This is a genomic window from Pseudoroseomonas cervicalis (assembly GCF_030818485.1).
In the GTDB taxonomy this organism is placed as follows: Bacteria; Pseudomonadota; Alphaproteobacteria; order Acetobacterales; family Acetobacteraceae; genus Pseudoroseomonas; species Pseudoroseomonas cervicalis_A.
The window spans coordinates 3,020,620-3,133,367 of sequence record NZ_JAUTAJ010000004.1; the positions used below are offsets into that span (position 1 = coordinate 3,020,620).

Consider the following 112,748-nt stretch of genomic DNA (forward strand, 5'->3'; position numbering starts at 1 on the left):
GGCCGCGTCGTCGCGGTGCTGACCGAGGGTGGCACCCGCATCGCCTGCGGCGCCGCCATCATCACCACCGGCACCTTCCTGCGCGGCGAGATCCATATCGGCGAGACCCGCCGCCCCGCCGGAAGGGTGGGGGATGCGCCCTCCATCGGCCTGGCGCTGGCGCTCGAGGCGCTGGGCCTGCCGATGCGCCGGCTGAAGACCGGCACGCCACCGCGCCTCGATGGCCGCACCATCGACTGGGCGGGGCTGGAGATGCAGCCGGGCGACGAGGCGCCCGAGCCGCTGTCCTGGATGACGGAACGCATCACCAACCGCCAGGTGCAATGCGGCATCACCGCCACCACCCCGGAAGGCCATGCGCTGATCCGCGCCAATTTGCACCGGGCGCCGATCCATTCCGGGCAGATCCAGGGCGCGGGGCCGCGCTACTGCCCCTCCATCGAGGACAAGATCACCCGCTTCGCCGGGCGGGAGCGGCACCAGATCTTCCTGGAGCCCGAGGGGCTGGACGACCCCACCATCTACCCCAACGGCATCTCCACCAGCCTGCCGGAGGATGTGCAGCGCGGCTTCATCGCCACCATCCCGGGGCTGGAGCGGGCGGAGATCCTGCGCCTCGGCTACGCCATCGAATACGACCATGTCGACCCGCGCGCCCTGCGCCCGACGCTGGAGCTGCGCGCCGTGCCGGGCCTGTTCCTGGCCGGGCAGATCAACGGCACCACGGGCTATGAGGAGGCCGCCGCCCAGGGGCTGCTGGCCGGCATCAATGCCGCGGCGCTCGCCGGCGGCGATGCCGAGGGGCGCGTGCTGGCGCGGACCGAGGCCTATCTCGGCGTCATGGTGGACGATCTCGTGCTGCAGGGGGTGACGGAGCCCTACCGCATGCTGACCGCCCGCTCCGAGCACCGGCTGGCGCTCCGGGCCGACAATGCCGGCCTGCGGCTGACGGAGAAGGGCATCGCCTGGGGCGTGGTGGGGCCGGAGCGTGCCGCCCGTTTCCGGGCGTTTGCCGCTGGTGTGGCGGACGCGCTGGCCCGCGCACGGGCCGAGGGTGGCACCCCGGCCGCGCTGCAATCCGCTGGCATCCCGATCAACCAGGATGGCCGCTGGCGCAGCCTGCTCGAGGTGCTGGCGCTGCCCGAGGTGCCGGGCGAGGCGGTGGCCCAGGCCTTCCCCTGGCTGAACGAGCTGCCCGAAGGCGTGCGGGCCCAGCTGGAGGCCGAGGCGCTCTACGCCCCCTATCTGGAGCGGCAGGCGGCCGAGCTGCGCCTGCTGGAGCGGGAGGAGCGGCTGGCCATTCCGCGCGGGCTGGACTTCTCTGCCATTCCGGGCTTGAGCAATGAGATGAAGCAGCGGCTGGAAACGGCGCAGCCCGAGACCCTGGGCGGGGCAGGGCGGGTGCCCGGCATCACCCCGGCGGCACTCGCCGCGCTGGCCGTCCATCTTCGCCGCCGGCAGGAGCGTTTCACGTGAAACAGGATCTGATCGACACCGTGCCGAGCCTGGCCGTTTCACGTGAAACAGAGGCGCGGCTGGACGCCTTCCTGACGCTGCTGCTGCGCTGGAATGCCCGCATCAATCTGGTGGCCAGCAGCGACCCCGCTGTGCTGCGCCAGCGCCACATCGCCGACTCCATGCAGCTCCTGCCCCTGCTGCCGGAGGGAGACGGCCCGATGGCCGATCTCGGCTCCGGCGGCGGCTTTCCCGGCCTGGTCCTGGCCATCGCCGTGACGCGCCCCGTCCATCTCGTCGAATCCGACCGGCGCAAATCCGCCTTCCTCCAGGCCGCCGCCGCCGAGCTGGGCCTGTCCCATGTGAAGGTGCATGCCGAGCGCATCGAGGCCGTCGCCCTGCCGCCCATCGCCGTGCTGACCGCCCGCGCCCTGGCGCCGCTGGAAAAGATGCTGCCCTGGGCCGAGCGCCTGCTGGCGCCCGAGGGCGTCGCGATCTTTCCCAAGGGCCGCAATGCCGAGGCCGAGCTGGCGGCGGCGCAACCGGGCTGGACAATGGCGGTGCAGCGGTTCAAGAGCATGACCGACCCCGATGCCACCATCCTCAAACTCTCCGGACTCCGCCGTGTCGGCGCCTAAGACCTCCCTGCGCCGCATCGCGCTCGCCAACCAGAAGGGCGGGGTGGGCAAGACCACCACCGCCATCAACCTGGCGACCGCGCTGGCCACCAAGAAGCGGGTTCTGGTCATCGACCTCGATCCGCAGGGCAATGCCTCCACCGGCCTTGGCCTGCCGCGCGCCGAGCGCGGCGCCGGCTCCTACGCCCTGCTGGTCGGCCAGAAGCCGCTGGCCGAGCTGATGCGGCCGACCAAGGTGCCCGACCTGATGCTGCTGCCGGCCGACAACGACCTGGCCGGGGCGGAGATCGAGCTGGTCGGCATGGAGCAACGCGAGCACCGGCTGCGCCTGGCGCTGGAGGCGGCGGCCGACACGCTGAAGGGCTTCGACTTCATCCTGATCGACTGCCCGCCCTCGCTCGGCCTGCTGACGCTGAACGCGCTGGTGGCGGTGGAATCGGTGCTGATCCCGCTGCAGACCGAGTTCTTCGCGCTCGAGGGCGTCTCGCAGATCACCCGCACCATCGACCGGGTGCGGCGGGTGCTGAACCCGGCGCTGGCCCTCGACGGCATCGTGCTGACCATGTTCGACCGCCGCAACAACCTCTCGGAGCTGGTGGCGGCCGATGTCCGCGCCTTCTTCCGCGACAAGGTCTTCGACACGGTGGTGCCGCGCAACATCCGCGTCAGCGAGGCGCCGTCGCACGGCCTGCCGGTACTGCTCTACGATCCGCGCTCCACCGGGGCGCAGGCCTATATCAAACTGGCCGCGGAGTTGCTGCGGCGCGAGCGCGCGCGGGGGAGCAAGGCCGCATGAGTGGACGCAAGCCGCCCCGCCTGGGCATGGGGCTTTCCGCCCTGCTGGGCGACCAGAATGCGGTGACGCCGGCCAGCCCCGGCGCCTCCATCCCGCGCAGCCTGCCGGTCGAGGCGATCGAGCCCGGCCCCTTCCAGCCGCGCGGGCCGATCGACCAGTCCGGCCTGGCCGAGCTCGCCGCCTCGATCCGCGAGCATGGCGTGCTGCAGCCGATCCTGGTGCGCCCGAAGCCCGGCGCCCCGGGCAGCTACCAGATCATCGGCGGGGAGCGCCGCTGGCGCGCCGCCCAGCTGGCGCAGAAGCATGAGGTGCCGGTCTATGTCCATGAGCTGGACGACCGCGCCGCCCTGGCCGCCGCCCTGGTCGAGAATCTGCAGCGCGAGGATCTGAACGCGCTGGAGGAAGCCCAAGGGTACAAGCGCCTGACCGAGGAATTCGGCCTGACCCAGGACGCGCTCGGCCAGGCGGTGGGCAAGAGCCGCAGCCATGTGGCCAACACGCTGCGCCTGCTTTCCCTGCCGCCCAAGGTGCGCGACATGCTGGCGCGCGGCAGCCTCTCCGCCGGCCATGCCCGCGCTTTGCTGACGGCGCCGGACCCGGTGAAGCTGGCCGAGATGGTCATCACCCGCGGCCTGAATGTCCGCCAGACCGAGGCGCTGGTCGCCACCGCCGAGAAGCTGAAGCCCGCCGCCGCCGGCCCGGTCAGCCCGGATGCCGACACCCGCGCGCTGGAGCGCGACCTGATGACCCGGCTGGGGCTGAAGGTGGCCATCAAGCATGGCCGCAAGGGCGGCAAGGTGACCATCGCCTACAAGGATCTGGACCAGCTGGACGGGCTGGTGCGGCTGCTCTCCCCCTCCTGAACGGCAGGCCGGGCGAGGCGCGGCGCCCAGGGCTGCTCCCAGCCCGCACCGGGGTCCGGAAGGCCCTCGGGAGGAGGCGTTCTGCCGGGCGGGCGGGACCGCTGCCCTGCCTCGGCCGGAGCGGCCCCGGCTGGCCCGGCCCAGCCTCGCCAACCTCCGGTCTGGCAGGGCCAGCCTGGGGCAGGGGCCGCGCTCCAGAAATTCGCCGCCCGGGCAATTCCGCCCGGCGCGTTCCGGCCCTAGCCTGCCCAGGGCGCGCCTGAAGCGCCTCTGGGGAGAGAGACAAGCATGATCCATGTCATCGCCGTGCTGACCGCGCAGCCCGGCCAGCGCGCCGCGCTGCTGGCCGCCTTCCACGAGAACCTGCCGGCGGTGCGGGCCGAGGAAGGCTGCATCGAATACAACCTGGCCGTGCCCGCCGCCGAGAGCCCGGCCAGCTTCGGCCCGGACAGTGTGGTGGTGGTCGAGAAATGGGCCAGCCCCGCGGCGCTGGCCGCGCATGCCGCCGCGCCGCATATGAAGGCCTTCGGCACCCGCACCCGGGACATCGTCGCCCACCGCGCCATCCATGTGCTGAACGAGGCCTGAGGGCGGCGGCCCGGCCGGGGCAGGGGGGGAGCACGCCCCCCCGCCCGCCGGGCTAATCCATGCGGATATTGGCGCGCTGCACCAGGGCGCCGTAGCGCTCGGCCTCCTGCCGCACCAGGGCGGCCGCCTCCTCGGCGCCGCCATGGCCGGGCAGGAAGCCGGCTTCCTCGATGCGGCGGCGCAGCTCGGGCTGGGCCAGGGCGTCGCGCATCGCCGTCTCCCAGCGCCGCACCACCGGGGCGGGCAGCCCGGCCGGGCCCAGCAGCATGTACCAGACGGTGATGGCGAAGCCCGGATGGCCGCTCTCCGCCACGGTCGGCACATCCGGCAGGGCGGCGACACGCTCCGGCGTGGTCACCGCCAGCGCCCTTGTGCTGCCGGCGCGCAAATGCGGCAGATGGGTCGGCATGGTGTCGATGGCCAGGTCCAGCGTGCCGGCCAGCAGGTCGTTCACCACCGCGCCCGTGCCGCGATAGGGCACATGCGTCATGCTGACGCCGCTGGCCTGGCACAGCATCTCGGCCGCCAGATGCTGCTGCGTGGCGACGCCGGAGGAGGCGTAGTTCAGCTTGCCCGGATTCGCCTTGGCATAGGCCAGCAGCCCGGCCAGGTCGCGATAGGGCGCGTTGGCCGGCACGATGGCCACCAGCGGCACGGTGCCGGCCAGCGCGATGGGCGTGAAATCGCGCATCTGGTCATAGGGCGGCGGGCGCATCAGCGGCGCCACCACGGCCTGGGTGCTGACCGTGCCCATCACCAGCGTGTAGCCATCCGGCCGCGCGCGGGATGCGGTGGCGGCGGCGACGGTGCCGCTGGCGCCGGGGCGGTTCTCCACCACCACCGGCTGGCCCAGCGAGGCCTGCAGCGCCGGGTTCAGCAGCCGCGCGATGATGTCGGTGCCGCCGCCGGGGGCGAAGCCCACCAGCATGGTGACGCTGCGGTTGGGGTAGTCGCTGGCCTCGGCACCGCCGGCGGCCGGGCCGCGCCCTTGCGCGAGGGCGGCGGCGGGGCCGAGCAGCGGCGCGGCGGCAAGCCCGCCAAGCAGGGGGCGGCGTGGCAGCATGGATCTCCTCCCGCCCGGGCTCTGGAGGCCCGGTGCATTGTCAACAGTGGACAGCACAAGCCTGCGCCGCCCGACCGGCCAGGCCAAGCGGAAATGCGCGATCCGCGAGAGAGGAGAAGGAGAGGGCCGCATGCCCCCCCGGCCGGTCCGGGCGCGCCCGGGCCCGTCGCGATGCAGCCCGGGGGGGCTGGCTGGCCCGGGCAGGGCCCGCCAGGCGAAGTGCCGGGGGAAGGGCGGCCCGGCCCTCAGCCGGCGCGGAAGCCGGCGGCCGGGTGCGGCGCCGCCAAGCGCGGCCCGGCGCCGAACAGCTTCTCGCGATAGGTGCCAGGGGCATATTCCGTCTTGTAGGCGCCGCGCTCCTGCAGAAGTGGCACCACCAGCTCGACGAAGCTCTCCAGCCCCTCCGGCATCACGGTGCGGGAGAGGTTGAAGCCATCCACATCGGCGGCCTCGGCCCAGCCCAGCAGCCGCTCGGCCACCTGCTCGGCGCTGCCGGTGATGGGCGGCTGGCGGCTGCCGAGGACGAACTGGTCGATCAGCCGGCGCTTGGTGAAGACCGGCCCCGCCGCCTGCTTCATGGCGGTGACATTGGACTGGATCGCCTGGCCTGGCCCGGTCTCGATCGGTTCGTCCATCCCATACCTGGAGAAATCGATGCCGAGCGAGGCGGCGGCATGCGCCAGCGCGCCCTCGACACTGGCATGGCGGCGATATTCCTCCAGCAGGTCGCGCGCCTCGGCCTCGGTGCGGCCGACCACCACGGTGGCGCCGGCGAAGACCTTTAGCGTCCGGGCGCCGGCGCGGGCGCGCAGATCGGCCACCAGCGCCGCCACCGGCTCCGGCTTGCCGCCATTGACGAAGACGCATTCGGCATGGGTGGCCGCGAAGCGCCGCCCGCGGTCGGAAGCGCCGGCCTGGTAGAGCACCGGCGTGCGCTGCGGCGAGGGCTCGCAGAGATGGATGGCGTCCAGCTGGTATTGCCGCCCCTGGTGGCGCACCGGGCGCACCCTGGCGGGATCGGCATAGAGGCCGGCGGCGCGGTCGGCGCGGACCGCATCCTGGTCCCAGCTGCCTTCCCACAGCTTGTAGACCACCTCCATATACTCATCGGCCAGGTCGTAGCGGTCGTCATGCGCCATCTGCCGGTCGAAGCCCATGGCGCGGGCGGCGCTGTCCAGATAGCCGGTGACGATGTTCCAGCCGATCCGCCCGCCGGTCAGGTGGTCCAGCGTCGACATGCGGCGCGCGAAGAGGAAGGGCTGCTCATAGGCCAGGTTGCAGGTGATGCCGAAGCCCAAATGGCTGGTCGCCGCCGCCATGGCCGGCACCAGCAGGGCGGGGTCCAGCAGCGGCACCTGCACCGCGCCGCGCAGCGCCGCATCCGGGCTGCCGCCATGGACATCGTAGATGCCCAGCACATCGGCCAGGAACAGCCCGTCGAACAGCCCGCGCTCCAGCGTGCGGGCCAGGCCCGTCCAATAGTCCAGCCGGTGATAGTTCAGGCTGGCATCGCGCGGATGCGTCCACATCCCCTGCTGGATATGGCCGATGCAGGCCATGTCGAAGGCGTTGAAATGCAGCAGGCGCGGCATGGGGCGGGCTCCGTTCGGCGGAAAGTTCGTCCACTATGGTGGATAATTTTCCAGCAAACGAGGCTTTTCTGCGCCGCCCCGACTCGGCGGGGCCGCGCCCTATTTAAGGTGTGTGACGCTCGCCGAAGATGGCGGTGCCCACCCGCACATGGGTGGCGCCATGGGCGATGGCGGCCTCGAAATCGCCGCTCATGCCCATCGACAGGCTGGGCAGCCCGAGTCGCGCCGCCGCGTCCCGCAGCGCGGCGAAATGCGGGTTGGGGTCACCCTCGGCGGGGGGGATGCACATCAGCCCCTCGATCGGCAGCCCATGCGCCTCGCGGCATTCGGCGATGAAATCGTCCAGGGTCGCGGGGTCGATGCCGGCCTTCTGCGGCTCCCGCCCGATATTCACCTGCACCAGCAGGGCAGGGCGGCGGCCCTCGCGCCGCATCGCCTCGGCGAGCGTCGCGGCCAGCTTCGGCCGGTCCAGGCTCTCGATGACATCGGCGATGCGCACCGCGTCGCGCGCCTTGTTGGTCTGCAGCGCGCCGATGATGTGCAGCCGCAGCGCCGGATGGTCCGCGCGCAGGCCCGGGAACTTGCCCGCCGCCTCCTGCACGCGATTCTCGCCGAACAGGGCCTGGCCGGCGGCGAGCGCCTCGGCCACCGCCTCGGCGGGGTGGAATTTGGAGACGGCGACCAGCCGCACGCTGCCCTCCGCGCGCCCGGCTCGGGCGGCGGCACTGGCGATGCGGTCCTGGATGCGCTTGAGATTGTCGGCGATGGAGGACATGGCGTGCGGACGGTAGGGGGGGCGGTGCTGCGGCTCAAGCGGCAGCGGGCGGGAAAGCGCGGCGCGGCCGGGCAGGGCGCGACTCGGGGCTGGCTGCCGCGGCTGTGGCTGTTCAGCGATCCGCTGCGCCTGCCCGACCCGCGCGCCGCGGCGGCGGCGCTGCCGCGCGGCGCCGGGGTGGTGGCGCGCGGCGTGGCGCCGGCGCTGCTGCCCGCCCTGGCGCGGCAGCGCCGCGGTCGCGGCCCCTTGCTGCTGGGCGGCGATGCGCGCGGCGCGCTGCGGCTGCGCGCCGGGCTGCACTGGCCGGACCGCCCGGCGGGTTCCGGCCTGCTGGCCTTCCTGGCGGCGCGCCGCGCCGGCGCCCCCTGGGCGCTGCTGAGCTGCGCCGCGCATGGCCCGGCCGGGCTGCGCCGGGCCCGGCGACTCGGCGCCGATCTGGTCTTCCTCTCCCCGGCCTTCCCGACGCCGAGCCATCCCGGCGCGCCCTCGCTCGGCCCCTGGCGCTGGGCGGCGCTGGCGCGGCGGGCCGGGCGGCCGGTGGCGGCGCTGGGCGGCATCGTGCCGGGAACCGCGGGGCGGCTGCCGCCCCCCTGCTGTGGCCTGGCCGCCATCACCGCTCTGTTGCGCCCAGGACACAGTGTTTCAATGAAGTCGCGGAGCAGCCAAGCGGAGCATTGCCCGGTCCAATCCGCCTGAACCATAGTCCGCCGCATGGCCTGACCGGTCCGCTTTTTCTTGGGCGGACACCTGTCGAGGGGGACAGGGGGCCGCGGGACCTGCCGGCCACCAGAGGTCGGCGCGTGAGGAGGATTTGGGATGCGCAAGCTTCTGCTGGGCACGACCGCTGTGGTCGGCGCCGTCGTGATGGCCTCGACCGGTGCTATGGCGCAGGGCGCCGATCCGTTCCGGGCCCCCGGCCCGGCCATGATGTCGCACCGCGACCTGGAAGTCCGCCTGGGCGGCTTCTTCCGCTTCTACTACTCGAACACCGACCAGGATTACCTGAACGTCCCGTCGGCGAACCAGGGCAAGTCGGATTTCCAGCAGGAGACCGAGATCCACATCGTCGCCAACGGCAAGGCCGCCAACGGCCTGCGTTACGGCGTTGCGGTCGAGATCCAGAACGACGGCGTCCGCCAGGCGACCTCGGGCACCAACAGCAAGAACTCGCTGGACCTGGACGAGGCCTGGGGCTACGTGGCCGGCGACTTCGGTCAGCTGCGCTTCGGTGACGAAGACAACGTCTGGGGCCTGATGAGCCAGGGCCAGATCGCCAACTTCGCGACCGGCGGCCTCGACGGCGACTTCTATGACAGCCTGGCCGGCAACTCGCCGAACCTGAACCAGCCGTCCGACGCTGGCGACAACACCAAGATCATCTACATGTCGCCGCAGTTCGCCGGCTTCGACTTCGGCGCCAGCTTCGCCTTCAACACCGGCGAAGGCCCGCTGTCGGGCTGCACCAGCTCCAACACCTCGTGCGACCGTCTGGGCTCGACCAACACGACGATCGCCCGCCGCCGCAACGAAGTCGTGGCCGCCGTCCGCTACCGCGGCAGCTTCTCCGGCGTGGGCATCGGCGCCTCGGCCGCCTATATCGGCGCCGACGTCGTGCAGAACAACAACGGCCCGTCGGCTGACCGCATCAATGTCGGCGCCTTCGGCCTGCAGCTGTCGGCCTATGGCTTCCTGGTCGGCGGTCAGTACCTGTTCGGCGACGCGGGCAACAACTTCTACACCCCGCGCCAGAAGGTCGCTGGCGATCAGCGCCAGTACAGCTCCTTCAACGTCGGCGCGTCCTACACCCTGGGCCAGTTCACGGTTGGCACCCAGTATGGTGAGACCCGCTCGGCTGGTAACCAGTCGGTGACCGCTGCCGGCCCGCTGACTTCCGGCCGCACCGACAAGGGCTGGAGCGTTGGCGGCACCTACCGCATCGCCCCGGGCATCGAGTACATCGCCGAGTACACCTGGTACCAGATGAAGGAGTCTGGCTACAACTTCGCGACCAGCACCGCCACCGGCGCCAACGCGAACAACTCGGTCGACGGCGGCGTCTTCCTGACCGGCTTCCGCTTCGCCTTCTGATCCCTCAGGGGACCGGAAACGGGAGGGCGGCAGGGCAACCTGCCGCCCTCTTTTTTTCCCGCTTGCCTATCCACGCGATAGGGACGTAAGTGGCCGCCATGCTGAAGCACCGTGCCCGAGCCGCGCTGATCCTCCGGCCCCTGGTCGCTGCGCCCCTGATGCTCCTGGCATTGGCGGCCTGCGGCAGCGGTCGAATCGTCGAGAATGACGAGTACAACAACGATTCCCGCCGCGCCCGCGTCGCCGGGCGGCTGAGCGGGGAGCAGGACGGCCTGCTGATCATGGGCACGGACCGCTCCGGCCGCGGTGGCGGCGGCGGTGCCGGGGCCGAGAGCGGCCTCGGCGTGAACGCCTATCTGTGGCGCGCCACGCTCGACACCCTGTCCTTCCTGCCGCTCTCCTCGGCCGATCCCTTCGGCGGCGTCATCATCACCGACTGGTACTCGCCGCCGGCGACCCCGGGCGAGCGCTTCCGCGCCACCGCCTACATCATGGGCCGCCAGCTCCGCTCCGACGGGGTGCGCATCTCGGTCTTCCGGCAGGAGAACCGCAACGGCGCCTGGGTTGACGCGCCGGTGGCGCAGGCGACGGCGACCGATCTCGAGAACCAGGTCCTGACCCGCGCCCGCGAACTGCGCAGCCAGACCGCCGCGCGCTGAGCCGCGCGCCGGCCCTGAGGATGCGGCCCGGGGGAAGGCGCTTCCCCCGGGCTTTTTCATGCGCGGCCGGCGGCCGGCCCGCCGAAGCCGGCCCGGCCCGGGCCGGGTGCCGCGCCGCCGCGCCCTTCCCATCGGCGCCGCAACACCCTATGCCTTCCCTCCGCAAGTGATCGCCCTGGCCCGATGAACGACAGCACCACCCCCGCCCGTTACGATTTCGCCTCCGCCGAGCCCCGCTGGCAGCAGGAATGGGAGGCGGGCGCCTGCTTCGCCGCCCCCGACGTGCCGGATGGCAGCAAGCCCAAATACTATGTGCTGGAGATGTTCCCCTACCCGTCGGGGAAGATCCATATGGGCCATGTGCGCAACTACACGCTGGGCGATGTGGTGGCGCGCTACAAGCGGGCGCGCGGCTTCCAGGTGCTGCACCCGATGGGCTGGGACGCCTTCGGCCTGCCGGCCGAGAATGCGGCGCGCGAGCGCGGCACCCACCCCGCCGCCTGGACCTACCAGAACATCGCGAACATGCGCGCCGAGCTGAAGCGCATGGGCCTGTCGATCGAGTGGGACCGCGAATTCGCCACCTGCGACCCCTCCTATTACGGCCAGCAGCAGAAGCTTTTTCTTCAGTTCCTGAAGGGCGGCCTGGTCGAACGAAAAGAAAGCTGGGTCAACTGGGACCCGGTCGACCACACCGTGCTCGCCAATGAGCAGGTGATCGACGGCCGCGGCTGGCGCTCCGGCGCCCCGGTCGAGAAGAAGAAGCTGTCCCAGTGGTTCTTCTCGATCACGAAGTTCGCGCCCGAGCTGCTGGCGGCCCTCGACGGGCTCGACCGCTGGCCGGAGCGCGTCAAGCTGATGCAGGCCAACTGGATCGGCCGCTCCGAGGGCGCGCGGGTGCGCTTCGACCTGGCGACGCCGATCGCCGGCCAGGATTCGGTCGAGGTCTTCACCACCCGCCCCGACACGCTGTTCGGCATGTCCTTCCTGGCGGTCGCGGCCGAGCACCCGCTGGCCGCCGCCGCCGCCGCGCAGAACCCCGAGATCGCCGCCTTCATCGCCGAGGTGCGCGCCCTGGGCACCTCGGAAGCCGCCATCGAGCAGGCCGAGAAGCGCGGCATCGACACCGGGCTCAGGGTGAAGCACCCCTTCATCGAGGGCGCCACCTACCCGGTCTGGATCGCCAATTTCGTGCTGATGGAATACGGCACGGGCGCCATCTTCGGCTGCCCCTCCGGCGACCAGCGTGACCTCGACTTCGCGCGCAAATACGGCCTGCCGGTGCCGCCGGTCATCCTGCCGCCCGGCGAGGATTCTTCCACGTTTGCCATCGGCAAGACGGCCTACACGGATGACGGGACGCTCTACAATTCCGGCTTCCTCGACGGGCTGGGCACGGAGGCCGGCAAGCGCGCCGCCATCGACGCGCTGGAAGCCAGCGGCCACGGCAAGGGCATCGTCAACTGGCGCCTGCGCGACTGGGGCGTCTCGCGCCAGCGCTACTGGGGCTGCCCGATCCCGGTGATCCATTGCGAGGCCTGCGGCGCCGTCCCGGTGCCCGAGGACCAGCTGCCGGTGGTGCTGCCGGAGGATGTCGACTTCTCGAAGCCCGGCAACCCGCTGGACAGCCACCCGAGCTGGAAGCACGTCGCCTGCCCCTCCTGCGGCAAGCCCGCGACCCGCGAGACCGACACCTGCGACACCTTCGTCGACAGCTCCTGGTACTTCGCCCGCTTCACCGCGCCCAAGGCCGCGACGCCGCTGGTGGCCGAGGCGGCCAATGGCTGGCTGCCGGTCGACCAGTATATCGGCGGCATCGAGCACGCGATCCTGCACCTGCTCTATTCCCGCTTCTTCACCCGCGGCCTGAACCGGCTGGGGCAGCTGGACACCGCCGAGCCCTTCGCCGGGCTGTTCACCCAGGGCATGGTGCAGCACGCCTCCTACAAGGCGCAGGATGGCCGCTGGCTGGCGCCCGACGAGGTCGAGGTCGCCGCCGATGGCAGCGCCACCGACAAGGCGACGGGCCTCTCCGTCACCGTCTCGCGCAACGACAAGATGTCGAAGTCGAAGCGCAACACCATCGACCCCGGCGCCATCATCGACCGCTTCGGCGCCGACACGGCGCGCTGGTTCATCCTCTCCGACAACCCGCCCGACCGCGACATGGAGTGGACCGAGGCCGGTGTCGCCGGCGCCTTCCGCTTCAGCCAGCGCCTGTGGCGGCTGGTGCAGGCGGCGCTGCCGGTGCTGCCCGCCCCGGACGCGCCGCACGCGGCCGAGCCGGATGCGGCGACGCGCGAGCTGCGCCGCGCCACCCACCGCACCATCGCCGCCGTCAGCGAGGCGCTGGAGACCTTCTCCTTCAACGTCGCCGTCGCCCGCACCCATGAATTCGCCAACGCCATCGAGGCGGCGGGCGAGGCCGATGGCGCGGCCCGGCGCGAGGCGCTGGAGGCGGCGGCCCGGCTGATCAGCCCGATGATGCCGCACCTGGCCGAGGAGCTGTGGTCGCTGCTGCGCCCCGGCGCGGGTCTGGTGGCCGACCTGCCCTGGCTGGAATCGGATGCCGATCTGGCCCGCGCCGACAGCGTCACCCTCGCCGTGCAGGTGCTGGGCAAGCTGCGCGGCACCATCTCGGTGCCGGTCGGCGCCGACGAGGCGACCATCTTCGCCGCCGCCGAGGCGGAGGAGAATGTGCAGCGCGCCATCGCCGGGCGCCCCATCAGGAAGCGCATCCATGTCCCAGGCCGCATCGTCAACTTCGTCGTCTGAGACGGAGCGGCAGGCCCCCGGCCGGCGGCGCCTGCTGGCGCTGCTGGCGGGCGCGCCGGCGGCGCTGGCGCTGTCCGGCTGCGGCTTCCGCCCGGTCTATGGCCCGCAGGACAGCGTGTCCGGCGCCAGCGCCCCGGCCCCGGTGCGCGCCGTGCTGGCCTCGACCTTCGTCGCCATCATCCCCGAGCGCAGCGGCCAGCTGCTGCGCCGCTCGCTGCAGCAGCGCCTCGGCGCCGCCGGCAGCGCCGCGCCGAATTACGAGCTGCGCGTCGGCCTGCAGCTGGCGGCCGAGCCCGAGGGCTTCCGCCGCGACGGCACCGCCTCGCGCATCCGCTACAACGCCATCGCCACCTGGCAGCTGGTGACGCTGGGCCCTGAGCCCGCGACCCGGGCGGAGGGGACGGAGCGCGCCTTCGACTCCTTCAACATCCCCGACAACCAGTTCTTCGCCGCCGATTTCTCGCGCGATGCCACGGTGCAGCGCCTGGTCGAGCAGCTGGCCAACGACATCGTGCTGAACCTGTCGGTGCGCCTGCGCGACAGCACCGTCTGACGCGGCCCGCCGCGCCATGGCGAAGCTCGACCCGCGCCGCGTCGCCGCCTTCCTGGCCGATCCCGGCCCGACCCGCGCCGTGCTGCTGCATGGCGACGATGCCGGGCTGATCCAGGAACGCGCCGAGGCGCTGGTGGCCAGCGTGGTCGGCGGCAACGACCCCTTCCGCCTGGCCGAGCTGCCGCGCGAGGCCGCCGCCCGCCCCGGTGCCCTGGCCGGCGAGATGGCCGCCCTGGCGATGACCGGCGGCCGCCGCCTGGTGCGGGTGCGCGACGCCACCGACACCCTGGCCAATGCCGTGAAGGAGGCGCTCTCCGGCCCCGGCGAGGCGCTGCTGGTGCTGGAAGCGGGCGAGCTGACGGCGCGGGCCAAGCTGCGCACCCAGCTGGAGGCGGCGCGCGATGCCGCCGTCATCGCCTGCTACCGCGAGCGCGGGGCGGAGCTGGCCGCCAGCATCGGAAGGCTGCTGCAGGAGCAGGGTGTCGCCATCGACCCGCCGGCGCTGGACTGGCTGTCCTCCCGCCTGGGCGAGGACCGCATGCTGTTGCGGCGCGAGGTGGAGAAGCTCGCCCTCTATGCCGGCGTCGGCGGGCGGCTGTCGGAGGAGGATGTGCTGGCCTGCGCCGGGGAGGGCTCCACCCTCGACCTGGACGAGGCGCTGATCGCCGCCACCGCCGGCGACATCCCGCTGGCCGACCGCGCGCTGGAGGCCGCCTTCGCCGAGGGCGCCAGCCCGATCGCCGTGCTGCGCGCGGCGCTGCGGCATGTGCAGCGGCTGCACCTGGCCTCGCTGGCCGTGGCGCGCGGCCAGCCGGCCTCCAACGCCATGGAATCGCTGCGCCCGCCGGTCTTCTTCCGCCTGAAGCCGGGCTTCGAGCGCGCGCTGCGCCTGTGGTCGCCTCCCTTGCTGGAAGCCGCCGGCACTGCGCTGCTGGAGGCGGAGAAGCGCGGCAAGTCGGGCTCCGCCGCGCGGCCGATCCCGGACGCGACCGTGGCGCGCGCCGCGGTGCTGACCCTGGCGCGGCAGGCCGTCGCGCTGCGTCGGCGGCAATAGAGCGCAATGGCCTGAGGTGGAATCACCGAAGGCCTGAATCGCGCGACCAGACCAGCCCCTCAGCGGCGCAGCAGCGCGATCAGGTAGCGACAGGGCAGGGTGGCGCGATTCTCGTAGCGCACCGCATCCGGCGGGCCGAAGCGCAGGCAATCCCCCGCCTGCAGCACCTGCGGGCTCTGCCCCTGCGTGAAATGCAGCTCGCCCTCCAGCACCAGCAGCTGCTGGTCCTGGATGAAGGCGAAGGCGGCCGCCGGATACTCCACCGCCTGGCCCGGCGGCAGCTCGCCCCAGACCAGCTCCAGCGGCGTCGGCGGGCCGGCGGTCGGCGTCACCGCGCGGCGCAGGAAACCCGTCTCCGGGTCGCGCCAGACCGGCTGCGCGGCGGCGCGGGCCAGCAGCCCCGCGCCCTGCTCGGCCCGCGCCAGCAGCTGCGACAGGCTGAGGCCGAAGGCACCCGACAAACGCCCCAGCAGCGCCGCCGTCGGGCTGACCTCGTCGCGCTCGATCTTGCTGATCATCGCCTTCGACACGCCAGACCGCTCGGCCAGCTCCGACAGCGACCAGCCGCGCGCCTCGCGCTCGGTCTTCAGGCGTTGCGCGAGCTGGGCGGAACTGTCGTGCAAGGGCATCACCCGAGGATAAGGAAAAAGGCCGGGGGAATGAATTCCCCCGGACCCCCTTCTTTTTTCTGTCAGTTGGCGCGCAGCGCCGCGGTGGCGGCGGCGTCCAGCACGCCGTCAGAAATCACCACGCCATAGTCGCGGCGGGCCGTGGCCGGGGTGATCAGGCCGTCCAGCACATCCTCCAGCACCCGAGCCGGGTCGCGGCGCTTCGGGTCGCCATAGCCGCCACCGGCGGGGCCGTGGCAGATGAAGCTGTCGCCCGCCCGCACGGCGCGGTGCGGCACCTTGGAGGGCAGGCTCTCCGCCGTGCCATCGGCGCGCTTCAGCACCAGCGTCGCGGTGGCGCCGGGCAGCCCGCCCAGGAAACCCCAGGGGCGATGCGCATGGCCCTCGCCCTCCACCGAGGTGCCGGCATCGGTCAGGAAACGGAACTCCCGCACCGAGCCCAGCCCGCCGCGCCATTCGCCGGCGCCCGCCTCATCCTCGCGCAGCTCGTAGCGCAGCACCCGCAGCGGCAGATGCGTCTCGATATCCTCGACCGGGTTGTTGCGCGTGTTGGCATAGAGCGTGTCCACCGCATCCATCCCGTCCTGCCCCGGACGGCCGCCATAGGCGCCCTCGAAGATCTCCATATGCACCCAGTGGCTCTCGCCCTGCAGGCCGGAGAAGGCGATGACCTTGAGATTGCCGATGCCGGCCGAGACCTGGCCCGGCACCGCCTGCGCCAACGCCTTCATCACCGTGTCCGCCAGCTGGTTGCCGGGGCAGAAGCGGGCGATGGTCGGCGCCGGGAAGACCGGGTTCGCCAGGCAGCCCTTCGGCGCCAGGATGCGGATCGGCCGCGTCAGCCCCTCATTCACCGGCACATGCCCATGCACCGCCGTGTCCAGCAGCACCGAGCGCACCGTCAGCCAAACCGCCACATCCACCGTGCCGCGCAGCGGCATGTTGATCGGCCGGTCCGGCAGCTGCGGCGCCGTGCCGGTGAGGTCCACCAGCAGCTCCTCGCCCTGCTTCGTCACCGTCACCACCAGCGGCAGATTGGCGCGGGCGGGATCGTCCAGATAGCCATCGATGCGGGTCTCGGCGCGGAAGCTGCCCTCGGGCAGGGCGGCGATGGCGCGGCGCATCAGCCGCTCCGCCTGGTCCAGCATGGCGGCGCAGGCGGCGCGGAAACGCGCCAGCCCGTGGCGCGCGACCAGCGCCGCCATGCGCTCGGCACCGATGCGGCTGGCGGCAACCTGCGCCTCCATATCGCCCACCACGAGGTCGGAGGCGCGCAGATTGTCGCGCAGCATCTGCCACACCGCGTCATTGCGGCAGCCCTGGTCATAGACCTTGATCGCCTTGAACTGCAGCCCCTCGGCATAGGCATCCACCGCCTCGACAATGCCGCAGGAGCCGGGCGTCTGCGCGCCGATATCGAGATGGTGCGCCGTGGTGCCGGAGAAGCCGATCAGATGCTCGGCGCCGTCGTGATCCACGTGAAACACCGGCACCAGGAAGGCGACATCCGGCCCGTGGCTGGCGCCGCCATAAGGGTCGTTGTGCATGATGACATCGCCGGGGCGGATCGCCTCGCCGCGCTTCGCCAGCACCGCCAGCACGGATTTGACATAGCCGGGGATGGGGCCGGATTGCAGCGGCGTCGATTGCGCCGATTCCGCCAGGCCCTGGCCGGTCTCATCCGTCAGCGCCGCGCCGAAATCCTCCGATTCGCGGATGATGGAGGAATAGGCCATGCGCATCAGCTTGTAGCCGACCTCCACGGCGATGGTTTCCAGCGCGCCCTGCACGACGCTGACGGTGACGGGATCGATCTCGGTCATCCGGTTCATGGCGTGGCTCCGCGCGTCAGAGGGTGATCAGCAGGTTGCCGCCGGCCTCGGCGGTCAGGGTGCAGCCGGGCGGCACCACCGTGGTGCTGTCGGTCTGCAGGATGATGGCCGGGCCCGGGATGGGCTGGCCGACCGGCAGCGCCTCCCGCCGCAGGAAGGGCGTGTCATGCGCCATGGGCGCCGCGCTGCTGCCGAAGACGACACGCCCGACCCGCACCGTCGCTGCCGCCAGCGAGCCGCCCTGGCGCGGCGGCGGCGCCCCCAGGCGCGGCCGCGGAATCGCGCCGGTGACACGAAGATTGACGATCTCCACCACACGCTCGGGGAAGGCATGGCCGTATTCGGCGCGGTGCTGCGCGTGGAACCGGGCCAGCAGCGCGCTGGCATCCGCTTCCTCCTCGGCGGGGAAGGCGATGCGCAGCTCATAGCCCTGGCCGGCATAGCGGAGATCGGCGGCGCGGCTGAAGCGGGCGCTCTCCACCGGCAATTGGTCGGCGGCGAAGCGGGCGGTGATCTGCGCTTCCATCGCCGCGAAATCCTGCGCGATGCGGGAGAGGTCCAGCGCGTCCGAGAGCTGGAAGCAGGTGCGCACCGCATCGGCGCTGAGATCCGTGGTCAGCAGTCCCATGGCCGAGGTGATGCCGGGATGCGGCGGCACCAGCACCTCCCGCCCTTCCAGCATCTGCGCCACCTCCACCGCCTGCAGCGGCCCGGCGCCGCCGAAGGCGACCAGCGCATAGCCGCGCGGGTCGATGCCCTTCTGCACGGTGCGGCTGCGGATGGCATTCGCCATGTTGGCGTTGACGATGGTGAGGATGCCAAGCGCCGCGGCCTCCGGCGACAGCCCCAGCTCCTGCGCGAAGTCACCGACGACGCGCTGGGCTGCGGCGGTGTCGAGCGCCATGGCGCCGCCCAGGAAATTCTCCGGGTCCAGCCGGCCGAGCACGATATTGGCGTCCGTCACCGTGGGAAGCTGGCCGCCACGGCCATAGCCGGCGGGCCCCGGCTGCGCGCCGGCCGATTGCGGCCCGACGCGGAAGGCGCCGCCGGCATCGCGCCGCGCGATGGAGCCGCCGCCGGCGCCGATGGTGTGGATGTCGATCATCGGCACCAGCAGCGGGAAGCCGGCGATCCAGGTGTCGCGCGCCGAGGCCTCGCCGAACTTGCCCTCGGTGATGATGGCGATGTCGGCGGAGGTGCCGCCAATGTCGAAGGTGATGAGGTTGTCGCGCCCGGACAGCGCGCCGGCCCAGGCGCCGCCCAGCACGCCGGCGGCGGGGCCGGAGAGCATGGTGAGCACCGGCTGCTCCGCCACCATGGCGACCGAGGCGACGCCGCCGGTGGAGCCCATCACCTGCAGCTCGCCGCCCACGCCGGCCTGCTTCAGCCGCTGCGCCAGGCGCGAGACATAGTCGCGCACCTTCGGCCCGACGAAGGCGTTCATGGCGGCGGTGGTGAAGCGTTCGAATTCGCGGAATTGCGGCGCCACCTCGGCCGAGGTGGTGACGAAGGCCTCCGGATATTCCTCCAGCACGATCGCCTTGGCGCGCAGCTCATGCGCCGGGTTGAGGTAGGAGAACAGGAAGCCGATGGCGATGGCTTCTACCCCGGCGGCCTTCAGGGCGCGGGCGGCCTCGCGCACTTCCTCCTCGGCCAGCGGCACCAGCACCTCGCCGCGCGGCGGGGCCAGGCGTTCGGTGACGACATGGCGGTGGCGGCGCTTGACCAGGGGCCGGGCCTGCCAGGGGATCTGCTGCTGGATGGAATAGTGTTCGGGCCGCTGGTGGCGGCCGATATGCAGCACGTCGCGATAGCCGCGCGTGGTGATCAGCCCGGTCAGCGCGCCGCGATGCTCCAGCGCGGCGTTGGTGGCGATGGTGGTGCCGTGCAGCACCTGGTCGATGGCGGCCGGGGCCAGGCCGGCCCGGGCGCAGAGTTCGAGGATGCCCTGGGTGACGCCGATGGAGGGGTCGGCATTGTTGCTGGACACTTTGTGGATGCTGGACTGGCCGGTGTCGGTGTCCGCCAGGACCAGATCGGTGAAGGTGCCGCCGACATCGACGCCGATGAGCTTCATGACGCATCCCCCGCTTGTTGCGGGGAACGCCGTGGCAATCGCTGTGCCACTCTGCTGGCGGGGTCCGGGGTGACCCTGTCACCCCGGCGGGGGATCCAAGGGGGCGGCGCCCCCTTGGCCCCGGCCGGTCAGGTCAGCGCCTCCGCCCGATGCGCCGCCGCCATGGCACCCAGCGAGGCGAAGCGGAAATCGTATCCGGCGCCGGAGGGCGGCGGCAGGCTGGCCCCCCAGCCTTCCTGCCCCTGGCGCCGGTCGATCCAGGCGGTGGCGAGGCCGAGGCGCTTGGCCGGGGCGTGGTCGTGGAACAGGCTTTGCGCCGTGTGCAGGATCTCGCCCCGGGCATGGCCGCGGCGGTCCAGCGCTTCCAGCATGTGTTCGAAGTTGCGCAGGCTGGGCTTGTAGCTGCCGATATCCTGCGCGGTGAACACCGCGTCGAATTCGGTGCCGAGCCGCGCCTGGCTGCCCGCGAAGCCGGCATGATCCACATTGGAGAGCACCACCAGCCGGTAATGGTGCTTCAGATAGGCCAGGGCCTCGGCCGAATCGGGGAAGGCGGGCCAGAGCGGGACCGAGGCGCCGAAGGTATCGTGCAGCGAATCGCTGGCCTCGACGCCCCATTCCTCGGCCAGGCTGCGGGAGACCTCGCTCAGCAGCTCGGTGTAGAGCAGACCGGGGGTCTCGGCCTGGTGGGCGGCCTCGTGCCGGGCGAAGGCTTCCAGCACCTCCTCCCGTGGCGGGGTGAGGCCGGCCTTGCGCAGCAGCGGCCGCAGCGCGTCATGGATGCCGCTTTCCCAGTCGATCAGCGTGCCGTAGCAATCGAAGGTCAGCACGCGGAAATCCTGCAGTCGCATCGCGTCCTCTCCGAAGCCGGGAGAGGATCAGCGTCGCATGATGCGGCGCGGCGCGGGAAGCGGAATGTGAGGGGGAAGATTCCTTCTTTTTCTGAAGCATTTTTGTCAGGCTGCCGCCCGCCTCCCGGCATGGCGGGACGCCAAACTGATAAAAGTTTTTTGGTTCTTTTTTCCAAAAAAGAACAAAACCTTGTCTCCAACTGCATGAGGCCGCGCATGACCACGCCTCCGCCCACCATCCGCCGCGAGGATTACCGGCCGCCCGCCTTCCTGGTGGACAGCGTGGAGCTGCATCTGTCGCTGCATCCTTCCGCCACGCGGGTGCGGGCGCGGCTGGCGCTGCGCCGCAACCCGCAGGCCGCTTCGGGCGACACGCTGGAACTGGACGGGGAGGAGCTGCGCCTGCTCTCGGCGGCGCTGGACGGGGTGGCGCTGCCGCCGGAGCGGCTGGCGCACCGCGCCGATGGCGGGCTGCGCATCCATGGCGTGCCGGAGGCCTTCACCCTGGAGACGGAGGTGGAGATCGACCCGGACGCCAATAGCGAGCTGTCCGGCCTCTACCGCTCCGGCGGCAACTACTTCACGCAATGCGAGGCCGAGGGCTTCCGCCGCATCACCTATTTCCCCGACCGCCCGGATGTGATGGCGCGCTACACCACCACCATCGAGGCCGACCGCGCCGAATGCCCGGTGCTGCTCTCCAACGGCAATCCGGACGGGGCGGGGGAGCTGCCGGATGGCCGCCACTGGGCGCGCTGGGTCGATCCGCACCCCAAGCCCGCCTATCTGTTCGCCGTGGTGGCGGGTGATCTGGTGGCGCTGCGCGACCGCTTCACCACGGCTTCGGGCCGCGAGGTCGCTTTGGCCATCTGGGTCCGCGCCGGCGATGAGGATGCCTGCGGCCATGCGATGGATTCGCTGAAGCGCTCGATGCGTTGGGACGAGGAGGTCTACGGCCTCGAATACGATCTCGACGTGTTCAACATCGCCGCCGTCTCCGATTTCAACATGGGGGCGATGGAGAACAAGGGCCTCAACATCTTCAACACGAAATACATCCTGGCGCGGCCGGAGACGGCGACCGACACGGATTACGAGGGCATCGAGACCGTCGTCGCCCATGAGTATTTCCACAACTGGACGGGCAACCGCGTCACCTGCCGCGACTGGTTCCAGCTCTCGCTGAAGGAGGGGCTGACCGTCTTCCGCGACCAGCATTTCTCCGAGGATATGGGCAGCGCGGCGGTGAAGCGCCTGGCCAATGTGCGCCGGCTGCGCGCCGCGCAGTTCCCCGAGGATGCGGGGCCGATGGCGCATCCGGTGCGCCCCGATTCCTATGTGGAGATCAACAACTTCTACACCGCCACCGTCTACCAGAAGGGGGCGGAGCTGGTGCGCATGATGCGCCGGCTGATCGGGCCGGAGGCTTTCCGCCGCGGCATGGATCTCTACATCGCCCGGCACGACAACCAGGCCGTCACCATCGAGGATTTCGTCGCCGCGATGCAGGATTCGTCGGGCACCGACCTGACGCGCTTCGCCCGCTGGTACGCCCAGGCCGGCACGCCGGAGCTGCGGGTCGCGGACAGCTATGATTCGGCGGCACGGCGCTACACCCTGACCCTGTCGCAATCGACCCCCGCCACCCCCGGCCAGCCGGAGAAGCAGCCGGTGCCGATCCCCATCGCCTTCGGCCTGCTGGGGCCGGACGGGGCGGAGCTGCCCGGCGCCGGGCTGCTGCTGCTGGAGGAGGCGCGGCAGGATTTCACCTTCGAGAATGTCGCCGCCAGGCCCACCCCCTCGCTGTTGCGCGGCTACTCCGCGCCGGTGAAGCTCAGCGGCCTATCGCTGCAGCAGCTCGGCTTCCTCGCCGCCCACGACACGGATCCCTTCGTGCGCTGGGATTCGGCGCAGCAATACCGCGTGGCCGAGATGCTGCGCCTGGTCGAGGATGTCCGCGCCCAGCGCCCGCTCGCCCTGCCCGAAGGCGTCGCGGCCATCACCGCCGCGCAGCTCGACCAGGCGCTGGAGGATCCGGCCTTCGCCGCCGAATCCCTGGCCCTGCCATCGGAGGATTTCGTCGCCGACCAGATGGCGACCGCCGACCCGGAGGCGATCCACGCCGTGCGCCGCTTCCTGCGCCAGGCGCTCGGCGCCCGCTTCGCCGCGCGCCTCGCCGAACTGCATGACGCGCTGGCCGATGCCGGGCCCTACCGCATCGATGGCGCGGCCATCGGCCGCCGCGCGCTGCGCAACGCGGCGCTCGCCTATCTCGCCGCCGGCGACGCGGCGGAAGGCCAGCGCCGCGCCCGCGCCCAGTTCGAGGGCGCCGGCAACATGACCGACCAGCTCGCCGCCTTGCGCGTGCTGGCCGATGGCGAGGGCCCGGCGCGCGAGGAGGCGCTCGCCCGCTTCCATGCGCGCTGGAAGGCGGAGCCGCTGGTGCTGGACAAATGGTTCGCCATCCAGGCCATGGCCGAGCGCGACAGCGTGCTGGCCGAGGTGCAGGCCCTGGCGGACCACCCGGATTTCGACCTGCGCAACCCGAACCGGGTGCGCGCGCTCGTCGGCGCCTTCGCCATGGGCAACCCGGCCGCCTTCCACCACGCCTCGGGCGAGGGCTACCGCTTCCTCGGCAGCGTCGTGCTGGCCCTCGACGCGGTGAACACCCAGATGGCGGCGCGTATCATCTCCCCGCTGACCGACTGGAAACGCCAGGACGCGGCGCGCGGCGCGCTGATGCGGGCCGAGCTGGAACGCATCCTGGCCCGGCCGGGACTCAGCAAGGGGACCTATGAGAAGGCGTCGAAAGCGCTGGAGAACTGAGGGGGGGGGAGCGCGCCTTCCTGGGGAGGCTCCGCCTCTCCAGACCCCTCCGCCGGGGGGACAGGGTCCCCCCGGACCCCGCCATCCGTTACCAGGGGCGGGGGGCGGCCGTGCCAGGCATGTCGGGGTCGGTGGGGAACATCAGCGTCTCCACCGGCTCGTTCAGCGCGCGGCGATGCAGCCGCTCCACCGCGCCGCGCACCGCCACATCCAGCCCGGGGCGGTTGTAGTAGACGCCGCGGATATGCAGGCTGTGCGCGATGCAGCGCAGGAAGCCCTCGCGCAGCGCCTTGTCGGGCGGTGTCGCCTCGGTCCAGAAGCGGTCCAGCGTGCCGGGAAACACCAGCCCCGGAATCCGGTAGATCGCCTCGCCCAGCGCGAAGGTCGGCGTGTGGTCGATGATCGAGCGCAGCCCGACCGTGCTGTTCACCGTCACCGTGCCCTGCACCTGCTCGACGATGGCGCCCAGATTGCCGCCGCCGAGATAATGCACCCGGTCCGGCACCCCCGCCGCCGCGGCGATGGCGCGGGTGCGGCTGCGCCAGTCCTTCAGCCCGGGATCCAGCGGATGCACCTTCACCAGCAGCTGCGCATTGGGGGCCGCATGCGCGGCGAAGCTCTCCGCCACCTCGCGCAGCGCGGTGTCGAGATCGGGATATTTGGAATAGGCGCGGATGGAGAAATCGCTCTCCATCTGCATCGCCATCAGGAACAGCGGCCCGGTGCCGGAGAGCCGCTGCAGGATGGCATCCGCCCGCCGGTTGTCGCGCTTGCGCTGCAGCAGCCGCCGCCCCACGCCGAGATAATAGGCCACCGGATTCTGCAGCAGGTGGCTGCGGTAATGCGGGAAGGGCCAGGGCATCAGGCTGGCCAGGTGATACAGCATGTCCCACCGGGCCTGGCGGTTGAAATTGTCGCGGTTGCGCACGATCAGGTCCGGCGGCGGCAGCTGCGCGCCGGTGCGGATGATCGTCTCCGGGTCGCGGGTGAAGCGGCTGGCGGCGTTCATCCCGTCCCGCTCCAGCACGATCCAGTCGGGCCGGATATAGCCGAAATCGGTCGCCGCCACGCTGATGCCGCGCGCATGCGCCGCCGCGATGGCGATCTTGTGGTAGTCGCGCTGCTCGCCCAGCAGCACCAGGTCGGTGATGCCGTGGCGGTCAAGGAAGGCCGCGATGAAGGCCGGCCACTCCGCCTCCGTGCCGCGGAAATCCACCGCGCCGGGGCCGCGCCAGAACAGCTTGTCGCCGAGGTTCAGGTTGATGCGGTGCACCGTGTGGCCGAGCGCCCGCAGCCCGGCGCCCACCTCGTCGAAGAACGGCGTGATCGGCCCCTGCAGGAACAGGAAACATCGCGGGGCCGGGGCGGCGGGATCGGGCATCAGCGCGGGGCGTTCTCGTCTGGCGAAAGGGCGGGCAGCATCTATCCGACCGGCGCGACCAGGGCCGCGCCGAGATCGGACCAGCCGACCAGGCGCGCCCCCCGCCGCGCCGCCTTCCGCAATGCCCCGGCGGAGGGAAAGGGGCAATAGGGGCCGGGCTCGTCCTGCGGCCGGCCGGGCGCGGGACCGGTGCCGTTTTCCAGCGCCCGCAGCACATCCTCGGCCAGCACCGCGCCCTCCGCATGCAGGGCGCGGGCGGCGGTGGCGGCGCTGGTGCCGGGCGGCAGCGCCAGGGCGCGCTGCGCCAGCACCGCGCCGGCATCGATGCGCGGGACCATGCGGTGCACGGTCACGCCGAAGGCGGGCGGGCTTTCCTGCATCGCCCAGAAGCTCGGCACCGGGCCGCGATGAAGCGGCAGCAGGGAAGGGTGGATGTTGATGCCGCCGCCCGGCACCCGCGCCAGCGTCTCCGCCGAGAGGATCTGGTCGAAATGGAAGGAGACGATCAGCTCCACCCCCGCCGCCGCCAGCGCCGCCGCGAATTCCGCGCCATTGACGTCCTCCACCGCCAGCATCGGCACGCCATGGCGGCGGGCCAGGCCGCTCAGCGCCCCGCGGCCGAGCGCGCGTCGCGCATCGCCCAGCAGCTGCGGCAGGCCGTATTGCGTCATCAGGAAGGGCAGGAAGCGCGGGCCGGAGCGCCGCCAATGCGCCGCCAGCTGCCCCGCCATGCCGCCCGTGGCCGGGCGGTAGGGCAGGGAGCGGCCAATCAGCGCCAGCCGCCCGGCCTCGGCCTGGGCACGGGCGAAGCCCAGCACCGGCGCCGCGCTCAGCGCGCTTTCCAGCGTCAGCAGGGCGATGCGCAGCTTCCGGGCCGGTCCGGCGCCCATGGCCTCGGCGGGCATGCTCCTGCCGGGGTCAGCCAAGCCCGGGCAGGCTTTCGACCCGGCCGACACTGGCCACCGCCTCGGTGACCGCCTCGGCGGTGCGGTCGAGATCCGCCTCGCTATGTTGGGAGGAGACGAAGAAGCGCAGCCGCGCCGACTGCTCCGGCACCGCCGGGAACATCACCGTCTGCGCCGCGACGCCACGCTCCAGCAGCGCCGCCGCCACCTTGGCGGTGCGGAGAGAGGAGCCCAGGATCACCGGCACGATGGCCGAGCCGATGCTGGCGCCGGTGTCGAAGCCGCGCGCCCGCAGCCGGTCGCGCAAGCCCGTGCCATTGGCCTGCAGCCGCGCCACCCGCTCCGGCTCGGCCAGCAGGATGCGCAGCGATTCCAGCGCCGCCGCCGCCAGCGGCGGCGCCAGCCCGACGGAATAGACCGAGCCGGGCACGGTGTGGCGCAGCCAGTCGATGACATCGGCCCGCGCCGCGATATAGCCGCCACAGGCCGAGAGCGTCTTGGACAGCGTGCCCATCCACAGATCGACCCCGGCCGGGTCCACCCCTTGCGCCTCGGCGACGCCGCGCCCGGTCGGGCCGATGACGCCGACGCCATGCGCCTCGTCCACCATCAGCCAGGCATCGTGGCGGCGGGCGATGTCGATGCAGGCGGCGAGGTCGGGGACATCGCCATCCATGCTGTAATGCCCCTCGACCAGCAGCAGCGCCCGCGCCTGGGAGGGCGGGGCGGCGCGGCGCGCCGCGGCCATCTCCTTCGCCGCCGCCGCCATGTCATTGTGCGCGAAGGGCAGGCGGCGGGCGCCGGAGAGGCGGATGCCCTCGGTGCAGGAATTGTGGATCGCCGAATCATGCACCACCAGGTCGCGCGGGCCCATCAGATGGCCGATGGTGCTGACATTGGTGGCGTGGCCGGAGACGAAGGTCAGCGCCGCCTCGGCCCCGTGCAGCGCCGCCAGCTCGCGCTCCAGCGCCAGATGCAGGTCGCGCTCGCCCGAGGTGATGCGCGAGCCGGAGGGCGAGATGCCGTAGCGGTCGATGGCCGCCTTCGCCGCCGCCTGCACCCGCGGATCGCCGTTCAGGCCGAGATAGTTGTAGCTGGCGAAGTTGATGACCGGCCGCCCGCCGATGGCGCTGTGCGCCGCCGCCAGCCCGTCATGCGCGCGGAACAGCGGGCTTTCCAGGTCGAGCGATTCCATCGCCGTCTTCAGCAGGGCGTAGTCGCGCATGCCGGGCAGCGTGGTGAAGTCGCGGGCGCTGCCGGCATCGGGGCGCGGCGCCTCGGCCGTGCGCCGCTTGGACAGGCGGGCCAGCAGGGCCAGCCGCGCCGTGGTCGATAGGCCACCACTCATCCGCAGGAACCGCCTTCCAGAAGACGAGGGGCCGGGAAGTCGCCCTTCCCGGCCCCCCTTCGGTTTTCTAACCGCTCCATGACGCAGCTTCCAGGCTCCGCCAAGCCCCCGCGGCCGCGGCTCACGGGATTGCGCGCCCGGGGCGCGGCACCCGTTCCGGGCCGCCGCATCCGCCCCGGGCGAGCCGCCCGCCTATTCGGCGGCGGGGGCAGGCTGCGGCGCCTCGCTCGGCTCGAACTGCTCGACCAGCTGGGCGATCGCCTCCTCCGGCCGCTGGCCGGCCAGGCCATCGGCCAGGCGCCGGGCCAGCAGCTCGATGGTCAGCTCCTCGGTCACGCTGGCCAGCGGCACGGTCATGCCCAGACGCTGCTCCAGCGCGCCGCGCAGCTCCAGCCCGCCCAGGCTGTCGAGGCCGAGCCCGGCCACCGGCGCGTCCGGCGGCACCGCCTCGGGCGGCAGGCGCAGGATGCGGGCGATCTCCTCCTGCACCACCTGGCGGAGCAGGGCGCGCTGCGCCTCGGCCGGCAGGGCGAGCAGATGCGCGCGCAGATCGCCGCCCTCGGCCACCGCGGCACCGCCGCGCACCGTGGCGTAGAGCGGCTCCTCCAGGATCGGCAGCACCCGGCTGGCCTCGCGCCAGCCGACCCGCGCGATGCCCAGCACCGGCGCGCCGCTGTCCAGCATGGCGGGCAGGGCGGAGAGCGCCTCGGCCGCCGCCATCGCCTCGGTGCCCAGGCGCCGGGCCAGGGTCTCGGCGGTCGCCGCATTGCCGGCCAGCACGCCGGCATCGGCGATCGGGCCCCAGCCCACCGCCAGCGCCGGCAGGCCCTGGCCGCGCCGGCGGCGGGCGATCGCCTCCAGCGCCATGTTGGCGGCGACGTAATTGGCCTGGCCCGGATTGCCCATCGCCGTGGTGGCCGAGGAGAACAGCAGGAACAGCGCGACCGGGTCGCGCCGCGTCAGCCGGTCCAGATTCTCCGCCGCCAGCAGCTTCGGCGCCAGCACCGCGGCATAGCGGCCGGCATCCAGCGAGGCCGCCGCGCCATCGTCGAAGGCGGCCGCCGCATGCACCACGCCGACCAGCGGCTGGCCCTCGGCGCGGATCGCGGACAGCGCCGCCTCCAGCGCCGCGGCGTCGGTGGCGTCCGCCGCATGCACGGTGGCGCGGGCGCCGAGCGCGGCCAGCGTCGTCACCGCGGCCTCCGCCCCCGGCGCCGTGCCGCCGCGGCGCGACAGCAGGGCCAGATGGGTGGCGCCGCGCGCCGCCAGCCATTTGGCGCATTCGAAGCCGAAGCCCTGGGTGCCGCCGACCACCAGGATGGTGCCGGCGGGCGGCGCCCAGGCGCCGGCGGCGCCGGGCTCGGCGGCGGGCGGCGCCAGCACCAGCTTGCCGATATGGTGGCTGGCCTGCAGCGTGCGGAAGGCGCCCTCCACCTCCGCCGCCTGGTAGCGGGCGAAGGGCAGGGCATGCAGCTCGCCCCGCTCCAGCCGCGCCGCGATGTCGGAGAGCAGCTCCTGCGCCAGCTCCGGCCGCGCCTTGGGCAGCTGGTCCACATCCACCCCGTAATAGGTGAGGTTGTGACGATAGGGGCGAAGGCCGACGCGCCGGTTCTCGAAGAAGTCGCGCTTGCCGAGCTCGACGAAGCGGCCGAAGGGCTTCACCAGCCCCAGGCTGCGCTCCATCGCGTCGCCGGCCAGCGAGTTCAGCACCACATCGACCCCCTCGGGCCAGGCGGCGCGCAGCTGGTCGGCGAAGCCGGGGTCGCGGCTGTCCAGCACCAGCTCGGCGCCGGCGGCGCGCAGGAAGGCGCGCTTGGCCGGGCTGCCGGCGGTGGCGGCGACGCGGGCGCCGAGGCCGCGCGCCACCTGCAGCGCCGCCAGCCCCACCGCGCCGGCGCCGCCATGGATCAGCACCGTCTCGCCGGGCCGCAGCCGGGCGCAATTCTCCAGCGCGTAGACGGCGGTCAGGAAGGCGACCGGCACGGTGGCGGCGGCCGAGAAGTCGAGGCCGCGCGGCAGCCGCGCGATCGCCGAGCCATGCGTGCGCACCCGGCTGGCCAGCGCCGCGGGGGCGAAGCCGAAGACGCGGTCGCCGGTGGCAAAGCCGCTTTGCGGCCCGGCCTTCTCGACCACGCCGGCCATCTCCATGCCCAGCGTCGGCCCGGCGAAGCCGAGCAGCAGCGCCTCCTCCGGCAGCAGGCCCTGCGCCCACATCAGGTCGCGGAAATTCAGCCCCGCCGCCTCGACGCGCACGATCACCTCGCCGCTGCCGGGTGGCGGCAGGTCCAGCGCCTCCCAGCCCAGGCTGCCGAGCTGGCCGGGCTGGCGCGCCACCAGCCGGGCCGGGCCGCGCGGCGTGGCCGACAGCCCGCCCTGGCGCAGCCTTGGCGCCAGCCGCGCCATCGGCGTCAGGGTCATCTCGGGCTCGGGGCCGGACAGCTCGGCCAGCAGGCGGGAGGCCGCCTGTTCCGGCGCCAGCCCGGCGCCGAGGGCGATGCGGCGCGGCTTCAGCTCCGGCATCTCATTGGCCAGCACGCGGGCCAGGCCGAGCAGCGCCGCCGCCTCCGGCACCGTGGCGGAATCGGCGGTGACCAGGGCAAGGCCGCGGGCGCGGCCGCGCGCCGCCTCGGCCAGGGCGGTCAGGCGCGCCAGGGTGGCGGCCAGCGCGCCGGTGGTCGGCATGGCCAGGGCCAGCACCTGCCGCCCGGCGAAGGCCTCCGGCGCCAGGCTGGCGGCCTCCTCCAGCGTCAGCAGCCGGGCCTCGGCGCCGCCGCGCTGCCAGGCGGCCTGCAGCGCCGCCGCCAGCGGGGCGCTGCCGGCATCGGCCAGCAGCAGCGCCGGGGCGCCGGGGGCCGCCGGCGGGGTGGCGGCCAGGGCAGAGGCAGAGGCAGAGGCAGAGGCAGAGGCAGAGGCAGAGGCGGGGGCCTCGGCCGGCGCGGCCTCGCGCCCGGCCAGGATCAGCAGGGCCGGCCAGGGCGCGGCCTGCAGCGGGGCCAGCTGGGGGCGCGGCCAGCCGGCGGCGGCGCAGGCGGCCTCCCAGCCGGCCTGGTCGGGCAGCGGCGCCTCGCCGCCCTCCCACCAGGCGGGGTCCTGGCCGCAGGCGAAGCTCCAGGCGCGGCCGGGCAGCGGCTCGGCCAGCAGCAGCGTGGCGCCGGGGGCCAGCAGCGGCGCCAGCGCCGGCAGCAGCGCCGCGCCGCGCCGGGCGCGGGCGGCGGCCGCCAGGCCCACCACCAGATCGGCCTCCAGCGCCGGGGCGGCGCCGCTGCCGATCTCCCAGGGCTCATAGGCGAAGTCGATATTGCCGGCATGCGGCGGGATGGCGGCGGCGCGGGCATCGCCCGGCGCGCCGGTGGCGGTGTAGCGCACCATCAGCCCGCTCTCGCCCAGCGCCGTCAGCAAAGCGCGGGTCAGCGGCCCGCCCTGGGCGTTGACCTCCAGCACCCGCAGCGGGCGGTGGCGCGGCCATTGCGCGGCCAGCGCCGCGACGCCGCGCGCCAGCACCTGGGCCAGCCGCTCATAGCCGGCCGAATCGGCGGGCAGCAGGGCGGGCTCGACCGGCTGGCCGGCCAGCGCCGCCGGCAGCCGCTCGGCGGCGAGCGCCAGCCAGGCCAGCTCATGCGCCAGGGAGGGCTGCTCGGCCAGCACGGCGCGCCAGATATCGGCGGCCTCCGGCAGTTCGCCGGGCGGCAGCAGCCGCCAGGCGCCGGCGGCGGGCTCGGCCAGCCCGTCCTCGGCGAGGGCGCGCAGCTGCGCCTGGGCATAGGGGGAGAGGCCGGCCAGCGGCAGCAGCGCCGCCTGGTCCGCCTTCGCGCCGCCCGGCGCACCGGCCTGGGCGCGCAGCGCGGCATGCGCGGCGGCCACCGTATGGCCCTCCAGCAGCAGCGCCGTCTCGGCGAGCTCGGCGGCGCCATCCTCGGCCAGGGCGGCGCGGCCGAGCAGCGCCAGGTCCAGCGCCGGCGGCGCGCCGGGCTGGCTGCCCTCGGCCTGGGCGGCGACATGGAACACCGCCTCCTCCACCGAGGGCCGCGGCGTCAGCCGGATGCGCTGCATCCAGCATTCCTCGAAGCGGGCGACCGGCTGGCCGCCGCCATCGCGCAGCATCACGCTGCATTCGCCGGAGCGCTCGCCCCGGTGCAGCAGGCGCAGCTCGGCGCTGACCGGCACCGGCGCGCCGCGCTTCAGCACGACGCGGCCGAAGCGCACCGGCACCACGGCGCGGCCATCCACCGCCTCGCCGGGGGAGAGCAGCTCGACCATGCCCTGCAGCGCGCCATCGCCGCGCACCGGATGCAGCAGGAAGCCCTCATCCGCCGGCACGCCCGGGGGGAGTGCCAGGCGCAGCGTGGCGGCGCGGCCATCGGCGGAGAGCCGCGCCTCCTGCACCACCGAGAAGGCCGGGCCGTAATCGAGCAGGAAGTTGCGCGCCTGGGCGCGCGTCGCCTCGCCGGGCACCAGCGGACCGTCGGCGGGGGGCGGCGGCGTGTCGGCCAGCGCCGCCAGCGTCGCCGGCGCCACCTGGCCGCGGGCATGCAGCGTCCAGCCCTCGCCCGACAGGCGCGGGCGGCTCTCCAGCCGGAAGAAGCCATCCGCGTCGAGCTGGCTGCGCGTCTCCCGCGCCCGCTCGGCCGAGAGCGGCAAAGCGCGCAGGATCTGCATGTCGCGCAGCTCCAGTGCCGGGGCGTCCGGGAAGGCCAGCGCACCGGCGGCGAGCGCCATCTCCAGCATGGCGGTGGCGGGCAGCACCGGCTCGCCACCCAGGCGGTGGTCGGCGAGCCAGGGCTCCAGCGCGGTGTCCAGCAGCCGGCCCCAGCGGCCGGGCTCGGCCCCCTGGCGGAAGCCCAGCAGCGGATGGTCGGCCACCGCATCGGTCAGCCGCACCGATTCGGCGCTGGGCGTGAACCAGTGGCGCTGCCGCTCGAAGGGCGTCAGCGGCAGGGCGCGGCGCTCGGCCGGGCCCTGCCAGGCCGGGCCGCCGCGCGGATCGGCGCCGGCGGCGTAGGCGCGGTCGGCCAGGCCGGGGAAGGGATCGCCCGCCCCGTCGCGCCGCGACAGGCTGGCCAGCACCGGCGCCTCGGCCTCGGCGGCGCGCAGGCTCTCGCGCAGATAGGATTGCAGCACGGGGTGCGGGCCGATCTCGATGAACAGCCGCGCCCCGGCATCGATGGCGGCCTGCACCGCCGCCTGGAAGCGCACCGGCGCGCGCAGATTCTGCCACCAGTATTCGGCATCCAGCGCCGCCCCCGGCAGCTTGGTGCCGGTGACCGAGGAGAGGAAGCCGAGCCGCCCGGCGCCGGGGGCGAAGCCCGCCAGCTCGGCCGCGAGGGCGCCGCGCACCGGGTCCATCGCCGCCGAGTGGAAGGCATAGTCGAGATCGAGCCTGACCGCCGCGGCGCGCCGTTCCTTCACCGCCGCCACCAGCTGGTCGATGGCCGCTTCCGGCCCGGCCACCGTGATGGCGCCGGGGGCGTTGTAGGCGGCGATCTCGGGGCGCCAGCCGGCCGCGTCGGCCGGGGCCGCCTCCAGCAGCGGCGCCGCCGCCTCCGCGCCGATGCCGAGCGCCGCCATGCGGCCGATGCCGCGCCGGCTGTGCTGGGCGCGGGAGCGGGCGACCACCAGCCGCACCGCCTGCGGCAGGGTCAGGATGCCGGCGGCATGCGCCGCCGCCACCTCGCCCACCGAATGGCCGAGGCAGAGATCGGGCCGGATGCCCTCCGCCGCCAGCGCCGCCAGGATGCCGAGCTGCACCAGGAAGAGCAGCGGCTGGGCGCGGTCGGTGCCGGCCAGATCCTCGGCCGTCACACCCTGCTTCAGCAGCGCCGCGCCGGACCAGCCGGTGAGCGGGCGCAGCAGCCCATCCGCCTCACGCACCGCGTTGCGGAAGGCGGCGTTGCGGTCCATCGCCTCGCGCGCCATGCCGGCGAATTGCGCGCCATTGCCGGAGAAGACGAAGGCGACATGGCCGGCGGCGCCGAGCTTGGCGCTGCCCTGGGTGACGCCCTCCGGCTTCTCTCCGGCCAGCCAGGATTCGAGCTGCGCCTGCAGCGCCTCCGCCCCCTCGCCGCGCAAAGCGAGGCGGTGGCTGTAGAGGTCGCGGTGGCGCGCGGCGCCGCGCAGCAGGGCGGGCGTGGCGCCGCGCTGGCCGAGCGTCGCGTGCCACTGCCCGGCCAGCTCGCGCAGCGCGGCGGCGGAGCGGGCGGAGAGCAGCAGCGGCGGCGCCGCGTTGCGCACCGCCTTGGGCGCCGGCGCGGCGGTGGCGGGGGCGCGGCCCAGCAGCAGCGAGGCATTGGTGCCGCCGAAGCCGAAGCTGTTGACGCCGGCCACCGCATCCGGGGCCAGGTCGAGGCTTTCCAGCGCCGTCGGCACGCGGATGTTCAGCCCGGCGAAGTCGATATTCGGGTTGGGGCTGTTGAAATGCAGGTTGGGCGGCAGCGCGCCGCGCTCCAGCACCAGCATCGCCTTGAACAGCCCGGCCATGCCGGAGGCGGGCTCCAGATGGCCGATATTGGTCTTCACCGAACCGACCGGCAGCGGCGCGGCGCGGCCTTGCGCGAGGGCGGTGCCGATCGCCCAGGTCTCGGCCGGGTCGCCGGCCTGGGTGCCGGTGCCATGCGCCTCGAAATAGGCCAGCCGCTCGCGCGTCACCCCGGCTTCCGCCATGACGCGGCCGAGCAGCGCCGCCTGCGCCTCGCGGTTGGGCAGCGACAGGCCGATGGTGCGGCCGGCCGCATTGGTGCCGCAGGCCAGGATGACGCCGCGGATGGCGTCGCCATCCGCCTGGGCCTGGGAGAGCGGCTTGAGCAGCACGACGCCCGCGCCCTCGCCGCGCACATAGCCGTCGGCGGCGGCGTCGAAGGCCTGGCAGCGGCCGCGGGCGGAGAGCATGCCGGCGCGGGAGAAGCCGGCGAAGGCGAAGGGCGAGAGCAGCAGCTGCACGCCGCCGACCAGCGCCGCCTCCACCTGCCCGGCGCGCAGCGCGGCGACCGCGGCGGCCAGCGCCACCAGCGAGGAGGAGCAGGCGGTGTCCACCGTCTGCCCCGGCCCGCGCAGGTCGAACACATTGGTCAGCCGGTTGGACAGGATCGACAGCGTGTTGCCGGTCATGAAGTAGCGGTCGGTGCCGGCGGAATCGCCCAGCCGCAGCTCGGCATGGTCGGTGGAGGAGCCGCCGATCCAGACGCCGACATTGCGGCCCGAAAGGCGGCTGGCCGGCCAGCCGGCATCCTCGATCGCCTCGGCCGCGACCTCCAGCAGCAGGCGCTGCTGCGGGTCCATCTCGGCCGCCTCGCGCGGGGAGAGGCCGAAGGCCGGCGCGTCGAAGCCGGTGATGTCGCCCAGATGCGCGGCGGCGAAGCTGTAGGAGCGGCCGGGCTCGCCCTTGCGCGGATGGTGGAAGGCGGCCTGGGTGAAACGCTCCTCCGGCAGGGTGGAGACCGCGTCGCCGCCGCTGGCCAGCAGCGTCCAGAACCGCTCGAGATCAGGCGCGCCGGGCAGGCGGCAGGCGGCGCCGACGATGGCGATGGGCTCCAGGGTGGCGCGGGCGCCGGCAGGCTTTCTGGCTCTGGTCATTCCACATGCTCAGCGCGCCGCCGGGGCAGCCCGCGCCTAAGGGTGAGTTTCGCGTGCGGTGGGGCGGGCCAGGGGGCCCGCGCCGGGGCTTTGGGGGCGCGGCCCGGGCCGGAATTCCGGCGCGGGCCACGCCGCGGCTCATGGCGCAGCGGCGCCGGGCCTCTCGACAGCGCGTCCCGCGCTGGGCCTCTGCACGGCGCGTCCCGCGCCGGGCTTTTGGGCAGCGCGTCCCGCGCGGGCGCTCATGGCACGGCTTGCGCCCGGGCGGCAACCACAGCGCTGGCGGCGACGCCCTGCTGGCCGGCCCAGCCGGGCTCGGCGGCGGGGCGGGGGCGGGCGCCGGCGGGCGCCGGCTGCGCCGCCGGGCGCGGCAGCGGCCGGACCACGCCGCGCTGCCGCCGCACCGGGTCGGTCACCTGCTGCAGCAGGCCATCCACCAGCTGGAAATGATCCGCCCAGGCCGGGGCCTGCCAGCCCTCCAGCCGCGCCATCTGCGCCGTGCGGGCCGGGCTGTCGGGGCTGGCATAGTCGAGCACCGCCTCGCGCCAGGCGGCGCCGTCCAGCGGGTCGAGATAGTCGGGCACCTCGCCGCCCACCTCGCGCAGCGCCGGCAGGTCGGAGCAGATGGCCGGCACGCCGGCGGCCAGCGCCTCGGCCAGCGGCAGGCCATAGCCCTCGGCGAAGGAGGGGAAGAGCAGCGCGCGGGCGCCCTGCAGCAGCTCGGCGACGCTGCGGTCGGGCAGCTGGCCGACCTCCTGCACCACCCCGTGCAGCGCCGTGCAGCGCTCCAGGATGTCGACGATGTTCTCGTTCTCCCAGCCGCGCTTGCCGATGATCAGCAGGCGCGGCGTGGCGGCGCCATGGGTGATCGCCATCTGCCGCCACAGATGCAGTAGCAGCAGGTGGTTCTTGCGCGGCTCGATGGTGCCGAGGGTGACGAAATAAGGATCCTCGCCGGAGGGCGCCTGGCGCGGCAGGGTGTCGATGCCGAGGGGGGCCACCAGCACCGGCGGCGGCGCGGCGCGGCCGCCCAGATGCGGCGCCAGCGCGTCGGCGGTGGCGGCGGAGTTGACGATGATGCCGTCCGCCAGCGCCGCCGTGGTGCCGATGCGGCGCAGATGCTTCTCCGCCTGGCCGGGCCGGGCATATTCCGGATGGGTGACCGGGATCAGGTCGTGGATCAGCGGCACGAAGGCGCAGCCGGCGCGGCGCAGCGCCTCGATCGGCGCGGCGCGGTCCAGCGCCTGGTGCGAGACCAGCAGATAGGCCAGGCGCCGGCCGCGCTGCAGCAGGCGCGTCATGTCGCCCCGGCCGAGGCCGAGCAGCAGCCGGCCGCGCCCCAGCGCGCCGAGCCGCGCGGCGCGGCGGAAGGCCGGGCCATTGGCCAGGCCGCTGCTCCAGGCCTCGGTCAGGTTCTCGACCAGCTCGGCCACCAGCTTGCGCGGCAGCAGGCCGAAGCCGCCATGCAGCTCCTGCCCGGCGAAGCTGCACTCCCCGCCCGGGGTGGCGAGGTAGTGGCGGGCATAGGCCAGCTCCACCCGGTCGATGCCGGACGGGGTCCGCTTCCGGCCGCATCCCAGCAGGCGGGACACGTCCAGGATCACATGCGGGCCGTCGGTCGCTTGGGCAGCGGGCATCATGGGTCCTCAGGAACGGCGTCACCGTTCTGGTGCGCCGGCGCGGCATCCTGGGCGGAGGATATGCTGCGTCTGCGAACAGAACCTGTCACGATTTTGTGGACCGCTTAACCCTTCGTCAATCTAAATTCTGAGAATTCCCCCTCTGCCTGCTATCGGTCAAGGTTGAACTTTTAGTAAAGATCTTATCAATCAACGCGTTAGGCTGGGACTTGGCCGGGTTCCTTTCCGAACGGTTTACTCCTGCTCGGGACGGATCTGGTTCGCCGAGGCGCCATTGATTAAGGCTTCCTGCATGGTCTCGGCGCTCTTGCGGCGGATGTCCTGATAGGCGTGCGGCGTGTGGAAGGCGCTGTGCGGCGTCACGATCAGCCGCCCCGTCAGCCAGGATTCGCGGGCGCGATAGGCCGCCAGCAGCGGCGGCACCGGCTCGGAAGGCGGCTCCACCGGCAGCACGTCGAGCCCCGCCCCGGCCAGATGGCCGTCGCGCAGGCAGCGCTCCAGCGCATCCAGATCGAGGATCGGCCCGCGCGCCGTGTTCACCACCACCGCCCCCGGGCGCAGCCGGCGCAGCGCCGCCTCGTCCAGCAGACCCGTGGTGGCCCGCGTCAGCGGCGTGTGGATGGAGAGGGTGTCGGTGCCCTCCAGCAGCGACTCCAGGCTGCGGGCGCGGCCGATGCCCAGCGCCCGCTCCACCCCGTTCGGCAGGAAGGGGTCGTAGAAGCGCACCCGGAAGCCGAAGGCCTTGGCGCGCAGCGCCACCGCCGTGCCGATGCGGCCCAGCCCGATGATGCCGAAATCCTGCTCCTCCAGCCGCTGCACCAGCGGGGTCTCCACCTGCCGCCAGGGGGCGGGCGGGTCCTGGCGCTGCAGATCGTGGTGCAGGGCGATGCCGCGCCGGAGCGCCAGCGCCAGCGCCACCGCATGGTCGGCCACCTCGGCGGTGCCGTAATCGGGGATGTTGCAGACCATCACGCCGCGCTCGGCCAGCGCCGCGCGGTCCAGCCGGTCATAGCCCACCCCCATGCGCACCACGACCTTCAGCTTCGGGAAGCGCGCCAGGTCGGCCGCGCTCATCCAGTGGCGGAAGACGAACAGCCCATCCGCCTCGGCGCAGAGCGCATCCGGCAGCTCGTGCAGCCCGCCCGGCGCGCCGCCGCGGACCAGCCGCGCCTGGCCGGCGAAGATCTCCTCCTCCAGCGCGGTGTCGGGATAGAGGCCTTCCGGCTCGAGCACGGTCAGCATTCCGGGCGTCTCCTTGGATCGATTCCTTGCGCCCGAGGATGCGGGGCCGGGGTTGGGGGCGCAAGCCGCCCCGCCTATGCTCGGCCCACCATCACGGGGCGGCAGGCATGAGCATGCGGAAGATCCTGATCACCGGCGCATCCAGCGGCATCGGCGCGGCGACCGCCCGGGCGCTCGCCGGGCCCGGCGTGGCGCTGGCGCTGCACGCCCGCAACAACCGCGAGGGCGCCGAGCGCAGCGCCGCGGCCGTGCGCGAGGCGGGCGCCGAGGCCCATGTGCTGCTGGCCGACCTGACCGAGCCCGCCGCGCCGGGGCGGCTGGTGGAGCAGGCGGCCGCCGCCCTGGGCGGGCTCGACGTGCTGGTCTCCAATGCCGGCTTCGCCGACCGCACCCCGGTGGCGGCGCTGGCGGACGAGGCCTTCACCCGCAGCCAGGACGCCATCCTGGGCGCGCTGTTCCGCCTGGCCCGCGCCGCCGGGCCGATCCTGGCCGCCGGCGAGGCGCCGCGCCTGGTCGCCGTCTCCTCCTTCGTGGCGCATAATTTCCGCACCGACAGCACCGTCTTCCCGGCCTCGGCCACCGCCAAGGCGGGGGTGGAGGCGCTGGTCAAGGCGTTGGCCATCGAATGGGCGCCGAAGGTGACGGTGAACGCCGTGGTGCCCGGCTACACCCAGAAGGATGCCGGTGCCCATGCCGCGCTGGACGCCAAGGCCTGGGAGGCGGTGATCGCCCGCATCCCGCTGCGCCGCCTGGGCCTGCCGGCGGATGTGGCGGCGGCGATCGCCTTCCTGGCCTCCGACCGCGCCGGCTACATCACCGGCCAGTGCCTGCATGTCGATGGCGGCGTGGTGATCTGACCTCCGGCGCCGGGCCGCCTGGCCGGGCCGCCTGACTCGGCCGCTTGACCCGGCCCTTGACCTGGCCCCTGGGGCACGCCCGAAAAGCCGGCGGGTCCACCGCCAGGAGAGCCCCGATGGGTGCCCAGCAGATTCCTCCACGGCCGCGCGGCGCGATCGGCGCCGCCGCGGCGTCGCGCCAGCTCGGCCTCTCGGCCAAGGCGCTGCGGCTCTATGAGCAGCGCGGCTTGCTGCGGCCGCCGCGCAGCGCCGCCGGCTGGCGCGCCTATGGCCCGGCCGAGCTGCGGCGCGCCGCCGAGATCGCCACGCTGCGCCGGCTGGGCTTCAGCCTGGCCCAGGTGGCGCGGCTGCTGCGCGGCGACCCCGCCGGGCTGGCGCCGGCGCTGGAGGCGCATCAGGCGGCGCTGGAACAGCAGCTGCAGGCGCTGCTCGGCACCCTGGCCGAGCTGCGCGGCCGGCGCGCCGCCCTGGCCGGGGGGCAGCTGCCCTCGGCCGCCGAGCTGGCGCGGCTGCTGGCGCCGCCGGCGCATCCCGGGGTGGCGCTGGACCTGCCCTGGCCCTGGGGCGGGGAGCGCTTCGCCCTGCCGGCGCTGCGGCCGCTGACCCACATCACCGGGCCGCTCGGCAGCGGCAAGACGCGGCTGGCCCGGGCCCTGGCGGCGGCGCTGCCGGGTGCCCGCTTCCTCGGCCCGGAGCGCGCCGCGGCGGGGCAGGCCGGGCTGCGCGTGGCGCTGGCGCAGGATCCGGCGCTGGCCGCGCGGGCGGAGGCGCTGCTGGCAACCCTGCGCGCCGATGGCGCCACCGAGTCGGCCGCGCTGCTGGCGCTGCTCCTGGCCCTGGCGGAGGAGAGCCAGGCGCCGCTGGTCATCGACATGCTGGAGCAGGGGCTGGACCGGGCGACGCAGGAGGCGCTGATCGCCCTGCTGCGCCGACGCGGCCCGGCGGCGCGGCCGCTGCTGTTCCTGACCCGCTCCACCGCCATCCTCGACCTCGATTCGGTGGGGGAGGCCGAGAGCATCCTGTTCTGCCCCGCCAACCACGCCCCGCCCTTCCTGGTCGCCCCGCATCCCGGCGCGCCGGGGCATGAGGCGCTGTGCTCCTGCCTGGCCGCGCCGGAGGTGCGGGCGCGCAGCGAGGGGATGCTGGCCTGGCGGCCCGCGGCGGGCGGCTAGGGCCGGGCGGTTCGCGGCGGCGGCGGGGCCGCGGCAGGCATCCGCCGCATCGCCCCGCGCCGGCGGAAGTCCGGCCGGCTAGCGGATGCGCTCGCGCAGCGTGGCCATGCGCCGGGTCAGCTCATCGATCTCGGCGTGGTTGCGCGGCTCGGGGAAGGCCTGGGCCACCCAGCCGGGGATCTGCCGCGCCTCCTGCTGCAGGGCGCGGCCGGCCTCGGTGAGCTGGATGCGGACCTGCCGCTCATCCTGCGGGTCGCGGGCGCGGCTCACCAGCCCGGCGGCCTCCAGCCGCTTCAGCAGCGGTGTCAGGGTGGAGCTGTCCAGGAACAGCTTCTCGCCGATGCTGCCGACGGTGCGGCTGTCCTGCTCCCACAGCACGACCATGACAAGATACTGGGGATAGGTCAGGCCGAGCCGGTCGAGGAAGGGCTTGTAGGCGCGCTGGATGGCGTGGGCGGTGGAGTGGATCGCGAAGCAGAGCATGCGGTCCAGCCCCTGGTCGTTCTCCGGCATGGAAGCCTCCCGGTCTGGAAGGCGGTATTTTAGATCGCGCGCGATGGTATCGCCCAACACAAAACGCGGGGCAGCCATGCAAGGATATATATCGTGCAAGATTGAGTATCGCGATAAATGTCCTGCACCGGCACAGAGCCGAACACACACCACACCGAACTCCAGAAAGGGATCCTCCCATGTCCAGCTTCCGCATCGCCGCCGCCGCCCTCCTGGCCCTGTCCGCCGCCGCGGCGCCGGCCTTCGCCCTCTCCGCCGGCGAGGCCGCCGCCCCCGACAGCCGCTTCGCCAGCGGCATCGCGGTGACCCAGGGCCAGCCCGGCGCCGGCCGCCCCGGCCATTCCGCCTCCTCGGCCACGGGCAACCCCTTCGGCCATGGCATCGCGGTCAGCCGCAGCCAGGAGAATGGGCTGGAGAACAGCCTCGCCGTCGCCAACAACGCCTCGGCCCAGGACAGCAGCCGCGGCAACGCCGCGCTGGGCGGCACCCGCATGGCGGCCCGCTGATCGCACCACATCCCTGAACAGGGAGACCGCGGCCGGCCGTGCCATCACGGCCGGCCGCTGCGCGTTCCGGGCGGCGCCCTAGCGCAGCTGGCCCAGCGCCACCAGGTCCTGGCGCAGCCGCTCCGCATCCGGCAGCGGCGCCTCGATCGCCGCGTGATGCGCCCGCCAGATCGGGAAGGCGCGGGCGAGCAGGGCGCGGCCCTCGGGCAGCAGCGCCAGGCGGCGGCTGCGGCGATCCTCCGGATCGGGCCGCACCTCCACCAGGCCGCGCCGCTGCAGTGGCTTCAGCGCCGCGGTCAGGGTGGTGCGGTCCATCGCCAGCAGCGCGGCGACCGGGCCCATCGGCGGCGGCTCCGGCCGGTTCAGCGCCATCAGCAGGGAGAATTGCCCGCTGGTCAGCCCCAGCGGGCGCAGCGCCGCGTCGAAATGCCGCGCCAAGGCGCGGGCGGCGCGCTGTGCGTGCAGGCACAGGCAGGCATCCCGTACCAGGATCGTGAACTCATAGGGCAGGGCGTCGGGCGGCGCGGGCTTTGACACGGCCATGGATATGTTGATACCAACCTAACAACGCAAGAGGGAGGACACCATGGACCAGGGGCTCGACATTCCGAAGCCGCCGAGTCCGGCGCTGGCCACGCGCGAGCAATGGCGGCGCGCCTGGCGCGTGCTGCTGGAGCAGGAAAAGGCCCTGACCCGGGCGCGCGACCAGGTGAACGCCGCCCGCCGCGCCCTGCCCTGGGTGCGGGTGGAGCGCGAGTTCCGCTTCGCCACGCCGGAGGGGGAGCGCGATCTGGCGCAGCTCTTCGGCGGGCTGCCGCAGCTGATCGTCTATCATTTCATGCTGGCGCCGGGCTGGGGCGAGGGCTGCACCGGCTGCTCCTTCCTGGCCGACCATCTGGACGGCACGCTGCCGCATCTGCAGGCCGCCGGCACGCGGCTGGTCGTCACCTCCCGCGCGCCGCTGGCCGAGATCGAGGCCTATCGCCGCCGCATGGGCTGGCGCTTCCCCTGGGTGTCGGAAGGGGAGAACGGCTTCGGCGCCGAGTTCGGCGTGCACCTGCCGCTGGCGGCGCAGCGCGATGGCAGCGCCCGCTACAATGACGCGCCGCTCTCCGACCCGATGGGCGGGCTCGAGGATCTGCACGGCCTCAGCGTCTTCGCCCGCACCGCCGATGGCGCGGTCTGCCACACCTATTCCTGCTACGCGCGCGGGCCGGAGGAGCTGCTCGGCACCTTCATGCTGCTCGACCGCACCCCGTCGGGCCGCGCCGAGCAGGGCATCATGAGCTGGGTGCGCCGCCACGACGAATACGCCGGACCCGCCGCGCCGGCGGCCGGCTGCTGCGGCTGAACGCCGCGCATCATCACCGGGAGGACTGAAAGAAATGCAGGTCGAACAACGGGCGGAGCATCGCTGGCTGATGCGGCTGCTGGGCGAATGGGACAGCACCGGGCAATGCACCGCCGGCCCCGACACCTCGGAGATGCGCGGGCGGGAGAGCGTGCGCGCCCTGGGCGAGGTCTGGGTGCTGTGCGAGGGCGAGGGCGAGATGCCCGGCGGCGGCCAGGCGCAGATGCTGATGACCCTGGGCTACGACCCGGCGCAGGGCTGTTTCCTCGGCACCTTCACCGGGTCGATGATGACGCATCTCTGGACCTATCGCGGCCAGCTGCAGGGCGACACGCTGGTGCTGGACACCGAGGGGCCGGATTTCCAGGGCGGCACCGCCCGCTACCAGGACATCATCCGGCTGGAGGGCGACGACACCCGCCACATGACCTCGCGCATGGCGCTGCCGGATGGCAGCTGGCAGGAGGTGATGCGCTCGACCTTCCGCCGCCGCGGCGCCTGACGGCTCAGCGTGACCCCGGCGCCCGATCCGGCGCCGCATGCAGGGCCTGCGCCAGCAGGGCGCGCAGCCGGGCGGGCGGCGCGCCCCACAGCGCCAGCAGCGCCGCATAGGGGTCGCCCTCCAGGCCGAGCACGCTGGCGAAGGCGGGCTCGGTCTTCATCCCGCGCTGGCGCGCCGCCCGCACCGCCCGGCGCAGCTTCGTGCCGCCCAGCGCCAGCAGCCGCCGCTCCACCACGAAATGCCGCCAGCCGGCCTGCTCGGCCACCGGCTGGGCGGCGCCGAAGATCTCGAACTCCCAGCCCTCGGCCCGGAAGCGGGCCAGCACCGGCCGCGGCGCGCCGCGCCACTGCCACAGGGCGAAGCCGCGCTCGGCGCCGAATTCCCGCCAGAGATGGCGCGCGAAAGCCGCCGGATCCGGCGCGTGGCAGAGCAGGTCGAGATCGCTGGCGGGCGTCGCCAGCCGCAGCGGCGGCGTGCCCGCCACATGCGGGTCGAACCCCGCCAGGCGGCGCAGCGCGAAGCTGCGGCGCAGCGCCGCGCGCCAATCCGGGCGCGGCCCGGCCGGGAAGGGCAGGGCGGCGTCAGTCAAGGCGGATATCGGCTTCCCGCACCAGGGTCGCCATGCTCTCCCGCCCCTCGCGCACGAAGCGGGCGAAGTCGGAGGGGCTGCTGCCCACCGGCACGGCGGCCAGCTGCGCCAGCCGCGCCTGCACCTCGGGCTCGGCCAGCGACTCCTTCAGCGCGCCGTGCAGCCGCTCCACCAGCGGCGCCGGCAGCCCCGCCGGGCCGAACAGCGCCGCCCATTCGGAGAGCGTCAGGCCGGGCAGCCCGGCCTCGGCGAAGGTCGGCACATCGGGCTGCACGGCGACGCGCTGCTCGGCGGCAATGGCCAGGAAGCGGGCACGGCCCGAGGCCACCACCGGCCCGGCCGAGAGCGCGGTGATGAAGGCGGCGTCCAGATTGCCGCCGGCCAGGTCGCGCGCCGCGTCGGCGCCGCCGCGATAGGGCACGTGCTGCAGGTTGATGCCGGCCAGGCGCTGCAGCTGCACCACCGCCAGATGCCCGGCCGTGGCATTGCCCTGGGTGCCGATGTTCAGCCGCCCGGGCTGCTGCTTGGCCATGGCAATGAAGCCGGCCAGGTCGCGCGCCGGGGACTCCGCCTTCACCGCCAGCACCTGCGGAAAGGTCGTCACCAGCGAGATCGGCGTGAAGGCGGTGGCGTAATCGAAGGGCAGGCCGCGCAGCAGCGCCGGGTTCACCAGATGGGAGGAGGCATCCCACAGCAGCGTCTGCCCGTCCGGCGCCGCCTGCGCCACGGCACCGCCGCCGACGCTGCCGCTGGCGCCGGTGCGGTTCTCCACCACGATGGTCTGGCCCAGCCGCTCGCCCATGCGCGGCGCCAGGGTGCGCGCCGCGCTGTCGGCGGCGCCGCCGGCGGCGAAAGGCACGATCAGCCGGATCACCCGCGGCTGCGCCAGGGCCAGGCCGGGCAGCAGCAGGGCAGGGGCGGCAAGCAGGGTACGGCGCAGCATGGTTGTTCCTCCCGGGAAGCTTTGCCGTCTTTCCTGCCAGAAAGTGCTGCGCCTGGGGAGGCTTTGCCTCCCCAAGGGAGATGTCACCTGGGGAGGCTTTGCCTCCCCAGACCCCTCCACCGGGGGGACAGGGTCCCCCCGGACCCCGCCGACTGTTCGCGGGGTCCGGGGTGGCCGTGCCACCCCGGCGGGGTCCAGGGGCAGCGCCCCTGGCCCTCACCCCACCAGCGTGGGCAGCACCTCGCCGCTCGTGCCATCGGCGATGCCGAGATCCGTCACATGCGGCCCGGCATTGCAGGCCAGCGTCGCGCCGACGATCGCCTTGAACACCCGGTAGGGCGGCTGCCACTGGGTCAGCCCGTCGGCGGCCGCGCGCAGCGCCGCGAATTGCGCGGCGACCTCCGCGGCCGGCGCGTCGGAGAGCAGGCCGCAGACCGGCAGCGGCAGCAGCGCCCGCACGGCGCCATCCTGCGCCACCGCCATGCCGCCGCCGCAGCCGATCAGCGCATTGGCGGCCAGCGCCATGTCGCCCGGCGCATGGCCGAAGATGCAGAGATTGTGGCTGTCATGCGCGACCGTGGTCGCCAGCGCGCCCTGCCACGCGCCCCAGCCCTCCAGCACGCCGAGGCTGGGCGTCGCCGGCGCCCGGCCATGCCGGTGCAGCACGGCGAGCATCGTGGCCTCCGGCGGCAGCACCGCATATCCGTCCCGCACCGGCACGCTGATCTCCCCCCAGCGGGTGAAGCGTGGCTGGGAGACGGTGCGCAGCCGCGCCGTGGCGCCGGGGGCGGCGATGCGGAAATCGCCCTCCGCGACGGCGCCGAGCCGCATCGTGTCGCGCAGCCCGGGCGGGGTCGCGCCGGGCAGCGGTGCCAGCAGCCGACCCTCCTCGGCCAGATGCGCGCCGGAGACGAAGACCTGCTCCACCGCCAGCGCCTCGAGATCGGACAGCACCAGCAGGTCGGCCCGCCGCCCCGGCGCCAGCAGGCCGAGATCGGCGCGGCCGATGCGCTGCGCGGCGTTCAGCGTGGCGCAGCGCAGCGCCTCCAGCGCCGGCATGCCGTAGCGCACCAGCCGGCGCAGCAGGTCGATCATGCCGCCCCGCGCCACCAGATCGTCGGGGAAGACGTCGTCGGTGCAGAGCGTCAGCGTCTGCGGCCAGCGCGGCAGCGTGGCCAGCGCCGCGACGCACTCCGGCAGCAGGTGGTCATGGCTGCCGCGCAGCTCGATGGCGAGGCCGGCGCGCAGCTTCTCCAGCAGATCCTCGCCCGAGACGATCTCATGGTCGGAGGAGATGCCGGCGGCGACGAAGCCCTGCAACTCGGGCCCCGCCAGGCTGCGCGCATGGCCGCAGACCAGCTTGCCGCTGGCCAGCCCCGCGGCCACGATGCCGGCCATGCGCGGGCTGCGCTCCAGCACGCCGCGCATGTCCATCACCTCGGCGACGCCGGCGATCTCCGGCCAGGCCAGCATCTCTTCCAGTTCGGCGGGGCCGAAATCGGCGCCGGCGCGCTCCAGCCCCGGGGCGGAGGGCACGCAGGAAGGGGCCAGCACCAGCACGCGGAGCGGCAGGCCGCGCGAGGCCTCGATCGCCCAGCGCACCCCGTCCAGCCCGGCGACATTGCCCAGCTCATGCGGGTCCCAGCACACCGTGGTGGTGCCCTGGGGCAGCACCGTCTCGGCGTAGCGGCGCGGCGTCACCATCGAGCTTTCGACATGCATATGCGTGTCGATCAGCCCCGGCGCCAGGATGCGGCCGGGCCAGCGATGGATCGTGGCGGCGTCGGCCCGGCTGCCCGGCGCGTGGACGCTGGCGATCAGCGGGCCGACCAGGCCGAGATCGGCCTCGCGCAGCTCGCCCGTGGCCATGTCGGCCACGCGCGCGCCGGTGATCAGCACATCGAAAGGGGCGAGGCCGCGCGCCGCGCGCACCGCGCGGTCGCGCAGGGCGGGGTCGTGCAGGTCAGCGTCGGGCGGCGTGGGCGGCATGGGCGGCGGCTCCGGGGGGCACCAACGAAAACAGGCTGCCCGTCACCGGGCAGCCTGTCGAACTGGTGGAGCCAATCGGAATCGAACCGACGACCTCTTGAATGCCATTCAAGCGCTCTCCCAACTGAGCTATGGCCCCTCAGGGAAGTGAGGCGGGCGTATAGCGGCGGGCTGGCGGCGGCGCAAGCGGCGGTTTCGGCGGGATGAAGCAGTGCGGCCTGGCGGGGCTGCGGCTTGCGGGGGCCACAAATGAAAACAGGCTGTCCGTTACCGGACAGCCTGTCGAACTGGTGGAGCCAATCGGAATCGAACCGACGACCTCTTGAATGCCATTCAACCCAGGGGAGCCTTACCGGGCCGCATGGTGCCGCACCGAGCTTCCGAAGCTGCGGAAAAACCTCACTTCTGGTGAGATGATTCCCGGACCGAGTTAGACCGGGCCGTTTCTGCATGGTTGCGTCTTGGTTGCACATCCGGATATGCAACTAACCAGAGGCACCGATGCCGAAGCGAGCATCACCAGCCGGGCGGCCGAGACCTCGCCCCTCGGCCTCATGTGGGATCGAGAGGTGCCAGATTTCGGCCTCCGCACCCTAAGCAGCGGCGCGCGAAATTGGCTTTTCAAGTATCGCGTCCTGGACGGCCGCCAGCACTGGCACTGGATTGGCACCTTCCCCGCCATGACGGTGGACAACGCGCGGAAGGTGGCACGCAACCTGCGGACGGCGGTGGACGGGGGCAAAGACCCGTCGCAAGAGCGCGCTGCGGAGCGTGAGGCCGCACGCGCGGCGCGTTAGCGCCATCCGCCTCGTCGCTGGTCCGCCCTGCCGGCCCCTGAGCGCTCTGAGGGAGTGACGTTTGCCTGCCCCCCGGCACCCCCTATTCCCCCACCCCCGGATGCGAGCGTGCGTCCTTTTGTGCCCCCCGCGCACGGAGAACATAATTATTTCTACGATCGTATCCGACTATAGAGAATGCGCTCGCGGGCATCTCACCTAGACTCTTATTGCTCTGACTGTGCATGGCCGCCGTAGCAAGAGCAGGCAGTGCACTCTGATGCCGCGCGACGATGAAGACGAAGCGTAAGACTGCGTCGCTGAATCGCTGCCGTCCGGCCCCCCCCGTGGCCTCACCTGTTATGCTGTAGCAGGCGGGCGTTAAGCGGAGAGGTACAGTGTTAGGGTGGCGGCTGGGCCTACAGGCAACCGCCACCCCAACACTGACGTCAATCAGCCGACCCTGTTGTCAGGCATCGACATCAACCAGCCGAGAGGCTGCGATGCTACCGCCGCTACGCTTGGCCTCGGCCAGCTCGAACTGGAGCTTGGCCAAAGCCTTGCGCTTCGGCAGTCCCAGCTTCCATCGGATCATATCGCCCAGGTGCCGCTGGATGTCGTTGTGCTTCGCGCCAAAGCGCATGACCTGGTTCGTTTCGTCAAAGTTGCCCAGGTCAAGGTTGAAGCCCGCCTCCTCCGGCGTGATTGCGTCCTTCAGGCCGGCACAGTGGAGCTCTCGCTCCTCCGGGCTTAGCGCGAAGTATCGCCACATCGGGTTGGTGTGCGAGAAGTCGATCTTCCCGCGCTCAATGGCCGAGAAAAGCCGCTCGAGATGCGCCGGCTCCTCGTCGCGCCCATAGCCGAAGTCGTAGGCCAGCTTTGCCAGCGCCTTCAGCACAACAGGCTGGGCCGCGACGGTGTGCTTCTTCGCTCCAGGCTCGCCCCAGTAGGGGATCTGCCCGATGGCGCCCCAGAACCGGCACCCATACTCCTCCTTCGCGCTGATATCGTTCGGCGAGGCGCCGTTGATTGTCGTCTTGTTCAGGAAGAGCTGCGCGTTGATGGCAATGAGATCCTTGCGGGAGATCACGCCTTCGTCTTTATGCCAGTCGTGCGGATTGTCCGTATCGACAACCTTCGCCTTGAGGATGTCATTCCCGAGCAGCCGCTCCTTGATGAAGCGGTTGACCGGGTTCGAGTTGTCGAACTCGTAAACGAGGCTGCTCTCCACGGTCTTCGCCAGGTTGTTCAGATCGTGGAAGAGCTGGCGCTCCTGCTCGAAATTCAGGCCAAGGTGCGTCTCGACCACCACCGAGCAGTCGGTGCGGGCAATCTCGAATGCGTACGACCAGACCTGCACCTCCTCCGGCGTTGGTTCGCGCTTGGGGTCGTCGGCCGGCACGTAGAGGGCAGGCTTACGTGGGTACTTGCCGTTGATTGTGACCGCCTTCAGGAACTCGAAGATGAGGTGCATCGCGAAGCGGCGGTGCTGCCCGTCGATGATCCACAGCACGTGCTTGTCCGAAAGGTAGACCGTGATGGTTCCGCCGTTGCGGACGAAGCGCAGGCCCTCGCCTCCCGGCTTGCAGGTACGGATGTTGGCCACGATCGGCTGCATCGAGATGTAGGGCTGCGTGCCGAGACTCTTCTGGATGGCAAGCAGCGTGGCCGGCACTGGGCGGCCTGTCCGCTCCAGCTTGCGCCGCGCAGCGTCGATCAGCCCCTTCAAGATGAAGATCGCGAGCTTCTTCGCGTGCCCCTCGTCCAGGCGACGCTGGGCGACGGACAGCTCGCGATACGAAGGCACCGCCTCCAGGTTGGCCCGATTGGCTACCTCAGAGATCTCGTAGAAGGTCGCCATCGGCACGCTGACGACCAGCGTGCGGTTGCCCATATTGGCCCCCACCAGCACGTTGAATGGGCGTCCGGAATGGTCCCCCTCGGTCAACAGGTCATCAAGGCTGTTAGTGACAACCTGATCCTGGCTGCCTATATCATCGGGATACACAGCTAGCTCCTTTCCGCCCTTAGGCGGGATTGGGTTGTGGCCCGCGCAGCCGGTGGTTCCCCAACCGCTCCCGGCCGCGCGGATTAGCTGGCGAAGGGCCTGCCCCCCAAAGGGGGCAGGCCGTCAGCCTCTCCTACCGATGTTGTGCCAAGACATGCTCCTCCTTTCCGCCCTAGGCGTGATTGGGTTGTGGCCGTGCACGCCTTGGTTCCCCAACCGCTCTGGCGTCCACGGGCGAAACATGCGACGAGCCGCCCAGGCGGTCAAGCGTAATGAAGCCAGGTCACCCGAAAAAATGACCTGGCGGTTTGAAGATGATGCCAGGCCCCTCATGGTGTGGTGTTCAGGGTGCAGTGCCTCATCGCATTAAATTTGAGTCCGTGACGACAGGTGAAAGACTGCCGCCCAACGGTCCTGCTATCGCGCCGCCTGAACGTTCCGCTGCGCAGCGCTAATACATATCGGTGGCGGAAGCCCTAGTGCCGGACTGTGAGGGGCCACGAGCGTGAGGCTGGGCCTATCACCCAGCGCTCCTAGCGTTTGGCTGCACCATGGTTGCAAGGCACAAAAAAACCGCCGGCCCGATCACTCGGAAACCGGCGGTTTAACTGGTGGAGCCAATCGGAATCGAACCGACGACCTCTTGAATGCCATTCAAGCGCTCTCCCAACTGAGCTATGGCCCCTCAGGGAAGTGAGGCGGGGGTATAACCACGCCGCCAGGGGCGCGCAAGCGGGGTGTCCCGGATTCTTTTGCGGTTTTTTGGCAGGGCGCGTGGCGGTGGCGCGGCCCCGCGGCCCAGGCCCCGCCACCCCTTTCGCAGCCGCGTCATGGCCGGTAGCCTCCCCCCACCTGAAACTGGGGAGCGTCAAATGCGGAAAGTCTACCCCGATGCGCGCGCCGCGCTGGACGGCCTGCTGCGCGATGGGATGCTGGTCCATTCCGGCGGCTTCGGCCTGTGCGGCATTCCCGGGGCGCTGATCGAGGCGATCCGCGATTCCGGCGTGAAGGACCTCACCGTCGTCTCCAACAATGCGGGCATCGACGATGCCGGGCTCGGCCTGCTGCTGAAGACCCGCCAGATCCGCAAGATGATCTCCTCCTATGTGGGTGAGAACAAGACCTTCGCCGAGCAGTTCCTGGCCGGCGAGCTGGAGATCGAGTTCAACCCGCAAGGCACGCTGGCCGAGCGCATCCGCGCCGGCGGCGCCGGCATTCCCGCCTTCTTCACCAAGACCGGCGTCGGCACCGCCGTCTCCGAGGGCAAGGAGACGCGGGAATTCGACGGCGAGACCTATGTGATGGAGCGCGGCATCATGGCCGACCTCGCCATCATCCATGCCTGGAAGGCGGATACCGAGGGCAACCTCGTCTTCCGCAAGACGGCGCGCAACTTCAACCCGATGATGGCGACCGCCGCGAAGGTCACCGTCGTGCAGGTCGAGCATCTGGTGCAGCCGGGCGAGATCGACCCCGACCACATCCACACCCCGGGCATCTATGTGAAGCGCATCGTCAAGCTGCCCGAGGGCTATGAGAAGCGCATCGAGCAGCGCACCACCCGCAAGCGCGCCTGAGGGGAAGGAACAGAAAACATGCCCTGGACCCGCGACGAGATGGCGGCCCGCGCCGCCCGTGAGCTGCAGGACGGTTTCTACGTCAATCTCGGCATCGGCATCCCGACGCTGGTGGCGAACCACATCCCCGACGGCATCAGCGTGCAGCTGCAGTCGGAGAACGGCATGCTGGGCATGGGCCCCTTCCCCTATGAGGGGGAGGAGGATCCGGACCTGATCAATGCCGGCAAGCAGACGGTGACGGCGCTGCCGACCACCAGCTTCTTCTCCTCGGCCGACAGCTTCGCGATGATCCGCGGCGGCCATGTCGACCTGTCCATCCTGGGCGCGCTGCAGGTGGCCGAGAATGGCGACCTGGCGAACTGGATGATCCCGGGGAAGATGGTGAAGGGCATGGGCGGCGCCATGGACCTGGTCGCCGGGGTGAAGAAGGTGGTGGTGCTGATGGAGCACACCGCCGGCGGCAAGCCCAAGCTGCTGAAGGAGTGCACCCTGCCGCTGACCGGCCGCGCGGTGGTGGACATGGTGATCACCGAGCTCGCCGTGTTCGAGATCGACCGCAAGGCCGGCGGCATGACGCTGGTCGAGCTGGCGCCGGGCGTCACACTCGAAGAACTGCGCGAGAAGACCGAGGCCGGCTTCGCGGTGAAGCCCGGCCTGGCCTGAAGCGCCGCGCTCCGCGCCGCCGCGACACCCCCGGGGAGCGCCGCTTCCCCGGGGTTTTTCATGGCCGGGGCGGATCGGGACCGGGCCGCGCTCCGCCCGCCTGGGCGAGCCGAAGACGCCCTAGCGGATGAGGGGCGGCGAGGCCGGCTGCGGCGTGCTGCGCAGCGTGGTGTTGGCGCGCTGCGATTCGTAGCGCTGCCGGTCATCCTGCAGCCGCTGCTGCAGGCGCTGGATCTCGGCCTCGCGCCGCTCGAAATTGCGCTGCGTCGCGGCCTCGTTGCTGCGGCGCGGGGTGTGGCGGCGCGCCTGGGACGGGCGGCGGGCGCGCGGCTGCTGGGCCTGCCGCTGCGAGGGCAGGGGCGGCGGCGTCCAGCCCTGCACCGTGGGCGTGGCCGGGCTGGCGGGCAGCGGCGCCGGCAGGCCGAGCGGCGGCGGCAGGGCGGCGGCGGGCGGCACCGGCTCGGGCGCGCGGATGCGGTCGAATTGCCGGCCGGAATAGCCCATCAGGTCGCCGCCCTGGCCGGTCTCGTTCGGCCAGCTCTGCGCCAGGGCCAGGCCCGGCAGCAGCAGGGCGAAGGCCAGCAGGGCCGGGGCCAGCCGGCGGGAGATGGGGCGGAGAGAGGCCGGGCGGGCCGGGGTCTGAGGGGCCGGGGTCGGAGGGGCCGGGACCGGCCGGAGGCGGCGCATCGCTGTTCATTCCCGCAAGCGGCGTGGCCGCCAGGATGACGGCAACGCCGCGCCGCTTCAAGCGAGGCCGCGGCGCCGGCGCGTCCCGAAAACCGTGAAACGTCGCGGAAGGCGGGAAGGCCCGGGCTGCGGCACCGCGCAACCCGCCCCGGCATGAAAAAGCCCGGGGCAGGGGCCCCGGGCTTGTGCGGCGCGCGGCGGGGCCGGTGGCCTCAGCGCAGCGCCAGCCAGGCCATGATCAGCAGGCCGAGGCCGATGCGGTACCAGGCGAAGGGGGTGAAGCCGATGCGGCTGATCACGCTCATCAGCCAGCGCACCACCAGCAGCGAGACCAGGAAGGCGGTGAGGAAGCCGACCGCGATCAGCCCGGCGCCGGAGAAGTCGAGATCCGAGCGGTTCTTCCACAGGCTGAACACGGTGGCGGCCACCATGGTCGGGATCGCCAGCAGGAAGCTGAACTCGGCCGCGGTGCGGCGGTCGACGCCCACCAGCAGCGCGCTGATGATGGTCGCGCCCGAGCGGCTGGTGCCCGGGATCATCGCCAGCGCCTGGCCGAAGCCGATCAGCAGCGCCGCCAGCGGCCCGATCTCCGGCACCGAATGGATCTGCGGCGCCGGCCGCCAGCGCTCGATCGCCAGGATCACCACGCCGCCCAGGATCAGCGCCAGCGCCACCACGAAGGGGGTGTAGAGCAGCTCGGTGACCGTCTTGTAGAGGGTGGCGCCCAGCACCAGCGCCGGCAGGAAGGCCAGCAGCAGGTTCAGCGCGAAATAGTATTCATGGCTGCCGATGCGCCACATGCCGGTGGCGATGCGCCAGATCGTCGCCCGGAACAGCCAGATCACCGCCAGGATGGCGCCGAGCTGGATGCTGATCTCGAAGGTCTTGCCCGGCGGGCCCTGGAAGCCGATGGCCTCCCCCAGCAGGATCAGGTGCCCGGTGGAGGAGATCGGGAGGAATTCCGTCACCCCTTCGACGATGCCCATCAGCAGGGCGGAGAGGAGGGAGGCAAAATCCATGGCGGCTTCCTGAGGCAGGGAGCCGCCGGACTAGCGCCGATCGGGCCGCGCTGTCATCCGCGGCCTGGGCCGCGGCGCCGATCCTTCCGGATTTTAACCGGAACGGGATGCCAACCGAAACGGGCCGGAGGCTTGCGCCCCCGGCCCGTTCCGCATCCCGCCCCGGCTGGGGCTGCGCGTCAGCGCACGGTCTGGCCGGCGGTGAAGGCGAAATTGTCGAAGGAATTCTCGGCGACGCGGAACCAGGCGTATTCATCGTCGCGGAAGCGGCGATAGGAGTCCCAGATCGTCTTGAAGCGCTCGTTCTTCGCGCTGGTCTCGTCATAGAGCTCATGCGTCGCCTTCCAGGCGGCGGAGAGGATCTCGCGCGACCAGGGGCGGAGCTGGGTGCCGGCGGCGATCAGCCGGCGCAGGGCCTGCGGGTTGGCGGCGTCGTAGCGCGCCGTCATGTCCTGGTCGGCCTCGGTGCAGGCGGCTTCCAGCGCGGCCTTGTAGGGCGCGGGCAGCGCCTCGAAGGCGGCCTTGTTGACCATCAGGTGCAGGCGCGCGCCCGGCTCCCAGAAGCCCGGGAAGTAGTAGTTCGGCGCGACGCGGGAGAAGCCGAGCTTCTCATCGTCATAGGGGCCGACGAATTCCACCGCGTCCAGCGTGCCGCGCTCGAGCGAGGGGTAGATGTCGGCCGCGGCCACCTGGGTCGGCACGGCGCCGAGCTTGGCGAAGACCTGGCCGGCGAAGCCGGCGATGCGGAATTTCAGCCCCTGCACATCGGCCAGGGTGCGGACTTCCTTGCGGAACCAGCCGCCCATCTGCGCGCCGGTGTCGCCGGCGGTGAAGGGGATGATGTTGTAGCTGCCGAACAGGTCCGCGGCCAGCGCGGCGCCGCCGCCATGGCGGTACCAGGCGTTGAACATGCGGGTGTTCAGGCCGAAGGGCATGGCGGTGAAGAAGGCGAAGGAGGGATCCTTGCCGGTGTAGTAGTAGGAGGCGGTGTGGGCGCATTCCACCGTGCCGGCCTGGACGGCGTCCAGCGCCTGCAGGCCGCCGACGATCTCGCCGGCGGGGAAGACGCGGATCTGGAACTTGTTGTCGGTCATCGCCGCGACGCGGCGGGCGATCAGCTCCGGCGCGCCGAACAGGATGTCGAGGTTGCGCGGAAAGGAGCTGGTCAGGCGCCAGCGCAGCTCGGGCGCGGACTGGGCAAGGGCAGGAGCAGCGAGCGCCGCCGGGGCGGCAGCAGCAGCGGCGCCAAGCAGGGCGCGGCGATTCATGGTCGTTTCCTTCCGTATAGGCGCAACTTTGTTGCTTCTATGCGATGCGCTGCCGCAAGGAAAGCCTGCATTGGCGGCTTCGGCAAGGCGTATCGACCGAGGTGGCGGAAGGGTTTTTTGGACGGATGGCGGGGTCCGGGGGGACCCTGTCCCCCCGGCCGGAGGGTCTGGGAGGGCGGAGCCCTCCCAGGTTCTTTTTCGGTCTGGGTCTGGGAGGGCGGAGCCCTCCCAGTTTTTCTATCAGTTTAGCCGAGGGAGGGGCTAACCCCTCCCGCGCCGCTCAGTAGCGGTATTCTTCGTGCTTGAACGGGCCGGAGACCGGCACGCCGATATACTCCGCCTGGGCCGGGGAGAGCTTGGTCAGCTTGGCGCCGACCTTGGCCAGGTGCAGGGCGGCGACCTTCTCGTCCAGCTTCTTGGGCAGGGTGTAGACCTTGTTCTCGTAGGCCTTGTGGTTGGTCCAGAGCTCGATCTGGGCCAGCACCTGGTTGGAGAAGCTGGCCGACATCACGAAGGACGGGTGGCCGGTGGCGTTGCCGAGATTCACCAGGCGGCCCTCGGACAGCACGATCAGGCGCTTGCCATCGGGGAAGATGACCTCGTCCACCTGCGGCTTGACGTTGTCCCAGGTGTAGTTGCGCAGGGCGCCGATCTGGATCTCGCTGTCGAAGTGACCGATGTTGCAGACGATGGCGCGGTGCTTCATCGCGCGCATATGGTCCAGCGTGATCACGTCGATATTGCCGGTGGCGGTGACGAAGATGTCGCCCTGCGGCGCACCCTCTTCCATCGTCACGACCTCATAGCCTTCCATGGCGGCCTGCAGGGCGCAGATCGGGTCGGCCTCGGTCACCAGCACGCGGCAGCCGGCATTGCGCAGCGAGGCGGCCGAGCCCTTGCCGACATCGCCGAAGCCGGCGACGACGGCCACCTTGCCGGCCATCATCACGTCGGTGCCGCGGCGGATGGCGTCCACCAGGCTCTCGCGGCAGCCATAGAGGTTGTCGAACTTCGACTTGGTGACGCTGTCATTCACGTTGATGGCCGGAACCTTCAGCGTGCCCTTCTTCACCATGTCCCACAGGCGGTGCACGCCGGTGGTGGTCTCCTCGGACAGGCCGCGGATGCCCGGCAGCAGCTCGGGGAAGCGCTCATGCACGACGGTGGTCAGGTCGCCGCCATCGTCCAGGATCATGTTGATCTCCCAGCCATCCGGGCCGCGGACGGTCTGGTCGATGCACCACCAGAATTCTTCTTCCGTCAGCCCCTTCCAGGCGAAGACGGGAATGCCAGCCGCCGCAATGGCCGCAGCTGCGTGGTCCTGCGTGGAAAAAATATTGCAGGAGGACCAGCGGACCTCGGCGCCGAGCGCGGTCAGCGTCTCGATCAGCACGGCGGTCTGGATCGTCATGTGGAGGGAGCCGGCGATGCGGGCGCCCTTCAGCGGCTGGGAGGGGCCGTATTCGGCGCGCAGCGCCATCAGGCCGGGCATCTCGTCCTCGGCCATGGCGATCTCCTTGCGGCCCCATTCGGCCAGGGAGATGTCCTTCACCTTGTAGTCGCTGAAACCGTTCTTCAGGGGCATGGCTGTTCTCCGAATCTGCCCGCGCGATAGCACAGCCATCCGGCCCCGAACAGGCTGAGACACGACGCATAAGGATGTGTTTATGTCTTTTCGCCGGGCGGCGCCCCCGGGCAGGGCGCCCGCAGACTGCCCTCAGCGGGGTTTACGAAGGATCCATTTGGGGCTCTCCACCACCAGCTCCTGGCCGATCTCGGCGGCGAAGTCCTGCGCGGCCTTGGCGACCCCCGGCCAGGGGAAGTCGTCGCCCACCAGCACGCCGCCCTTGTTCAGCAGCCCCCAGAACAGCCGGGCGTCGCGCAGCACCGGCTCGTATTCATGCGCCGCGTCGATATGGATCAGGTCGGCCTTGATGTTCAGCCGGCGCAGGATGACGGCGGCGTTCTCGCTGGTCTGCGCCAGCGGCACGACACGCCCCTGCAGCCCGCGATGCACCATGTTGCTGAGGAACTGCCAGTACAGGCCGGGCAGGCCGTGCCGCAGCCGCAGCGACTCGAAGATGCGGTCCGGCCGCTCGCGGTTCCAATGCTCCGGGCTGCCCAGGAAGGTGTCGATGGCGATCACCGCGCCCTCTCCGCCCACCTTGTCCAGGCTGCGGCAGAAGAACTCGACCGAGGCGCCCTTCCAGACGCCGACATCCATGATGATCCTCGGCCGCCCCTCCTGCACCAGCCGCGCCAGGGTGGGGTGGGTGCTGTTCCAGCCCTGCAGATCCGGCGGCAGCTCGGCCTGGTAGCCGGCGTAAGGGTCCTCGCCATAGAGGCGCTGGCAGAGGTCCTGGGCGAGGGTGGTGGTGGCCGTCATGCAGGAATCCTGGTCGGAAAGATGCATGAACAGAATGTTCTTTTTTGAAAAAAAGAACCAAAAAACTTTTTATCAGTTTGGCGTCCCGCCTCGGGCCTGAGGCGGGACGCCAAGCGGACAAAGTCTTTTTGCTTCTTTTTCTTCAGAAAAAGAAGGTGCCCTAATCCGCGCGCGGCGCCGCCGGATCGAAGGCCATCACCAGCTCCTGGATGCGCTTCGGGTCGCTCTGCTCCATCACCCGGCGGGCGAAGCGCGCGCAGTCGTCGATCTTCAGCGTGCGCACCATCTGCTTCACCCGCGGGATGGCGCTGGCATTCATCGACAGCGAGCGCAGCCCGAGCCCCAGCAGCAGCGGCACCAGCCGCGGATTGCCGGCCATCTCGCCGCAGACGGAAACGGGCATGCGCAGCCGCAGCGCCGCCTCGGTCGCGAATTGCATCAGCCGCAGCACCGCCGGGTGCAGCGGGTCGTAGAGATGCGCGACCTCCGCCTCCGCCCGGTCCACCGCCAGCGTGTACATGGCCAGGTCATTGGTGCCGATGGCGAAGAAATCCGCCTCCAGCGCGATGGCATCCGCCGCCAGCGCGGCACCCGGCGTCTCGATCATGGCGCCGAGCGGCGGCAGCTTGTCCGGCAGCGGCACACCCTTGCGGCGCAGCCGGCGGGCGACCCGCTCATAGATCTCGCGCGCCTGCGCCACCTCGGAGGGCACGGTGACCATCGGCAGCAGGATGCGCACCGGCCCCTGCACCGCCACCCGCAGGATGGCGGCGAACTGCGCCTCCAGCAGCTCGGGCCGCTTCAGCAGCATGCGGATGCCGCGCAGGCCGAGCGCCGGGTTCGGCCCGGAATGATAGGGCTCGATCCCCTCGGCCAGGGCCTCGATGTCCTTCTCCCCGCCCCAGTCGAGCACGCGGATGGTGACATGGTCGCCGGCCAGGGGCCCGACGATCTGGCTGTAGGCGGCGAACTGCGCGTCCTCGTCGGGGAGGTCCTCGCGGTTCATGAACAGGAATTCGGTGCGCAGCAGGCCGATGCCCTGGGCGCCGGCCTGGGCGATCAGCGGCAGCTCGGCCGGGATCTCCAGATTGGCCTGGAGGTCCACCTCCTCCCCGTCCAGCGTCACCGAGGGCAGGCGGCGCAGCTTGCCCAGCCGCGCCTTCTCCTTGGCATAGGCGGCCAGCGCCTCGCGCCCGGCCTCCAGCGCGGCGGGGCCGGGGCGCAGCACGATGCTGCCGGTGCTGCCATCCAGCACCGCCTCGTCGCCACGGCGGGCGGCGCCGGTCAGCCCGGTGCAGCCCAGCACCGAGGGGATGCCGAGCGCCCGCAGCATGATGGCGGTGTGCCCGTCCGAACCGCCCTCCTCGGTGGCGACACCGGCGATGCGCGCGGGGTCGAGCAGCGCGGCATCGGCCGGCGTCAGCTCCTCGGCCACCAGGATGGCGCCGACCGGCACCTCCTTCAGGCTGCGGAAGGGCGTCGCGGTCAGGTTGCGGGTCAGGCGGCGGGCGATCTCGCGCACCTCGCCGGCGCGGCGCTTCAGCCCGGCCTTGTCGTCATCCTTGGCGGAGAGGATCACGGACGCGATCGCCTCGGCCTCGTCCTGCACGGCGGTCTCGGCCGAGAGCAGCTCCTCGGCGATGCGGCGGCGGGCGCCGCGCAGCAGCCGGCTTTCCCCCAGCATCAGCGCATAGGCGTCGAGCAGCGGCTCCAGCTCGTCCTGCGCCTCCTCGGGCAGGACGGAGAGCCGCGCCTTCAGCTTGGCCACCTGCTTGCGGCTGGCGGTGACGGCATTGCCCAGGCGCTGCCGCTCCACCTCCACCTGCGCCGCATCGACGCTGCGGCGCGGCGCGACGGTCGGCTCCTCCGAGGTGTCGAACACCGCGCCGATGGCGACACCCGGGCTGATCGCCAGGCCGCGGATCGTCACCTCGCGCAGGCGGCGGGCGGTGCGGCGCGGCGGCTCGGCGGCGCCCGGCTCGGCCTCCTCCTCGGGGGTGTGCTTCTCGGCGGCGTGCTTGTCCGGCTTCGCCTTGGCCGGACGCACCGGCTCCGCCTCGGCCTCCGGCTCGGCGCGGGCGGCCTTGGCCGGCTTGCCGGCGTGCGGCGCCTCGGGCTCGGCCGGTTTGGCCTTGGCGCGGGCCGGCTTCGGCCGCGCGGGGGCCTCCGCCACCTCGGGCGCCTCCTGCTCCGGGGCGGCGGCGCGCGGCGCCTTGCCTCCCCGGGCCTCGGTCTCGTCGTCGCGCGCGTTCGTCTCAGTCTTCATGGAAGCCGGCCTCGATCAGGCCGGCCACCGCGTCGAGCGCTTCCCTGGCATCCCACCCTTCGGCTTCCACCACGACCTCGCTGCCCTTGCCGGCACCCAGCATCATCAGCCCCATGATGGAGCAGGCGGGTACCTTCTGACCATCGCGCGAGACGGTGAGGCAGGCAGAAAATCGCTCGGCGAGCGAGACCAGCTTGGCCGCCGCCCGCGCATGCAGGCCGCGGCTGTTGGTGATGCGCAGCGTGCTGCGCAGCAGCAGCGGATTCGACGCCGCCCCGGCGGCCGCCGATTCGCCGGTGCCGGCCCCGCTGCCTGCCATGTCCGAGGGGGATGCGACCGCGTGCGCCTGCCAGAAGCGCAGCCCCTGCGGGTCCAGCCTGATCGCCATCGCAACCTCCTTCCCTTCTCGTGCCGCGCCCGGCTGCCCTCGGGCGGCGGCGCGGCCCCGCCGCGTTTCGCTCCGTCAGCCCAGGCGGCGGGAATTGTCCTGGCTGAGCTCCGCCGGCGGCGGGCAGCGCGCCGGCGTGGCACAGGCTATATAGTGACGCCCGGCGCGCATCGCATGCTCCACCGCCGGCGCCAGCGGCTCGGCGCCGCGCACGCGCGCCAGCTTCACCAGCATCGGCAGGTTGACGCCGGCGATCACCTCGATCGCCCGGCCGGCCTCCAGGCTGTCCTGCGCCACCGCGGTGGCCAGGTTGGAGGGCGTGCCGCCGAACATGTCGGTCAGCAGCACCACGCCATCGCCCAGGTCGACGCGGTCGACGCAGCCGAGGATGTCGCGCTTGCGCCCCTCCATGTCGTCCTCCGGCCCGATGCAGACCGTCTCGACCTGCGCCTGGGGGCCGACGACATGCTCCATCGCCAGCCGGAACTCCTCGGCCAGGCGACCATGGCTGACCAGCACGAGGCCGATCATCGGGGATGCGCCATCAGAGTGTACAAGAAGAAGGGGCCTCCCGACCCGGTTGATGGAACGGCGCCGCAACGCCGTTGCGCGCCCCGCGCCCGGCCATGCCGCCCGATCCCTCGGGGAGCGCCAGTTCGCGGTGGCGGAGATCGACCTGCCAGCCCTGTGCGGCCAGGTGCGCCGCCAGTCGCTCGGCCACCAGCACGGAGCGGTGCTTGCCGCCCGTGCAGCCGAGCGCGACGGTGAGGTATTTCTTGCCCTCCGCCGCGTAGCGGGGCAACAGCGGGTCCAGCAGCGCCGTCATGCGTTGCCAGAATGGGCCGAATTCCGGATCGGCCGCGATGAAGCTCGCCACCTTCGCGTCGCGCCCGGTCAGCGGCCGCAGCGCCGGGTCGTAATGCGGGTTGCGCAGGAAGCGCAGGTCGAACACCAGATCCGCCTCGCGCGGCAGGCCGCGCGGGAAGCCGAAGGACAGCACGGCCACCGCCATGCCCTCGGGCCCGCCGCTGCCGCGGTAGCGCCGCTCGACCAGCCGGCGCAGCTCGGGCAGGGGCAGCTCGGTGGTGTCGATCACCGCATCCGCCGCCTCGCGCAGCCCTTCCAGCAGCGCCGCCTCGCGCGCGATGCCGTCCGCCACCGAGCCGCCCAGCGAGCCGCCCGGCGCCAGCGGGTGGCGCCGCCGCGTCTCGGAGAAGCGGCGCAGCAGCACCGTCTCCTCGGCGGTGACGAACAGCAGCTCGGGCGCGACCGAGGGCTCGGCGCGCAGCCGCTCCAGCCGCTGCAGCAGCGCGGCCGCGTCGAAGCCGCGGGTGCGGGCATCGACGCCGATCGCCAGCGGCACGTGGCCGCCCTCGCGCACCACCTCCGCCAGCACCGAGAGCGGCGGGTTGTCGATGCTCTCGAAGCCCAGATCCTCCAGCATGCGCAGGATCGAGGCCTTGCCGGCGCCGGACAGGCCGGTCACCAGCACCACGGGGCGCGGCGGGCTCACGCCGCGAAGGCCCCGGCGCGCTGCGCCAGCGCGGCCCCCGGCGCCAGCCCGGCCAGCGACAGCCCGCCCAGGCCGAGCCCGGCCAGGGCGAAATCCAGCTTGGCGGGGGCGGAGGCGTCGAAGCCGTGCAGGGCGAGGCAGGGCAGGGCATGGCCCAGCAGGCTGTGGCGGCGCGGCAGCGGCAGGCGGGGCACCGCGTCGCGCGGCGCCAGCTCCACCACCAGGCGCAGCGGCGCCGGGCCATGCGGCAGCCCCTCGAACAGGCCGAGGCCGCGCACCTCCAGCATGCCGGACAGCGCCTCGGGCGCCGTGGCGCGCAGCGCGCCGGCCTCCTCCGCCAGCATCACCTGGTCGTCGGCCACCAGCCGCCAGCCCTGGTGCAGCAGGCGCAGGACGAGGTCGGACTTGCCGGCCCCGGGCGCACCCAGGAACAGCACACCCGCGCCCCGCGATGCCGCGCAGCTCCCATGCAGGATCATTTCGCCCCAGGGGCTCCTCTGAAACCTGGTGAAATATGGCAGCAACGGGGCGGCGGTGAAAGCCACCGCCGGAGCCCGGGCCGGAGGCCTTGGCGAACAAGGGCTTGCGCGCCGGCGGCGGAGTCCTTCGCGGGGCGTCCGCCCGTCGCGGCCCGCCTGGCCAGCGCGCTTTCCCCGGCGCGCCCGATGCCCAGCGCCCGACGCCCGACGCCCAGCACCCGCCGGCCTGCCGGCCTTTTGTCCAGGCCGCCATCCCGGCTGCGTCGCCCCGGCCCTGCCACCCTGGCCCCACACTCCGGCCCCACCATCCTGGCCCTGCCACCCCGGCCCCGCCACCTGGCTGCACCGCCCCGCGGTTGTGGCCGGCGGGGGGCGGTGCCAGTCTGCGCCGCCATGAGCGAAGAAACCGTCACCACCCAGGCGTCGCCCGGGGCCACCGCCGGTGCGGCGCCCGATGCGGCGGCCATCCGCGCCGCCGCCCGGCGCATCGCCCCCTGGATCCGCCGCACGCCGCTGCTGCAGCTCTCCGCCGCCGAGCTGGGCCTGGCCTGCGACGTCACGCTGAAGCTCGAGCTGCTGCAGGCCTCCGGCTCCTTCAAGCCGCGCGGCGCCTTCAACCGGCTGCTCTCCAACACCCTGCCGGGTGCGGGTGTCATCGCCGCCTCGGGCGGCAATCACGGCGCGGCCGTGGCCTATGCCGCGCGGGCGCTGGGCGTGCCGGCCGAGATCTATGTCCCCGAGATCACCGGCCCGGCCAAGCTGGCCCGCATCCGCGCCTATGGCGCCACGCTGGTGCAGACCGGCGCCAGCTATGACGAGGCGCGCCAGGCCAGCGAGGCCCGCGCCGCCGAGACCGGCGCCCTGCTGGTGCATGCCTATGACCAGGCCGAGGTGCTGGCCGGCCAGGGCACGCTGGGCCTCGAACTGGAGGAGCAGGCGCCGGAGCTGACGCATATCCTGCTGGCCACCGGCGGCGGCGGGCTGATCGGCGGCGTCGCCGCCTGGTATGGCGAGCGCGCCGAGATCGTCAGCGTCGAGCCCGAGGCCTGCCCCACCCTCTACACCGCGCTGCGCGAGGGCCGCCCCGTGCCGGTGCCGGTGGGCGGCCTGGCCGCCGACAGCCTGGGCGCCCGCCAGGTCGGCGCGCTGATGTTTGGCGTGGCGCGGGAGCGCATCGGCAGCGCCCTGCTGGTGCCGGACGAGGCGATCCGCGCCGCCCAGCTGCTGCTGTGGGAACGCTGCCGGCTGGTCGCCGAGCCGGGCGGCGCCACCGCGCTGGCCGCCCTGCTCTGCGGCGCCTTCCACCCGCCGCAGGGGGCGCGGATCGGCGTCGTGGTCTGCGGCGCGAACACGGATCCGGGAAGCGTGGCCTGAGGCGGGGCCGGGCGCTGGGCTTTTCCGGCGCCCGCCCAATCTCTCCCTGGCCGGGACCGGCGGCCCCCGCCGCCACCCCCTATCCGCGAGGTCATGATGACGGACGAGACCAAGCCTGCGCTGACGGTGCATGAGCTGTTCGAGGAAAAGCACCGGATCGAGGCCGCGAAGCAGGCCGCCGAGCGCGCCGCGGCGCAGCGCGCCGCCGAGGAGCTGGCCGAGCGCCGCGCCGCCTTCGAGGCGCGGCCCTTCACCGAGGCCGACCGCAAGGCGATGCTGCGCCACATCCATGAATCCTTCGACCGCGGCGAGCGTGAGCTGATGCTGGTCTCCTTCCCCAGCAGCTTCTGCCCGGATGGCGGGCGGCGCATCAACCACGCGCTGGAAGGCTGGCCGGAGGAGCTGCCGGGCTATGCCCGCCGCCTCTATGATTTCTGGCAGGAGGCGCTGCGCCCCGGCGGCTTCGGCTTCAGCGCCCGCATCATCAACTACCCGCATGGCATGCCCGGCGATGTCGGGCTGTTCGTCACCTGGCCGGAAGCCGAGGCGTGAGCGAGGCGGTGGCCATCCGCCCGGCCGTGGCGGAGGATCTGCCCGGCATGCTGGCCCTCTACCGCCATCTGGCGCCGGAGGACCCGGCCGTGGCGCCGGCGGAGGCCACCGCGACCTGGGCGGCGCTGCTGCGCCGCGCCAGCGTCTTCCTGGCCGAGGCGGAGGGCCAGCCCGTCGCCTCCTGCACCCTGGTCGTGGTGCCGAGCATCATGCGCGGCCTGCGCCCCTACGCCCTGATCGAGAATGTGGTCACGCATGCCGGATGGCGCCGCCGCGGCCTGGGCCATGCCGTGCTGGGCGCGGCGTTGGACCAGGCGCGGCGCGAGGGCTGCTACAAGGTGATGCTCGCCACCGGCTCGCAGAATCCCGGCACGCTGCGCTTCTACGCGACGGCCGGCTTCACCGGCGGCGGCAAGACCTTCTTCGAGTGGCGCGACCTGCCGCCGCGCGCCGCCACCGCCTGAGGCGAGCGGCGGGCTCTCCTCCTCTCTCTCGGCAATGTCATGGCCGGCCGGGCTGCGGCCTGGCCATGCGCGGCCTAGGATTTCGCGGCACGCGGAGCCGCTCTCCGGCCGCCCCGAGGGGCATCCCGCCGAAGGGGGCGCCGCGCCGCCGCGCACAGGATTTCGACCGATGAGCACGCAAGAGGCGCCCCGGCCGCGCCCGGACACCCTTTCGCCCCCGCTGCCGCGGCGCCGCCTGCTCGGGCTGGCCGCCGCGCTGCTGCCCGCCGCGTTGCTGTTCGGCCGCCCCGCCCGCGCCCAGGACGATGCCCGCCGCCCGAACCTGGCCGAGCGCCGCGCCATCGAGGCCTATCTGCGCGACCGCTGGCCGGCCCAGCTGCAGGCGATCCGCGAGGCCGCCCGCTTCCCGGTGAAGGTGGAGCTGGACCGCGACACCGTCTTCCTGCCCGGCCAGGCCGAGGCCTATGGCAGCGACGAGTATCTGGGCAAGACCGTGGTGCAGCCGCTGGTGCAGGCGCTCAGCCGCATCGCGGCGGAGGAGACCGGGCGCGAGGCGCTGCGCAACGGCCTCAGCTCGATCAGCATCGCCTATGACGAGGCCACCGCCCCCGCCTCCAACTACGCCGCCGGGCTGAGCTTCGAGGATGGCGCGCTGTCGATCAACTGGAAGCCCTACAGCAATGTCGACGACATCGCCCCGCGCACCGAGGCGCTGGTCAGCCTGCTGGAAAAGGAACTCTGAGGCAGGCTGCCTCGTTCCTCCCGCCACGCCGCCGTTTCTGGGAGCGTCCCAACTTGGTCCTGCCCCGCCGCCTTCTCCTCGGTGCCGCCATGCTGGCGCCGCTCGCCGCCAACGCCCAGTCGCGCACCGATCCGGCGCGGATGGCCGAGCCGCCGCCGGTCACCATCCCGGCCCTGCCGCAGCGCGCCAACTCGGCCGAGGGCTTCGTGCCCCCCGGCTGGAAGCTGGAAGCCAGCGCGCGGGGTGACCTCGACGAGGATGGCCGCCCCGACCTGGCCCTGGTGCTGCGCGCCCAGGACCCGGCCAACATCCTCGACAATCCCGGCCTGGGCGAGCGCCGCCTCGACACCAACCCCCGCCTGCTGGCCATCGCCCTCGCCACGCCCGAGGGCTACCGCCTGGTGCTGCAGGACCATTCGCTGATCCCGCGCCGCACCAATCCGCGCCTGGAAGATCCCTTCGACGCCGAGAGCCTGCGCATCGCGCGCGGCACGCTGCGCATCGGCCTCGGCCTCTGGTCCAGCGCCGGCTCCTGGGGGGCGGAGCGGCGCAACTTCACCTTCCGCTGGCAGAATCAGCGTTTCGAGCTGATCGGCTACGACGCCACCGAGGTGAACCGCGCCAGCGGCGAAACCCGTGAGCTCAGCGTCAATCTCAGCACCGCCCGCGCCATCATCCGCGAGGGCGATCCGGTACGCGAACGCCGCGTCGCCCTGCGCGAGCGGCCGGCCCTGCGGCTCGATGCGGTGGGGAATGGGTTGAACTACGATCCTGAAGTGCCGGGCTGGAATCAGTAAAAAGATCCAGGGGAAAGAATTCCCCTGGACCCCTTCTTTTTCTCTCAGGACCGGGCGCCGCTGGCGCCCGGCTCAGCCCAGCGGCAGGCGCACCACGAAGCGGGCGCCGGTCACCTGGCCCGCCTCGTCGCGCTTGTTCTCGGCACTGATGCGGCCGCCCAACCCCTCCACGATCTGGCGGCTGATCGACAGGCCGAGGCCCGAATGCTGGCCGAACCGCTCGCCCGTGGGGCGCTCGGTGTAGAAGCGGGCGAAAATGCCCTCAAGCTTGGCTTCCGGAATGCCCGGGCCCTCGTCTTCCACCGTGAACTCCATCATCGCGCCGGTGGGCCGCGCCCGCATCCAGACGCGGCCGCGCTCGGGCGAGAAGGAGATCGCATTGCCCAGCAGGTTGCGGAACACCTGCACCAGCCGGCCCTCGACGCCGCGCACCACCAGGGGCCCGGGCGCCATGTCCAGCTCCACCACCGGCCCGTCCTCGTCCCGCGTGGTGTTGTGCAGCTCGGCCAGGGCCGAGAGGATGGGGGCGATATCCACCGGCTCGGAGGCCGTGCGCGACAGCTCGGCATCGACGCGCGAACTGTCGGCGATGTCGGCGATCAGCCGGTCCATGCGCACCGCATCCTCGGCGATGATGGCGAGCAGGCGCTTCTGGTGCTCCGGATTCTCGATGCGGCGCAGCGTCTCGATGGCGCTGCGCACGCTGGTCAGCGGGTTGCGCAGCTCATGCGCCACATCGGCCGCGAAGCGCTCATTCTGGTCGATGCGCGCCCACAGCGCGGTTGCCGAGGATTGCAGGTCGCGCGCCAGGATGCCGATCTCGTCGTCGCGCTGCAGCAGCGTGGGCGGCACCGATCCGGCGCGGCCCTTGCCCTGCCGCATCGCGGCCGCGGCGCCGGCCAGCGCCAGGATCGGCGAGGCGATGGTGCGCGCCAGGAAGAAGGAGGCCAGCACCGTCAGCACCAGCGCCAGCAGGAACAGCCCGAGCACCGAGGAGCGGATCTCCAGCAGCCGCTCATCCACCTCGCGCGCCTCGCGCGTCAGCAGCACGATGCCCACACTCTGGCTGCCGCGCCGCGCGGGCTCCGCCACCGAGACCAGCAGCCGGCCTTCCTTGGTGCGGCGGATATAGGGGCGCACCCCGCCTTCCAGGGCGAGCCGCAGCTCCTCCCGCCGGTCGGGACCCAGCGCCGGCTGCCAGTCGAAGGAGCCGGCATCCGGCCCGACATCGACGAACACCGCGTCATCCGCGCTGCGCGGCCCGTAGACCGAGCGTGGCAGCAGCGCGAGGATGCGGTCATACAGCCCGGCGATGGTGCCGGCGAAGGCGCCGCGCGGCTCGGGCGGCGGCAGCGGCTCGGTAACGATGGCGCCGCCCTGGCCCTCCCGCACCCGGCTATCGGCCACCAGCAGACCCGTGCTGTCGAACAGCTTGGCCTGGGTGTTGGCGCTGGGCTCCACCAGCCGGCGCAGCAGCGGGCGGGCGGTGTCGGGCACCAGCACGGCGCGGTCATCCTGCAGCCGCACCGCCGCCTCGGCGATGCCGCCGGCATAGATGCGCGCCTGGGTGCGCAGGCTTTCCACCTCCGCCGCCAGCAGCCCGTTCTGGTATTGGTCGAGATAGAGCAGCGCCGCCGCCAGCAGGGCGGGGGCCATCACGTTCAGCAGCAGGATGCGCCGCAGCAGCGGCGAGACGCGCCGGCGCGCCGCCCCGGCCGGCGCCAGGGCGGCCGGGGCAGGGGCGGGCGCGGCCTGGCCGCTGGCGTCGGGCAAGGATCAGGCTTCCTTGTAGCGGTAGCCGATGCCGTAGAGCGTCTCGATCATCGAGAAATCATCGTCCACGGCCCGGAACTTCTTGCGCACGCGCTTCACATGGCTGTCGATGGTGCGGTCATCGACATAGATCGCCTCGCCATAGGCGGCGTCGATCAGCTGGTCGCGGTTCTTCACCATGCCCGGGCGCTGCGCCAGCGCCTTGACCAGCAGGAATTCGGTGACGGTGAGCTGCACCGGCGCGCCCTTCCAGCTGCAGGTGTGCTTGGTCTCGTCCAGCACCAGGTCGCCGCGGATGATGACGCCGGTGGGCGGCGCGCCGCTGCCCTCGGCGCGGCTGGCCTCGTTGCGGCGCAGCAGGGCGCGGATGCGCTCGATCAGCAGGCGCTGGCTGAAGGGCTTGGTGATGTAGTCATCGGCGCCGAGGCGCAGACCCATCAGCTGGTCCAGCTCCTCATCCTTCGAGGTGAGGAAGATCACCGGCATCGAGCTGCGCTGGCGCAGCCGCTGCAGCAGCTCCATCCCGTCCATGCGCGGCATCTTGATGTCGAGCACGGCGAGGTCGACGGGGCGCGCCAGCAGGCCCTGCAGCGCGCTCTCGCCATCTGTGTAGGTGCGCACCTGGAACCCCTCCTGCTCCAGCGTCATGGAGACCGAGGTCAGGATGTTGCGGTCGTCATCGACCAGGGCGATGGTGGCGGGCATGCTGCGGTCTCTGCTCCCTGGGACCCGTGGCGCTGCCAGGGTGCCGAAGAATTGTGGCGCAAGGCGGGCCGAGGCGGGAGGGGCGCCATCGCCCCCGCGCCGGGCCGCCCCGGCACGGGAAGAAGCGAAATGGCCCAGCCCCGGTTGCCGCGCGGCGTCGCGGCGGCGAGGCTCACGCGGTGCCCCGGTCGGCATCCGGGGCTGGTCATTAAGGCGTGAGGCGAGCGATGGACAAGGTGGAAGCGGTGCGGCAGGCGCGGGGCCTGCTGCGCGGGGCGCGCAGCGGCGTGCTGGCGACGCAGGCCGAGGGCCAGCCCTTCGCCGCCCTGGTCACCCCGGCGATGGCGGGCGACCTGTCCGTGCTGCTCTGGCTGTCGCGCCTGTCGGAGCATACGCGCCAGCTTTCCCGCGAACCGCGCTGCGCCCTGCTGGTGCAGGGCAGGGCGGCCGAGGCCAATCCGCAGACCGCCCCCCGGCTGAGCCTGACCGGCCTGGCCGAGACGGTGGAGGGCGGGGAAGCGGCGGCGCTGAAGGCGCGCTGGCTGGCGCTGCACCCCTATGCCGCGCTCTATGCCGGCTTCGGCGATTTCGCGCTGTGGCGCATCCGCCCGCAGGCGGCGCTGCTGGTCGGCGGATTCGCCGCCGCCACCCGGCTGCGCGCCGCCGAGCTGCTGCCCGACCCCAACGCGGTGGCGGCGATCGAGGCGGCCGAGCCCGGCATCTGCGCGCATATGAACGAGGACCATGCCGACGCCATGGCACGGATCGCCACAGGCCTGCTGGGACAGGAGGCGGCGGCATGGCGTATGGTGGCGGTGGATGTCGATGGCTGCGACATGGCCGCCGGCGATGCTGTCTGCCGGCTGGATTTCGCCGCGCCCGTCACGGATTCGAACGGCGTGCGCATGGCGCTGGTGGCTGCCGCGCGGCAGGCGCGCGAGGCCGGCTGAGACACTCCATCGCGGCGGCGTGATGAAAAGTTTCATGAGCTTGTCTGATAATAAGACAAGAGCACGAACATTGACCGTTCCTTGGGCAGCAGCCTAACTTGGGGGCCGACCGGCGCGCGGCGCATGGGGTGCGGTGCACGTGATGCCGCTCCGCGCCGGATCATCCCCATGGCTACTGCCCCGCCGGATTTCCGGCGGAGGAAAAGCGCCCTGACCGGAGTCCGCATCGTATGACAGCGTCTGCTGCCGTTACCGCCCTGGCTGGGACCGGTGTCACCACCACCGCCCCGCTGCATGCCAACCTCACCGCCGCCGGGCTCTATGCCCATGCGCTGCGCCGCGGCGAGGGCCGGCTCTCGGCGGACGGCGCCTTCATCGCGGTGACCGGCCAGCACACCGGCCGCTCCGTGCAGGACAAGTTCGTCGCCGACGACCCCGAGGCCACCGGCGAGATCTGGTGGGGCAAGGTCAACCAGAAGCTGGACCCGGCGAAGTTCGCCACCTTCACCGCCGATGTGCGCAGCTGGCTCGGCCAGCAGAAGGAGCTGTTCACCGAGGATCTCTATGCCGGCGCCGATCCCGCGCACCGCATCAAGGTCCGGCTGGTGACGACCAATGCGTGGCACGCGCTGTTCGCCCGCAACATGTTCATCCGCCCGCCGGTGGAGGAGCTGGACAGCTTCACCCCGGATTACGTGATCCTGCACGCGCCGGAGATGGAGGCGAAGCCGGAGCATGGTGGCCGCGCCAACTCCACCACGCTGATCGCGCTGTCCTTCGCCAAGAAGATCATCGCCATCGCCGGCACCTCCTATGCCGGTGAGATCAAGAAGTCGATCTTCACGGTGATGAACTGGCTGCTGCCGGCCAAGGGCGTGCTGCCGATGCATTGCTCGGCCAATGTCGGCAAGGATGGCGACACCGCGCTGTTCTTCGGCCTGTCGGGCACCGGCAAGACCACCCTCTCCTCCGACCCCGAGCGCGCGCTGATCGGCGATGACGAGCATGGCTGGTCGGACAAGGGCGTCTTCAATTTCGAGGGCGGCTGCTACGCCAAGGTCATCAAGCTCAGCCAGGAGGCCGAGCCGCAGATCTGGAACGCCTCGCACCGCTTCGGCGCCGTGCTCGAGAATGTCATCGCCGATGCGCGCGGCAATCTCGACCTGGATGACGGCTCGCTGACCGAGAACACCCGCTCCTGCTACCCGATCGAGTTCATCCCGGGCACCGCCCCGGGTGGCCAGGCCGGGCTGCCGAAGAATGTGGTGATGCTGACCGCCGACGCTTTCGGCGTGCTGCCGCCGATCGCCAAGCTGACGCCGGCGCAGGCGATGTACCATTTCCTCTCCGGCTACACCGCCAAGGTGGCGGGCACCGAGAAGGGTCTGGGCAAGGAGCCGCAGGCGACCTTCTCCACCTGCTTCGGCGCCCCCTTCCTGCCGCGCCATCCCGAGGTGTACGGCAAGATGCTGGCCGAGCTGATCGCCAAGCATGGCGCGCAGGTGTGGCTGGTGAACACCGGCTGGACCGGCGGCAGCTACGGCACGGGCCACCGCATGTCGATCAAGCACACCCGCGCCCTGCTGCGCGCCGCCCTCGACGGCAGCCTGGCCCATGCGACCTTCGCGACCGATCCGTTCTTCGGCCTCTCCGTGCCGCAGAACGTGCCGGGCGTGCCGGCCGAGGTGCTGAACCCGCGCGAGGCCTGGGCCGACAAGGCCGCCTATGACGCGACGGCCGCCAAGCTGGTCGGGCTGTTCGAGAAGAACTTCGAGACCTTCGCCGGCGCGGTCAGCGACGATGTGAAGGCCGTGGCCCTGCGGGCGGCGGCCTGAGCCAGAAAGGCTGGGGGGACAGGGTCCCCCCAGACCCCGCCATCAGTTTGGCGCCCCGCTGTGCCGGGGGATGGCGGCAGCCTGACAGAAAAAAGAAGGGGTCCAGGGGAATTCATTCCCCTGGCCTTTTTTTGTGGCCGATTTTTCCGTGGCGCTGTCCGTCCTGAGCGTTCATAACGCCCGCCGGGCGCGCCGTTTCGGCCGCCTGGACCCGCGAGCGTGCGGGAAAGACTGGAGGCTGCTCCGGGCGCGACCCCTCGACTGAGCAGGGGCGTGGCGGCGTTTCCGGCCACATGGGTGCGTTCCGCGGTTCACCCCCGCGGCCCCTCCATGCCGCCCGAGACGCCGAGGATCCTCCCCCCTGGGAGGGCGAGACCCGGTCCGGCACTGGCGCTTCCCGCATCGCTCAACCGACACCCGCCTTCCGGGCGGGAGACGCAGTGCCCGTGACGACGGGCCGCGATGCCAAGGGACTTTCATGTTCGACAATTACTTCCGCAAGGACATCGCCTGGGGCGGCAAGACGCTGACGCTGGAGACGGGCAAGGTCGCCCGCCAGGCCGATGGCGCCGTCATGGCGCGCCTTGGCGACACCATCGTGCTCTGCACCGTGGTTGGCGCCCGCTCGGTGAAGCCGGGGCAGGATTTCTTCCCGCTCACCGTGAACTACCAGGAGAAGGCCTTCGCCGCCGGCAAGATCCCCGGCGGCTTCTTCAAGCGCGAGGGGCGCCCGTCGGAGGCGGAGACGCTGATCTCCCGCCTGATCGACCGCCCGATCCGCCCGCTCTTCCCGGAAGGCTTCCGCAACGAGGTCCAGGTCATCGCGACGGTGCTGTCGCATGACATGGAGAACAGCCCGGACATCGTGGCCCTCGTCGGCTGCTCCGCCGCGCTGACGCTGTCGGGCATCCCGTTCTTCGGCCCGGTGGGCGCCGCGCGCGTGGCCTATATCGACGGCCAGTATGTGCTGAACCCGACGCTGGAGCAGATCAAGAACACCCAGCTCGACCTGGTCGTCGCCGGCACCGCCGAGGGCGTGCTGATGGTCGAGTCGGAAGCGCATGAGCTGACCGAGGAGGTCATGCTGGGCGCGGTGACCTTCGGCCATCAGGGCTTCCAGCCGGTCATCGAGGGCATCATCGAGCTGGCCGAGAAGGCCGCGAAGGAGCCCTGGGACCTGCCGGAGGAGGATCCGGCGGTGGCCGCGCTGAAGGCCAAGCTGGCCGAGCTGGGCCGCGGCGCCATCGCCGAGGCCTACAAGGAGACCCAGAAGCTGGTCCGCCAGGGCAAGGTGGGCGAGGCCAAGAAGGCGATCCTGGCGCAGCTCTCCGAGGACGAGGCCGCGATGGCCAAGGGCCTGCTGAAGGAGCTGGAGGCGGACGTGGTCCGCAACGCCATCCTGGACACCGGCCTGCGCATCGACGGCCGCGACACCAAGACGGTCCGCCCGATCATGGCCGAGGTCGGCGTGCTGCCGCGCGCCCATGGCTCGGCGCTGTTCACCCGCGGCGAGACCCAGGCGCTGGCCGTCGCCACGCTGGGCACCGGCCAGGATGAGCAGATCATCGACCAGCTCGCGGGCGAGTACCGCGAGAACTTCATGCTGCACTACAACTTCCCGCCCTACTCGGTGAACGAGACGGGCCGGATGGGCAGCCCCGGCCGCCGCGAGATCGGCCATGGCAAGCTGGCCTGGCGCGCGATCCACCCGCTGCTGCCGGAGAAGGACAAGTTCCCGTACACGATGCGCGTGGTCTCCGAGATCACCGAGTCGAACGGCTCCTCCTCGATGGCGACCGTCTGCGGCACCTCGCTGTCGCTGATGGATGCCGGCGTGCCGCTGAAGCGCCCCTGCGCCGGCATCGCCATGGGCCTGATCAAGGAGGAGCGCGGCTTCGCCGTCCTCTCCGACATCCTGGGCGACGAGGACCATCTCGGCGACATGGACTTCAAGGTGGCCGGCACCGAGCAGGGCATCACCGCCCTGCAGATGGACATCAAGATCACGTCCATCACGCCGGAGATCATGAAGATCGCGCTGGAGCAGGCCAAGGGTGGCCGTCTCCACATCCTGGGCGAGATGGCCAAGGGCCTGACCGGCGCCCGCACCGATGTCGCCGCCAACGCGCCGAAGATCACCGTGATCAACGTCCCCAAGGACAAGATCCGCGAAGTGATCGGCACCGGCGGCAAGGTGATCCGCGACATCGTCGAGACCACGGGCACCAAGATCGACATCGAGGATGATGGCACGATCAAGATCGCCTCGACCTCGCCGGAGGCCACCCAGGCCGCGATCGACCGCATCCGCGGCATCACCGCCGAGCCCGAGATCGGCGTGATCTACAACGGCACCGTGGTGAAGACCGCCGAGTTCGGCGCCTTCGTGAACTTCCTCGGCGCCAAGGACGGGCTGGTCCACATCTCCGAGCTGGCCAATGAGCGCGTCGCCAAGACCACCGACATCGTCAAGCAGGGCGACAAGGTGAAGGTGAAGGTGCTGGGCTTCGACGACCGCGGCAAGGTGAAGCTGTCCATGCGCGTGGTCGACCAGGCGACCGGCGCCGACATCTCCGACCAGGTCGGCGCCCGCCGCCCGCGCGAGGAAGGCGAGGGTGGCGAAGGCGAGGGCCGCCGCGAGCGTTCCGACCGGGGCGAGCGCCGTCCGCGCCGCGACCGCGACTGAGGCCGGGGGCGGGGCGCGCAATCGCCCCGCCTGGCCGCCGCGGCCTTGCCGCGGCGGGCCGCCCCTGGCAGGGATGGGCCGGGCACCCCATGTGCCGGCCTGCCGCGCGGCGCGGCTCCCGGGGCATCCCCCGGGCCTCGCGCCCCGGACCGCCGGCGGCGGGCTCCACAAGAAGGGCTGCGGGATGCGCCCGACTTGGGATATATGACGATCTCGTGATGAACGGACTGTAGGACGGTAGGCTGCGGTGAAGGCGATCAACGCGATCCGGATGGGCGGTGTGGACGTTCTGCCCCTCGTCGAGGGCGGCAAGGGCGTGGCCGTGTCCACGGGGGCTTCCTGTGGGGAATGGGCGGGCGCCGGCGGCGTCGGCACCTTCTCGGGCGTCAATGCCGACAGCTACGATGCCGATGGCCATGTCATCCGGCAGGTCTATCATGGCCGCACCCGCCGCGACCGGCATGAGGAGCTGGTGGCCTATGGCATCTCGGGCGGCATCGCCCAGGCGCGGGAGGCCTATGAGCGGGCCAATGGCCAGGGCCGCATCCACATCAACGTGCTGTGGGAGATGGGCGGCGCGGAGCGTGTGCTGCGCGGCGTGCTGGAAGGCGCCAAGGGGCTGATCAACGGCGTCACCTGCGGCGCCGGCATGCCCTATCGGCTGGCCGAGATCGCCCGCGAGTACAACGTCTTCTACTACCCCATCGTCTCCTCCGCCCGCGCCTTCGGCGCGCTGTGGAAGCGCAGCTACTCCAAGGTGGCGGAGCTGCTGGGCGGCGTGGTCTATGAGGATCCCTGGCTGGCGGGCGGCCATAACGGCCTGTCCAACTCCGAGGACCCGAACAAGCCCGAGGCGCCCTATGAGCGCGTGCGCAAGCTGCGCGAGCAGATGCGCGCCTTCGGCCTGGGCGATGTGCCGATCATCATGGCCGGCGGCGTCTGGTGGCTGGAGGAGTGGGAGGACTGGATCGACAACCCGGAGCTCGGGCCCGTCGCCTTCCAGTTCGGCACCCGGCCGCTGCTGACCAAGGAAAGCCCGATCAGCGACGCCTGGAAGCAGCGCCTGCTGACGCTGAAGCCCGGCGACGTGCTGCTGCAGCCCTTCTCGCCGACCGGCTTCTACTCCTCGGCCGTGCGCAACGACTTCCTGCGCGACCTCGAGGCGCGCAACGAGCGCCAGGTGGCGATCAGCCCGGAGCCGGTGGGCGAGCACACCGCCGAATACGGGGTGGGCCCGCGCAAGCGGCTGGTCTGGCTGGCGCCGGGCGATCTGGAGCGGGTGCATGGCTGGGAGGCCCAGGGCTTCACCGAGGCGCTGCGCACCCCGGACAGCACGCTGGTCTTCGTCACCCCCGAGCAGTCGCGCGAGATCCTGAAGGACCAGACCGACTGCATGGGCTGCCTGTCGCATTGCCGCTTCTCGAACTGGACGCAGCACGGCCCGGATTACAGCAACGGCAAGAAGGCCGATCCGCGCTCCTTCTGCATCCAGAAGACGCTGCAGGACATCGCCCATGATGGCGAGGTCGAGCACAATCTGATGTTCGCCGGCCACAACGCCTATCGCTTCGGCCAGGACCCCTTCTACTCGAACGGCTTCATCCCGACGGTGAAGCAGCTGGTCGAGCGGATCATGTCCGGCCGCTGAGCCGGGCAGCGGGTTTCAGCCGCTCCTGCTCAACAATTGGTGAACGCGCCCCGGCCCCGCCGCGGGCGCGTTTTCTTTCGGGCCGGCCTCGCCTAGGGATGCGGTGTCGAAACGAAAGGGTGCGGCCATGATCCGTGCGATCGAAGGGTTCCTCGGGCTGCCGGTGGTCGAGGTGCTGGCGCGCATCCTGCTGACCTTCCCCTTCTGGGGCAGCGGCCTGGCGAAGCTGATCGACTTCCAGGGCGGCGTCGCCGAGATGGCGCATTTCGGCCTGCAGCCGGCGGCGCTGGTCAATGCCGCCGTGATCGTCACCCAGCTCGGCGGCTCGGCGCTGGTCATCCTGAACCGCTGGACCTGGCTGGGGGCGGGGGCGCTCGGCGTCTTCACCGCGCTGACCATCCCGCTGGTGCACCGCTTCTGGGCGCTGGAGGGGGAGCGCGCCATCATCGCCTTCCACACCGCGACCGAGCATGTCGGCATGATCGGGGCGCTGGTGGTGGTCTCCATCCTGGCCGAGCGCCGCCGCCGCAGCGAGCGCGGCGGCCTGGCCTTCCGCGGCGCCGCCGCGGAGTAACCCGCGCCGCAGGCCGCGCAAACCCGCCCGCGCCGCGGGGCGCCAGCGGCCGAACCGCCGCGGCCCACCGGAAAAAATCAGGGCGTGGTCAGCAGCCCCACCGTGGCGCCGGTCATGCAGCAGGCGATGTTGGCGGCGACCAGCGCCGGCATGCCGAGCTTCACGATATCGGCCCGCCGCTCCGGGCACATGCCGGTCATGCCGGCCAGCATGATGCCGACCGAGGCGAAATTGCTGAAGCCGCACAGCGCATAGGTCAGGATCAGCCGGCTGCGGGCGTCGAGCCCCATGCCGCCGGAGGTCGCCAGCTCCAGATAGGCGATGAACTCGTTCAGCGCGACCTTGATGCCGAGCGCGGCGCCGACGGCCGGGATATGCTCGTCCGGCACGCCCATCAGCCAGGCCAGCGGGCGGAAGACGAAGCCCAGCAGCGCCTGCAGGGTCAGCCCGGTCAGCGGCTCCAGCACCATATTGGCCAGCGCCACCAGGGCGACGAAGACGATCAGGCTGGCCATCACGCCCAGCAGCAGCGACAGCCCGTCCGCCGTGCCGCGCACCAGCGCCTCCATCGTGCTGTCATAGAGGCGCGGGGCGATGTGCTCCTCCGGCGCCGGCGGGCCGGGCGGCCCGGGCGGGCGCATCAGCGCCGCCGCCAGTACCGAGGCGGGGGCGGAGATCAGGCTGGCCACCAGCAGCTGGCCGGCGACATCCGGCACCACCGGCGCCAGCAGCGCCGCATAGACCACCATCATGTTGCCGGCGATGGTGGCCAGCCCCGCCGTCATCACGATGAACAGCTCCGCCTCGCTCAGCCGGCCCAGCCAGGCGCGGATCAGCAGCGGCGCCTCCACCATGCCGACAAAGACATTGGCGGCGACCGAGAAGCCGCAGGCGCCCGACAGCCCCAGCGCCCGGCGCAGCAGCCGCGACAGCAGCCCGACCACCACCGGCAGCACCCGCCAGTGATAGAGCAGGGCGGAAAGCGCGCCGACCACCAGCAGCAGCGGCAGCGCCTGGAAGAACAGGATGAAGCTGCCGCCCGGGCGGATCTCGGCATAGGGCAGCGGCGCGCCGCCGAGATAGCCGAAGACCAGCGATGTGCCGGCCTGCGTCGCCTGCGACAGGGCGGTGACCGCATCGCCCAGCAGGGCGAAGCCGGCGCGCAGCACCGGCACATGCAGCAGCAGCGCGGCCAGGCCGAGCTGCAGCCCGAGCCCGGCCAGGATGATGCGCCAGGGCAGCGGGCGGCGCAGCCCGCCCGCCAGCCAGGCGAGGGCGGTGAGCCCGAGCAGGCCGAGGCCCGATTGCAGTTGCAGCAGGCTCATGGAGCGGGGGATCCGGAAGGGCGGAAAAGGAAGGGAAAGGCCGGGCGCGCCCGGCGGAACGCGGCGGCGGCCAGGCTCAAGGTGCGGGCAGGGAGGGGGTGTCGTCCAGCTCCACCTGCTCGATCCGCGCCCCGCTGCGCTGCAGCTTCTCGGTGCTGATGTCGATCTGCCGGATGTCGTCCTGCGCCTGGTTGAAATGGGTCTTCAGCCTGGCCACCCGCTCGCCCAGCCGGCCGACATCGGCCACCAGCTTCGCCACCTCCCCCTGGATGCGGCCCGCCTGGGCGCGCATGCGCACATCCTGCATCAGCGCCCGCATCGCCGAGAGCATCGCCCAGAGCGTGGTGGGGGAGGCGATATAGACCCGCTTGCGCTGCGCCTCGTCCACCAGCGCGCCGAAGCCGGTGTGCAACTCGGCGAACACCGCCTCGGAGGGGACGAACAGGATCGCGGCCTCGGCCGTCTCGCCGGGGATCAGGTATTTGCGGGCGATGTCGTCGATATGCCGGCGCATATCGGTGGTGAACTGTCGCGCGGCGACGCTGCGGGCGGCGGCATCCTCGGCCTCGCGCAGCGCCTGCCAGGCCTCCAGCGGGAATTTGCTGTCCACCGCCACGGGGCCGGGCGGGTAGGGCAGGCGGATCAGGCAGTCGCAGCGCGTGCCATTGGACAGCACATGCTGCCAGGCGAAGCCCTCCGGCGGCAGCCTGTCCTCGATCAGCTGGCGCAGCTGCATCTCGCCAAAGGCGCCGCGCGCCTGCTTGTTGCCCAGGATGCCGGCCAGCGTGCCGACCTGCGCGCCCAGCGCCTCCATGTTCGCCCGCGCGGCGTCGATCACCGCCAGCCGCTCCTGGATCTGGCCCGCCGTCTCCTGCGCCTTCTCGGTCTGCGCCGAGAGGCTCTGCGCCAGCTTCTCATTCTGCGCGGCGATCGCCCGGGTCAGCGCGGCGGAGGATTCGGCGATGCGGTCATTCTGCGCCTGCAGCGCCTCGGCCAGGCGGCGCGCATTCTCCTCCAGCCGGGCGGCCAGCATGCGGTCCTGCTGCGCGAGGCGATCGGTGGTCAGCCCGGCCAGCCGCTCCTGCGTGCCGGCCAAGGCCTCCAGCTTGCCAGCCAGCAGCGCGAAGCCCTCCAGCGCCGGGTCGCGGCGAGGGCGGCGGAGCATCGACGCCATGAACAGCACCGACAGGACCAGCACGGCCAGCAGGGCAACAGGGAGAATCCAGTCGGGCATCGTCATCTCTCCAGTCTAGCGCAGCGGGGGAGGCGCCGCCTCCCCCGCACCCCCGCCGCCGGGGGGACAGGGTCCCCCCGGACCCCGCCATCAGCGGGGCTGTTGACAGGCTTCCCAATAGAGAGAAAAATTCTCTCATGGGAGAATTATCGACCACCGATCCGCTGGAGCAGCGGCTGGCGGCCTGCCTGGCGCGGCTGCGCGCCGAGCACGGGCTGTCGCTGGAGGAGCTGGCCGGCCGCACCGGCATCAGCCGCGCCACCCTGTCGCGGCTGGAACGGGCCGAGGCCAGCCCGACCGCGGCCATGCTCGGCCGGCTCTGCACCGCCTATGGCCGCACCCTGTCCTGGATGATGGGGGAGGTGGAGGCGCAGGCCCCGGCCCTGGTGCCGGCAGCCGCGCAGCCGCGCTGGACCGACCCGGAGAGCGGCTTCCGCCGCCGGGTGGTCTCACCGCCCGGGCCGGGGCTGCGCGGCGAGCTGCTGGAGGTCCGGCTGCCGCCGGGCGCCCGCGTCGCCTATGCGGCCTCGCCCATCGCGGGGCTCGAACATCATCTCTGGCTGCTGGAGGGCGTGCTGGAGATGGCGGTGGAGGGGGAGGAGCACCGCCTCTCCGCCGGGGATTGCCTGCGCTACCGGCTGCACGGCCCGTCGCGCTTCCATTGTCCAGCCGGGGGCGCCGAGGCGCGCTACGTCCTGGCCGTCATCCAGCCCTGAGGACAAGGCCTGCATGCTCATCGAGGAACTGAATGCCGACACGCTGCGCGAGGCGCTGCCCGAGCTGACGGAGATTCTGGAGGGCTGCGTGGCGGAGGGGGCCAGCATCGGCTTCCTGCTGCCGATGCCGGCCGGCGAGGGCGAGGCCTATTGGCGCGGGCTGGAGGGCGCGGTGCGGGAGGGCGCGCGGCGCATCCTGGTGGTGCGGCGGGAGGGGCGGATCGTGGCCACCGGTGCGCTGGCGCTGGGCGCGCTGCCCAATGCGCGGCACCGGGCGGAGGTGTCGAAGCTGCTGGTGCATCCGGCGGCGCGGCGCCAGGGCCTGGCGCGCGCCCTGCTGGCGGCGCTGGAGGCGATGGCGCGGCAGATGGGGCTGCGCCTGCTGGTGCTGGACACCAAGCCCGGCGATGCCGGCGAGCCGCTGTACCACGCGACAGGCTGGACCCCCTGCGGCACGATTCCCGGCTATGTGCTGGATGATGGCGGGCGCAGCGTGTCGCCGACGCTGTTCTTCTACAAGCCGCTCTCTGACTGACGGCGGGGTCCGGGGGGACCCTGTCCCCCCGGCGGTGGGGTCTGGGGAGGCGGAGCCTCCCCAGCTGTCTTCCAGTTTGGTCTGGGGAGGCGGAGCCTCCCCAGGATCTCAGTGCCGGAAGTGCCGCATCCCGGTGAACACCATGGCGAGCCCGGCTTCGTCGGCGGCCGCGATGACCTCATTGTCGCGCATCGAGCCCCCCGGCTGGATGACGGCCGTGGCGCCGGCGGCGGCGGCGGCCTGCAGCCCGTCGGCGAAGGGGAAGAAGGCGTCGGAGGCGACGACCGAGCCATGCGCCAGCGGGGCTTCCAGCCCGGCGGCCTTGGCGGCCTCGGCCGACTTCCAGGCGGCGATGCGGGCGGAATCGACGCGGCTCATCTGCCCGGCGCCGACGCCGACGGTGGAGCCGCCCTTGGCGTAGACGATGGCGTTCGACTTCACATGCTTGGCGACGCGGAAGGCGAAGATCAGGTCGGCCATTTCCTGCTCGGTCGGCGCCCGCTTGGTCACCACCTTCAGGCTTTCGGCGGTGACGCGGCCGGCATCGCGCGACTGCGCCAGGAAGCCGCCGGAGACCGAGCGGATGACGCGGCCGGGCGCGGCCGGGTCGGGCAGGCCGCCGGTCAGCAGCAGGCGCAGGTTCTTCTTGCGGGCGAAGATCGCCTTGGCCGCGTCATCGGCATCCGGCGCCACGACCACCTCGGTGAAGATGGCGGAGATCTTCTCGGCGGCGGCGGCGTCCAGCACGCGGTTGGCGGCGACGATGCCGCCGAAGGCGGAGACCGGGTCGCAGCGCAGCGCCAGATCCCAGGCCTGGGCCAGCGACTCGCCTTCCGACACGCCGCAGGGGTTGGCGTGCTTGACGATGACGATGGCCGGGCGGTCGAACTCGGCCACGCATTCGAAGGCGGCGTCGGTGTCGTTCAGGTTGTTGAAGGACAGCTCCTTGCCCTGCACCTGCCGGGCGGTGGCGATGCCCGGGCGGTCGCTGCCATCGGTGTAGAAGGCGGCCTGCTGGTGCGGGTTCTCGCCATAGCGCAGCGTCTGGCGCAGCACGCCGGCGGCGGCGAGCCGCGGCGGGAAGTCCTGCTCCAGCTTCTGGGCGAACCAGGTGGAGATGGCGGTGTCATAGGCCGCGGTGCGGGCGAAGGCGGCGGCGGCCAGGCGCTTGCGGGTGGCGAGCGTCGTGCCGCCCTGGGCCTCGATCTCGGCCTGCAGCTCGGCCATCTGCTCCGGCGCGGTCACCACCGCGACGTCCTCATGGTTCTTGGCGGCGGCGCGGGTCAGGGCCGGGCCGCCGATGTCGATCTCCTCCACCGTCTCCTCATAGGAGGCGCCCTTCGCGACGGTCGCCTCGAAGGGGTAGAGGTTGGAGACCAGCAGGTCGATCGGGGCGATGCGGTGCTCTTCCATCTGCGCCACATGCTTCGCATCGGCGCGGCGGCCGAGCAGGCCGCCATGGATCTGCGGCACCAGGGTCTTCACGCGGCCATCCAGGATTTCCGGGAAGCCGGTGTGGTCGGACACGTCGACCACGGCCACGCCATTGTCGCGCAGCAGCCGCGCGGTGCCGCCGGTGGAGAGGATCTCCACGCCCTTTCCGGCGAGGAAGCGGGCGAAATCCAGCAGCCCGGTCTTGTCATGCACCGAAATCAGGGCGCGGCGGATGGTCACGATATCGGCCATGGCGGTCGAACCTTCCTGCAGTCTCGTCGGGCGCGGCTTAGACCGTTGCGCGGCACGGCTCAACCGAGCGCTGCGCGGGTCTCCCTTCCGCGCGAAGCCGGGCGGCGCGGAACGGGTCGGGCGGGGAGGCGGAAAAAAACGCGCCCGGCACACGAAAACGTCAGAAAAGCGAATATTTTTAACGTCTTATTAGGGAATTACACGGCATAGTGAGCGTGCGCCAGGGAAGAGGCGCCGCCGGCGAAACCGGCACCCCCGGCCCAAGGCCGGCGGATGGACCCGCAGAAGCCCCGTCCCACGAGCCGCCAGCCCCACCGGGCGACGCGGCGCCAGGGCTCCGCCGCCGGCGGCCCCGATGGATGGAACAGCCGGCCGCTCCGGCGCCGCTCAAGGATGCAAAAGCGTGTCTCACATCGCCGCCACCTTCGCCCCCGCCTCCGCCCCCGCTTCGGTCCTGGCCGCGCTGCCGACGGCGCTGGCCCTCGGCACCCCGCGCGAGGAAGAGGCCGCGGCCTTCCGCAGCGTCGCCGCGACGCTGCTGGCGGCGCGCGACGCCGGGCATGAGGCGCGCGCTTGCGCGCTGCGGCTGAACCGCCGCCTCTGGCAGGCGGTGCTGATCGCCCTGGCCGCGCCGGAGAACACGCTGCCGGTGGCGCTGCGCCAGAGCCTGGCCGGGCTCGGCTGCACCATGCTGCGCGAGATGGACCGCAACCGCCCCGACCTGGCCTTCCTGGCCGGCATCAACCAGGAGATCGCTTCCGGCCTCGCCGCCTGCCAGTAAGCACAGGCCGGGCGGCAGGCCGGCCCCGCCTCGGGACAGGGTCTCAGGGCAGGGCCGGATCCAGGCTGACCCAGAGCGTGCCCTCAAAGGGCAGGGCGGCGAAGCGGCGGTTGATCTCCGCCAGCGTCTCGCCCGGATCGAGGTCGGGGAACAGCTCCGGCCGCACCCAGCGGGCCATCGCCTCCAGCGCCAGGATGTTGGTGGGCACCGCGTTGAAATGGTTCCACACCCCATGCGCCCGGCCGTGGCGGATGGCGGAGAGCCCGGCGAGGCCCGGGCCCTGCAGCACGGCGCGCAGCGACGCCCGCGCCGCCTCCCGCGTGATGCCGGGACCGATGCTGAACTTGTTCCGCGGCAGGCCGGTGGTGATGTAGACCTCCGGATCCTCGGTGATCACCTGCTCCAGATGCAGCATGCCGCCCTGCCCCGGCGGCAGCAGGCCGGCGCCCAGATTGCGGGCGCGCAGCTCGGCCAGGAAACTGCCCAGCCCCGCATCGCTCCACACCCAGCAGCAGCTCTCATTGCCGGCGAAGGCGTGCAGCATGACGCGCGGCCCCGGCGCGGCGCTGGCCGCCACGGCGTCGCGGATGCGCCTCAGGCGCTGCTCGTAGAAGGCGGCGAAACCCTCGCCCTGCGCATCCTGGCCCAGGGCGCGGCCGAGGGCGCGCATGCTGGGGGCGGTGTTGCGCAGCGGATCGCGGTTGAAATCCAGCACCAGGCAGGGAATGCCGGCGCCTTCCAGCGCGCGGAGGATGCCCTGGCCGGCCGGCGTGCCCGCCTGCCACAGCGGCAGCACGGCGAGGTCCGGCGCCAGCGACAGCGCCCGCTCGATCGAGAAGCTGTCCTGGTTGCTGCTGCCGAGGCGCGGCACCTCGGCCAGGCGCGGGAAGCGCGCGGTGAAGGCGGCGGCCAGCGGCGGGTTGATGCGCGCCAGATCGTCCGACCAGCCGGCCAGCAGCGAGACCGGATCCGGCTGCAGCAGCGACAGGGCGACGAGGTCGAAGCCGGTGGCCAGCAGCAGCTTCCGCGGCGGGCGCGCCAGGGCGACGGTCCGGCCGGCGATATCGGTCACCTGGCGCGGCCAGGCGGTGCCCTGCGCCCGGGCGGGGGGCGCCCCGGTGAGGGTAAGGGCGCAGGGCGGTGCCAGCAGCAGGCCGGCAGCGAGGAGGGAGCGTCGGCGCAGCATGGGGCGCAACTAGACGCAAATGAGAATTAGTGTCAACAACCCGGCCCTTCCGAACTGAGACTGCAGGATTGCCGAATGCGCATGCGTGTCAAATCCCCGGTGTTTCCTTTCCAGGGCAGCAATGTTCGCCACGCCGCGGCGCTGCTCTGCGGCACCGCGCTGACCCTGTCCCTGGCGCTGCTGCCGGCCAGCGCCGGCGCCCAGGAAGCGGCAGCGCTGCCGGCGGGCACGGTGCAGCTGCCGAACCTGACCATCGGCGCGGCGCGGGAGAGCGCGACCACGGCGGTGCCCGGCTTCACCGCCACCACCAGCGCCACCGCCAGCAAGACCGACACGCCGCTGCTGGAGACCCCGCAATCGGTCTCGGTCATCACCGCCGGGCAGATGGAGGCGCGCAACATCCAGTCGGTGAAGGAGGCGCTGTCCTACAGCGCCGGCGTGCGCACCGGCACCTATGGCTTCAGCCCGCGCTTCGACGATTTCATCCTGCGCGGCTTCGACGCCACCTATACCGGGCTGTTCCGCGACGGGCTGCGCCAGTCGGGCAATTCCTTCGCCATCTTCCGCACCGAGCCCTATGGGCTGTCCGCCATCAACGTGCTGCGCGGGCCGGGCTCGGCGCTGTATGGCTCGGCCACCGCCGGCGGCTTCGTCAACCTGGTCACCAAGCGGCCGCTCTTCGAGCCCTTCGGCGAGGTGGAGCTGCAGATCGGCAATCATGACCGGCTGCAGACGCGCTTCGACCTGGGCGGGCCGCTGGGCGAGGAAGGCCGCGCCGCCTATCGCGTCACCGGGCTGTGGCGCGATGCCGACACGCAGAATGCCAGCGTGCCGGATGACCGGATCTACATCGCCCCCGCCTTCACCTGGAAGGCGGATGACCGCACCACCATCACCCTGCTCGGCGCCTATCAGCGCGACCTGACCGGCGGCACCGTCACCTCCTATTACGACGCGCAGCGCGGGCTGACGCGGCTGCCGAGCGGCGACCCCGCCTTCAACGATTTCCATATCGAGCATTGGCGCCTGGGCTATGAGCTGGAGCACCGGCTGACCCAGGATGTGACGCTGCGGCAGAATCTCCGCTTCGGCCATATCGATACGGATCTCGAATACAGCTACATCCTCGGCATCGCGCCGGATGGGCGCAGCGCCACGCGCGGCGCCGGGCTGCGGCGCCAGCAGCTGAACACGCTGGCCGTCGACAACCAGGCGGAATGGCGCTTCACCACCGGCGCCGTGCAGCACACCATCCTCGCCGGCATCGACTATCTCTACACCAGCTATCGCAGCAGCGGCGGCGACTATTACGACGCGCCCTCGCTCGACCTGGTCAGCATGAATTACGGGCAGCAGGCCTTCCGCCGGCCGGACACCACGCTGCGCAGCAGCCAGCGGCAGGACCAGCTCGGCGTCTATGTGCAGGACCAGATGCGGCTCGGCCAATGGATCCTGACCCTGTCGGGCCGGCATGACTGGGTGGAGACGACCACACGCGACCGCATCGCCGGCAGTCGCGACACGCAATCCGACAACGCCTTCAGCGGCCGCGCGGGTCTGCTCTATGCCTTCGAGTCCGGCGTCTCGCCCTATGTCTCCTACGCCTCCTCCTTCTATCCGGCGGTCGGCACCAACACGGACGGCAGCGGCTTCAAGCCGATCACGGCGGAGCAGTGGGAGGCCGGCGTGAAATACCAGCCGCCCGGGCGCAACAGCATGATCACCGCCTCGGTCTTCCACATCACCCAGCGCAACGGCATCTTCGGCGACCCGCTCTCCTTCGGCTTCCAGGGGCAGCGCGGCGAGGTGCGCTCGCGCGGCTTCGAGCTGGAGGGCAGCGCCGATCTCGGCGAAGGGCTGAAGCTGCTGGCGGCCTACACCTATCTCGACCCGAAGATCACCGAGGCCAGCGACAACACCGAGGGCAAGGTGCCCTCCGGCCAGCCGCGCCACCTGCTGTCGGGCTGGGCGGATTACACGATCAGCGACGGGCCGCTGCGCGGGCTGGGCTTCGGGCTGGGAGCGCGCTTCATCGGCTCCTCCTACCGCGACGACGACAACAGCGGCGGCAAGGTCGGCGCCGTCACCCTGTTCGACGCGGCCATCCGCTACGACCTGGACGCGCTGGCGCCGGAGCTGCGCGGCATGCGGCTTGCCGTCAACGCCACCAATCTCGGCGACCGCGACTATTCCTCCTGCGCGCAGAGCTACTGCTACTGGGGGGATGGGCGGACCGTCATCGGCTCGCTGCGCTATCGCTGGTGAGGTTTGCGGGGGCGCTGCCCCCGCGCCCCCGCCGGGGTGGCAGGGCCACCCCGGACCCCGCCATCGGTTTTTGTTTTCATTGCGCATCTTTTGCGCTGTGCTGCGGCGAGCAAGGAGCCGCGCATGAGCAAGAGCTTTCACCTGTCGCTGGCGCCGCAGGCGCTGAACCAGCCGATCCTGCCCTGGCGCTGGGACCTGCAGGGCGCACAGTTTTCCCTGTTCAGCATCAATCTCGGCCAGACGCCGCGGCCGGAGGTGGAGCAGGCGGTGCTGGAGGAGGTGGGCAGCTATGGGCGGCAGCTGGGCCGCATCGGCGATGCGCTGGAGGTGCTGCTGCGCCATGTGCGCCTACCGGCGCTGACACCGGAGGAGCGCGACATGCTGGCCGTGCTGGAAGGCCAGTTGGCGCAGATCCGCGGCATCAAGCGCCGCTCAAACTGATGGCGGGGTCCGGGGGGACCCTGTCCCCCCGGTGGTGGGGTCTGGGGAGGCAAAGCCTCCCCAGATGTCTTTCCGTTTTGTCTGGGGAGGCAAAGCCTCCCCAGAGCACTCAGTGCGCGACCGCCCAGTTCGCCCCGTGGCCGATCTCGGCCTTCAACGGCACGCGCAGCGTGGCGACGCTTTCCATCACCTGCCGCACGCATTCGGCGGTGGCGTCCACCTCCGCCTCGGGCACCTCGAACAGCAGCTCGTCATGCACCTGCAGCAGCATGCGGGCGGAGAGCCCGGCCTCGCGCAGCGCCGCCGGCATGCGCACCATGGCGCGCTTGATGATCTCGGCCGCGCCGCCCTGGAAGGGGGCGTTGATGGCGGCGCGCTCGGCATTGCCGCGCCGGGCCTGTTCCTTGGCCTGGATGCCGTCGATCCACAGCTTCCGCCCGAAGGGGGAGAGCACATAGCCCTTCTCCCGCGCCTCGGATTTCAGCCGCTCCATCTCCTCCAGGATGCCGGGATACTGAGAGAAATAGGCGTCGATGATGCCGCGCGCCTCGCCCGGGCCGATGCCGAGGCGGGCGGCCAGGCCGAAGGCCGACATGCCGTAGATGATGCCGAAATTGATCGTCTTGGCGCGGCGGCGGGCCTCGCGGTCCACCTGGTCCGGCGCCAGGCCGAAGATGTCGGCGGCGGTGCGGCTGTGGATGTCCTCGCCCTTGGCGAAGGCGTCGCGCAGCGAGGGCACATCGGCCAGATGCGCCAGCAGCCGCAGCTCGATCTGCGAATAGTCGGCGGCCAGCAGCACATGCCCCGGCTCGGCGACGAAGGCGCGGCGGATGCGCACGCCCTCCTCGGTGCGGATCGGGATGTTCTGCAGGTTCGGCTCGGTGGAGGAGAGCCGGCCGGTCGAGGTGACGGCCATGGAGAAATCCGTGTGCACCCGCCCGTCGCGGCGGTCGATCTGCGCCGCCAGCCCCTCGACATAGGTGGATTTCAGCTTGGCCAGCTGGCGCCAGTGCAGCACGCGGCGCGGCAGCTCATGCCCGCGCGCGGCGAGATCCTCCAGCACCGAGGCGTCGGTGCCCCAGGCGCCGTTCTTGCCGCGCTTGCCGCCGGGCAGCTTCTGCTCGTCGAACAGAATCTCTCCGAGCTGCTTCGGCGAGCCGACATTGAAGGGCTTGCCGGCCAGCTCGTGGATCTCCTGCTCCAGCACCACCATGCGCTGGGAGAAATCCTCGCCGATGCGGGCCAGCTCGGCGCCATCGACCTTGATGCCGGCCATCTCCATGTCGCGCAGCACGGCAACCATGCGGCGCTCGACCTGCTCATACAGCGCCAGGCTGCGGTCGGGCAGCAGGCGCGGGCGCAGCGCCTGCCACAGGCGCAGCGTGACGTCGGCATCCTCGGCGGCGTAGGCGGTGGCCTTGTCGAGCGCCACCTGGCTGAAGGGGATGCGCGCGCGGCCGGTGCCGGTGACCTCGTCGAAGGGGATCGGCCGGTGGCCGAGATGGCGCAGCGACAGCTCGTCCATGCCATGGCCGTGCCGGCCGGCATCCATGCTGTAGGAGATCAGCATGGTGTCATCCACCGGCGTCACCGCCAGCGCGCCATGCTCGGGGCGCGCCAGCACCTCGAGATCGTATTTGGCGTTGTGCAGGATCTTCAGCACGGCGGGGTCGGCCAGCAGCGGGCGCAGCGCCTCCACCACCGCCTCCTGCGCCAGCTGGGCGGGGGCGGCGGGCGCCTCGGCCAGCAGGTCGCCGGAGCCGGGCGGGGGGCCGTGCCGCAGCGGCACATAGCAGGCGCGGCCGGGCGCGACCGCCAGCGAGAGGCCGACGAGGTTGGCGTTCAGCGCGTCCAGGCTGTCCGTCTCGGTGTCGATGGCCAGCAGCCCGCCCGCCCGCGCGGCGTCGAGGAAAGGCTGCAGCGCGGCCAGCTCGGTCACCGTCTCATAGGGGCCGAAGGGCGCGGCATCGGCCGCGGGGGTGATCTCGGTGCTGGTGGCGGCGGCCGGCTCGGGCAGGCCGGGAACCGCACCATTGGTGGCGAAGCGCGGGCGGGAGACGGGGGCGCTTTCCGGCGCCGTGTCGCCATCCAGCCCCATGCGGTGCAGCAGCGAGCGGAAGCCCTGCTCGCGCAGAAAGCCGGCGAGCCGGCCGGGCTCCGGCGCGCGGGCCAGCAGCTGGTCGACCGGGGCGGGCAGGGGCGCGTTCTCGTCCAGCAGCACCAGGCGGCGGCTGATGCGCGCCTGCTCGGCGAAATTGATCAGCGCCTCGCGCCGCTTCGGCTGCTTGATCTGCGGCGCCGCGGCCAGCAGCCCTTCCAGGTCGCCATATTCCAGGATCAGCGTGGCGGCGGTCTTCACGCCGATGCCGGGCACGCCCGGGACGTTGTCGGTGGAATCCCCGGCCAGCGCCTGGACATCGACCACCTTGTCCGGGGTGACGCCGAATTTCTCCAGCACCTCGGGCTCGCGGATCGGCTTCTGCTTGATCGGGTCCAGCAGCTGCACGCCGGGGCGCACCAGCTGCATCAGATCCTTGTCGGAGGAGACGATGGTCACCTGCCCGCCGAGCTCGACAAAGCCCTTGGCATAGGCGGCGATCAGGTCGTCGGCCTCGAAGCCCGGCTGCTCGACGCAGGCGACGCCGAAGGCGGCGGTGGCCTCGCGGATCAGGCCGAATTGCGGCACCAGCTCGGGCGGCGGCTCCGGCCGGTGCGCCTTGTAGGCCGGGTAGATCTCGCTGCGGAAGGTGATGCGCGAGCTGTCGAACACCACGGCGATATGGGTGCCGACATGCTTGGTGAGGAAATTGCCGAGCATGGTGGTGAAGCCGAAGACGGCGTTCACCGGCACGCCATCCGGCCGCGTCATCGGCGGCAGGGCGTGGAAGGCGCGGAAGATGTAGCCCGAGCCGTCGACCAGGATCAGGTGCGGCTGGGATTCGGCGGTCTCGGGCGCCAGGGCGGGCTGGGCGCCCGGGGCGCCCGGGACGGGGTCAGTGATGGTCGCCGCCCCCCGCGCCCTCGGCCAGCACATAGGTGCGGGAGCAATAGGGGCAGGTGATCTGCGTGTCCTCGATGCGCAGCGCGACACCGGGATGGCCGAGCGCGCCGCCGCCGCCATCGCAATTCACCACGCGGCTGTGCACGGTGATGATCTCTTCCGGCGTCACGCCGGGGGTGGCTTTGGGGGCGTAGCCGGTCAGCTTCGCATCGCGCATCGGGTCATTCCCGTCACTGAAGGTCCGGCGGAACATAGGCGCAACGCCCGCCCGCCGCCAGACGCGATGGGGCGGCAGGCGGCGCCAGGCTGAGGCTTGGCTACGGCAGCGCAACAAGATCGTGGACCCGCGCGGCCGCGCCGCGCTATGGCGGTAGGCCATGCTGCGCTGCTTCCAGACCGAACGCCGCCCTTCCCCCGCCACCGCCCCGTCTCCGGCGCCGCGCCGCGCCGGGCGCGGCCTCGCCCTGCTGGCGGCGGCGCTGCTGGCCGCCTGCGCGCCGCGGGTGGAGCCGGCCGGCCCGGTGATCGCCACCCCGGCTCTGCTGCCCGAGCAGGACACGCTGCTGGCCGCCGATGGCGCCAGGCTGAAGCTGCGCCACCGCGCGCCGCCCGAGGGCGTGGCGCCGCGCGCCGTCATCCTGGCGCTGCACGGCTTCAACGACCATTCCGGCAATTTCCTGATCGACGGCTTCGACCGCCTGGCCGAGGGCGGGGTGGTCACCTACGCCTATGACCAGCGCGGCTTCGGCGCCTCGCCCGGCCGCACCCTCTGGCCGGGGGCGGAGAGCATGGCGGCGGATGCGGCGGAGGCGCTGCGCCTGCTGCGCAGCCGCCATCCGGACCTGCCGCTCTACCTGATGGGGGAGAGCATGGGCGCGGCCGTCGCCGTGCTGGCGGCCACCGGCCAGCCCCTGCCGGTGGATGGCATCCTGCTGATGGCCCCCGCCTTCTGGTCGCGCGCCGAGGTGGGGCCGGTGGCCACCGGCGCCTTCTGGCTGCTGGCGCACACCCTGCCGGCGCTGGCCTTCCCGCCGAGCGCCGGCAACATCACCGCCAGCGACAATATCGACGCGCTGCGCCGCTTCGGCCGCGACCCGCTGACCATCAAGGACACCCGCATCGACGCCGCCTGGGGGCTGTTCGGCCTGATGGACCGGGCGACGCAGAGCCTGGCGGGCTGCTGCGCCGCGCCGACCCTGGTGCTGCAGGGCGCGCAGGACCGCGTGGTGCCGCCCGAGGTGACGCGCGCCGCCCTCTCCCGCATGCGGCCCGAGGCGCGGCTGGCCCGCTACCCCGACGGCTTCCACCTGCTGCTGCGCGACGGGGTGAAGGAGCAGGTGGCGGACGACATCCTGGCCTGGATCCGCGACCCGCGCGCGCCGCTGCCCTCCGGCGCCGATCGCGAGGGCCAGGCCTGGCTGGGCCGCCCGGCGCCGGCCCTGGTCGCCGCCGCGCCCATCCCCGGCGGCTAGGCCGCGCGGCGCGCCAGCGCCTCCAGCCTGGCCAGGGCGGTCTCCTGCCCCGGCAGGGCCGCGAACCCGGCCGCCAGGCGCCGCGCCGCCGCGCGATGCGGGGCGCTGCGCAGCAGGCGCTGCATCGCCTGGTGCAGCGCCCCTTGTGTCGCCGCCAGCGGGTCCAGCGCCTCGGCCACGCCGAGCGCCACGCAGCGCGCCGCATTGTCCGGCTGGTCGGCGCCCATCGGCAGCAGCAGCAGCGGCACGCCCGCGGCCAGCGAAGCCGCCACCGTGCCGGAGCCGGCATGGCACACCGCCAGCGCGCAGCGCGGCAGCAGCATCGCCTGGTCGACGAAACGCTCCACCCGCACGCCGGGCGGCGGCGCGCCCAGCTCCGCCGGGTCGATCTGCGGGCCGGTGGCCAGCACGGCGCCGGCCGGCAGGAAGCGCAGCGCCGCCAGCATGCGGGACAGCAGATCGCCCGATTCCTGGTTGAACACCGTGCCCAGCGTCAGATGCAGCAGCGGCCGCGCGGCAGCGCCTCCAGCCAGGGCGGCGGCGGGCTGGCGGGCGGGGCATCGGGGCGGAAGCTCAGCGCGCCGGCGGGCAGCGGGCAATCCGGGTCGCGCAGCGCCGGCGGGAAGGGGTTCAGCCAGAGCGGCGGCGCATCGGGCGCGGGCGGCAGGCCGAGCGCCGCGCGCAACGGCGCCAAAGCGGGCGCCAGCAGGGCCGGCCGCGACAGGCGCCCGGCCGCGATCACCCCCAGCACGGCGCGGGGCAGGCCGGCCTGCTCGGCGGCCAGCATCGCGCCGAAATCCATCTCGTCGCAGAGCAGCGCATCGGGCCGCCAGGCCGCGATCAGCGCGGCGATGGCCGGCGCCCGCGCCGCCGCCACCCGCCCGGCATAACCCTGCGTGACGGCGCGCTCCTCCCGCGCCGGGTCCAGCGCCAGAAGCGGGCGGCGCGCCTCGGCGGCCAGCAGCGTGTCGCCGCCGCTTTCCGCGGCGGCGAAGCCTTCGGCACGCACCGCCTGCAGCATGCCCTCCTGGGCCGCGAAGAGGATATCGTGTCCGCGCGCCGCCAGGGCGCCGGCCAGCGGCAGCAGCGGCCGGAAATGCCCGGCGCCGCCGGCGAAGCCCAGCAGGAAGCGCATGGCGTGGCGCTCAGCCGGCCAGATTGGCCAGCACGATCTCGCGCCAGATTCGCAAGGGCGTCACCCCCTGCTCCGGCTGGTCGTAGAGGCCGCAGAAACACACCATGGCGAGCTTCGCCGCCGGCATCAGGTAGAGCCGCTGGCCGCCATTGCCGAAGGCGCCCAGCCAGGGGCGCGGCCCACCCAGGGCGGGCACATGACCGCCGCCCTGGTACCAGAGGCGGCGGTAATGCAGCCCGTCGCCGGTCGGCAGGCCGGGGCGCGTCAGCTCCGTCAGCCAGCCTGCCGGCAGCACGCGGCGTCCCTCCCACACCCCGCCCGCCAGCACCGCCTGGCCGATCCGCAGCAGTCCCGGCGCGGTCAGACGCAGGCCGGACGCGGCCGAGGGCACGCCATCCCGCCCCGCCGCCCAGCCGCCGGATTCGATGCCGAGCGGCGCGAACAGCGCATCCCGGGCGAAATCCGGCAGGCTCTGCCCGGTGCCGCGCGCGATCAGCGCGCCGAGCAGCGCCACCGCCCCGCCGGAATAGGTCCAGCGCGTGCCGGGAGGCTGCCGCACCGGCTGCTCCAGCACATAACGATAGCGGTCGGGCGCCGCCTCCATGGCGATCTCGCTATTCGCCGGGTCGGTGTAGGGACGGCTCTCATCCCAGGCGAGGCCCATGGACATGTCCAGCGCATCCGCCACCCGCAGACGCTGCCGCGCCGGGTCGGCGCCGAGGTCGGGATAATCCGGGAATTGCGCCAGCAGCGGCGCCTCCGGCGGCGGCACCGCGCCGCGGGCCAGGGCGATGCCATAGAGCAGCCCGACCACGCTCTTGGTCACCGAGCGGAGGTCATGCGCGACCTCCGGCCCGAAGCGCACTTCTCCCAGGGGGCGGCCCCAGCTCTGGTCCACCCCCTGGCCGTAATGCGCCAGCACCAGCTGCCCGTCGCGGGCGACCAGCACCGCATGCACGCCGCGCAGCAGGCCGGAGCGCAGCCCGGCGGCGAATTTTTCTTCGAGGTCGGGGGCGAAGCCGCGGGGGCCCGCCATCGCGCCGCCGGCCATCAGGCCGAGCCCCAGCGCCGGCAGCGCACGGCGGGCGAAAGAGGGGACATGCATCGCATCCTCGGCTCCTGCTCCGGGCGGAGGCTAGGCCATGGCGGCGGCGCCAGGAAGGGGCGCGCCCTGTTGCGCCTGCCGATACGCGGTGGCGCCCGGCGCCGGCCCGGCCCTTGTTTTTGTGGCCCCTCCGGCCGGGCGATTGACCCGCTGGCGGGGCTTTGGAACGCTCCCCGGATCAGCCCCGCCAGGAGAAGCCCGTGGCCCGCACCCTGATCCGCGCCTCGCACATCATCGCCTACCAGAATGGCGGGCACCGCCACCTGAAGGACGGGGTGGTGGTGGTCGAGGATGACAAGATCCTGCATGTCGGCAGCCATTATGACGGGCCGGTGGACCAGACCATCGACGCCAAGGGCAAGGTGGTCACGCCCGGGCTGATCAACACCCACGCCCATCTCTCCGAAAGCCCGCTGGACAAGAGCTTCGTCGAGGATCGCGGGCCGCGGCAATTCTACCTCTCCGGCCTGTTCGAATTCCTCACCGCGCGCGACGGCGCCATCACCGAGGCGGCGCGCCGCGCCTGCATCGCCTATTCCATGCCCGAGCTGCTGCGCACCGGCACCACCACCATCATGGAGATCGGCTGGCATGGCGATGTGGTGGCCGAGCATGCCGAGCGTGTCGGCTTGCGCGCCTATATCGGCCAGGGCTACCGCTCCGGCCGCTGGCTGACCGCCAATGGCCGCACGGTGGACTACGAATGGCTGCCGGATGATGGCCTCGCGGGCTTCAACGACGCCGTCTCCTTCATCGAGCGCGTGGACGGCCGCGCCAATGGCCGCATCAAGGGCTTCCTGACGCCGATGCAGGTCGACACCTGCTCCGAGGCGCTGCTGAAGCGCTCGGCCGATGCCTCGCGCGACATGAAGGTGCCGCTGGCGCTGCATGTGTCGCAATCCGTGCCCGAATTCCACGAGATGACGCGCCGCAATGGCTGCACGCCGATCGAGTGGCTGGAGAAGATCGGGTTCCTGTCGGAACGCTGCATCCTTGGCCATTGCATCATTCCGGGCGAGAGCAGCTGGGCCAATTACCAGGCCGATGATATCGGCATCCTGGCCGATACCGGCGCCAATGTGGCCCATGCGGTGTGGGTGTTCGCCCGCCGCGGCATCGCCATGGAGAGCTTCGCCCGCTACCAGGAGCGCGGCGTGAACATGACCATCGCCACCGACACCTGCCCGCAGAGCATGATCGAGGCGATGCGCTGGACCTCGGTGGTCTCCAAGATCGTCGACCGCCGCACCCAGGTCGCGACCGCGGCCGATGTCTTCAACGCCGCCACGCTGAACGGCGCCAAGGCGCTGGGGCGCGAGGATCTCGGCCGCATCGCGCCGGGCGCCAAGGCCGATCTGCTGATCTGGGGCGGCGAGACGATGTTCATGACGCCGCTGCGCGACCCGATCCGCAACATCGTCTTCTCGGCGACGGCCGAGGATCTCGACACCTCGATCATCGATGGCCGCGTCGTCATGCAGGGCGGCGTGGTGCCCGGCTACGACCCGATCGAGCTGGGCCGCGAGGTGCAGAAGGGCGCCGAGGCGATGTGGGAGGGCATGAAGTCGCGCGACTGGGCCGGGCGCGATATCGAGCAGCTCTCGCCCTCCAGCTTCGAAGCGTTCCAGGAGTAAGCGGGGGGCTCCGCCCCCTGACCCCCGCCGGGGTGGCAGGGCCACCCCGGACCCCGCCATCAGATGGCGCCAAACTGAAGGCGGGGTCTGGGGGGACCCTGTCCCCCCAGCCTTCTCTTTACTCTGCTGCCAGCGCCGCCTGCGGCGCCCGGTCGATCTCGGCGCGGCGGCGCGGCAGGGCGTGCGGATATTCCGCCTGCAGCCAGCCGATCATCTTCTCCCGCACCTCGCAGCGCAGGTCAAAGGCGCGGCCGGCATTGCCGGCGCTGACCAGCATGCGCACCTCCATCGTCTCCTGCTTGAAGTCGGTGACCTGCAGGTTCACCACCTTGCCGTCCCAGCGCGAGGAGCCCTTGGCGATCTCCTCCAGCTTGCGCCGCATCTCCGGGACCGGCGCGGTGTAGTCGACATAGAGCATCACCGTGCCGATCAGCGCCGCGCCCTCGCGCGTCCAGTTCTGGAACGGGTGCTCGATGAAGTAGCTGAGCGGCAGCACCATGCGCCGCCAATCCCACAGCCGGACGACGACATAGGTGGAGGAGATCTCCTCCACATTGCCCCATTCGCCCTCGACGATCACCGCATCCTCCAGCCGGATCGGCTGGGTGATGGCCAGCTGGATGCCGGCCACCAGGTTCTTCAGCAGCGGCTGCAGCGCCAGGCCGACCACCAGACCGGCGGCGCCGGCCGAGGCCAGCAGCGACACGCCATATTGCCGCACCCCGTCGAAGGTCATCAGCGCCACCGCGGCGGTGATGACGACGATCAGCGTCGCCGCCACGCGTTGCAGGATGCGCGACTGCGTGGCGTGCTTGCGCGCCAGCAGATTGTCCTCCGCCTCCAGCTTGAAGCGGCGCAGATAGACGGTGGTCCAGATATGCAGCGCGGTCAGCGCCACCCAGCCCAGCAGGCCGATGAAGCAGATCAGCAGCCCATGCCGCAGCACCGTGGTCTGGCCGCCATTCAGCGGCGCGATGCCGGCGCCGATCGACAGCGCGAAGACCACCAGGGCCATGCGCACCGGCCCCTCGGTGCGCTGCACCAGCGAGCGCCAGAACAGCTCGCGCTGCTCCACCAGCCGGGTCAGCACACGATACACCGCGCGGTGCAGCGCCAGCGCCAGCAGGGCCGCCACCCCCAGCACCAGCAGGCTGACCGCCCAGTCGGGCGCCCAGCTCAGCGAATCGACCACATCGCGGCCGACCTCGTCGATCTGTTCGAGCAATCGCCTCTCCCTTGGCCTGCCGAAGGCGGGGAGGCCGGCGCCGGCGGCGCGGCCTTGCGGCCGGGCAACCGGGCGCGCCTCCGCGCCTCCGCCGGGTGAGCCCGTGCTGCCGGCCCCGAAGGGGCAGGGGGGCGGGGGCATGGCCCCGCCCGTGCCACGGGTGGACCGCCCGCCGATGCGGCGGGAACGGCCCGGATCCGAGGGGAGAATGCGAAACCGACCCCAGCGTTTCCAGGGCGTCTGACGCCAGTGTGAGAGCGGCGTGTGAGAAGGGCGCGCGGCGTCTTGCCGCGCTGCAGCTCAGCCCGGCGGGCTGCGGTCGGCGGCGCCCAGGGCGCGCTGCATCAGCACCACATCCAGCCAGCGCCCGAACTTGAAGCCGGCGCCGCGCAGCAGCCCGACCTGGCGGAAGCCCAGCGAGAGATGCAGCCCGACCGAGCCGACATTCTCCGAATCGCCGATCACCGCGAAGACCTGGCGGAAGCCGGCGGCCTCGGCCCGCTCCAGCAGCGCCGCCACCAGGCTCTTGCCCAGGCCCTGGCCGTGCACGTCCTGGCGGACATAGATCGAATCCTCGGCGGCATAGCGCCAGGCCGGCTGGGCGCGATAGGCGGAGAGGAAGCCGAAGCCCAGCACCTCGCCCTGCTCCTCGGCCACCAGCCAGGCCCAGCCCTGGCCCTGCACCCGCGCCAGCCGCGCCGCCATCTCGGCCTCGTCGGGCGGCGCCTCCTCGAAGGTGCCGGTGCCGGTCAGCACGTGATGGGCATGGATCGCGGTGATCGCCGGAAGATCGGCCGGGGTGGCGTCGCGCAGCAGCGGCATGCGGGGTCTCCGCGAGGGTGGGGCTCCACCGCAAGGCGTAGGTGGGGCGGAGCGAAGCCGCAAGCGGCGGCGGCATCGCATCCGGCCGCGCAACGAAGAAAGCGCCGGCGCGGCCCCGGCCCGGAAGCCGGGGCGGGGCCGCGCCGCCCGGTTCAGCGCCGGCGCAGCAGCTCCGGCACGTGCAGCAGGATGAACTCATTGTCGTCGGCGCGCGTCAGGTGGCGGCCGGCGCTGAAGGGCAGGTTGTTGTCATTGGCGACAATGATGTGCTCGGCATCCACCACCGCCACATTCTCGATGGTGAAGAAGGGGAAGCCGAAGCGCTCGCGCGGGGCGTTGGCGGCGCGGTCGCCCAGGCTGCGCGCCAGGCCCTCCGGGTCGCGAATGTCGAGCAGGTCGATATGCGCCAGCTTGGCCACGAAGCCCTCGGCATCGACCTGGCCGAGATCGACCAGCGTCACCCGCTTCACCCGCGCCGGGGCGTGGAAGCAGGCCGGGGGCGTCTGCCCGGCCGCGCAGGCGAGCGACGGGTCGCCCTCGGCATCGTCGCGCTCGATCACCAGGGCGCGGCGCTCATCGATGAAGTTGAAATCGCCGATGGCGGTGGCGCCCGGCGCCAGGCGGAATTTCAGGCTGCGGCCGGTCCAGTCGCCGCGCGCCGTGTCGAACTCGATCATGCGCAGGAACTCGCCCTCGGGGCGGCCCTCGGCGGTCAGCACCGGCTTCTCCAGCAGGGCCCAGAGGCGGCTGCCATCCGGCAGCATGGCCATGCCCTCATAGCCGCCGGAGCGCTGGGTCTGGAAGGCGACGCCGGCGGTCGGGCTGTTCGGCACGAAGAGCGAGGGGTGGTCCGGGCTGCGCAGCGTGCGCCCCTCCAGCCGGGTCTCCACCACCTGCTGCACCCGCCCCGCGGCGTCGAGGCGGATCAGGTAGGGGCCGAACTCCTCGCCGATCCAGAAGCCCTGGCCATTCGGCATGGGCTGGATGCTCTCCGGGTCGAAATCGGCGCCGGTCAGGTAGCGCGCCTCGCTGCCCTCATGCGCGATGCGGAAGGGCACGCGGCGATCGGGGTCGGAGAGGAAGATGGTCTGTTCCACCCGCACCGCGCCGGTGGCGAAATCGGGGCGGATCTTGTGGAACATCAGCAGCGCGTCGCCGCTGTTGCGCTTGTTGCCGAAGCCATTGTCGGTCAGCACCCAGTAGGCGCCGGGCTCGCCGGCCACCGGCTTGATGCCGGAGAAGCCCTGCACCGGCTGGCCGATGAAGGGCAGGGAAAGACCGGTGGGGCGGCCATTCGGCGCCGGGCCGGTGCTGCCGGGGAGGCTGCCGGGGCGGTCCTCGCGCTGCGCGCCGGTGAACTTGCCGGAGACCAGCGCGTCGCGCGGCGCATCGGCCGGCGGCAGGGTCATGGTGAAGGCGGGCAGGATGGCATGGCCGGCCAGGCGGGCCTCGACCCGCTGGTCCTGTTGGGCCTGGGCCTGGTTCTGGGCCTGATTCTGGGCCTGGTTCTGGGCCAGGACGGGGCCGCCCAGCCCGAGCAGGGCAGTGGCGGCGAGCAGCAGCGCGCGCATCGTCATCTCCGAATCTGGAATCGCGTGCGGCGCTGTTACGGGCGTGCTGTTGCAGCCGCTTGACGACTGGATGACGAAATGGCGGCGGTGCCGCCCGGCGGCCCGGCCGTTCAGCGCGGGGCGAGGCCGGGCGGCGTGCCGGGGGCCAGGGTGTCGGGCGCCAGCGGGTCGGCCGCATGCGGGTCGCTCGCCGGGGCCGTGCCGGGCGCGGTGGCGGCCGGCCGGCCGCCCTCCCGCGCCGCCGCGCGGGCGGCCACGCCCTCGGCCCGGGCGCGGCCCTCGGCGCCCTCCACCGCCACCGTGTCGGCCATGGTGGCGCCGCGATGGCCCATGCGCCGCTCCGGACCCGTGGTGGTGTCGCGCGCCGTCTGGTGCTCCATCTCGGCATTCAGCTCGGCGCCGAACAGCACCACCATGGCAGAGAGCCAGATCCAGGTCATGAAGCCGATCACCGCGCCGAGCGAGCCATAGGTCGCGTCGTAATTGCCGAAATTGCCGACATAGAAGGAGAAGCCGGCCGAGAGCGCGGCCCAGGCCAGGGCGGCGAACACCCCGCCCCAGCTGACCCAGCGCCAGCGCGCCTTCTCCCGGCTGGGGCCGAAGCGGTACAGCGTCGCCAGCAGCGCGGTGATGAACAGGATCAGCAGCGGCCAGCGCGCCAGGCGCAGCAGCCATTCCGTGCTGCTCTCCAGCCCGGCGAAGGCCAGCACCACCGGCAGCACCACCACCGCGCCCATGGCCAGCATGGTGAAGACCAGCGCGCCGAAGGTGAAGGCCAGGCTGATCAGGGTGCGGCGGATGAAGCCGCGCTTCTCCTCCTCCTCATAGACGACGTTCAGCGCGTCGAACATCGCCTTGGTGCCCTGGTTGGCCGACCACAGCGCGACGCCAAGGCCGACCACGGCGCTGAAGCCGAGCGAGCCGGGCTCGCCCGAGGCCAGGCGGCGCAGCTGCTCGTCGATGATCTGCATGCCGCCCGAGGGGATGAAGCCCGCCGCCTGCTGCAGCTGCTGGCCGACCATGGCCGGGTCGGCGAACAGGCCGAACAGCGAGACCAGGGCGGTCAGCGCCGGGAAGACCGAGAGCAGGGCGTAGAAGGTGACGCCCGCCGCCTCGGTCATGATGCGGTCCTCATTCGCCTCCACCACCGAGCGCTTGAGGATGCTCCACCAGCCGCGCGCCGGGATGTCGCGCGGGCGGCTGGCGGTGCGGCCCTCGCCGGCCTGTCCCGTGGCGGCCCGGGCATCGGCGGGGCGGGGGCGGGCGGGCAGGGTCTGGCTGGGCATGGCGGGGCTCCTGGGCGGCGCCTGCGGCGCGTCATGCCCGGTGTAACGGCCCGCCCCGCCCGTGGTTCCGCGCCCGGCGGGCCGGCCGGCGCGGGGCGGCCGGGGCGTGGCCCGGCGGCCACAAGGGCCGCCGCAGGATCAGTCGCGCGCCGCCTGGTGCTTCAGATAGGCGATCAGCGCGTCCAGCTCGGCCTCGGGCAGCACCGCGGGGCTGAAGCCGGGCATCTGCTGGCCGGGCCAGTGGCGCACCGATTTCGGGTCGCGGATCAGCGCGCGCAGCCCGGGCTCGGTCATGTAGGCCAGGGCGGGCATCGGCCGCGCCAGGTCCGGCCCCATCTCCGCCGCCCCGGCGCCGGCCAGCCTGTGGCAGGCCAGGCACTGGGTGAGGAAGACCTCCTGGCCGCGCCGCGCCGGGTCGTCCGGGGGCAGGCCGGCGGCGACGCCGAGCGAGGGCCAGCGCCGCAGCGGATGCGCCACCGCGGTCAGGCTGGCCAGCGCATAGGGCCATTGCTCGGGGAGATGCCGCCCTGCTCCGGCCGCAGCCAGACCAGGTAGAAGGGCCCGGCATTGGCCGATTTGCCGGGCAGGGCCGGCCAGGGCGCGCCGGGCTCCTCCACCGCCAGCCAGGGCTCGGCGCCGCCCGAGAGCAGCGCGGCGGGGAGCTGCGAGGCGAAGCCGTCCGTTGCCTTGGCCTCCAGCGTCTCCACCCCCTCCAGCGGGCCGAGCAGGGCGCGCAGCGGCACGGCGCGGTAGCTCATGGCGCGGTGATAGGCGACATCCGCCGGCACGGTGATGCGCGCGGCATCCGGCCGCGCCAGCAGCGCCTCGGGCGTCAGGCGCTGCTCGCCGCCGGGCAGGGCGAGGCGCAGCTCGGCGGCCTGGGCGGCGGCGGCGAGGGGCAGCAGCGCCGCCAGCCAGAGCAGCGCGGCGGGGAGGAAACGTCGCATCGGGGCAGGGTCCCTGGGTGAGGTTCAGCCGTGGGGTTCAGCCGGGGGGCGCGGCGCGCAGCGGGGCGCGGGCCAGGCCATTGTGGTCGAAATTCTCCGGCGCCAGCCAGGCGGCGATGGCGTCGCGCCGGGCCGGCCATTCCTCCTCCAGGATGGAGAAGAAGGCGGTGTCGCGGCGGCGCCCCTTCACCACCAGATGCGCCCGCAGCGTGCCCTCATAGGTGAAGCCGAGCCGCGCGGCGGCGCGGCGGGAGGGCGCGTTCAGCGCGTTGCATTTCCACACCAGCCGGCGATAGCCCAGCTCGTCCATGGCGTGGCGCATCAGCAGGAACATCGCCTCGGTGGCGGCGCGCGTCCGCTGCAGCCGCGGGCCGAACCAGATATGGCCGAGCTCGATGGCGGCATTGGCCGGCTGGATCTCCATCAGTGTCAGCCAGCCCGAGGCCAGGCCCGAGACATGCGGCCGCACCGCCCAGGCGATCGGGTCATGCGTGGTGGCGAAGCCGGCGAGGAAGCGGCGGAACCCCTCGTAATCGGCGAAGGGGCCGTAGCCCATATAGGCCCAGCTATCCTCGGCGCCCTGCAGCGCCTGCCACAGCTCCTCGGCATGGCGCAGGCCGAGCGGCTCCAGCGTCACCGCGGTGCCGCGATGCGCGACCCGCGCCGGCAGCGGGCGCGGCAGCGGGTCGACCAGCGGCCCGACGGGAGGCTGCGTCGCGGGGTCGGCGGGCGCGGTGCCCTGCGGGGATGGCAGGGGTGCGGCGGGGGATGTGGCGTGGCCGGGCATTGTCATGATAGGCCGCAGGCTGGACCGTAACCCCGACGCCGCGCAAGCCGTCCGCCTGCCCCACTTCCTCCCCGGGAAGCGCTTGTTCTGCGCCCAGCCGAGACGATCTGCCTGACCATGAACGCTCCCGCTCCTCCCGCCGCCTATTACGCCGAGACGGTGCAGTTCGTGCACCACTGGACCGACCGGCTCTTCACCTTCCGCTGCACGCGCGACCCCGCCTTCCGCTTCCAGGCCGGGCAGTTCGCGATGATCGGGCTGATGGTGGAGGGCAAGCCGCTGGTGCGCGCCTATTCCATGGTCTCCGCCCCCTATGAGGAGGAGCTGGAATTCCTCTCCATCAAGGTGCCGGACGGGCCGCTGACCAGCCGGCTGCAGCATGTGAAGGTGGGCGACCAGGTGCTGATCGCCCGCAAGGCGGTGGGCACGCTGGTGCCGGACAGCCTGCTGCCCGGCCGCACCCTGTGGATGTTCGGCACCGGCACCGGCCTCGCCCCCTTCATGGCGCTGGTGAAGGACCCCGAGGTGTATGACCGGTTCGAGCGCGTGGTGCTGGTGCATGGCGTGCGCCAGGTGGCCGAGCTGGCCTATCATGACTGGCTGAGCCAGGAGCTGCCGCAGCACGAGCTGCTGGGCGAGCTGGTGCGCGACAAGCTGCTCTACTACCCGACCGTGACGCGCGAGCCCTTCCGGAACCAGGGCCGCGTCAACGAGCTGCTGGCCAGCGGCAAGCTGACCGCCGATCTCGGCCTGCCGCCCTTCTCGGTGGAGCAGGACCGGGTGATGCTGTGCGGCAGCCCGGAGATGCTGGTCTCCATGCGCGCCCTGCTGGAGCAGCGCGGCTTCACCGAGGGCGCCGGCAACCGCCCCGGCCACTATGTGGTCGAGAAGGCCTTCGTCGAGAAGTAAGGCCCCGCCCGGCCGCGCCGGCGACACGCCCATGCCCATGCCCATGCCCATGCCCATGCCCCTGGCCGGGGGCATGGGCTTTTTCATGCCCTAGCCCTGGGCGGCGGGGGGCGGCGCCGCCACGGCGAAGCCGGAGGCGGCCCAGGCGCGCACCGCCTGGATCTCGGCCTCGGTCAGCTCCTGGCGCGGCAGCGGCAGGGCGGGGAGGGTGGGGCCGAAGCGCAGCACCAGGGCCGCGGGCGTCTCCTCCAGCAGGCGCAGCCGCGCCGCCTCGGCCTCGAAGGACCAGCCCTGGCCCTGGCAGGCGAGCCGCCCCGGCAGCAGCGTCACCGAGACCGGGCCGAGCAGCGGCTGGCGCCCCGGCTCCGGCAGGGCCTGCAGGATCCGGGTCAGCGCGGCGCGCTGGCTGAGCTGGGCGTAGAGCGCCAGCAGCAGCGTCGCGCCGCCGATGACCGCCAGCAGCAGGGCCTCGTTCGTCTCCAGCGGCCGCCAGAAGGGGGCGGGGGGCGCCATGCGGCGCAGCAGCGTCTCGGCCAGGCGCAGCGACAGCAGCAGCGTGGCGGCGAAGAACAGCCCCTGGGCCAGCACGCGCAGCGTGCCGAGGCCGAGCCGCCCGCCGCGCCGCAGATCGGCCTCGACCAGCCGGGCCTGGTCCTCGGGCCGCCAGCTCAGGCGGAGCGTGATCATGCCGTGCCCCCCCGCGCATGGCGTTCCGTCCAGCGCCGCAGCGCCGCCTGCTGCGCCTCCGACAGGTCGCGCTTGGGCAGCACCAGCCGCTGGCCGAAGCCCAGGTCGAGCAGCATGAAGCGGGCATCCTCGGCGAGACCGCGCAGCAGGCCGGCGTCATAGCGCCGCGCCGCGCCCTCGGTCCGCCAGAGCAGGGAGGCGGGGCCGAGGGTGAGGATGACCCGCTCCGGCCGCGTCTCGCCGGCCAGCAGGCGGCGCAGCCGGGCGAGCGTCGCGCGGCGCATCAGGGCCGGCAGCAGCTTCGCCTCGAACAGCCAGCCCCAGCCGGTGGCGCCGGCCAGCAGGGCGGCCAGCATCACGAAGCTCTGCCCATGCGGGTAATGGCCCTTCCACAGCCCGATCGGCCCGGCCTGCAGCCAGGTGACGGCACCCAGCATCAGCAGCAGCGCGGCGGTGGCGCCGGCCAGGCCGGGCAGGCCCGCATGGTCCCGGCGCAGCCCGAGGCGCTGGCCCTCCAGCTCGTCCCGCGCCGAGACCGCGAAGCGCAGCACCGCCTCCGGCGCGCTCTCCGGCGGCGCGGCCGCGGCAGGGGAAGGGGCAGGGGCGGCGGCGCCGGGCCGGCGGCCGGTGGCGGGCACGGCGCTGCGCGGCGGGGGGGAGGCGGGTCTGGGCGGTGGGGTCTGGTCCCCCATGCGGGTCTCCTCGGGCGCTCGCGGTCTGGCTCGCGGCAGGGATGCGGCGCGGCGGGCGGCACGGCCAATCAACTTGGCTCAAGCGCCCCCGGCCTGGCTTGGCCTGGTCTGGCCTGGCCGTGCCAACGCCGCCGGCGCTGAAAGAGTTTGTTGCCGGAGGCCCGCACACTGAAACGCCGCGCCCGGCTAGATTTTCCTGCATCGGCGGCCGGCCTGCCGGACCGCCGGTGCAGAACAGAGGAACGAGCATGCGCAAGATGCTGATGCTGGGCACGGGTGCCCTGATGCTGGGTGTGGCCGGGCTGGCCGTGGCCCAGCCGGCGCCGCCTGCGGGCAGCCCGCCGCCGCCCCCGCCGGGCCAGGCGCAGGCCCAGCCCCCCGCGCCCCCGGGCCCGCCGGGGGCGGAGGCCGACCGCCCCGGCCCGCGCGGGCCGATGTGGATGCGCCATCACGGCATGATGCCGCCGCCCCCGCCGCCGCCCTCGCGCGCCGCCTCCTTCCGGCTGGAGCGGGGCGATGTCAGCCTCTCCATCCGCTGCGCCGAGAGCGAGCCGATGCAGGCCTGCGTCAACGCCGCCAATGCGCTGCTCGACAAGATGAACACCGTGTCGCGCTGAGGCGCCGAAGCTGCGGCGGGGCGGGGTCCTCCTCCCCCCCCTCTCCCCCCTGGCGCGGCGCTCCCGGCCGCGCCGCCCCGCCCCGCCGCGCACCCCCTTTCCCACCGATCCCGCAGCGACCGCGCCGGCCCCCTCCGGCGCGGTTCGCGCGACCGGAGGCTGGGACTGCGCGGTTTCTTGATGGGGGGTTGATCCCCGTCAATGCGGCGAAGCGTTCATCCTGCCATGGTCCAACGCGGCCGAATCGGCGCGCGCCCCACTCGGCGCGCCCCGGCGGCCGACGACCGTGAAGGATCGATCATGACCGCCGCCTCCCAACCGGCACCGCCGATCACCTCGACGCCGGAGCCGAGTTCCAACCGCAAATTCGCCTTCCTGCTGCTGGCGCTGGCCCTGTACGGGCTGGTGCTGATGCTGCCGACGCCGGAGGGGCTGAGCGCCGCGGGGCAGGTGTCGCTGGCGCTGCTGGCGCTGGTGATCACGCTGTGGATCAGCGAATGCGTCTCGCCCGCCACCAGCGCCGTCATTCTCACCGGCATGGCGGTTGTAGGCCTGATGGGCAAGTCGCTGACGCCCAATGCCCGGCCGATGTCGTCGGCCGATGCGCTGGGGGTGATGCTGACCGGCTTCTCCTCCACCGCGGTGCTGCTGGTGGCGGCCGCGCTGTTCCTGGCGGTGGCGCTGAAGCATACCGGGCTGGACAAGCGGGTGGCGCTGCTGGTGATGAGCAAGGTCGGCATCTCGCCGGCGCGGCTGACGGTGGGGGCGATGATCGTGGGCTTCGTGCTCGCGCTGTTCATCCCCTCGGCCACGGCGCGCGTCGGTGCGGTGATCCCGATCATGGTGGGTATCACCGCCGCCCTCGGCCTGCCGGTGGGCAGCAGCCTGGGTGCGACGCTGATGATCGTCACCGCCCAGGCCTGCTCGATCTTCAACATCGCGGTGAAGACCGGCGCGGCGCAGAACCTGATCAGCCTGAACTTCATGCAGGGTGCCTTCGGGCAGAGCGTCACCTGGGGCGGCTGGTTCGTCACCGCGCTGCCCTTCACCATCGGCATGAGCGTGGTGCTGTTCCTGGTCTCGCTCTGGCTGCTGCGGCCGGAGGTGCCGGCCAAGGAGGAGGCGCAGGCCAAGCTGCGCGAGCAGGTGGCGCAGCTCGGCCCGGTGACGGCGCCGGAGAAGCGGCTGATCGCGGTGGCGGTGATGCTGCTGCTGCTGTGGTCGACCGAGGGTGTGCTGCATCCCTTCGACACCACCACCACCACGCAGCTCGGCATCGCGCTGCTGCTGATGCCCAAGATCGGCGTGATGCACTGGGCGCAGGCGGAGAAGCTGGTGCCCTGGGGCACGGTGGTGCTGTTCGCCGCCTCGATCTCGCTGGGCACGCTGCTGTCGCGCACCGGCGCCGCCGGCTGGCTGGCGCAGGTGACGCTTGGCCAGCTGGGGCTGGAGGCGCTGCCGGTGGTCGCCGTGATCGGCGCGCTGTCGCTGTTCAGCATCGTGCTGCATCTGGGCTTCGCCTCGGCCACGGGGCTGGCCAGCACGCTGATCCCGATCATGATCGCCTTCAGCCAGACCCTGCCGGTGTCGAAGGAGACGGCCTTCGGCATCGTGCTGATCCAGAGCTTCGTCGTCTCCTTCGGCTTCATCCTGCCGACCAACGCGCCGCAGAACATGCTGTGCTACGGCACCGGGGCGTTCCGCATGACGCAATTCGCCAAGGTGGGGCTGGTGGTGACGGTGGCCGGCTTCGCGCTGATCCTGCTGCTGTCCGCGACGATCTGGCCGATGATGGGAGTGCTGTGAGATGGGTGCGCTGGTGGGCGTGATCGGGGCCGGGCAGGTGGGCGCGGCCGCGACCTATCTGCTGTCGGCGACGCCGGGGGTGAGCGACATCGTGCTGGTCGATCTCGACCTGGCGCGGGCGGCGGGGGAGGCGGCGGATATCGGCCATGCCGCCGCCTTCGGCACCGCCGCCCGGGTGCGGGAGGGCAGCTATGCCGAGCTGGCCGGGGCCGATCTGGTGGTGGTGACCGCCGGCGCCAGCCTGAAGCCGGGCCAGACGCGGCTGGAGCTGCTGCACCAGAACATCCGCATCGTGGGCCAGATCATCGAGCAGGTGCTGAAGGTGGCGCCCGACACCATCCTGCTCTTCGCCACCAACCCGGTGGACGTCATGCCGGCGATCGCGGTGCGGCATTACGGGGTGAAGCCGGGGCGCGCGATCGGCACCGGCTGCACGCTGGATTCGATCCGTTTCCGCGACCGGCTGGCGCATCACCTGGAGGTCGCCGCTGCCTCCGTGCATGCCTATGTGCTGGGCGAGCATGGCGATTCGGAGGTGCTGCACTGGTCCAGCGCGCAGGTGGGCGGGGTGCCGATCCTGGATTTCGCCGCGCAGCGTGGCCGGCCGATCGATGCGGCGATGCGGGCGCAGATCCATGAGGATGTCCGCACCTCGGCCTATCGCATCAAGGCGGGCAAGGGCGTCTCGAATTTCGGCATCGGTGGCTGCATCGCGCGGCTGGCGCGGGCGATCCTGATGGATGAGCGGGTGGTGTTCCCGGTCTCCACCTATCTGCCGGAGTATCTGGAGGTGCGGGAGACCTGCATCTCGCTGCCGCATGTGCTGGGGGAGGAGGGCGCGTCGCTGCCGATCCAGCCTTTGCTGGACGCGGCGGAGCGCGCGGCGTTGCGCAGCAGTGCCGCGGTGCTGGCCGACACCATCGCCGACGGGCTGAAGGTGCTGTCGGCTCCGGCCTGAAGCGCCCCGCCTGGCCGGGAGACCGCGGCAGCCTGACAGAAGGAGAAGGGGGTCCGGGGGAATTCATTCCCCCGGATCTTTTTGTTTTTTATGCCTTCCTGAACCTGGCCTGGGTCACGCTGTCGGTCTGCAGTGCCGCCTCGATGGCGTTGGCGCCGTCCCCGGTGCGCAGCACGACCCAGATCTCGCTGAACCAGGGGGCCTGTCCCCGGGTGCGGGCGAGGAAGAGGCGGTCGAGCGCGATGGCCACCGGGTTGCGCGGCTGGCAGCAGGCGCAGCCGATGGGATGGGCGCCGGGCGGCGGTGCCGCGAAGCGTTCGACGAGCGCGGGGCGGTCGGGCAGGGGGGCGCCATCCTCGGCCAGCACCACCGCATCGGCGGGCGTGCTGGCGGCATCGGCCAGGCGGAGCGGGGTTCGGGCGTCGAGGGACCAGCGCATACCGCTAGACATAAAGAAGTCTTTATGTCATCCGCAAGCCCATGGAGCCCTTGCTGGCGCAGCTGCGCGCCGCCGCCGAACCGACCCGCCTCCGCCTGCTGGCGCTTTGCGCCCGCGGGGCGTTCTGCGTGTCCGAGCTGTGCGCGATCCTCGGCCAGAGCCAGCCGCGCCTGTCGCGCCACCTGAAGCTGCTGGTGGAGGCCGGGCTGCTGGAGCGGCTGCCGGAGGGCGCCAATGTGTATTTCCAGCTGCCGCCGCAGGCCGATCTGGTGCGGCTGATGCTGGCGCGGCTGCCGGAGGACGACACCACCATCGCCGCCGACCGCCGCGCCGCCGCGCGCATCGCCGCCGAGCGGGCGCGGGCCGCCTCCGAGGCGTTCCGGCGCGACGGGGCGGATTGGGACGAGATGCGGGCGCTGGATCTGCCGGCCGCCGCGATCGAGGCGGCGCTGCTGGATTTGCTGCCGGAACGCCTGGGCCGGGTCGCCGATATCGGCACCGGCACGGGGCGGCTGCTGGAGCTGCTGGCGCCGCGCGCCGGCGCCGTGCTGGGGCTGGATGCCAGCCGCGAGATGCTGGCGCTGGCCCGCGCGCGGCTCGGCGAGCGCGCGCTGCCCAATGCCAGCGTGCGGCTGGCCGACATGTACCGGCTGCCGCTGCCGGATGGCGGGTTCGACGCCGCCACGCTGCAGATGGTGCTGCATTACGCCGAGGACCCGGCCGCCGCCCTGGCCGAGGCCGCGCGCATCCTGAGCCCCGAGGGGCTGCTGGTGGTGATCGACCTGGCCAGCCATGCGCGGCAGGATCTGCTGGCCGGGCCCGCGCATCGCTGGCCCGGCTTCGACGATGCGGCGATGGCCGGCTGGCTTGGCGCCGCCGGCTGCGCGCCGCTGCCACCCGTGGAGATCGCCGGCCCCCTGCCGGTGCGGCTGTGGCCGGCGCGGCGGCTGGCCGTGCCGGTCGCCGCCGCCGAACCCGTTCTGACCTTCTGACCGAAGAGGCCCTGCCCCATGGCCCGTCCGACCCTGCTGGAAGCCCTGCGCGACCGTGTCCTGCTCTGCGATGGCGGGATGGGCAGCCGTGTCCAGGCGCTGACCCTTGATGTGGAGAAGGATTACTGGGGCAAGGAGAACTGCACCGAGGTGCTGAACCTCTCCCGCCCCGAGCTCGTGCGCGAGATCCATCGCGGCTATTACGAGGCCGGGTCGGACATGGTGCTGACCAACAGCTTCGGCGGCTCGCCGATCACGCTGGAAGAGTTCGAGCTGGGCGCCAAGGCCTTCGAGATCAACAAGCTCTCGGTCGAGCTGGCGCGCGAGGCGGCAGAGAGCTTCGCGGATGGCCGCGACCGCTGGGTGATCGGCGATATCGGGCCGGGCACCAAGCTGCCGAGCCTCGGCCATATCGATTACGACACGCTGGAAGCCGCGCTGACCGAGCAGTGCCGCGGGCTGATCGCCGGCGGCGCCGATGCGCTGCTGACCGAGACCAACCAGGACACGCTGTTCATCAAGGCGGCGGTGAACGCCGCCAAGATCGCGCTGCGCGAAGCCGGAAAAGACATCCCGATCTTCGTGCAGGTGACGGTGGAGACCACCGGCACGCTGCTGGTGGGCGCCGACATCGCCGCCGCCACCACGGTGGTGCAGGCGCTCGACGTGCCGCTGATCGGGCTGAACTGCGCGACGGGGCCGCAGGAGATGGCCGAGCATGTGCGCTATTTGGCGCGCAACTGGCCCGGCCTGGTCTCGGTGCAGCCCAATGCCGGCCTGCCGGAGCTGGTGGATGGCAAGACGCATTACCCCCTGGCACCGGCCGAGATGGCAGTGTGGATGGAGCGTTTCGTCGCCGAGGATGGGGTGAACCTGATCGGCGGCTGCTGCGGCACCTCGACGCCGCATATCCAGGCGCTGGACGCGATGCTGCGCAAGGTCGGCGGCAGCCGGTTCCGCCCGGCGCCGGTCGCGCGCCGCGTGCACTGGGTGCCAGCGGTGGCGAGCCTGTATGGCGCGACGACGCTGCGGCAGGAGAATGCCTATTTCTCCATCGGCGAGCGCTGCAACGCCAATGGCTCCAAGGCCTGGCGCGAGCGGCAGGCGGCACATGACTGGGATGGCTGCGTCGCCATGGGGCGGGAGCAGGTGGGGGAGGGGTCGAACTCCCTCGACATCTGCACCGCCTTTGTCGGCCGCGACGAGATGGCGGAGATGAACGAGGTGGTGCGCCGCTTCACCGGCAGCGTCAACGCGCCGCTGGTGATCGATTCCACCGAGACGCCGGTGATCGAGAGCGCGCTGAAGCTGCATGGCGGCAAGCCGATCATCAACTCGATCAATTTCGAGGATGGCGAGGGGCATGCGACGGACCGCATGAAGCTCGCCAAGAAGTTCGGCGCCGCGGTGATCGCGCTGACCATCGACGAGGTCGGCATGGCGAAGACGGCGGAGGACAAGCTCCGCATCGCCGAGCGGCTGGTGGATTTCGCCTGCAACAAGCACGGGCTGCCGCAGAGCGACCTGCTGATCGACCCGCTGACCTTCACCATCGCCACCGGCAATGAGGATGACCGCAAGCTGGGGCTGTGGACGCTGGAGGGCATCCGCATGATCCGGGAGAAATTCCCGGACATCCAGATCATCCTCGGCCTGTCGAATATTTCTTTCGGTTTGAACCCGGCGGCGCGGCATGTGCTGAACAGCGTGTTCCTCGACCATGCGGTGAAGGCCGGCATGACGGGGGCGATCGTGCATGTCAGCAAGATCAAGCCGCTGCACGCCATCCCGCCGGAGGAGGTGAAGGTCGCCGAGGATCTGATCTTCGACCGCCGCGCCGAGGGCTACGACCCGCTGCAGAAGCTGCTGGAGATCTTCGCCGGGCGGAAGGCCGCGGATGCCGCCAAGAAGGTGAAGGCGGAGACGGTCGAGGGCCGGCTGAAGGACCGCATCGTCGATGGCGACCGCAAGGGGCTGGATGAGGAGCTGGCCGATGCCATGGCCAAGGGCATCAAGCCGCTCGACATCATCAACGGCATCCTGCTCGATGGCATGAAGGTGGTGGGCGAGCTGTTCGGCGCCGGCAAGATGCAGCTGCCCTTCGTGCTGCAATCGGCCGAGACGATGAAGGCCGCCGTCGCCTATCTGGAACCCTTCATGGAGAAGGCCGAGGGGCAGGAGAAGGGCACCATCGTGCTGGCGACCGTGAAGGGCGATGTGCATGACATCGGCAAGAACCTGGTCGACATCATCCTGACCAACAATGGCTACAAGGTCGTCAATCTCGGCATCAAGGTGCCGCTGAACGAGATGGTGGCGGCGGTGCGCGAGCATCGGGCGAACGCCATCGGCATGTCCGGCCTCCTCGTCAAATCCACCGTGGTGATGAAGGAGAATCTGGAAGAAATGTCGCGCCTCGGCGTCGAGGTGCCGGTGCTGCTGGGCGGCGCCGCGCTGACGCGCAATTTCGTCGAGGATGATTGCGTCAACGCCTATGCCAGCGGCCGCGTCGCCTATGCGCGGGATGCCTTTGACGGGCTGCACCTGATGGATCGCGTCATGGGCAGCGATTTCGACGGCTATCTGGCGGCGCTACAATCGAAGCGCGCCGGCAAGTCGAAGAACACCACCCGCACCCTCGGCACCGCCGATCCGCGCGGCTTCGCCCCCGTCGATGTCAACTACGCCCAGGCGCGGCGCCGGCGGATGACGGCGGCGGAGCCCGTGCCCACGCCGCCCTTCTGGGGCGCGCGGGTGATGGAGGCCGACCCGAAGGCGATCATCCCCTTCATCAATGAGCGCAGCCTCTACCAGTTCCAGTGGGGCTTCCGGAAGCAGGGGCGGAGCCTCGAGGATTTCATCGGCTGGGCAAAGCAGGAGCTGCGGCCCGTGCTGAAGCGCATGCTGACGCTGGCGGAACAGGAGAAGATCCTGCGGCCGCAGGCCATCTATGGCTACTGGAAATGCGCCGGCCAGGGCAATGACGTCATCCTGTTCGAGGAGGATGGCGTCACCGAGGCCTGCCGCTTCACCCTGCCGCGCCAGCCGAAGGAGGATGGCGAATGCATCGCCGACTTCCTGCGCGATATCGAGGACGGGCCGGAGGCGCGCGATGTGATCGGCCTGCAGGTGGTCACCGTCGGCCAGAAGGCCAGCGACGTGGCGCGGGAATGGTTCGAGGGCAATCGCTACCAGGATTATCTCTACCTGCACGGGCTGTCGGTGGAGATGGCGGAGGCGATGGCGGAGTACATCCACAAGCGCATCCGCGCCGAGCTGGGCTATGCCGGCGAGGATGACCGCGACATGGAGAAGATGCTGGCGCAGGGCTATCGCGGCGGCCGTTATTCCTTCGGTTATCCGGCCTGCCCGCGGCTGGAGGACCAGGCGCCGCTGCTGCGGCTGCTGCAGGCGGAGCGCATCGGCGTGTCGATCTCGGATGAGTGGCAGCTGCATCCGGAGCAGTCGACCAGCGCCATCGTGCTGCACCATCCGCGCGCCAAGTATTTCTCGGTCTGAAGCACCTCCGGCGGCGCCGATGGCGCCGCCGGCAACACCCCGGCAACCCCGCCCCGCCACAGTGGCGCGACCCCGGCGCAACCCTGGGCCGAAGCCCACCTTCCCCGTGCAGCCCCTCCCGTTTCGGCCCTGACCGGCAGCCGAAAGAAGAATGGAATGGGGAGGGGGGGTGGCCTAGAAAGCCGGGCGGGACAGAGCAGGATCTTGGCGGATGAACCGTGCGACGACACTCGCAGCGGCAACGGTTGGCGTGGCGGTGGCGGTGCTGGGCCTCAAGGCGGTGGCCTGGTGGCTGACCGGCAGCGTCGCGCTGATGGCCGATGCGCTGGAGTCGATCGTCAATGTCGCGGCGGCCACCGCCGCGCTGGTGGCCATCCGTGTCTCCGCCGCCCCGCCGGACGCCAACCACCCCTATGGCCATGCCAAGGCCGAGTATTTCTCGGCGGTGCTGGAAGGCGTGCTGATCGTCGTCGCGGCGCTGCTGATCCTGAACGAGAGCTGGGATGCCTGGCAGCACCCCTCGGCGCCGGCGCTGCCGGCCCAGGGCCTGGCCATCTCGGCCTTCGCCACCGGCATCAATGGCGCCTGGTCCTGGTGGCTGTTCCGCGCCGGGCGCAAGCTGCGCTCGCCGGCGCTGCTGGCCGATGCGCGGCACCTGCTGGCGGATGTGGTGACCTCGATCGGCGTGGTGGCGGGTGTCGCCGCCGTGGCGATGACGGGCATTCTCTGGCTCGACCCGCTGCTGGCCGGGCTGACGGCCATCAACATCCTGTTCTCCGGCTGGCGGCTGCTGCGCGAGAGCGTCGGCGGGCTGATGGACGAGGCGGTGGAGCCCGAGCTGCTGGCGCGCATCCGCGGCCTGGTGTCGCAGCAGGCCGAGGGCGCGATCGAGGCGCATGATCTGCGCACCCGCCATTCCGGCCGCACCACCTTCGTCGAGTTCCACCTTGTGGTGCCGGGGGAGATGCGGGTGGCCGAGGCGCATGAGATCTGCGACCGGATCGAGGCGGCGCTGAAGCAGGAGCTGGGCAGCGCCGTCATCACCATCCATGTGGAGCCGGAGGCGAAGGCCAAGCATCAGGGCGTGCTGGTGCTCTGACACCCTTTGCAGGGGGCCGTGGCGCCCCATCTCGACGGCAGGGCCACAAGGGGGAGAGGGATGGTCAGGCTGGATGTGATCACCACGCGCGGCGGCGATGGCGGGCAGACCTCGCTCGGCGACGGCACGCGGGTGGCGAAGGATTCGCTGCGCATCGAGGCGATCGGCGTGGTGGACGAGCTGAACGCCGCCATCGGCCTGCTGCGCCTGCATTGCGCCAGCGAGCCCGAGGCGGATGCCATGCTGGCGCGCATCCAGAACGATCTGTTCGACCTCGGCGCCGATCTCTGCATCCCCGGCGACGGGGCGGATGATTCCGCCGAGCGCCCGCGGCTGCGCGTGGCCGACAGCCAATGCGCGAGGCTGGAGGCGGAGCTGGCGGCGATGAATGCGGATCTGCCGCCGCTGCGCTCCTTCATCCTGCCGGGCGGCACGCCGGCGGCGGCGCATGCGCATCTGGTGCGCACCCTGGCGCGGCGGGCGGAGCGGGTGGTGGTGGCGCTGGCGGCGGCGGAAGCCGTGAACCCGGTGGCGATCCGCTACCTCAACCGGCTGTCGGACCACGCCTTTGTGCTGTCGCGGGTGCTGAACCGGGGCGGCGACATCCTGTGGGTGCCCGGGGGCGCGCGATAGGCGCCCGGAAGGCCGGGGTCAGAAGATCCAGCCCATCGCCTTGATGCCGACCCAGCACAGCGCCACCAGCACGCCGGTGGCGAACAGGCAGCCCGCCAGCGTCAGGCCGAGCCCGATGCCGGTCACGCGGCTATCCTGCTCGACGATGCCGAGCGCCATGACGATGGTGCCGAAGGCGGGCGGGCCATTGGTGCCGGGGCCGGGCAGGATCAGCATCAGCGCGGCATAGACCGTGGCCCAGCCGACCAGCCGCTCGGCGGGCGGGGTGATGAACCAGCCCTCGCGCGGCCGCACCAGCTTCTCGATCGGCTTCAGCCCGCGCGAGGAGGCGGAGGCCAGCCGCAGCAGGTCGGTGCGCTTCACCGTCTGCCGGGCGACGAAGCCGGGCAGGCGCGGCACCCGCAGCCCGAGCCCCATCTGCACCCCCAACACCACCATCGGGATGCCGAAGACGCTGGCCATGCCGGGCAGCAGGCTGGGCAGGCAGAGCAG

General features: G+C 72.1%; 96 protein-coding genes and 2 tRNA genes (2 of these 98 only partly in view). 45 read left to right on the plus strand and 53 right to left on the minus strand.

Going from position 1 to position 112,748, the window contains the following annotated elements; all coding sequences use genetic code 11:
• The 5 genes from mnmG to QE401_RS18100 form a co-directional block, all read left to right on the plus strand.
• Window positions 1-1,476, plus strand: partial view of a tRNA uridine-5-carboxymethylaminomethyl(34) synthesis enzyme MnmG gene (gene mnmG / locus QE401_RS18080; protein WP_307139520.1) — the 3' portion only. The gene continues 396 nt to the left of window position 1, outside the view; 1,476 of the gene's 1,872 nt are visible here — the last part of the coding sequence; its start codon lies off the left edge, out of view; its stop codon occupies window positions 1,474-1,476.
• Window positions 1,473-2,093: a 16S rRNA (guanine(527)-N(7))-methyltransferase RsmG gene (rsmG, locus tag QE401_RS18085; RefSeq protein WP_307139521.1), complete on the plus strand. Its 621-nt coding sequence runs from the start codon at window positions 1,473-1,475 to the stop codon at window positions 2,091-2,093. The genes mnmG and rsmG overlap by 4 nt, the downstream gene beginning before the upstream one ends.
• Window positions 2,047-2,889, plus strand: coding sequence for a ParA family protein (locus QE401_RS18090; RefSeq protein WP_373461459.1), 843 nt, complete (start codon window positions 2,047-2,049; stop codon window positions 2,887-2,889). The genes rsmG and QE401_RS18090 overlap by 47 nt, the downstream gene beginning before the upstream one ends.
• Entirely contained in the window at window positions 2,886-3,752 is an 867-nt protein-coding gene (locus QE401_RS18095) for a ParB/RepB/Spo0J family partition protein (RefSeq protein WP_307139523.1), read from the plus strand. Before QE401_RS18090 ends, QE401_RS18095 begins: the two co-directional genes overlap by 4 nt.
• 288 nt (window positions 3,753-4,040) lie before the next feature.
• Entirely contained in the window at window positions 4,041-4,340 is a 300-nt protein-coding gene (locus QE401_RS18100; protein ID WP_307139524.1) for a putative quinol monooxygenase, read from the plus strand.
• Window positions 4,341-4,392: 52 nt separating this feature from the next.
• On the opposite strand, the gene QE401_RS18105 is transcribed toward QE401_RS18100, so the two are convergent.
• From QE401_RS18105 to QE401_RS18115, 3 genes are all read right to left on the minus strand, one after another.
• Window positions 4,393-5,403 carry a Bug family tripartite tricarboxylate transporter substrate binding protein gene (locus tag QE401_RS18105; protein WP_307139525.1) on the minus strand — a complete coding sequence of 337 codons (1,011 nt, stop codon included), beginning with the start codon at window positions 5,401-5,403 and terminating at the stop codon, window positions 4,393-4,395.
• A 245-nt stretch (window positions 5,404-5,648) separates the two neighbouring features.
• The gene (locus tag QE401_RS18110) at window positions 5,649-6,995 is read right to left on the minus strand and encodes an LLM class flavin-dependent oxidoreductase (protein ID WP_307139526.1); all 1,347 of its coding nucleotides are present in this window, start codon (window positions 6,993-6,995) and stop codon (window positions 5,649-5,651) included.
• 103 nt (window positions 6,996-7,098) lie between these two features.
• Window positions 7,099-7,770, minus strand: coding sequence for a YggS family pyridoxal phosphate-dependent enzyme (locus QE401_RS18115; protein ID WP_307139527.1), 672 nt, complete (start codon window positions 7,768-7,770; stop codon window positions 7,099-7,101).
• Window positions 7,771-7,773: 3 nt separating this feature from the next.
• Between QE401_RS18115 and QE401_RS18120 the strand changes: the two genes are divergently transcribed.
• From QE401_RS18120 to holA, 6 genes are all read left to right on the plus strand, one after another.
• Window positions 7,774-8,466, plus strand: coding sequence for a thiamine phosphate synthase (locus QE401_RS18120; RefSeq protein ID WP_307139528.1), 693 nt, complete (start codon window positions 7,774-7,776; stop codon window positions 8,464-8,466).
• A gap of 120 nt (window positions 8,467-8,586) precedes the next feature.
• Window positions 8,587-9,858 carry a porin gene (locus QE401_RS18125; protein WP_307139529.1) on the plus strand — a complete coding sequence of 424 codons (1,272 nt, stop codon included), beginning with the start codon at window positions 8,587-8,589 and terminating at the stop codon, window positions 9,856-9,858.
• Window positions 9,859-10,016: 158 nt separating this feature from the next.
• Entirely contained in the window at window positions 10,017-10,517 is a 501-nt protein-coding gene (locus QE401_RS18130) for a DUF3576 domain-containing protein (RefSeq protein WP_307139530.1), read from the plus strand.
• 183 nt (window positions 10,518-10,700) lie between these two features.
• Window positions 10,701-13,292: a leucine--tRNA ligase gene (leuS, locus tag QE401_RS18135; protein ID WP_307139531.1), complete on the plus strand. Its 2,592-nt coding sequence runs from the start codon at window positions 10,701-10,703 to the stop codon at window positions 13,290-13,292.
• Complete coding sequence (lptE, locus tag QE401_RS18140; RefSeq protein ID WP_307139532.1) at window positions 13,258-13,845, plus strand: LPS assembly lipoprotein LptE; 588 nt, start codon at window positions 13,258-13,260, stop codon at window positions 13,843-13,845. The genes leuS and lptE overlap by 35 nt, the downstream gene beginning before the upstream one ends.
• A gap of 16 nt (window positions 13,846-13,861) precedes the next feature.
• Window positions 13,862-14,899, plus strand: coding sequence for a DNA polymerase III subunit delta (gene holA, locus QE401_RS18145; protein ID WP_307139533.1), 1,038 nt, complete (start codon window positions 13,862-13,864; stop codon window positions 14,897-14,899).
• A 59-nt stretch (window positions 14,900-14,958) separates the two neighbouring features.
• Here the strand turns inward: holA and QE401_RS18150 are convergent, their stop codons facing one another.
• The 4 genes from QE401_RS18150 to QE401_RS18165 all read right to left on the minus strand — a co-directional run bounded on the left by QE401_RS18150 (window position 14,959) and on the right by QE401_RS18165 (window position 20,288).
• A complete protein-coding gene (locus QE401_RS18150; protein ID WP_307139534.1) occupies window positions 14,959-15,528 on the minus strand; it encodes a helix-turn-helix domain-containing protein in 570 nt (189 codons plus the stop codon).
• A gap of 62 nt (window positions 15,529-15,590) precedes the next feature.
• Window positions 15,591-17,360, minus strand: coding sequence for a hydantoinase B/oxoprolinase family protein (locus QE401_RS18155; protein WP_307139535.1), 1,770 nt, complete (start codon window positions 17,358-17,360; stop codon window positions 15,591-15,593).
• 16 nt (window positions 17,361-17,376) lie between these two features.
• The gene (locus QE401_RS18160) at window positions 17,377-19,437 is read right to left on the minus strand and encodes a hydantoinase/oxoprolinase family protein (protein WP_307139536.1); all 2,061 of its coding nucleotides are present in this window, start codon (window positions 19,435-19,437) and stop codon (window positions 17,377-17,379) included.
• A 128-nt stretch (window positions 19,438-19,565) separates the two neighbouring features.
• Entirely contained in the window at window positions 19,566-20,288 is a 723-nt protein-coding gene (locus tag QE401_RS18165) for a haloacid dehalogenase type II (protein ID WP_307139537.1), read from the minus strand.
• A gap of 216 nt (window positions 20,289-20,504) precedes the next feature.
• Between QE401_RS18165 and pepN the strand changes: the two genes are divergently transcribed.
• A complete protein-coding gene (gene pepN / locus QE401_RS18170; RefSeq protein ID WP_307139538.1) occupies window positions 20,505-23,114 on the plus strand; it encodes an aminopeptidase N in 2,610 nt (869 codons plus the stop codon).
• A gap of 88 nt (window positions 23,115-23,202) precedes the next feature.
• On the opposite strand, the gene QE401_RS18175 is transcribed toward pepN, so the two are convergent.
• The 6 genes from QE401_RS18175 to QE401_RS18200 form a co-directional block, all read right to left on the minus strand.
• Window positions 23,203-24,495, minus strand: coding sequence for a capsule biosynthesis protein (locus tag QE401_RS18175; protein WP_307139539.1), 1,293 nt, complete (start codon window positions 24,493-24,495; stop codon window positions 23,203-23,205).
• 41 nt (window positions 24,496-24,536) lie between these two features.
• A complete protein-coding gene (locus QE401_RS18180; protein ID WP_307139540.1) occupies window positions 24,537-25,400 on the minus strand; it encodes a formyltransferase family protein in 864 nt (287 codons plus the stop codon).
• Window positions 25,401-25,413: 13 nt separating this feature from the next.
• Entirely contained in the window at window positions 25,414-26,748 is a 1,335-nt protein-coding gene (locus QE401_RS18185) for an aminotransferase class I/II-fold pyridoxal phosphate-dependent enzyme (RefSeq protein WP_307139541.1), read from the minus strand.
• 192 nt (window positions 26,749-26,940) lie between these two features.
• Complete coding sequence (locus tag QE401_RS18190; RefSeq protein WP_307139542.1) at window positions 26,941-34,314, minus strand: SDR family NAD(P)-dependent oxidoreductase; 7,374 nt, start codon at window positions 34,312-34,314, stop codon at window positions 26,941-26,943.
• Window positions 34,315-34,556: 242 nt separating this feature from the next.
• Window positions 34,557-35,951 carry a glycosyltransferase family 4 protein gene (locus tag QE401_RS18195; RefSeq protein WP_307139543.1) on the minus strand — a complete coding sequence of 465 codons (1,395 nt, stop codon included), beginning with the start codon at window positions 35,949-35,951 and terminating at the stop codon, window positions 34,557-34,559.
• Window positions 35,952-36,188: 237 nt separating this feature from the next.
• A complete protein-coding gene (locus QE401_RS18200; RefSeq protein ID WP_307139544.1) occupies window positions 36,189-37,196 on the minus strand; it encodes a C-terminal binding protein in 1,008 nt (335 codons plus the stop codon).
• Between the two features lie 107 nt (window positions 37,197-37,303).
• On the opposite strand from QE401_RS18200, the gene QE401_RS18205 reads away from it, so the two are divergent.
• Window positions 37,304-38,053: an SDR family NAD(P)-dependent oxidoreductase gene (locus QE401_RS18205; RefSeq protein WP_307139545.1), complete on the plus strand. Its 750-nt coding sequence runs from the start codon at window positions 37,304-37,306 to the stop codon at window positions 38,051-38,053.
• Between the two features lie 116 nt (window positions 38,054-38,169).
• Entirely contained in the window at window positions 38,170-39,225 is a 1,056-nt protein-coding gene (locus tag QE401_RS18210; protein WP_307139546.1) for a MerR family transcriptional regulator, read from the plus strand.
• Between the two features lie 78 nt (window positions 39,226-39,303).
• Here the strand turns inward: QE401_RS18210 and QE401_RS18215 are convergent, their stop codons facing one another.
• On the minus strand, window positions 39,304-39,738 hold the full coding sequence (locus QE401_RS18215) for a MarR family winged helix-turn-helix transcriptional regulator (protein WP_307139547.1): 435 nt from the start codon (window positions 39,736-39,738) through the stop codon (window positions 39,304-39,306).
• A gap of 179 nt (window positions 39,739-39,917) precedes the next feature.
• Between QE401_RS18215 and QE401_RS18220 the strand changes: the two genes are divergently transcribed.
• Complete coding sequence (locus QE401_RS18220) at window positions 39,918-40,244, plus strand: hypothetical protein (RefSeq protein WP_307139548.1); 327 nt, start codon at window positions 39,918-39,920, stop codon at window positions 40,242-40,244.
• Between the two features lie 78 nt (window positions 40,245-40,322).
• Here the strand turns inward: QE401_RS18220 and QE401_RS18225 are convergent, their stop codons facing one another.
• Complete coding sequence (locus QE401_RS18225; protein WP_307139549.1) at window positions 40,323-40,787, minus strand: MarR family winged helix-turn-helix transcriptional regulator; 465 nt, start codon at window positions 40,785-40,787, stop codon at window positions 40,323-40,325.
• Window positions 40,788-40,830: 43 nt separating this feature from the next.
• Here QE401_RS18225 and QE401_RS18230 point away from each other — a divergent pair, with 43 nt between their 5' ends.
• Window positions 40,831-41,595 carry a DUF899 domain-containing protein gene (locus tag QE401_RS18230; protein WP_307139550.1) on the plus strand — a complete coding sequence of 255 codons (765 nt, stop codon included), beginning with the start codon at window positions 40,831-40,833 and terminating at the stop codon, window positions 41,593-41,595.
• 34 nt (window positions 41,596-41,629) lie between these two features.
• A complete protein-coding gene (locus tag QE401_RS18235) occupies window positions 41,630-42,097 on the plus strand; it encodes a DUF1579 domain-containing protein (protein ID WP_307139551.1) in 468 nt (155 codons plus the stop codon).
• A gap of 4 nt (window positions 42,098-42,101) precedes the next feature.
• Here the strand turns inward: QE401_RS18235 and QE401_RS18240 are convergent, their stop codons facing one another.
• From QE401_RS18240 to QE401_RS18255, 4 genes are all read right to left on the minus strand, one after another.
• On the minus strand, window positions 42,102-42,686 hold the full coding sequence (locus QE401_RS18240; protein ID WP_307139552.1) for a DUF4269 domain-containing protein: 585 nt from the start codon (window positions 42,684-42,686) through the stop codon (window positions 42,102-42,104).
• Window positions 42,679-43,629 (minus strand): Bug family tripartite tricarboxylate transporter substrate binding protein, encoded by a 951-nt coding sequence (locus QE401_RS18245; RefSeq protein ID WP_307139553.1) that lies wholly within the window; start codon window positions 43,627-43,629, stop codon window positions 42,679-42,681. The genes QE401_RS18240 and QE401_RS18245 overlap by 8 nt, the downstream gene beginning before the upstream one ends.
• A 216-nt stretch (window positions 43,630-43,845) precedes the next feature.
• Window positions 43,846-45,618 carry an adenine deaminase gene (locus QE401_RS18250; protein WP_307139554.1) on the minus strand — a complete coding sequence of 591 codons (1,773 nt, stop codon included), beginning with the start codon at window positions 45,616-45,618 and terminating at the stop codon, window positions 43,846-43,848.
• A gap of 63 nt (window positions 45,619-45,681) precedes the next feature.
• A tRNA-Ala gene (locus QE401_RS18255) sits at window positions 45,682-45,757 on the minus strand.
• 415 nt (window positions 45,758-46,172) lie between these two features.
• Between QE401_RS18255 and QE401_RS23005 the strand changes: the two genes are divergently transcribed.
• Entirely contained in the window at window positions 46,173-46,415 is a 243-nt protein-coding gene (locus tag QE401_RS23005) for an Arm DNA-binding domain-containing protein (protein ID WP_373461485.1), read from the plus strand.
• A gap of 448 nt (window positions 46,416-46,863) precedes the next feature.
• Here QE401_RS23005 and QE401_RS18260 read toward each other — a convergent pair whose 3' ends face one another.
• Window positions 46,864-48,402, minus strand: coding sequence for a DNA sulfur modification protein DndB (locus QE401_RS18260; RefSeq protein ID WP_307139555.1), 1,539 nt, complete (start codon window positions 48,400-48,402; stop codon window positions 46,864-46,866).
• A 609-nt stretch (window positions 48,403-49,011) separates the two neighbouring features.
• Window positions 49,012-49,087: transfer RNA gene (locus tag QE401_RS18265), tRNA-Ala, on the minus strand.
• A gap of 187 nt (window positions 49,088-49,274) precedes the next feature.
• On the opposite strand from QE401_RS18265, the gene QE401_RS18270 reads away from it, so the two are divergent.
• Together QE401_RS18270 and QE401_RS18275 are read left to right on the plus strand one after the other, a co-directional pair.
• A complete protein-coding gene (locus QE401_RS18270) occupies window positions 49,275-49,979 on the plus strand; it encodes a CoA transferase subunit A (protein ID WP_307139556.1) in 705 nt (234 codons plus the stop codon).
• A gap of 18 nt (window positions 49,980-49,997) precedes the next feature.
• Complete coding sequence (locus QE401_RS18275) at window positions 49,998-50,645, plus strand: CoA transferase subunit B (protein ID WP_307139557.1); 648 nt, start codon at window positions 49,998-50,000, stop codon at window positions 50,643-50,645.
• A gap of 120 nt (window positions 50,646-50,765) precedes the next feature.
• Here QE401_RS18275 and QE401_RS18280 read toward each other — a convergent pair whose 3' ends face one another.
• The 10 genes from QE401_RS18280 to QE401_RS18325 form a co-directional block, all read right to left on the minus strand.
• Window positions 50,766-51,332, minus strand: a complete 567-nt coding sequence (locus tag QE401_RS18280) for a hypothetical protein (RefSeq protein WP_307139558.1) — start codon at window positions 51,330-51,332, stop codon at window positions 50,766-50,768.
• A gap of 212 nt (window positions 51,333-51,544) precedes the next feature.
• Window positions 51,545-52,351 (minus strand): undecaprenyl-diphosphate phosphatase, encoded by an 807-nt coding sequence (locus QE401_RS18285; RefSeq protein WP_307139559.1) that lies wholly within the window; start codon window positions 52,349-52,351, stop codon window positions 51,545-51,547.
• Window positions 52,352-52,530: 179 nt separating this feature from the next.
• Window positions 52,531-53,619, minus strand: coding sequence for a TRAP transporter substrate-binding protein (locus QE401_RS18290; protein WP_307139560.1), 1,089 nt, complete (start codon window positions 53,617-53,619; stop codon window positions 52,531-52,533).
• Window positions 53,620-53,899: 280 nt separating this feature from the next.
• On the minus strand, window positions 53,900-55,204 hold the full coding sequence (gene ahcY / locus QE401_RS18295) for an adenosylhomocysteinase (protein WP_307139561.1): 1,305 nt from the start codon (window positions 55,202-55,204) through the stop codon (window positions 53,900-53,902).
• 132 nt (window positions 55,205-55,336) lie between these two features.
• The gene (locus QE401_RS18300) at window positions 55,337-56,005 is read right to left on the minus strand and encodes a class I SAM-dependent methyltransferase (RefSeq protein ID WP_307139562.1); all 669 of its coding nucleotides are present in this window, start codon (window positions 56,003-56,005) and stop codon (window positions 55,337-55,339) included.
• 160 nt (window positions 56,006-56,165) lie between these two features.
• Complete coding sequence (ptsP, locus tag QE401_RS18305) at window positions 56,166-58,271, minus strand: phosphoenolpyruvate--protein phosphotransferase (protein ID WP_307139563.1); 2,106 nt, start codon at window positions 58,269-58,271, stop codon at window positions 56,166-56,168.
• A complete protein-coding gene (locus QE401_RS18310; protein ID WP_307140273.1) occupies window positions 58,261-58,590 on the minus strand; it encodes an HPr family phosphocarrier protein in 330 nt (109 codons plus the stop codon). Before QE401_RS18310 ends, ptsP begins: the two co-directional genes overlap by 11 nt.
• A gap of 144 nt (window positions 58,591-58,734) precedes the next feature.
• Window positions 58,735-59,190: a PTS sugar transporter subunit IIA gene (locus tag QE401_RS18315; protein ID WP_307139564.1), complete on the minus strand. Its 456-nt coding sequence runs from the start codon at window positions 59,188-59,190 to the stop codon at window positions 58,735-58,737.
• A 13-nt stretch (window positions 59,191-59,203) separates the two neighbouring features.
• On the minus strand, window positions 59,204-60,172 hold the full coding sequence (gene rapZ / locus QE401_RS18320) for an RNase adapter RapZ (protein WP_307139565.1): 969 nt from the start codon (window positions 60,170-60,172) through the stop codon (window positions 59,204-59,206).
• A complete protein-coding gene (locus QE401_RS18325) occupies window positions 60,169-60,651 on the minus strand; it encodes an HPr kinase/phosphorylase (protein ID WP_307139566.1) in 483 nt (160 codons plus the stop codon). The genes rapZ and QE401_RS18325 overlap by 4 nt, the downstream gene beginning before the upstream one ends.
• 393 nt (window positions 60,652-61,044) lie before the next feature.
• Here QE401_RS18325 and QE401_RS18330 point away from each other — a divergent pair, with 393 nt between their 5' ends.
• From QE401_RS18330 to QE401_RS18350, 5 genes are all read left to right on the plus strand, one after another.
• Complete coding sequence (locus tag QE401_RS18330) at window positions 61,045-62,025, plus strand: threonine/serine dehydratase (RefSeq protein ID WP_307139567.1); 981 nt, start codon at window positions 61,045-61,047, stop codon at window positions 62,023-62,025.
• A 96-nt stretch (window positions 62,026-62,121) separates the two neighbouring features.
• Window positions 62,122-62,577, plus strand: coding sequence for a hypothetical protein (locus QE401_RS18335; protein WP_307139568.1), 456 nt, complete (start codon window positions 62,122-62,124; stop codon window positions 62,575-62,577).
• On the plus strand, window positions 62,574-63,041 hold the full coding sequence (locus QE401_RS18340; protein ID WP_307139569.1) for a GNAT family N-acetyltransferase: 468 nt from the start codon (window positions 62,574-62,576) through the stop codon (window positions 63,039-63,041). Before QE401_RS18335 ends, QE401_RS18340 begins: the two co-directional genes overlap by 4 nt.
• Before the next feature lie 169 nt (window positions 63,042-63,210).
• A complete protein-coding gene (locus tag QE401_RS18345; protein WP_307139570.1) occupies window positions 63,211-63,783 on the plus strand; it encodes a hypothetical protein in 573 nt (190 codons plus the stop codon).
• Window positions 63,784-63,836: 53 nt separating this feature from the next.
• Window positions 63,837-64,580, plus strand: coding sequence for a hypothetical protein (locus tag QE401_RS18350; protein WP_307139571.1), 744 nt, complete (start codon window positions 63,837-63,839; stop codon window positions 64,578-64,580).
• Between the two features lie 72 nt (window positions 64,581-64,652).
• Here QE401_RS18350 and QE401_RS18355 read toward each other — a convergent pair whose 3' ends face one another.
• Together QE401_RS18355 and QE401_RS18360 are read right to left on the minus strand one after the other, a co-directional pair.
• The gene (locus tag QE401_RS18355; RefSeq protein ID WP_307139572.1) at window positions 64,653-66,353 is read right to left on the minus strand and encodes a stimulus-sensing domain-containing protein; all 1,701 of its coding nucleotides are present in this window, start codon (window positions 66,351-66,353) and stop codon (window positions 64,653-64,655) included.
• Between the two features lie 3 nt (window positions 66,354-66,356).
• Window positions 66,357-67,058, minus strand: coding sequence for a response regulator transcription factor (locus QE401_RS18360; protein ID WP_307139573.1), 702 nt, complete (start codon window positions 67,056-67,058; stop codon window positions 66,357-66,359).
• 227 nt (window positions 67,059-67,285) lie between these two features.
• On the opposite strand from QE401_RS18360, the gene QE401_RS18365 reads away from it, so the two are divergent.
• The 5 genes from QE401_RS18365 (at window position 67,286) to QE401_RS18385 (ending at window position 74,751) form a co-directional block, all read left to right on the plus strand.
• The gene (locus tag QE401_RS18365) at window positions 67,286-68,008 is read left to right on the plus strand and encodes a HugZ family pyridoxamine 5'-phosphate oxidase (protein WP_307139574.1); all 723 of its coding nucleotides are present in this window, start codon (window positions 67,286-67,288) and stop codon (window positions 68,006-68,008) included.
• A gap of 230 nt (window positions 68,009-68,238) precedes the next feature.
• Window positions 68,239-69,843: a phosphoenolpyruvate carboxykinase gene (locus QE401_RS18370; protein ID WP_307139575.1), complete on the plus strand. Its 1,605-nt coding sequence runs from the start codon at window positions 68,239-68,241 to the stop codon at window positions 69,841-69,843.
• A gap of 478 nt (window positions 69,844-70,321) precedes the next feature.
• Window positions 70,322-72,529 (plus strand): polyribonucleotide nucleotidyltransferase, encoded by a 2,208-nt coding sequence (gene pnp, locus QE401_RS18375; RefSeq protein ID WP_307139576.1) that lies wholly within the window; start codon window positions 70,322-70,324, stop codon window positions 72,527-72,529.
• 247 nt (window positions 72,530-72,776) lie between these two features.
• Window positions 72,777-74,177, plus strand: coding sequence for an NAD(P)H-dependent flavin oxidoreductase (locus tag QE401_RS18380; RefSeq protein WP_307139577.1), 1,401 nt, complete (start codon window positions 72,777-72,779; stop codon window positions 74,175-74,177).
• 127 nt (window positions 74,178-74,304) lie between these two features.
• The gene (locus QE401_RS18385; protein ID WP_307139578.1) at window positions 74,305-74,751 is read left to right on the plus strand and encodes a DoxX family protein; all 447 of its coding nucleotides are present in this window, start codon (window positions 74,305-74,307) and stop codon (window positions 74,749-74,751) included.
• A gap of 77 nt (window positions 74,752-74,828) precedes the next feature.
• On the opposite strand, the gene QE401_RS18390 is transcribed toward QE401_RS18385, so the two are convergent.
• Together QE401_RS18390 and QE401_RS18395 are read right to left on the minus strand one after the other, a co-directional pair.
• A complete protein-coding gene (locus QE401_RS18390) occupies window positions 74,829-76,076 on the minus strand; it encodes a NupC/NupG family nucleoside CNT transporter (protein ID WP_307139579.1) in 1,248 nt (415 codons plus the stop codon).
• A 76-nt stretch (window positions 76,077-76,152) separates the two neighbouring features.
• Window positions 76,153-77,310, minus strand: a complete 1,158-nt coding sequence (locus QE401_RS18395; RefSeq protein WP_307139580.1) for a DNA recombination protein RmuC — start codon at window positions 77,308-77,310, stop codon at window positions 76,153-76,155.
• 137 nt (window positions 77,311-77,447) lie between these two features.
• Between QE401_RS18395 and QE401_RS18400 the strand changes: the two genes are divergently transcribed.
• Window positions 77,448-78,026 carry a helix-turn-helix domain-containing protein gene (locus tag QE401_RS18400; RefSeq protein ID WP_307139581.1) on the plus strand — a complete coding sequence of 193 codons (579 nt, stop codon included), beginning with the start codon at window positions 77,448-77,450 and terminating at the stop codon, window positions 78,024-78,026.
• 13 nt (window positions 78,027-78,039) lie between these two features.
• Entirely contained in the window at window positions 78,040-78,561 is a 522-nt protein-coding gene (locus tag QE401_RS18405) for a GNAT family N-acetyltransferase (protein WP_307139582.1), read from the plus strand.
• A gap of 108 nt (window positions 78,562-78,669) precedes the next feature.
• Here the strand turns inward: QE401_RS18405 and purH are convergent, their stop codons facing one another.
• On the minus strand, window positions 78,670-80,247 hold the full coding sequence (purH, locus tag QE401_RS18410) for a bifunctional phosphoribosylaminoimidazolecarboxamide formyltransferase/IMP cyclohydrolase (RefSeq protein ID WP_307139583.1): 1,578 nt from the start codon (window positions 80,245-80,247) through the stop codon (window positions 78,670-78,672).
• A 403-nt stretch (window positions 80,248-80,650) separates the two neighbouring features.
• Between purH and QE401_RS18415 the strand changes: the two genes are divergently transcribed.
• On the plus strand, window positions 80,651-81,028 hold the full coding sequence (locus QE401_RS18415) for a flagellar biosynthesis regulator FlaF (protein ID WP_307139584.1): 378 nt from the start codon (window positions 80,651-80,653) through the stop codon (window positions 81,026-81,028).
• A gap of 43 nt (window positions 81,029-81,071) precedes the next feature.
• Here QE401_RS18415 and QE401_RS18420 read toward each other — a convergent pair whose 3' ends face one another.
• Window positions 81,072-82,214: an ABC transporter substrate-binding protein gene (locus QE401_RS18420; RefSeq protein WP_307139585.1), complete on the minus strand. Its 1,143-nt coding sequence runs from the start codon at window positions 82,212-82,214 to the stop codon at window positions 81,072-81,074.
• Between the two features lie 75 nt (window positions 82,215-82,289).
• Here QE401_RS18420 and QE401_RS18425 point away from each other — a divergent pair, with 75 nt between their 5' ends.
• The gene (locus QE401_RS18425; protein ID WP_307139586.1) at window positions 82,290-84,479 is read left to right on the plus strand and encodes a TonB-dependent siderophore receptor; all 2,190 of its coding nucleotides are present in this window, start codon (window positions 82,290-82,292) and stop codon (window positions 84,477-84,479) included.
• A gap of 123 nt (window positions 84,480-84,602) precedes the next feature.
• Complete coding sequence (locus tag QE401_RS18430; RefSeq protein WP_307139587.1) at window positions 84,603-84,920, plus strand: hypothetical protein; 318 nt, start codon at window positions 84,603-84,605, stop codon at window positions 84,918-84,920.
• A 109-nt stretch (window positions 84,921-85,029) separates the two neighbouring features.
• Here QE401_RS18430 and polA read toward each other — a convergent pair whose 3' ends face one another.
• Both polA and QE401_RS18440 read right to left on the minus strand, forming a co-directional pair.
• On the minus strand, window positions 85,030-87,954 hold the full coding sequence (gene polA, locus QE401_RS18435) for a DNA polymerase I (protein WP_307139588.1): 2,925 nt from the start codon (window positions 87,952-87,954) through the stop codon (window positions 85,030-85,032).
• A complete protein-coding gene (locus tag QE401_RS18440; protein ID WP_271136492.1) occupies window positions 87,914-88,138 on the minus strand; it encodes a zinc-finger domain-containing protein in 225 nt (74 codons plus the stop codon). The genes polA and QE401_RS18440 overlap by 41 nt, the downstream gene beginning before the upstream one ends.
• A gap of 160 nt (window positions 88,139-88,298) precedes the next feature.
• Here QE401_RS18440 and QE401_RS18445 point away from each other — a divergent pair, with 160 nt between their 5' ends.
• Entirely contained in the window at window positions 88,299-89,393 is a 1,095-nt protein-coding gene (locus QE401_RS18445) for an alpha/beta hydrolase (RefSeq protein ID WP_307139589.1), read from the plus strand.
• On the opposite strand, the gene QE401_RS18450 is transcribed toward QE401_RS18445, so the two are convergent.
• From QE401_RS18450 to QE401_RS18460, 3 genes are read right to left on the minus strand one after another with little or no spacing between them, the layout of a single operon-like run.
• Window positions 89,390-89,875: a glycosyltransferase gene (locus QE401_RS18450; RefSeq protein ID WP_307139590.1), complete on the minus strand. Its 486-nt coding sequence runs from the start codon at window positions 89,873-89,875 to the stop codon at window positions 89,390-89,392. The two genes, QE401_RS18445 and QE401_RS18450, sit on opposite strands and share 4 nt — an antisense overlap.
• A gap of 11 nt (window positions 89,876-89,886) precedes the next feature.
• Window positions 89,887-90,528: a glycosyltransferase family protein gene (locus QE401_RS18455; RefSeq protein ID WP_307139591.1), complete on the minus strand. Its 642-nt coding sequence runs from the start codon at window positions 90,526-90,528 to the stop codon at window positions 89,887-89,889.
• 10 nt (window positions 90,529-90,538) lie between these two features.
• Window positions 90,539-91,633: a serine hydrolase domain-containing protein gene (locus QE401_RS18460; RefSeq protein WP_307139592.1), complete on the minus strand. Its 1,095-nt coding sequence runs from the start codon at window positions 91,631-91,633 to the stop codon at window positions 90,539-90,541.
• 200 nt (window positions 91,634-91,833) lie between these two features.
• Here QE401_RS18460 and QE401_RS18465 point away from each other — a divergent pair, with 200 nt between their 5' ends.
• Window positions 91,834-93,267, plus strand: a complete 1,434-nt coding sequence (locus QE401_RS18465) for a chlorohydrolase family protein (RefSeq protein ID WP_307139593.1) — start codon at window positions 91,834-91,836, stop codon at window positions 93,265-93,267.
• 118 nt (window positions 93,268-93,385) lie between these two features.
• Here the strand turns inward: QE401_RS18465 and QE401_RS18470 are convergent, their stop codons facing one another.
• The 7 genes from QE401_RS18470 to QE401_RS18500 form a co-directional block, all read right to left on the minus strand.
• Window positions 93,386-94,492 carry a mechanosensitive ion channel family protein gene (locus QE401_RS18470; RefSeq protein WP_307139594.1) on the minus strand — a complete coding sequence of 369 codons (1,107 nt, stop codon included), beginning with the start codon at window positions 94,490-94,492 and terminating at the stop codon, window positions 93,386-93,388.
• A gap of 300 nt (window positions 94,493-94,792) precedes the next feature.
• Window positions 94,793-95,314 (minus strand): GNAT family N-acetyltransferase, encoded by a 522-nt coding sequence (locus tag QE401_RS18475; protein WP_307139595.1) that lies wholly within the window; start codon window positions 95,312-95,314, stop codon window positions 94,793-94,795.
• 152 nt (window positions 95,315-95,466) lie between these two features.
• Entirely contained in the window at window positions 95,467-96,885 is a 1,419-nt protein-coding gene (locus QE401_RS18480; protein ID WP_307139596.1) for an esterase-like activity of phytase family protein, read from the minus strand.
• Between the two features lie 110 nt (window positions 96,886-96,995).
• Window positions 96,996-98,171 (minus strand): YihY/virulence factor BrkB family protein, encoded by a 1,176-nt coding sequence (locus QE401_RS18485; RefSeq protein WP_307139597.1) that lies wholly within the window; start codon window positions 98,169-98,171, stop codon window positions 96,996-96,998.
• 138 nt (window positions 98,172-98,309) lie between these two features.
• On the minus strand, window positions 98,310-98,648 hold the full coding sequence (locus QE401_RS18490; protein WP_307139598.1) for a c-type cytochrome: 339 nt from the start codon (window positions 98,646-98,648) through the stop codon (window positions 98,310-98,312).
• 5 nt (window positions 98,649-98,653) lie between these two features.
• Window positions 98,654-99,118, minus strand: a complete 465-nt coding sequence (locus tag QE401_RS18495; protein ID WP_307139599.1) for a hypothetical protein — start codon at window positions 99,116-99,118, stop codon at window positions 98,654-98,656.
• A 37-nt stretch (window positions 99,119-99,155) separates the two neighbouring features.
• A complete protein-coding gene (locus QE401_RS18500; protein WP_307139600.1) occupies window positions 99,156-99,911 on the minus strand; it encodes a GNAT family N-acetyltransferase in 756 nt (251 codons plus the stop codon).
• Between the two features lie 111 nt (window positions 99,912-100,022).
• Between QE401_RS18500 and QE401_RS18505 the strand changes: the two genes are divergently transcribed.
• Complete coding sequence (locus QE401_RS18505; protein WP_307139601.1) at window positions 100,023-100,814, plus strand: ferredoxin--NADP reductase; 792 nt, start codon at window positions 100,023-100,025, stop codon at window positions 100,812-100,814.
• Between the two features lie 90 nt (window positions 100,815-100,904).
• Here the strand turns inward: QE401_RS18505 and QE401_RS18510 are convergent, their stop codons facing one another.
• Both QE401_RS18510 and QE401_RS18515 read right to left on the minus strand, forming a co-directional pair.
• On the minus strand, window positions 100,905-101,501 hold the full coding sequence (locus tag QE401_RS18510; protein WP_307139602.1) for a hypothetical protein: 597 nt from the start codon (window positions 101,499-101,501) through the stop codon (window positions 100,905-100,907).
• Window positions 101,498-102,193 (minus strand): hypothetical protein, encoded by a 696-nt coding sequence (locus tag QE401_RS18515; RefSeq protein ID WP_307139603.1) that lies wholly within the window; start codon window positions 102,191-102,193, stop codon window positions 101,498-101,500. Before QE401_RS18515 ends, QE401_RS18510 begins: the two co-directional genes overlap by 4 nt.
• A 248-nt stretch (window positions 102,194-102,441) precedes the next feature.
• Here QE401_RS18515 and QE401_RS18520 point away from each other — a divergent pair, with 248 nt between their 5' ends.
• The 3 genes from QE401_RS18520 to QE401_RS18530 all read left to right on the plus strand — a co-directional run bounded on the left by QE401_RS18520 (window position 102,442) and on the right by QE401_RS18530 (window position 105,574).
• Window positions 102,442-102,810, plus strand: coding sequence for a hypothetical protein (locus QE401_RS18520; protein ID WP_307139604.1), 369 nt, complete (start codon window positions 102,442-102,444; stop codon window positions 102,808-102,810).
• A gap of 300 nt (window positions 102,811-103,110) precedes the next feature.
• Complete coding sequence (locus tag QE401_RS18525) at window positions 103,111-104,616, plus strand: SLC13 family permease (RefSeq protein ID WP_307139605.1); 1,506 nt, start codon at window positions 103,111-103,113, stop codon at window positions 104,614-104,616.
• 1 nt (window position 104,617) lies between these two features.
• Window positions 104,618-105,574, plus strand: coding sequence for an L-lactate dehydrogenase (locus QE401_RS18530; RefSeq protein WP_307139606.1), 957 nt, complete (start codon window positions 104,618-104,620; stop codon window positions 105,572-105,574).
• 88 nt (window positions 105,575-105,662) lie between these two features.
• On the opposite strand, the gene QE401_RS18535 is transcribed toward QE401_RS18530, so the two are convergent.
• Window positions 105,663-106,013: a hypothetical protein gene (locus tag QE401_RS18535; RefSeq protein ID WP_307139607.1), complete on the minus strand. Its 351-nt coding sequence runs from the start codon at window positions 106,011-106,013 to the stop codon at window positions 105,663-105,665.
• Window positions 106,014-106,054: 41 nt separating this feature from the next.
• Between QE401_RS18535 and QE401_RS18540 the strand changes: the two genes are divergently transcribed.
• The 4 genes from QE401_RS18540 to QE401_RS18555 all read left to right on the plus strand — a co-directional run bounded on the left by QE401_RS18540 (window position 106,055) and on the right by QE401_RS18555 (window position 112,256).
• Window positions 106,055-107,005 carry an ArsR/SmtB family transcription factor gene (locus QE401_RS18540; RefSeq protein ID WP_307139608.1) on the plus strand — a complete coding sequence of 317 codons (951 nt, stop codon included), beginning with the start codon at window positions 106,055-106,057 and terminating at the stop codon, window positions 107,003-107,005.
• A gap of 18 nt (window positions 107,006-107,023) precedes the next feature.
• On the plus strand, window positions 107,024-110,524 hold the full coding sequence (gene metH, locus QE401_RS18545; RefSeq protein WP_307139609.1) for a methionine synthase: 3,501 nt from the start codon (window positions 107,024-107,026) through the stop codon (window positions 110,522-110,524).
• Between the two features lie 211 nt (window positions 110,525-110,735).
• Window positions 110,736-111,623: a cation diffusion facilitator family transporter gene (locus QE401_RS18550; RefSeq protein WP_307139610.1), complete on the plus strand. Its 888-nt coding sequence runs from the start codon at window positions 110,736-110,738 to the stop codon at window positions 111,621-111,623.
• A gap of 60 nt (window positions 111,624-111,683) precedes the next feature.
• Window positions 111,684-112,256, plus strand: a complete 573-nt coding sequence (locus QE401_RS18555; protein WP_307139611.1) for a cob(I)yrinic acid a,c-diamide adenosyltransferase — start codon at window positions 111,684-111,686, stop codon at window positions 112,254-112,256.
• Window positions 112,257-112,274: 18 nt separating this feature from the next.
• Here QE401_RS18555 and QE401_RS18560 read toward each other — a convergent pair whose 3' ends face one another.
• A protein-coding gene (locus tag QE401_RS18560; RefSeq protein ID WP_307139612.1) for an exopolysaccharide biosynthesis protein crosses the window boundary here: on the minus strand, window positions 112,275-112,748 show its 3' portion. 180 nt of this gene lie beyond the right edge of the window; the window shows 474 of its 654 coding nt (coding positions 181-654); its start codon lies beyond the right edge, outside the window; its stop codon occupies window positions 112,275-112,277.

Bases quoted from the DNA above. Each gene is read 5' to 3' on its own strand.
- QE401_RS18090 (WP_373461459.1), top strand. From the start codon at position 2,047: ATGCCACCATCCTCAAACTCTCCGGACTCCGCCGTGTCGGCGCCTAAG.
- QE401_RS18095 (WP_307139523.1), top strand. From the start codon at position 2,886: ATGAGTGGACGCAAGCCGCCCCGCCTGGGCATGGGGCTTTCCGCCCTG.
- QE401_RS18100 (WP_307139524.1), top strand. From the start codon at position 4,041: ATGATCCATGTCATCGCCGTGCTGACCGCGCAGCCCGGCCAGCGCGCC.
- QE401_RS18105 (WP_307139525.1), bottom strand. From the start codon at position 5,403: ATGCTGCCACGCCGCCCCCTGCTTGGCGGGCTTGCCGCCGCGCCGCTG.
- QE401_RS18110 (WP_307139526.1), bottom strand. From the start codon at position 6,995: ATGCCGCGCCTGCTGCATTTCAACGCCTTCGACATGGCCTGCATCGGC.
- QE401_RS18115 (WP_307139527.1), bottom strand. From the start codon at position 7,770: ATGTCCTCCATCGCCGACAATCTCAAGCGCATCCAGGACCGCATCGCC.
- QE401_RS18125 (WP_307139529.1), top strand. From the start codon at position 8,587: ATGCGCAAGCTTCTGCTGGGCACGACCGCTGTGGTCGGCGCCGTCGTG.
- QE401_RS18130 (WP_307139530.1), top strand. From the start codon at position 10,017: ATGCTCCTGGCATTGGCGGCCTGCGGCAGCGGTCGAATCGTCGAGAAT.
- leuS (WP_307139531.1), top strand. From the start codon at position 10,701: ATGAACGACAGCACCACCCCCGCCCGTTACGATTTCGCCTCCGCCGAG.
- lptE (WP_307139532.1), top strand. From the start codon at position 13,258: ATGTCCCAGGCCGCATCGTCAACTTCGTCGTCTGAGACGGAGCGGCAG.
- holA (WP_307139533.1), top strand. From the start codon at position 13,862: ATGGCGAAGCTCGACCCGCGCCGCGTCGCCGCCTTCCTGGCCGATCCC.
- QE401_RS18150 (WP_307139534.1), bottom strand. From the start codon at position 15,528: ATGCCCTTGCACGACAGTTCCGCCCAGCTCGCGCAACGCCTGAAGACC.
- QE401_RS18155 (WP_307139535.1), bottom strand. From the start codon at position 17,360: ATGAACCGGATGACCGAGATCGATCCCGTCACCGTCAGCGTCGTGCAG.
- QE401_RS18160 (WP_307139536.1), bottom strand. From the start codon at position 19,437: ATGAAGCTCATCGGCGTCGATGTCGGCGGCACCTTCACCGATCTGGTC.
- QE401_RS18165 (WP_307139537.1), bottom strand. From the start codon at position 20,288: ATGCGACTGCAGGATTTCCGCGTGCTGACCTTCGATTGCTACGGCACG.
- pepN (WP_307139538.1), top strand. From the start codon at position 20,505: ATGACCACGCCTCCGCCCACCATCCGCCGCGAGGATTACCGGCCGCCC.
- QE401_RS18175 (WP_307139539.1), bottom strand. From the start codon at position 24,495: ATGCCCGATCCCGCCGCCCCGGCCCCGCGATGTTTCCTGTTCCTGCAG.
- QE401_RS18180 (WP_307139540.1), bottom strand. From the start codon at position 25,400: ATGCCCGCCGAGGCCATGGGCGCCGGACCGGCCCGGAAGCTGCGCATC.
- QE401_RS18185 (WP_307139541.1), bottom strand. From the start codon at position 26,748: ATGAGTGGTGGCCTATCGACCACGGCGCGGCTGGCCCTGCTGGCCCGC.
- QE401_RS18190 (WP_307139542.1), bottom strand. From the start codon at position 34,314: ATGACCAGAGCCAGAAAGCCTGCCGGCGCCCGCGCCACCCTGGAGCCC.
- QE401_RS18195 (WP_307139543.1), bottom strand. From the start codon at position 35,951: ATGCCCGCTGCCCAAGCGACCGACGGCCCGCATGTGATCCTGGACGTG.
- QE401_RS18200 (WP_307139544.1), bottom strand. From the start codon at position 37,196: ATGCTGACCGTGCTCGAGCCGGAAGGCCTCTATCCCGACACCGCGCTG.
- QE401_RS18205 (WP_307139545.1), top strand. From the start codon at position 37,304: ATGAGCATGCGGAAGATCCTGATCACCGGCGCATCCAGCGGCATCGGC.
- QE401_RS18210 (WP_307139546.1), top strand. From the start codon at position 38,170: ATGGGTGCCCAGCAGATTCCTCCACGGCCGCGCGGCGCGATCGGCGCC.
- QE401_RS18215 (WP_307139547.1), bottom strand. From the start codon at position 39,738: ATGCCGGAGAACGACCAGGGGCTGGACCGCATGCTCTGCTTCGCGATC.
- QE401_RS18220 (WP_307139548.1), top strand. From the start codon at position 39,918: ATGTCCAGCTTCCGCATCGCCGCCGCCGCCCTCCTGGCCCTGTCCGCC.
- QE401_RS18225 (WP_307139549.1), bottom strand. From the start codon at position 40,787: ATGGCCGTGTCAAAGCCCGCGCCGCCCGACGCCCTGCCCTATGAGTTC.
- QE401_RS18230 (WP_307139550.1), top strand. From the start codon at position 40,831: ATGGACCAGGGGCTCGACATTCCGAAGCCGCCGAGTCCGGCGCTGGCC.
- QE401_RS18235 (WP_307139551.1), top strand. From the start codon at position 41,630: ATGCAGGTCGAACAACGGGCGGAGCATCGCTGGCTGATGCGGCTGCTG.
- QE401_RS18245 (WP_307139553.1), bottom strand. From the start codon at position 43,629: ATGCTGCGCCGTACCCTGCTTGCCGCCCCTGCCCTGCTGCTGCCCGGC.
- QE401_RS18250 (WP_307139554.1), bottom strand. From the start codon at position 45,618: ATGCCGCCCACGCCGCCCGACGCTGACCTGCACGACCCCGCCCTGCGC.
- QE401_RS23005 (WP_373461485.1), top strand. From the start codon at position 46,173: ATGTGGGATCGAGAGGTGCCAGATTTCGGCCTCCGCACCCTAAGCAGC.
- QE401_RS18270 (WP_307139556.1), top strand. From the start codon at position 49,275: ATGCGGAAAGTCTACCCCGATGCGCGCGCCGCGCTGGACGGCCTGCTG.
- QE401_RS18275 (WP_307139557.1), top strand. From the start codon at position 49,998: ATGCCCTGGACCCGCGACGAGATGGCGGCCCGCGCCGCCCGTGAGCTG.
- QE401_RS18280 (WP_307139558.1), bottom strand. From the start codon at position 51,332: ATGCGCCGCCTCCGGCCGGTCCCGGCCCCTCCGACCCCGGCCCCTCAG.
- QE401_RS18285 (WP_307139559.1), bottom strand. From the start codon at position 52,351: ATGGATTTTGCCTCCCTCCTCTCCGCCCTGCTGATGGGCATCGTCGAA.
- QE401_RS18290 (WP_307139560.1), bottom strand. From the start codon at position 53,619: ATGAATCGCCGCGCCCTGCTTGGCGCCGCTGCTGCTGCCGCCCCGGCG.
- ahcY (WP_307139561.1), bottom strand. From the start codon at position 55,204: ATGCCCCTGAAGAACGGTTTCAGCGACTACAAGGTGAAGGACATCTCC.
- QE401_RS18300 (WP_307139562.1), bottom strand. From the start codon at position 56,005: ATGACGGCCACCACCACCCTCGCCCAGGACCTCTGCCAGCGCCTCTAT.
- ptsP (WP_307139563.1), bottom strand. From the start codon at position 58,271: ATGAAGACTGAGACGAACGCGCGCGACGACGAGACCGAGGCCCGGGGA.
- QE401_RS18310 (WP_307140273.1), bottom strand. From the start codon at position 58,590: ATGGCAGGCAGCGGGGCCGGCACCGGCGAATCGGCGGCCGCCGGGGCG.
- QE401_RS18315 (WP_307139564.1), bottom strand. From the start codon at position 59,190: ATGATCGGCCTCGTGCTGGTCAGCCATGGTCGCCTGGCCGAGGAGTTC.
- QE401_RS18325 (WP_307139566.1), bottom strand. From the start codon at position 60,651: ATGATCCTGCATGGGAGCTGCGCGGCATCGCGGGGCGCGGGTGTGCTG.
- QE401_RS18330 (WP_307139567.1), top strand. From the start codon at position 61,045: ATGAGCGAAGAAACCGTCACCACCCAGGCGTCGCCCGGGGCCACCGCC.
- QE401_RS18335 (WP_307139568.1), top strand. From the start codon at position 62,122: ATGACGGACGAGACCAAGCCTGCGCTGACGGTGCATGAGCTGTTCGAG.
- QE401_RS18345 (WP_307139570.1), top strand. From the start codon at position 63,211: ATGAGCACGCAAGAGGCGCCCCGGCCGCGCCCGGACACCCTTTCGCCC.
- QE401_RS18360 (WP_307139573.1), bottom strand. From the start codon at position 67,058: ATGCCCGCCACCATCGCCCTGGTCGATGACGACCGCAACATCCTGACC.
- QE401_RS18365 (WP_307139574.1), top strand. From the start codon at position 67,286: ATGGACAAGGTGGAAGCGGTGCGGCAGGCGCGGGGCCTGCTGCGCGGG.
- QE401_RS18370 (WP_307139575.1), top strand. From the start codon at position 68,239: ATGACAGCGTCTGCTGCCGTTACCGCCCTGGCTGGGACCGGTGTCACC.
- pnp (WP_307139576.1), top strand. From the start codon at position 70,322: ATGTTCGACAATTACTTCCGCAAGGACATCGCCTGGGGCGGCAAGACG.
- QE401_RS18385 (WP_307139578.1), top strand. From the start codon at position 74,305: ATGATCCGTGCGATCGAAGGGTTCCTCGGGCTGCCGGTGGTCGAGGTG.
- QE401_RS18390 (WP_307139579.1), bottom strand. From the start codon at position 76,076: ATGAGCCTGCTGCAACTGCAATCGGGCCTCGGCCTGCTCGGGCTCACC.
- QE401_RS18395 (WP_307139580.1), bottom strand. From the start codon at position 77,310: ATGCCCGACTGGATTCTCCCTGTTGCCCTGCTGGCCGTGCTGGTCCTG.
- QE401_RS18400 (WP_307139581.1), top strand. From the start codon at position 77,448: ATGGGAGAATTATCGACCACCGATCCGCTGGAGCAGCGGCTGGCGGCC.
- QE401_RS18405 (WP_307139582.1), top strand. From the start codon at position 78,040: ATGCTCATCGAGGAACTGAATGCCGACACGCTGCGCGAGGCGCTGCCC.
- purH (WP_307139583.1), bottom strand. From the start codon at position 80,247: ATGGCCGATATCGTGACCATCCGCCGCGCCCTGATTTCGGTGCATGAC.
- QE401_RS18420 (WP_307139585.1), bottom strand. From the start codon at position 82,214: ATGCTGCGCCGACGCTCCCTCCTCGCTGCCGGCCTGCTGCTGGCACCG.
- QE401_RS18425 (WP_307139586.1), top strand. From the start codon at position 82,290: ATGCGCATGCGTGTCAAATCCCCGGTGTTTCCTTTCCAGGGCAGCAAT.
- QE401_RS18430 (WP_307139587.1), top strand. From the start codon at position 84,603: ATGAGCAAGAGCTTTCACCTGTCGCTGGCGCCGCAGGCGCTGAACCAG.
- polA (WP_307139588.1), bottom strand. From the start codon at position 87,954: ATGTGCTGGCCGAGGGCGCGGGGGGCGGCGACCATCACTGACCCCGTC.
- QE401_RS18440 (WP_271136492.1), bottom strand. From the start codon at position 88,138: ATGCGCGATGCGAAGCTGACCGGCTACGCCCCCAAAGCCACCCCCGGC.
- QE401_RS18445 (WP_307139589.1), top strand. From the start codon at position 88,299: ATGCTGCGCTGCTTCCAGACCGAACGCCGCCCTTCCCCCGCCACCGCC.
- QE401_RS18455 (WP_307139591.1), bottom strand. From the start codon at position 90,528: ATGCGCTTCCTGCTGGGCTTCGCCGGCGGCGCCGGGCATTTCCGGCCG.
- QE401_RS18460 (WP_307139592.1), bottom strand. From the start codon at position 91,633: ATGCATGTCCCCTCTTTCGCCCGCCGTGCGCTGCCGGCGCTGGGGCTC.
- QE401_RS18475 (WP_307139595.1), bottom strand. From the start codon at position 95,314: ATGCCGCTGCTGCGCGACGCCACCCCGGCCGATCTTCCGGCGATCACC.
- QE401_RS18480 (WP_307139596.1), bottom strand. From the start codon at position 96,885: ATGCGCGCGCTGCTGCTCGCCGCCACTGCCCTGCTCGGGCTGGGCGGC.
- QE401_RS18485 (WP_307139597.1), bottom strand. From the start codon at position 98,171: ATGCCCAGCCAGACCCTGCCCGCCCGCCCCCGCCCCGCCGATGCCCGG.
- QE401_RS18495 (WP_307139599.1), bottom strand. From the start codon at position 99,118: ATGCGACGTTTCCTCCCCGCCGCGCTGCTCTGGCTGGCGGCGCTGCTG.
- QE401_RS18500 (WP_307139600.1), bottom strand. From the start codon at position 99,911: ATGACAATGCCCGGCCACGCCACATCCCCCGCCGCACCCCTGCCATCC.
- QE401_RS18505 (WP_307139601.1), top strand. From the start codon at position 100,023: ATGAACGCTCCCGCTCCTCCCGCCGCCTATTACGCCGAGACGGTGCAG.
- QE401_RS18510 (WP_307139602.1), bottom strand. From the start codon at position 101,501: ATGATCACGCTCCGCCTGAGCTGGCGGCCCGAGGACCAGGCCCGGCTG.
- QE401_RS18515 (WP_307139603.1), bottom strand. From the start codon at position 102,193: ATGGGGGACCAGACCCCACCGCCCAGACCCGCCTCCCCCCCGCCGCGC.
- QE401_RS18520 (WP_307139604.1), top strand. From the start codon at position 102,442: ATGCGCAAGATGCTGATGCTGGGCACGGGTGCCCTGATGCTGGGTGTG.
- QE401_RS18525 (WP_307139605.1), top strand. From the start codon at position 103,111: ATGACCGCCGCCTCCCAACCGGCACCGCCGATCACCTCGACGCCGGAG.
- QE401_RS18530 (WP_307139606.1), top strand. From the start codon at position 104,618: ATGGGTGCGCTGGTGGGCGTGATCGGGGCCGGGCAGGTGGGCGCGGCC.
- QE401_RS18535 (WP_307139607.1), bottom strand. From the start codon at position 106,013: ATGCGCTGGTCCCTCGACGCCCGAACCCCGCTCCGCCTGGCCGATGCC.
- QE401_RS18540 (WP_307139608.1), top strand. From the start codon at position 106,055: ATGGAGCCCTTGCTGGCGCAGCTGCGCGCCGCCGCCGAACCGACCCGC.
- metH (WP_307139609.1), top strand. From the start codon at position 107,024: ATGGCCCGTCCGACCCTGCTGGAAGCCCTGCGCGACCGTGTCCTGCTC.
- QE401_RS18550 (WP_307139610.1), top strand. From the start codon at position 110,736: ATGAACCGTGCGACGACACTCGCAGCGGCAACGGTTGGCGTGGCGGTG.
- QE401_RS18555 (WP_307139611.1), top strand. From the start codon at position 111,684: ATGGTCAGGCTGGATGTGATCACCACGCGCGGCGGCGATGGCGGGCAG.